A 115343-nucleotide genomic window follows, 5' to 3' on the forward strand; every position below is an offset into this window, starting at 1 on the left:
ACGTCATCCGGAATTATTCCGCGCTGCGGTTGATATTTTTGGACCAAGTAACCTGTTCACCTTCCTGGAATCCGTGCCGGAAGACTGGAAACCGATGATGGACAACTGGCTGGGTGATCCGGTCCGTGACCGTGAACGTTTAACGAAGGATTCGCCAATTACGTATCTGGACCAGATGGTCAATCCGATGCTGGTCATTCAAGGGGCCAATGATCCAAGGGTCGTGAAGGCGGAATCCGATCAGATCGTTGCCGCGTTGCAGGGGAAAGGAGTAGACGTAGAATACATCGTTCTGGATGATGAGGGCCATGGCTTCTCCAGAAAAACGAATGAGATTCTTGTTTATCGGCGGATGCTGGAATTTTTACTGAAACATCAGGAAGTCCCAGTTGCACAACCGTAATGTATATGAGTGTGTCATCGATATAAATATATGATGGTTTTTGATGCGCTAATCCAGCAAATTAATTACCAAGTCCATGTACTGCTCCGCCCAATGTGCAAAAGGCATATCCGCTGCCCACGTCACTCGGCCCGTTGCTTTGCATTCACCCCATAACAAAATACGCTGATAGAGCAGATGCACCCGAAGACGTGTGGCAAAGTGCTGATATCGCTCCGTATCCGCTGCGCAGACAACCTCCCGGTAACCGTGAAGGAATCGTTTGGCAAGCTCGGGTTGGCCTTCGCGTACATACATGGCTGTCATTTTGGTTAAGTCAGCTGTGCCGTCTCCAAAATAAGCCGTTGTAAAATCAAACAGACCACTAATCTGCCAGTCTGAAGCAAGGCTGCTATTCTTTTGAATCACAAAGTTCTCGACCTTAAAATCCCCCATCACAAATCCGGGAACAGGCATGGATTGAAATGCAGATTCAGCGTTTTTTAATTGCTCGTCCACCCACTGTGTATCTTCGTCTGTTATCATGGAGTATTTTGCAGCATCCTGCAGCCAGTGATGGATTGTCCCGTACAGCCAGTCCAGATATTTACCCGCAAAGGGAACGATCTGTTTTGCTACAGGATCATATTCTCCCGCATCAGGAACCTTCCAACGGTGCAGTTCTGCTAAGGAGTGGGCAAGCATTGTAGCGATATTCCCTTGATCCTCCTGTGAAAGTGAAGCCTGTAATGAAGGATCATGCAGGTGCATTCCAGGTAATCGGGGCATAATGGCATAGCTCCAGCCCAATATGTCGGTATCTTCATGCAATAGATATGGATCAGGTACAGGAATGTTGGTGTGAGTTTTCAGTTGTTCTACAAAGAATTGCTCTTCCTGAAGTTGTCCCGCATATAATGGGTTGCCTTTCAGAATATATTCTCCCTCTGAAGAGCGAATAAGAAGTGTCTGACCCATCACACCCTCATCGGTTCGCTTATAATCTTTAAGCGTTCCCAGATTGAAATCATGAAGCGCCTTTTGCAAGGATACTCGCTCAATCTCACCAAGTTTATTGGAGCCAAAATAAATACGGGTTGTCATAAGCCCCTCCTGCGATCTCAGTCTTCATCCTCTTCGTCAGACAGATCAAACGTATCCGCATCAACCAATCCGCGGATAAAAGCTTCAAAATTAGGCGCTAGATATGTAATCTCATAATCGTCTTCCTGATCCACATGAACCACAGCAGGTTCGCCTTCGGGGCCACAGAATCGATAATCTAGCATCACCACATCATGTCCGGCAGATGGACAATCACAGATCACAACACCGAGATCAGGATATCCCCAATCTTCAATCATGAAACGACTTCCAAATTCTCCGCCCAGTGTATTGGATTTGTCCCGTGCAATGCCCATAATCCCCGTAATGGCGATATGGTCTTCGGCCCATGAAGTGGCTACTTTGGTTGGAAAAACGGTGTGTGCAGGGATTCCGCCGTTCTGTGTGTTCATTAACTGGATGTAGGAGGCAGGTAGTTTGTAGCCTAGCTCCTGTTCAATGGTTTGGATCATCTCCTCGTCAAAAGGTGAAGATACATAGCTTTCCAACGCATATTCACTCTGTTCCCAGAATGAAACTGGATCGTAGGACTCGGAAGCGGCTCTAAGGTTGTTCAGCCTGCCGTTGTGCTCCAATTCCAACAATATCTCTTGATGGCGCTGTCGATCCTGTTGCATTTTTTCAGCTTTGGGCCGTGTCCATTCGAGAAATTCAGTCGTTGATTCGTCATGGGGTAAGAGCTCGTTTGCCATCTCAAAAGCTTTGAGTGCCTGCTCATACATAGCCATATGATAATAAGCGTAACCCAACCGGTACTGCCAGAGAGGGTCACTTGCGCCCTGTTCATGGACGGATAGTAACTGTTGGACAGCCTCACGGTAACGTCCTTCATTGTTATATGCTCTGGAAAGTTGTCCAATTAGCTCATAATCCCACTCCAGTACAGGGATTTGTTGAATACGTTCAATAATGAGACCGAACTGGTCCTGTTCATGCCACTTGTTTAGTTGTTCCAGTAGTTCTCTTTCCATCACTATGCCTCATTTCAATAGGGAAATGTGAACCTGTTTCCATTATATCTTACAAGCTCGCAGGATGGATGGGTACAGTATCCTATCCAGTCGTACAGAAATAGAAAAAACACTCCCACTAGCAGAAAGCCATCATGACATTCCAATAAAGGGAGTGTTGTGTATTTGTTGTAGGTTGCGGTCATTAGATCAATATCTACTTACAGATCGTCAAATCCGTTATCGTCGCCGACTTTGCCGTAGTTACGGGATTTGGCTTCGAAGAAGTCCGTTTTCGTAGCATTCAGTGCTTCGTCGGAGAAAGGTTTGATCCAAGGCATGCAGTTTACATCCACGCCTTCGTATGCTTTTTCCATACCCATCAGGCGCAGGCGTTTGTTAGCGATGTACTTGATGTAGTCTTCCAACTCGTTCAGGTCAATCCCGCGTACGTTGCTGAGAGTGTAGTGTGCCCAGTTAGTTTCGAGTTCAACGGCACGATGGATCGTTTTGTACACATAGTCCATGTTCTCAGGTGTGTTCAGTTCAGGGAAGTCTACCAGCAGCTGTTTGTACACTTCAGCGAAGAAGTAGCAGTGTTGGTTCTCGTCGCGCTGAATATAAGAGATCATTTGGCTGGTTGCCATCATCTTCTGGTCACGGGCCAGGTTGTAGAAGAAGGCAAACGTACTATAGAAGAAGATACCTTCAAGTACCAGATCGGCTACCATGGCCTGGAAGAACGTTTGTGGGGACGGATTATCCCGGAAGGTCTGGTAGATGTCGGCGATGAACCGGTTACGATCAAGCAGCACCGGATCATGTTTCCAGTATTCAAAGATCTCCTTTTGCTCCCGATCGGATACGATGGAGGACAGGACGTAAGAGTACGATTGGTTGTGTACAACTTCCTGTTGTCCGATGATTGCCGAGATCGCTTCCAGTGAGGAATCCGTGAAATAACGTTTCACATCACCTACAAACATCGTTTGCATGGAGTCCAATACAGCGAGCAGGGAGATGTTGACTTTGAACGTACGCTGTTCTTCCGGATCCAATTGGGCAAATTGGGAAGCATCCTTGGACATTGGGATTTCATCCGCGATCCAGTGGTTGAGCAGCAGTACTTTGTACAGTTTGTACATATGAGGCATACGAATATCGTTCCAGTTCAGAATGCCTGAGCATTCCCCTTCAATGATACGGGTAGACTGGTTGGGCGCTTCGGTATTGAAAATTTTCTGCAATTGCATAATCCGTTCACTCCTTGAATGAATTTACACTGTAATATTAATTCTTTTATATATTAGGGTTGTATAATGTGGCATCTATATCAACATCTCATGATGTTGTGATCGTGTTTTGGGCAAAAAAGTACCAGGGCAACGCCATTTTGCATTCAAAACAGGATGCCCTGGTAGTCATCGTAGATCTAGTGAGCTTTTAGCATCACGATAAAACTTAGCTTGCGCAAGAATCGCATTCTTCAATAGTCAATGCCCGACTGCGGACATAATAAGTTGATTTAATGCCGGCTCTCCAGGCGTGCAGGTGCAGCTCCAGGAACTCCGTTGCTTTGATATCTGGACGAACATACAAGTTGAAGCTTTGTCCCTGATCGACGTGGCGTTGACGGGCAGCGGCCATATTGATGGAAGCATGTTGATCCACCATGAACGCTGTTTTGTAATACCAGATCGTTTTTTCAGATAGGTCAGGTGCCGGGTTGGCAATCTTGTATGTCGTTTTCTCTTCATAGGACAACAGTTCGTATAGCGGATCAATGCTGGCTGTTGAACCTGCAATGATGGACGTTGAACCATTTGGTGCAATAGCGAACAACCAAGCGTTACGTACACCGTTTTGCTGTACTTGGGCTTGCAGTTCTTTCCATTGTTCCGTTGTAACGAATTGACCTACGCGCTCACCTGTCGTGTAATCCCGTTGATCAAAGTATTTGCCTGTTTGCCAATCGGAACCTTGGAATTTCGGATAATGTCCTTTTTCCTTGGACAGTTCCATGCTGGCTTTTACGAGCAGATAGTTAATTTTTTCATACAGATTATCGTTATATGTGACTGCCTCTTCCGATTCCCAACGAATGCCTTCGAGAGCAAGCAGGTGATGAAGTCCGAATGTTCCCAGACCAACTGCACGGTATTGACTGTTGGTGTATTGGGCTTGCAGCACTTCAATGTTGTTGATATCGATAACGTTGTCCAGCATACGAACCTGAATCGGTACCAGACGCTCCAATACATCATGCGGCACAGCACGTGCCAAGTGAATGGAGTTTAGGTTGCAGACTACGAAATCGCCAGGCACTTTCGAAATCACGATGCGGGTTTGTCCATCTTTGGTTACGAGCTCTTCTTTTTCAACTACAGTTGCAGATTGGTTCTGCATGATCTCTGTACAAAGGTTGGAAGAGTACACCATGCCGTGTGCACTGTTCGGGTTTGAACGGTTAACGGTATCCCGGTAGAACATGTAAGGCGTACCGGTTTCCAGTTGGGATTTCATAACACGTTTCATGATGTCAATCGCCTGAACCGTAATCCGGGACAACAGTGGGTGATTCACTGCTTCCTCATATTTCTCGCGGAACGCGCCTGCGCCTACGGACTCATCGTAGAAATCTTCCAGTCCGAGTGGACGACCGTTCTCATCTTTCCAGCCCATCACTTTTTTCGTTTCATGCGGGCAGAACAGGCTCCATTCGCCGCGGCTCGCTACTCGCTCCATGAACAGGTCAGGCAGACAGATGCCGTGGAATACGTCATGCGCACGCATCCGCTCGTCACCATTGTTGAGCTTCAGATCGAGGAACGCCAGAATGTCTTTGTGGAAAACGTCCAGATAAACGGCGATCGCACCTTTACGTGTTCCGAGCTGGTCTACGCTGACCGCAGTGTTATTTAGTTGGCGAATCCAAGGGATTACGCCAGAACTTGTGTTTTTGTGACCCCGGATGTCCGAACCGCGTGCTCTGACTTTACCGAGGTAAACGCCGATGCCGCCGCCCATTTTGCTGAGACGTGCTACATCTGTGTTGGAGTCAAAGATGCCCTCAAGGGAATCATCCACGGTATCAATGAAACAGCTGGAGAGTTGTCCAGCCACTTTTTTACCCGCATTCGACATCGTAGGTGTAGCTGCCGTCATGTACATGTTGCTCATTGCCCAGTAAGCTTCTTTAACGAGATCCATACGTCTCTCAGCAGGCTCCTGATGCATCAGGTACATCGCAATAACCATGTAGCGCTCTTGAGGCAATTCCATGACTTTTCCGTCAAAATCGTGAGCAAGGTAACGTTCTGCCAATGTAAGCAAGCCGATGTAGTCGAACAACAGGTCGTTTCGGTAGTCGATGCATTCAGCAAGTTCGTCAATCTGCTCTTTGGTGTAACATTCCAGCAGTTCTTCGCGGTAAATACCTTTCTTCACAAGATCGACTAGAAGGGGATGGAAAGCACCATATGGTTCTTCCGGATAAGATTTGTATCTGCGGTTGGTTGCCGCTTTCTTGTAAAGGGAAGTGAGCAGGGAGCGTGCCGCTGCAAATTTCCAGTTAGGCTCTTCCTTCGTTACCAGTTCCAGAGCGCTCATCATAAAAGCGTTGCTGATCTCGTCTCCGGTAACTTCGTCACGACGGAGCTTGCTGTTTACCCCGCGTACCAGACGTTCCTTGTCGAGCATGTCCAGTCCTTCCAGAATACGATCTGCATATACCGAGATGCGCATATCATCAAAGGCAAGCTGGCGGTTGTTCGGCTTGGTCACAACTTGTGGCATGAATATTCCTCGCTTTCGCATGTTTAAGAGATAAATTGGAGAAATTCTTTATATAAAGAATTGAGTGTCTTCTTACGGTGAGATAAAGATATAAGCTGCATATTATGGACTGAACGGTGGTGATAGCGAGTCTTGCTCATCTTGCACATAGGAGCAGCACGCAGAACATGGTCACATAAAAAGCATTCCCTCTGCCTATTGGCCGAAAATGCCCACGGATGCCCTGATCTCTTGCTGTCTTTAAAGATTCAAAAAAAGACAGAAAAGGGTGCTTATGTAATCTTTTGTCTATAGCAGACACGCCTTTAATTAGAGGATACCGGTGCAGTCCAAATAGCCCCGTTACCTCCGAGTCAAGTCTGTTTCGAGAAAGCGATTTACACCTACAGGGACGTGCCTTTAGAGGTGATTTCATCCTGTTTTTCGCGAGATTTCAGAAGATGACTAATAGAAGTGGGGTAATTCAATTTTACTACATTTTGTTGCTGTTCTCTTACTGTAACCCAACATATAGTGTTTGTAAACAGGGTCAACACAGTAAAACGTAATTCCGAGTATACCATTTAAGCCAGGATTCCGCAAAGGAAAAGGACTGGAAGATTTGAAGATTTATCAAAAAAAATTTTTGGTCAAATCAGATGACGTTATCACGTCAGTTTGAATTGTGGCTCCTTCAACTGGTAGAATAAAAACAGGCAGAAATCGACTAAAAATGAGCGGCACCGGTAACTTGCGGGGCCCAAGGGAGGCCGATCGAAATGGCAATAGCAGAAGTGACCGTAATTCCAATTGGCACCGGAACGACCAGCTTGAGCAGTTATGTGGCAGACATGCAGAAAGTATTGGAAAACCAGCGGGGCATTACATATCAGTTGACCTCCATGAGTACCATTATCGAAGGCCCGCTCAATGAAGTATTTACAGCAATTGCGGCTCTGCATGAAACTCCGTTTTTATCGGGAGCTCAGCGTGTCTCCACTTCCGTCAAGATCGACGATCGCCGTGACAAACCTGACGCTTCGAGTGTGCAAAAGTTGCAATCTGTTCAAGACCAACTGGCTTCCCGTCAGGCGCGGCCCAATTAACGATTTAGATGGCATCCTGAAAGCAGGCTGTAAACCTACAAAAGCTTCGCAGGAATTCTCCTTGCGAAGCTTTTATAGGTTTACAGTAAACTATAGAATTAAACCTGCTTTTTTTAGATCAGCTCTGTTTAACACCAAGGATCCTTGCAGTTTCTTTATACGAACCGTATTTCCGGATGGAGCGGTTACAACTTTCTCCTCATCCTCTTTAAGTCCGTTAGCGTTGACGCTGAGGATTGTTTTTAAATTTTTTGAAATGTTATATACATCTGATGAATCTCCCTTTAGATTAACCTGGTATCCATTTGATGCAGACAAATCAATCAGAGTAATCCAATCTGCCTGAGATTGGCTTTTTGCGGAAAACTCAATAGATCGAGTTGAACTTTCATAATTCACTTCATAACCGAGGATTTTAGCGGCTTCGCGTAGTTGGAGATATGTATTACCTTTATAAAGCAATTGATCGGATGTTACTGATTTAGACTGGCCATTTACGATAACTTTAAAGTTCGCAAGAGTGGCTTGTACCTTTTTGGAAGTGGCCGCAACAGCCATGGACGAGGACCCGATCAACATTCCGACGGATAAAGCAACAATAACCTTTTTCATTCTCACCTTCATCATCAACTCCTATGTAAATGTGTTATACCTAGGAATAATACCCTAATTAAGGATGAGTGACACGGGTGAAAACTATTATATTTTTACTCCTTATGAATCAATTGTTGGCTGTCATATATACATTAAATGTCATGAATAATTCATGGATTTTATCAATGGATCGTTTAATTGGTCTAAAAGATTTGTATTTATATAATAGTAATACGACAAGTGGACTATAGTATTGCGTTTTTGTGCTAATAGCAAAGTAAAGTGGCGTACAAAGAAACCCAGCCTTTAAGAGCTGGGTTTCTTTGTAAACATCTTAATCTGCAACTACCAGCGAGGCACCAATCAAAGTGGAATTAGTATATCCTCCCCCAACATTTTGAAATGAGTAGTTAGCAATAGGTGCACCAATTACGGTAGCAAAATCGCCATCAAGTAAGTCTCCAGTTGTTGAAGGGTAAATCGCCGTAACATAGTTGCCGTTATCATCCATGACGAGGACTATAGAAAATGTCGATCCAAGAGAGTTGTCTTCTTCTACCTGAACGACTTGTCCACTAACTTTCACAAAGTCTTCATAATAGTTGGCCACATTTTTGTTCAAATGTCGGGTCGTTACTTTGGAGTTAACTAGGCCCTTTGCATTTTTACGAAGTTCTGCGGTGCTGGCTGGGAACAAATCGCTATGATTGGCAATGAAATCATAAGAAACTTGATCTAACACGGCAGTATCAGATGTGACGAATGGAGTTAAATCATTAAAGAAATCGGCAGCTGATGCAGCAGCAGATGAATTTCCAGTAGTTGTACTTTGTGCAGTTTGTTCTATAGGAGCAGTAATGCTCAAGGAGTCAAGGATTTCATTAACTTCATCTTTATTATAAGTATCTCTAGCGTAGGTTAACGTCATGCTGTAAAGTTCTGTATTTGTTGGGATTAGATATTGAACGAGAACAATATCTGTACCGGTGGAGTGCTTATAGGTCCCTTCTAAGACGCCTGCGCTGTTTTCTTTATAAGGCTTATTTGTGTAACTAGTCTTTTTATACTCGGAAATGCCGATACTTGAACCGTTTTGTGTGTAATAGTCAACTGCATTATTGGCGAATTCTTCTGGATTGATTGAACCCGCTGGGTTTGCCTCGATCGTCAAGTTGATATTATCTGCAAAGTTGGCTGATGAGGATTGGTTCGAAAAAGCAGCTTTAACTGCTGAATTCATCTGACTTGTGTCTACGCTTTTCCAGGAATCAGGATACGAAAATGAAATACCTTCTCCACTATATGTAATGTATTTAGTTCCTTTAGCCTCAGTTGAGACAGTTTCAGTTGAATTGGTTGGTTCCGATGTCTGGGTATCAGCTGTTTTTGTTGTTTCTGAATTACCACAAGCGCTAAGCAATGCGGTTAATGCCAAAATAGTAATGAGCTTTTTCATAATGTATAATTTCTCCTAATGTGCTTCCCATCGGTTGGGATTTTTTCTAAGGTCATCATTTCGTTTTAATAATCAAGCTTTGTTGGTACGTGATTGTTCAATGATAAATTTTAAAAATTGCCTTGTTTGATCCTTTAGCTGATCAGGAGCATTAAGATATTCTCTGAGGAAGGCCCCGTGTACAGGATGTTCGAGATAAGAATAAAGGGTTATATCCAAATCTTTGGTAAAATCGGTGAAGGGTTTCTTGGTCATTCCAATAAGATAATCAGCGCTTGTTCCCAGAACATCCACTAGACGGCCTAAAGCATCTGGATCAGGTTTCCTATGATTGGTTTCATACCGGGACAATTGTACTACAGTGAGATTAGTTTTTTGTGATAAATCTTTCTGTGAAAACCCCTTTAGTTCTCGTAAATATTTAATGCGTTCACCAAGAGTAGGCATGGACACTCCTTTCTACTTTATAAGTAAAATAATAACATTACTAAAGAATTGAGAATTAAAAATTGCCTAAATGGTAATTACTTGTTTTATTAGAATATAATTTTATTAAAATATACCTTTTTGGCAAATGATAATAAAGTTAAATGGATTAATACACCTATATGAATGTGAGTTATCTATGCTGGAGCATCATTAATAAGTGCGGATGAGACTAAAGAACTTACATTTGCATATGTGTGTAATTTGTTAATAAACACCAACTGAAATACCGCTTTTCTGTTGGATAGCCTGGAAAAATGTCATCAAGGAAGAAAGACACCTGCCCAAATTTAACCATAGCCCGATCTAGTGTGTGATTTTTGCATATAGTGAACTGTACCTCAAATAAAAGGAGGGTTTTGCATGAGTGGAGTTGTAGGTGGATACGGCGGCGCATGGACATCGACTGGTGCCATTTTGGTTCTCTTCATTTTGTTGGTTATCATTTCCAAAGCATTCTTCATCTAATAGACCCTTAACACCTAAACCACTGGTAAAGGAGGAATCTCCATGAGCGAAGTACTTGGAGGCGCAGGATACGGCGGCTGGACATCAACTGGTGCCATCTTGGTTCTGTTCATTCTTCTCGTTATCATCACTAAATCTTTCTGGGTATAATATGTTTGAACTCCGCCGGTTAACCGGTGGGGTTTTTTTGGTCTAAGGACAAGCCTACCAGAATAGTGAAAACGCCTATTTTGTCAAAGTAGGGCCATAGCCCGGTCCAGAGGTAGGCATAATACATAGCTTAGGGGTGTAGGCAAATGTTAAGGAGGAATGAACAATGAGCGAAGTTAAACCGAATTCACCGAACGGACAGGGACACGTATACGGATACGTGGGAGGTTATGAGCATATGCATGGATACACAGGTCATGAAATGCATGGGTACGGGTATGGATGTGGAACAATGCCAATGGGATATGGTTACGGGTATGCTCATCATCCCAATCATGCTCCAATGTTGCACGGTTATCACCAAGGTTGTGGAACTTCTTATGGACACGGCGGAGGAAGCTGGGGATCGATGGGTACAATTCTTGTACTGTTCATCCTGCTGGTTATTATCTCCAAAACAATGTTTATCTAAATTGTTCAACAGAAACTGTATCAGGGAGTTGATCCATACAACTCCGATGAAAGGCGCCGAGATTGTATCGGCGCCTTTTGGCTGTCTGTCCATCTTTTATTAAAAGTGGACATGGAAAAACACCCGGAACCCAATTCCGGGTGCTTTGTGTATGTTTTCAATCTTCTCAAGAATAAGTGACATCCAAAACAACAAAAGCCCTACCTCTCTTTTGTCCTTGCGGCTCCGATGACCGCGCCAGTGTGAATGGGAACATCTTGTGAAACTCTGTACTACCGGGTTATTGTGATTCAGGTTCTTCAATCTTCATAGGTTAATGTGCATGTTCGCTGCGGTCGCAGCATGAAGAAAATATTCCGGGGTTTAAAGAAGACAGAAAATCATATGAGGTTGTTTAAATACCAACTCTTAGAGTATACCACAGGCTGTAATTTTTTGCAATAAAACGGAAAGTTGGAGCTTTTTTTGAAAACAATTACGAAAACATTTCAGATTTTTTCTTCCATAAGGTAATCCTCTTCAAATGATTCTGCGTAGGTTATAATAAGAGGGATGACACGGAAAGGGGCCCTCGCATGACTGAACCAATAGAGGACAGCAGGTTAATGCGGCAGATTGCAGAGCGAGATGCTTCCGCACTGGAGCTTTTATATGACCGCTATGAGCGGGCGGTGTATTCTTTTGCGTATCGGATCGTTGGTGATCCAATGACAGCAGAAGAGACTGTCCAAGAATTGTTCCTGCGGGTCTGGAACAATGCTGAACGATATGAGGCCTCACAGGGGAAGCTGACCACGTGGATGTTCGCCATTACGCGCAACATTGCAGTGGACATGCTGAGGCGAAAATCCAAAAGCGCAGCTACGACCTCAGTGGAAAATGAAACACTGGCGGCTTATGCCGATGAACATACAAATACAGAAGAAGAAATAGAGCGCAAATGGGAAGGTGTCCGGATCAAGAAGGCCTTGTCCCAGTTGAACGGTGACCAGCAACAGGTCATTGAATCGATCTATTATGCAGGCTTAACGCAACAGGAGGTATCTAGCAGATTCGGGATTCCGCTGGGTACGGTAAAGAGCCGTGTCAGGCTTGCGATGCGGCAGCTTCAGAAGCTGCTCGCCGATGCTGAAATGCATCCGGACGCGGGAAGGGAGGGCATACATCCATGATAGAAAGACATGAGGAATGGTCTGATCTGGCACCGGTGTATGTGCTGGGAGGACTCGAAGCGGAGGAAGTGGCAGCATTTGAAGCGCATTTGGCCAATTGCGAGTCTTGTCGCCAGGAGGTGAGGGAATTGCAGGAAGTAACAGGCTTCCTGCCACTCGCGGCGGAACCTGTTGCACCGCCGCCTGGCATGCGAGCACGTGTGCTGAGCAACGTGCTCGGACATGCGCAGGAGAGCGCCGGAACGAAGCCGGCGGCTGCTCCTGTGCAGCCTGAAGCACCCGCGGTGCTTCAGGCTGATCTTGCGCCGCAGCATGAGGCGGCGCAGCCCGGGCAAGGCTTGCCGCCGGAAACGGCGGTGCCAGCAGCCCGGGCAGAAGAGGCTGCACAGGCACAGCCGTGGCAGCCTCAAGGGCGCGCGCGTGCGCGCAGCAGCCGCGCCTGGCGCATAGCGAGCGCAGCCCTCGCGGCAGCGGCGCTCGTGCTCGGCATCTACGCCGGGCAGCTGCAAGGCCAGGTCGATTCGCTGAAGCAGCAAGCTGCAGGCTCATCGGCAGTGCAAGAGCAGCTTGCTCAGGCGCAGGCACAAAATGCGCAGCTGCAAGAGCGGCTTGCTTCATCCATGCTGCCTGCACAGGGAATGCAGACAGGCGAAGCTGTCAAGCTTAGTCCTGCGACACAGGACATTGTGGCCCAAGGACTGGCTACCATCGTTATTGACAGCAAAGGCACTCACCTGGTCGTACAGGCGGAGAACTTGCCTACTCTGGAAGGGAATGAGGCGTTTCAGGTTTGGCTGATCAAGGGCGATACACCTCAAAATGCGGGGACATTCCTGAGTCATAATGGAACGGGAGCGATCTACTATACGTTAGACTCTGCCAACGACTACGATACGGTCGCGATCACACTTGAACCGGATGCGATGGGTGATGAGCCGCGTGGTACAATGATTCTGGCTGCCAAGATTAAAGGATAAGAAATGTCTTGCCATATCAGGCTGTTTCCTACGGGGAGCAGTCTTTTTGGTATGGTTGTACGCGTACATATTAGTTAGATGAGCGATTCGTAGTTAATTACAGGATGGAGGTTTCCCCTCCGTGAAATGAATTAATTTTTTCAGTCCCAGTAACCGATAACAATTAGGAGGCTGTACCTTTAATCTCCCTCTGTCATCATCAATGGGGAGAACGGGTTTGCAGCTAGAGAGTGAGGGGTTAGGGTGGAAGTATACCGTTCATTTATCTTTCGTCTGATGCGAAATTATCTTATCGGTTCAATGGGAGCTGTTTTTGTGGTAGGTACAGTCGTTATGGTGTCTACCTTACAAATACCAAACATTCAATTTGTACGACTCATTATCATTGTGTTAATTTCACTATTGTTTATGCTTGTTGCTGAACTGATTACGTTATGGGCACAACTTGGCCCCATCCGGCAATTCTTTGCCGCCGAGCATCATGAAAAGGCCGAATTGACAAAGATGTATGAGAGCATTCACCGTTTTCCGGGGCAAACGATATATCGCATTCTTGGTCCGCATATGCTTGGGTTTTCCCTGCCTGCTGCCGGATTGACAATATGGATGATTTCTACAGGATGGCTGGAATTTCCGTATGGATATGTTGCAGTTGCAGCTGCGTGTGCCTTATTGATTGCTGTGATGCATGCCCTGATTGAATATTTTTTGACGGTCCGGACCGTGAGACCGCTGCTGCTGGAGGTTCGCCGCAGAGGTAAAGAACAGCATGGCATGGAGCCATCGCTCGGTGGGCGTGTCCTGGTGTCCATTCAGCGTAAATTTCAGTTGAGTACAGCACTGATCGGTTTATTTCCATTATTTCTATTCTTTCTGGCTACATCGATCCGTCTTCAGTATATGGATAGTGAGTTTGCGAAAGAGTATATTTTGTGGGCAGTTCTTATCGTTGTGCTAGGCGGGGGGTTCGCCCTTGTGGGCAGCTGGTTGCTGATTCGGGATGTTCGCGGACCGGTTGCAGAGCTGACTGAGGAGATGAACCGAATTCAAGAGGGTGACTTCGGTAGAAGAACTCCTGATCTATACGCGGATGAGTTTTCTGCACTCATCTCCGGGTTCAATATGATGATTAACCGGCTTGAGATGAGACAGGAACGCAATCGACAGTTGCTGCAAAGTTATTTTTCCACCCTGGCGGCTGCTTTGGACGCTCGGGACAAATATACGGCCGGTCATTCCATGCGGGTGGCGGAGTATTCCATTATGATTGGCAAGCTGAGTGGCATGAATGAAGAACAAGCGGATCTGCTATACAAATCAGCACTGCTGCACGATATCGGAAAAATCGGCATACCTGATGAAGTGTTATTGAAAGATGGAAAACTCACCGATGAGGAATTCGCGATCATTCGCACACATCCTGTTCTTGGAGAGAGTATTTTGTTACAGATTGAACCGATTGATGCCATGGCAGATTTCCTGCCGGGTGTAAGGTCTCATCACGAAAGATATGATGGCAAAGGATATCCTGATGGTATAGCAGGCGAAGAGATTCCCCTGTTTGGCCGTATCATTGCCGTTGCTGATGCTTTTGATGCCATGACGTCTGATCGTCCATACCGGAACGGGATGAGTCATGAGAAAGCGCTATCTATTTTGGAAGAAGGAAAAGGGACCCAGTGGGATCCCTATTTTGCAAGTTTGTTTATTGATGAGTGGAGACGGCAACAGCATCTCCAGAAATCGTCGGAGCGAGGGGTCAGCTGATCCCCTCTGTCCATTTCGATTCTTTTCTGCGACGACGGTGCAGCGAGAGCCCAGTAATAATCGTGAAGACGCATTCGCCGAGTACAACCGCACCCAGGGCGTCATAGATTACATGTTGTTTAATCATTAAAGTAGACAATATAATCAGTGCTGCCCCGGCAGCAACTAACACCTTAACATATTTACGAATGCTTTGAACCGAGAGAACCGCACGCATAACCAGGTAAGAATGAAGGGCATGAATACTTGGAAAGCAATTATATGGACGGTCCTGGCCGTAGAGCCATCCAAGAAGAGATGCGCCGAGACCTGTACCTGTTAACTCGGGACGCGGCACCATGGTCTGAAAATTAAAATAGATCAGGTAACAGATCCAGACACAGATGTTCATGGATAACAGGACGCGATAATAAGTGAGCCGATCTTTGGCACATAAATAAGCCAACACGCCGAAGACAAACGGATACCAACCCAGATAGGGTATGGACATGGATGGTACATAAGGGATGATCCGGTCCAACGGGGAATTCAGCACAGAGAAACCGCGTTCCGGACTATTCAGAATATCATAGAACATCCCCATGACAGCCAAGGAAAGCATCAAGCTTAACGACAGCCAGTAGGATTTGCTTTTTAATACGTGCACAACACCGTTTCTCCTTTCATCCAGGTTCGCAAGGAACTGGATCACAGCAAATAAAATCGAACAACAATATATTCTACTACGTTCAGCGCACAAATTGAATCCTGATTTGTGTATTTTTGTGCATTTTTTTGACGACGAAGGAATGTCGAAGGTTGAATGGGCATGATATGATAGAGATGCATACGGGCTAAGGGTTTTCTGTCAATGAATACACGACAACAGGAGTGAGTGAATGCAGTTTTCAAAAATGTTCGTATTAAATATGGGAATGCTCATAACCATTGCTTACCTTGCTAGTGTGTTCTATAAATACATCGTAATACGAGCTTCATCACGAGTAAAACAGATATGTTCGTTGTTTGTACTTATTTTTGCAGGCTGGATCAGCACGGTATTTGGATTTCAGCTTAATGATGAAGTTGTCTTCGATCTTCGTTTTGTTCCTTTAATTGTTGCCGTTTTGACGTATAGACAACCTTATAGCGTTATTATTGTGGGTGTTGGGATTGGGCTGACCCGGTTAACTTTTGGTATCAATGATGCTACGGTGGCTGCACTGATTAATATGTCCATTTTGGGCGTGGTGTGTGCAGGGTTGAATATATGGATGAGACGCAGTGACTATAGGTTAATTATTAAAGGTGTCATCGTCATATTGATTGTAAATGTGGTCAATAGTGTGAACATAGCTATCGTCGGCGTTATCCCGGCTACATATTTTTTCTCTCATATTATGCCGTATACCCTACCTGTGGGTATTTTGCTTAGTCTTGTTTTTGCTTTTATTTTACGAGACTTTCAGAATGAACAGAATCGGATTTTGCTCATCCAGAGTACCAATCGTTTATTGTCTGTGCAAAAAGAAGAATTGCAGAAGGCTCAGATTGTGCTGGAGGATCGTGCCAAACAACTGATGATTGCTTCACAGTACAAATCGGAATTTCTGGCGAATATGTCGCATGAATTGCGAACACCGCTGAACAGTGTCATTAACTTTGCCCAGATGATCAGCGAGAACGGAGATACGATGGAACAGGAGGATATCGTACATTTTGCCACAATGATTGAGCATTCGGGTCAGGAGCTGCTAACGTTAATCAATGACATTCTCGATCTGTCCAAAGTGGAAGCGGGCAGACTGGATATCGTCTTGGAGGATATCAGTGTTGCACAACTCACGGAAGATGCCATGACTCATTTCCAGCTGGTTGCCGAGAAAAAGGGAGTAGAGCTGAAGCTGGACAAAAAGCCAGGGCTGCCAGAGACCCTATGGTCTGATCCCCAACGAGTCCAACAGATTTTGCGTAATCTCATGTCCAATGCCATCAAGTTTACGCATCAGGGGAAGGTCACACTGACCGTGAGCACCAAGCAAATGAAGAAGTCAGGCATTCTGAGCCAATGGATTGTGTTCTCGGTACAAGATACGGGAATTGGCATTGCCGAAGATAAACATCAATCCATTTTTGAAGCATTTCAACAGGCTGACGGGTCCATTAGCCGCAAATTTGGGGGAACAGGACTCGGACTGTCCATCAGTCGGGATTTGGCAAGATTACTGGACGGATCGATTGAACTTGAAAGCGCTGAGGGCAAGGGAAGTACCTTCTATCTCTATCTCCCGTTGAACCGTGAAAAAATGAGTTGACAACCCTCACGCTGTGAGTAGAATTTGGGGTGACAACTAGCATCGACCGGCACTTGAAACCCGGTCTAAGGAGTGTATCCCCATACAGAAGACGGTCAACGTTAACCCTCCTCCGTTTGCAGGCAAACCACGGCGCAAGGGTTCGACACAACGCACGAATTTATCCATCGCAACATGGGAGGGTGTACCGGCAATTATTTTGCAGACGTTGCTGGGAGGCCCATTTTTAACCGGATTTCTGCTGTACCTCGGGGCCGGGTCAAGACATATTGGCTTTGTGCTCGCCATTACGACGTTTGTCAATATCGCCCAGATTGGAGCGGCTTACTGGATGCAGCGCATTCGCAGCCGCAAACGCATGCTTGTATTGTTTGTAGGGATGCATCGCATCCTGTGGAGTTCGACGGGACTGATACCGTTCCTGTTTCCCAAGGAGTGGTGGGTAGGCATTTATATTGGTGTGTATACGGTTGCATTCATAGCCAATACAATTGGCGGTATGATCTGGACCTCATTGATTGGAGATATCGTTCCTGCCAAGGTGAGAGGGCGCTATTTCGGAATTCGTAATACAATTCTGAACGCACTTGGAAGCGTATGCTTATTTGCTGGAGGCATCGTTCTGGACCGGTTCCCTGGGGAGATGGGCTTTTTGATCCTGTTCATTCCTGTGTGGATCTGCGCCATAGCCAATACGGTTATTTATTGCTTTTATCCAGATGTGCCGTTTGAACGTTCAACTGAAAAGGTTTTTTGGGGCATGTTCAAGAAGCCGTTTCAGGATCCTTCCTTTCTGAGGGCTGCACTGTTCCTCGCGGCCTGGTTACTGATCCAGACGTTGATCGTTCCGCTATTTTCCTACGTGATGCTTGACCTGCTTAACATTAATTATCAGACGGTATCCATAATTACTGTGGTGCAGACACTCGTTATGATGGCAGGATTCTATATCTGGGGCAATCTGAACGCGAGATTCAGCAATAAAACCTTATTATTTTGGACATTACCGATCATCGCACTCTCCTGTCTGTCATGGGGATTGATGTCGTTTATGCCTGTTTTGATAGCGCTTTTTTTATCCCATATTTTTCTCGGTATTGGTGTGGGTGGATTCAACCAGCTTGCTTTCAACTTCACAATTGGAGATACGCCAAAAAGTGAAAGACCGATGTTTGTCGCCGTGTATTCGGCTATGACCGGAGTGACCTCGTTTCTTGGACCGCTGATCGGTGGCTGGTTGTATGAGAGAATGGAAAACTGGCCGGACGCGATGAATTGGGTTTCCGCCTATGGATTCCAAGTGGGTGTTGGTGCAGCGATGCTGGTTCTTGCGTTTACACTTGGACGACGTGTACTTCTGAAATAGAGATATGTGGAGGGGTGTACTTGGAAAATCACGAACGGCAAGCCCTTGTGATTGGAGCTACTGGGCTTGTAGGTGGACTGCTGGTAAAGAGCTTGCTTCAGAATCCGGCTTATCGCCGAATTCGTATATTGGTTAGACGACCGCTTGAATTGGAACATCCAAAGCTGGAGCAATATGTCGTGGACTGGGAACAACTTGAAGAACAAAAAGATCTGTTTCGCGATATTGATGACTTATATTGTTGTTTGGGCACAACAATTAAAAAAGCGGGCAGTCAGGAAAATTTCCGCCAAGTGGACCTTCACTACCCCGTAAAAGCCGCCATACTTGCCAAGGAGCATGGGGTATCCCAGATGCTCGTCATTTCTTCCATGGGAGCCGATGCCGGGTCACGTGTATTTTATAGTCGGACCAAGGGAGAGATGGAAGAGGCATTATCGGCTATCGGTTTCCGTTCACTGCATATATTCCGTCCGTCGTTAATCCTTGGAGATCGCAAAGAAAAACGGTTGGGTGAGCAATTGGCAGCTCATGCCATGACTTTTCTGGATCGCTGGATGAAAGGCAGAGTGGATAAATACCGGGCAATCCAGGCTTCAACCATAGCTCGGGCCATGATGAACATTGCACTTGTTCAAACCAAGGGGAATCACGTGTATTCCAATGACGTTATTCATGTGTTGGGATTGGATGAGTCCTGAGATATCCATGGTTTGCCCATATCGGATTGAGAGGTAAGGATAGACGTTTCTTGACTGGGCGGGATCGTGGTATAATAAGCTTCAAAAATGAGTTCGAGGCTTGTCTCCTCGCGGCGGCAGGACAGCGAACATGAAGGAGAACTCATCATGAAAAAACCAATCTCTACCGATCAGGCGCCAGGCGCCATTGGTCCATACAGCCAAGCTGTTGAAGCAGGCGATTTCATCTATACTTCCGGTCAGCTTGGCCTAAATCCGCAAACAGGAGAGTTCGGAGCCGATGTACAGGAGCAGACCCGTTTGTCCCTGAGCAATGTAAAGGCCATTCTTGAGGCAGCAGGCACGAGTATGAACAAAATCGTGAAAACGACTGTTTTCCTGAAAGACATGAATGATTTTGTTCCGGTGAATGAAGTGTACAGCACGTTCTTCGAACAGCCTTATCCAGCACGCAGCGCGGTTGAAGTCGCTCGTCTGCCGAAGGATGCACTTGTGGAGATCGAGGTTATTGCCCTCAAATAGGGAAGACTGATACTTGCCAAGCAAGGAAAGTTACATAAAAAGCCGATTTCTGGTCAGATGACCGAAATCGGCTTTTTGAATTTATATGAACAGTGCCGGGTTAATCCCGATCCTGATTACGGGCGAAGAACAGCCATACCGCATAAATGGCTAGCACGATCGCAACGATAATTGCCGTATAATATACGGAGGTGACGTCTTTTTGTTTGAGTGCGATGGCAATGTATGCCCATGTAAAGACAAGTGGGTATACACTATCCCGGTAAGGGAAGCTCACCAGTACAGCCAGCACCAGGCCTACAATTAACATGATGATGGTCCAGGTAGGTTCACTGAGTCCAAAGCCATCCCAGCCGATTTTATATAATAAAACAGCTGCATTGATTATGGTTGCTACGCTAACCCATCCAAGATATATGCTGAACGGCAGCTTCACGAGCCAGATTTCAGCAGTTGTGGGAAGGGTGATTGCCCGCGTTTTTACATATAACATGATCAGGGACAACAGAAGCAGAACGATGACGACTAAGGCGAGGCCGATTTTGAGATTTTGAAAAGCGAAGATCCATGCTACATTAAAGGCGCAGCTTGCTAGAAACCAGTAACCGAGACGGGTAATGGAGTCCCTTTTCCAAGAAGAGGGAACGAACTGATAGATGACAAAGCCAGCGAGCAGCAGATAGATCAGTCCCCATATGGAGAAAGCATAACCTGAAGGGGTGAGCAATACAGGGTACATATCCGATACTTCCTTATTGGTCCTGCCTCCGATCGGCAGCGCGTTGGAAAGGTAGTTTACTACGATAACAGCGATGAATCCAATCGCGTTTAACCACTTGTACGGATTGTTACGTGACATTGTGTTTCCTCCTTGGTTTTACAAAAATGAATGAACCACGGGTCAGTCTACAATGAATATACCCAGTTCTTTCGCATTCTAATAAGAAACCGCAAAAAATTCACAGGATCGTTGTCTGCTATCCTGCGGTTTGCCGCTCTCTTATTTGCTGTGCTACGTCTCAATGTACGCTGGTTGAAGCAGAAATATGTTCACTTTGAAGGAGGAAGAAGGTTGTTTACGAGAGAAACGATGGAGAAGCAACAAACGTGGTTTTATGTCGTTGCTCTGTTCGTGGGAGCAGCGATTGGGCTGGGCACCCCTGAATGGGGGTCAGCGCTGCATTATACGGTTTCACCTGTGCTTGCCATTTTGTTATATAGCATGTTTGCACAGATTCCTTTTTTACAGCTCAAAGAATCTTTGTCCAACCTGCGATTTATTGGAGCTCTGCTGGTGGCTAATTTTATCGTAGTGCCTGTGGTCGTGTGGTTGTTAACCTTGGCGTTTCCGCAACCTCCTGCCGTGCTCATCGGCGTTTATCTGGTACTGCTAACCCCCTGCATTGACTATGTTATTGTTTTTACACAGCTGGGTCGGGGCAATGAGAAACTGATACTGGCAGCAACGCCAATTCTGTTTGTGATACAAATGGTCTTGCTGCCGGTATATTTGTGGCTGTTCATCGGGAAGGAAGCGGCACAGGTCATGCAGGTGGGGCCTTTTGTGGAGGCTTTTCTGTTTCTGATCGTCTTTCCGCTGCTGTTGGCTATTCTTACGCAGGTTGTGACCAAAGGCAAAGCCGGAGGAGAACGGGTGATGAACGCAACCGCCTGGCTGCCAGTACCCATGATGGCTTTGGCCTTGATTGTGGTTGTCGCATCGCAAATCGGGAAGGTTTACAACGACTTTGCTGTAATTGTGGGTGTTCTGCCTATCTACATTATTTTCCTGATGGCTATGCCATTCTTATCAAGAATTATTGCAGCTCTATTCCGATTGGATACGGGCGCAGGCAGGGCGGTCATTTTCAGTGCAGGCACCCGAAATTCACTCGTCGTTCTGCCATTGGCGCTTGCATTACCTCAAGAGTGGGCCACAATTGCTGCCGCCGTGATTGTAACCCAGACGATCGTCGAGCTGGCTGGAGAGTTGATCTATATTCGCATTGTTCCTTCCGTCATACTGCGGGATCGATGATCTGACAGAAAAGAAAAATCCGGTTGTATTTAGTAAATTATGTTATCAAACCTGAGAACAGCTACAGTGGATCTGAACGTGTGCGGAGCAGAGCTTGGACCCAGCTTGCAACAAGCGCCGTACGCTAATGAATCGGAGGCATCTTATTCAAGGATTCGAAGTGACCGTAGAAACCTAAAGAACTTGAGACACGCTATATCAGAATAAACAGCCGTTTGCAGCGTTTTTATCAGGAATTTCAGGAATTAACGTGTCTCAGGTTCCTAATTTTGTTGAAATTGCGGACAGCCCCTAGATTACATTCATATAATAAGTAACAGGAAAGGGGCTGTTCCTGGAATCATGAACATGACGGGACGCCCCTTTTACACTTTAACCATTGAAGCATGTACGCATAAATGAACTTCTACAGTACCGACGGCTCAGATTAATCAAGCATTTCCGTCAGATAACGTTTTGCGATATTCCCCAGGTGTGATGCCCTCCATTTTTTTGAACACTTTACTGAAATACTTCTCATCCTGATAGCCGACCATCTCCGAGATCTTTGCAATTCGTAGTGAAGGGTTCTGTAACAGCAGCTTGGCGTTATTGATCCGCAGCTTACCCAAATACTCCGACCAGTTCAATCCGAACTGCTGTTTGAATTTGCGTGATATATATTCGCGACTCAGGTAGAACCGAGCAGCAATCTGTTGCAGAGACAGATCCTCCTGATAATGAGCATCCATATAACGTGCGATCTCACTCATCGGGTCCGGTGTGGCATGATGATGTGCAGTAAGGGCCTTTCCGGCTGCGAGCAACCGCTGCTCCAGCAGGGAGCGGAGCAAGGGCAGCGATAACAGTCCGTCACGGTCCAAAGGTAACTCGGCGAATGGAATGGATTGTTCATCTATCGCTTCATCTTCCTCCTTCGGTGGGGCGCCTGCAGCATCATCGAGCCAACGGCCAATCATCCATTCCATTTCATCCACCCATTGCTGTATCTGCTCGGCTGTTACGACATCGAGCCGGGTAATGGGATCAATCCATTCTGCAACCGCATTGGATACACTGGAAGCGCGCCCACTCATAGATGCCAGTCGTAAGGACTCCTCAAAGGTAGATAACCGAAGTCCCTTGTTTCCGTTGGAGGACTCCATTGCATCGTGAATGCACTGCTTCGTTTGCAGGGCATTGCGTCGCCACAACCGCAAACTGGCTTCCTGATAGGCTCCCGAGGTTCCGGTAGGATAAAACTCACAGCTGGAGATACCGAAATGAAGACGGCGTTGGATGGTCTGCTCCAAACCATCGTTTACTTTTTCGAGAATGGTTTGAAGTGTCGAGCACTGACCCCAATATAGGAGAACGACTTCATCCGGTTGATCAAGCTGGCGGAATACGACACCTTCGGCAGGTGGGGATAACATCTCCGCACAAATATTTAGCACAGAGAATACGAGCAAATCAGGCTGGCTGCGATATTTTGCCAAGCATTGGGCATCGAGATGGGAAAGGCTGGTGACGGCCACACTGCAACTATCGATTTGCTTGGGCAGATTTAATTCATCCCGTAGCCGTTGAAATTGGGTATTGTTGCTTCCGCGTCCCACGACAAGCTCTGTGAGCAGTCTGTCATGATAATGCGGACGCATCTGGTTGACCACCATGGATTGTCTTGTGGACTGCACACGAACAGCATCGTCTTCTTTCCAGGCGTCGACTGCTCTAAATAAGGATGAATTCAGTTCGTCGGCTTCAACTGGTTTGAGCAGGTAGTCCGTACCTCCATATCGGATCGCATGTCTGACCAGTTCAAAATCATCATATCCGCTGATGACCAGTACCTTGCTGTGAGGGGCATGAACAGATATCCATTCAAGCAGAGCCATACCATCCTTGCCAGGCATTCGCATATCGCTGAGTACAATTTGTGGTTGATGAGCCGTAATGGCAGCGACCGCTTCATGACCATCTGCCGCTTCATACAAGGTATCAATTCCTGCGGCTTCCCATTGACCAAGCAGCTTAATCGCATCGCGGACGTGTTTTTCATCATCGACAATCAAGGCTTTCATGTTGTTCACTCTCCCGCGTATATTTTGACTATGATCTGCACGCCATTCGGTTCCAGATTGCCAATCGTAAGCGTAGCATTGTATCCCGGAGGTGAGTTCAGTTGGAGTCTGCGCATCACATTACGCAGTCCAATTGACTCGGTCTCGTCTGGTTCCTGTGAGGACTCGGAAGATAGAGATGCCGGACGCAACCAACGCTGAATTTCGGACAACTTGTCTTCCGGAATGCACGGCCCGTTATTTTCCAGTTGAATCTGAATCCAATCGTCAGGCGTTCGCTGACTGGAAATTCGTATCCTGCCTTTGCCAGGCTGAACATCCGCTCCATGCTTGAAGTAATTCTCGATTAAAGGCTGCAAGGTCATCCTCGGCATTTCGGCGCGCAGAGTATTTTCGGCAAAATCCAGTTCAACCTCCAGGCGGTCACCGAACCGCTCTTTTTGCAGTTCCAGGTAGAGCCGTGCATGCTCGGCTTCTTCGTTCAAAGTGACCCGGGTCTGGTCACGCATGCTGTAGCGCAGCATTTTGGATAGGGAAGAGAGCAGCACATACACCCGTTGTCCTTGCTGTTGAAGCGCCAGTGTACCGATGGATTGCAACGTATTATACAGAAAATGGGGATGAATCTGGGCTTGCAGCGCTTTGAGCTGGTTGGTTTTATTCGCAATCTCAAGGCGATATTCCCGCAAAATCAAGTTGTTTACCGTATCCATCATATCCCGGAAATGACGGGCCAGCACACCGATCTCGTCCCGACTCGTTAAACGGATATCCACATGCAGGCGTCCTGCCTGAATCTGGTTCATATAACGCATTAATTGCTTGAGCGGTCCGGTGATCCGGATCGAGATGAACAGGGTTGCTACAATGACTAACAACAGTGCAGCAATAGCGATCATGGCATTATTCCACGTTAAGGTGGTGGCGCTCGCGTACAGTGTTTCATTCGGAATCTGTTTAACAATGGTCCAGTCTGCAAATTGGCTGCCTAACTGCTGGTACACATACATGGAATGATCCTGTTCAAAATGACCTGAAGCGGTCTGTACTATCCCTGCACTGGAACGTGCCGAATTCAGCTCAGTTGCTGCTTCTTGCCGTAATGCATCCGTTCCACTGACTTCCGACTTTCCTTCAAAAATGATCTGGTTCTGATTGTCGATGACATAGATCTGTTCCTTTGTCGGATCATACAGTCTGCTGCAAATTTCGGCAATGGTATCCATGTTCAAATCGATGGCGAGCACACCCAACCGTTCGGTCGAAGGCACATCCTTGATCACACGGTGAAGGGTAATTACTGTTCTTGGAGGATCATCCGCTGACGCTGCCTTGAAGCCGTAAGAATGACTAAGGTGCGCCGATTCGACCCAGATATCCGGGCTTTTATCGTTAGATTTTCCATGAAGCGAGTCGGAGTAGGCCTGTTTGCGTTCTTCCCGCTTCGGGAAAGGATTCGCAATTAATGTCGATTGATTGGCAGCAAAGGAGTGCAGATACAGCTGAAATACATCAGGCACAGCCGAACGTATCGTCTGCAGAGTGGTGTATACCTCGGCAACTGCGCGATAATCGCCGGGGATTTTTGCCAAATTTCGCAGAAAATTCGGATCAGTGTACACAGCAAGCGAAGCTCGTGCCACGTTATCCACGTAATTGTTGAGATTGGTGGACGCCTGGAAAATCAGGCGTTTGTTCTCGGCGACGGCCTGTTCGCGCAGGGCAGTTTTGGTCTGGATAAACGTCATGCTGATGGATGCCAGTAGCGGGATCGTCGTGGCAATGAGCATAAAAGCGATTAGCTTGGTGCGAATGCTGTAGTATTTTGACATCGTGACACCCCTTCTGGTTGCAGGTTAAGAAAGGACAATATTTTACACCCAACTGTTCACTAGGGTCGGTGTTTCCCTGTGTGAGAATGGGGTTTAATAGAACAAGAGACCAATTTCATCCATCTATAGAAGGGGAGAACGATATGAAGCATCGCAAATCTTCACAGCTGTTACAGCAGCTTGTGTTCGTGGGTCCCTCCATCGTCTTTTTTATTCTCATTATCGTGGTACCTTTCCTGCTTGGCATGGTATATTCCTTTACCGACTGGAACGGGGTGTCGGCGAACATTCATTGGGTAGGGTTCGACAATTTCAAGCAAATTTTTGCGAATGATCCCAAGTTTCTATCTGCGTTTTGGTTTACGGTGCGCTTCACCGTGGTTGGTGTAATTTTGACCAATGTTATCGGTTTTTTCCTGGCGTATTTCCTGACCAAGCCGCTCAAGACGAGAAACTTTCTGCGCACGATCTTTTTTATGCCTAACGTGATCGGTGGATTGTTGCTCGGCTTTATCTGGCAGTTCATATTTGTGAAAGGGTTTTCAGCAGTAGGCGACGTAACCGGATGGTCCTTCTTCAACCTCCCATGGTTGGGAGACGAGCCGACCGCCTTCTGGGGTATCGTCATTGTATTTGTCTGGCAGACCGCAGGATATCTGATGGTTATCTACATCTCATCATTGACCAACGTATCACCGGATCTGCTGGAAGCTGCCGAAATTGATGGTGCCAGCCGTTGGCAGGTACTGCGCAGTATTATTTTCCCGCTCATTATGCCGGGAGTCACAATCTGTCTGTTCCTTGCCATCTCCTGGTCCTTCAAAATGTTCGATCTCAATCTGTCGCTGACCAAAGGCGGACCGTTTGGATCAACAGAATCGGTAGCGCTGAATATTTACAATGAAGCTTTTGTAAATAATCGGTACGGTATCGGTACAGCCAAAGCACTTGTATTCTTCGTAATCGTTGCCATTATCACCATGATCCAGGTGCGTGTGACGAAGAGCAAGGAGGTGGAGGCATAGATGGAAACGTCAAAAAATTACCGCTTCAGTACCATTGTAACCGAGATTGTGATGGTACTCATTGGATTATTGTTCCTGGTTCCGTTTTACTTCCTGTTTGTCAATTCGGTCAAAACATTCGGTGACCTGCTTACCAATTCGGCCGCATGGCCGGAGGTGTTCCAATGGGGCAACTATGCAAACGCTTGGGAGAAAATTAAATTCCCTTCAGCGCTGATGAACTCGCTCATCGTCACTGTAGTCAGCAATCTGCTGCTGGTGTTGATCAGCTCCATGGCCGCCTATCGAATGGTACGCAGCGATACGCGCTTCAACCGGATTTTGTTCGGCATGTTCATTGCTGCCATGGTGATTCCGTTTCAGTCTATCATGATTCCACTCGTTACTGTAACCAGTAATCTTGGACTGATCGACAGTCTCTTCGGACTCATCATCTGTTATCTCGGTTTTGGCGCACCGATGTCCATCTTCCTGTTCCACGGATTCGTCAAATCGGTTCCGCTCGAAATTGAAGAAGCAGCTCGGGTGGATGGAAGCTCCGCCTACGGCGTGTTCTTCCGGATTGTGTTCCCGCTCATGAAGCCGATGTATGTTACCGTCATTATTCTGAATACACTCTGGATCTGGAATGACTATCTGCTGCCATCCCTGATTCTGCAAAGCTCCAATTTGCGTACAATTCCGATTGCGACCTTTGCGCTCTTCGGACAATATACGAAACAATGGGATCTCGCCCTGCCTGCACTGGTGCTTGGCATCATGCCAATTATCATCTTCTTCCTGCTGATGCAGAAATACATCATTCAGGGGATTACTGCTGGATCTGTTAAAGGGTAAGTGCGAGGACGGAAGCTCCGAGATCATGTGCACTTACGGTCGCTGTTGTTCCTCGGTGGCCTGAAAGAATTCAGGTAAAGAAGCCACCGGGTATCAAAGGCGAACGCTACGCTCCTCCAGCGCATCATGATCCCTCCGCTCCGACCTCGCACGGAGGTGTGCAAGGGAGTCATGCCTGCTAAGCATGGGCCTGACTTTTGGGCAGGAAGAGCAGGGCGATACAGTGAAGAGACACATCGCCTGAGCACTCCTTCTGAGGAGGAATGATAAATTCTCGGGTCAAAGTTCTAACGAACTCACCGCATCTTATGAGGTGAATAATTGAGGCATGCAAAGTTTAACGAACCTCAGTAACGTTATTTAGGTACAAACAAGTGTCAGAACCTAAAAATCGATAAAACGGACGAAATAACGTCGCTATGATTCGTTAAATCGCAAACTTACTGCAAATGGGAGCGAATAGCATGCGCTCGGTTCGTTGGGCTAGGAAAGAACCAGGTACTTAGCATGGTGTAGGGGGAAACAACAATGCGGGAACGGTTGTAAATCAATCGCCGCCTGCATCCCGGCGGACTGAATAAAAAATGCAACGAAGCTGTTATACTGAAACTACTATAGGGAGAGTGTATGTATGAAAAGAATGACCAAGTTGACGTTGCTTATGCTGATTGCTTTTTCTGTAATGCTTGCGGGTTGTGGCAACGGAGATAAGAGTGGAAGTCCTGTCAACACTGACACCCAAGGTGGCGGAGAAGCTGCTGCTGGAGACAAAACCATTAAAATCTTTCAATTCAAAGTCGAAATTGCGGAAGCGCTTAACCGTCTCAAAGCGGAATATGAGTCCTCTCATCCAGGCATCAAATTGGACATTCAGACCGTTGGTGGCGGTAGTGACTACGGCGCTGCATTGAAAGCCAAGTTCGCTGCTGGCGAACAACCTGACATTTTCAACGTTGGTGGGTATCGTGAACTGGATACATGGCTCGAATATCTGGAAGATCTGTCAGGTGAAGCATGGGTAAAAGATGTGCTTGATGTTGCCAAAGAGCCGATGACCAAAGACGGAAAACTGTATGGACAGCCGCTGGCACTGGAAGGCTATGGCTTCATTTATAACAAAGACCTCTTCCAAAAAGCAGGTATCACTGAAATTCCAACGACACTGGAACAGTTGGATCAGGCTGCACAGAAACTTCAAGCCGCAGGCATTACCCCGTTCTCCAATGGTTATCAGGAATGGTGGGTACTCGGCAATCATAACGTAAACGTGGCATTTGCGAATCAGGCAGATCCGGTGAAATTTATTCAAGGTCTTAACGAAGGTACGGAGAAAATCCCTGGCAATCAGGTGTTCACAGACTGGATGAACTTGCTCGACTTGACGCTGAAATACAGCAACAAAAACCCGCTCACAACCGACTACAACACACAGGTAACCCTGTTTGCCAGTGGGGAAGCAGCGATGATGCAGCAAGGGAACTGGACGCAAGTACAAATTGATGGCATCGATCCTGATCTGAATCTTGGCATTCTGCCGATGCCAATTACGAATGAACCGAACGACAAATTGTTTGTTGGTGTACCGAACTACTGGGTTGTGAACAAGAATTCGCAAGTGAAGCCGGAAGCGAAAGAATTTCTGGAATGGCTCGTGACATCCGATACGGGAAAACAGTATATGACCAAAGAATTCAAGTTTATCCCGGCGTTTAGTTCCATTCAGGCATCCGAAGAGGATCTGGGTGACCTCGCAACCGATATCATGAAGTACAGCCAAGAAAACAAAACATTAAGCTGGAACTTCAATCGTTTCCCTGAAGGTGTTCCACAAGAATTCGGTAGCACGATTCAGGCATATGTGGCAGGCAAATCAGATAAAAAAGCTCTGCTTGATGCATTGCAGCAAAACTGGGATAGTCTGAAAAAATAATCACTCGGATTAGCTATCTGCATAAGTAAAATAGTGTCATCTCATCCTTGAATGGATATCCACATACTAATATCCACAGGCTAATGTAGCCCAACGCAAATGATTTGGATGAGTAGTCAACTCAAATAGGTCAACCAGAATTGTATTCTGGTTGACCTATTTTTTAGTTTTGGGACTACGTTATACAGATTGGATGAATAACATGCGAACATCATGTTCTTGAAATGTGGATAACCCCAACATATTTAGAGGCCCAATGACATATTTAACACAGAGTTAATACTATATGTGGATATCCTGTGTGTACAATGTTCTAAATGTGGACAAGTGCGAGAAATATTGGGGCAAAGATCATCTTTTGTTAACAACATCACTTGTGTTTGTTTAATTAGTACTGTATAGTTCTATTTATGACAAATCAAAAATCGATCTCGGGTTCTGTAAAATCCAAAAGTTCCAATCCGGTTAATCGGACCAAGGCAGTCGAAGTGGCTGCTCAGTTATTTTTGCGTCAGGGATATAGCTATGTCAGTATGGATGAGGTCGTGCGGGCAAGCGGGGTATCCAAATCGAATATCTATTACCATTTCAAAAACAAGGAGGAATTGCTCCAGGCGGTGGTGCAATACTGGATTGCCCAGTATGAATCTGAGCTCTACCTGCTGCTCAGTCAGCGTGAACGAGAAGTCACAGAACGGATCTATTCGTTCATGGCGTTACTGTCCGCAGGAATGGAAGGGCGCGATTATAAAGGAAGTTGTCCGTTTATTACATTGTATATGCAGACACCAGCCAGCGCACCCGAAGTGAAAGAAAGTATAGCCCGTTTCTTCCGTGAGCTGCAGCCGATGATGGAAAAGCTGTTGCAGCAAGGGATGGATCGTGGCGAATTTCGTAAAGGGATTGAGCCGGGACCCGCGGCTGCATTATTTATCGCTGCATTGGAAGGTTCACTTGTACTCGCGGAGACTGCGCGTGATATAGGGATTATTGAACAATCAGCACGTACATTTTGTCAGATGCTTCGGTAAACGAAGCTCTTTTTTTGACCAAAACTAGTACTGTATAGTACTAAATAAAAAATGATAAAAAGGGAGAGAGATTAGAAATGAGTATACATAATTCATCATCATCATCATTAAACGCAGAACGTGAGACTGACCTCAATACAGCTAAGAACAACAATGCGACTGATTCAACCACTATTTTGATGACGGGCAGTACCGGGTTTATCGGCAAAGAGGCAGTAAAACAACTTGGGAACAGTGAAGCGCAGTTATTATTGCTTGTACGTTCTAAATCCAAAGCGAGGACGGCTCTAAATGCATACGGAGTAACGGATTTCAGCCGAATAACGTATATTCAGGGCGATCTGTCAGCTCCAGGCCTCGGTCTAACCAAAGCTGATCGTGAACGTGCTCTTCAGGCCAATATCATAATTCATGCAGGTGGGACGATGGATGTTACATTGCAACCAAAGGTGGCAGAACAGATTTTTATGAATGGAGCAAGAGGTATGGCCGAACTGGCGGAAGATATCCAGCGCACACACGGATTAAGGCATTTTATCCACGTGGTTGGTTTTATGAGTCCGTACGGGAGGAATAATTCCCCGTCCATATCATCACCTAATGAAGATGCTGGGGATAAGTCGAGCGGGAAGAAGTCAGTGATAAGTAAAGTGTTCCATTCGGAAAGTGCGTATGAACATATGAAATTCGAAGCGGACCGCTATATTCGACAGCACGCTGAGCAGCATTCGTATGTCTTATCTGTTGTTAATCCGAGTACAATCGTGGGTCCATATCCTACAGGGGCAACTGAACAAACGGGCGGAATTGGCATGATGATACAGGCGATGAGAAGGCGTAGAATGCCGGTGATTCCTGGTGGTCAACAGCACTGGCTGCCCCTTGTATCCAATGATGTGGTTGCACAGACCCTCGTTTTTCTGACTCAGGATAGCAATCCATCTGGCGGCACATATCCCTTGTTGTCCAGAAAAGCGGACAGTCCGGATATGAAGGAACTGATTCGTTTACTGGCGGCTGAGTTGGATGTATCTGCACCTCGATGGTCAGTGCCCCTGCCCATGATTCATGCAGCGATGAAGGCTGGTGGCACAAAGATCAGCGGGATACCGCCTGAATCAATCGCGTTTATTACCAAACAGGAGTTTGAAGTGCAGCAAACGGAGCGGTTGTTTCAGCGAATGGGACAAAAATTGCCTGAATTTAGCGAGTTATTACCTTATGTGACAGCAGATTTGGATTATCGTTTCAGCTACCCCTCACAGGAGGATTTGCCTCAGGGTTGGACTCGGACGCGTAAGGGCAGTCTTGCGGTGCTGGTCCATGAGGGTGAGGGGGAGCCATGGGTGATTGTTCATGGTTTGATGAGTAGTGCTGACGATATGATCCCGCTGGGAGATGTGTTATGGAGTATGACGGGAAACCCGATATGGCTTGTGGATCTTGCCGGATTCGGGCGTTCTCCGGTTCATCGCAACAAGATAAAAGGGACGGCCTTCAAAGGGCAGGTGGAAGCGGTGCGAAGTGTGCTGGATGAGATACAAGGTCCGGTCAAACTGGTAGGACATTCTGTTGGGGCAGCAATAGCCGCGGCGGTGCTGCAGGAGAGCGGGCGTGAAAATATCCAGCTGGCCATGCTGCAACCCGTATGGGGGGCTCCGAAGGATGGAATGCAGCGCCTGATATCAAGGTTCCCGAGAAGAATGCTGCAAGGACTGTTATCTCGGATGACTCCACAGCAAGTGGCCGGGCAGTTAAAAAGGGCAGAAGCTTCGGAGATCAATCCAACCCTGCTGGAAGGCTACGCGAGAAGAGCTTCTTCTGGTTTGAAGTCTCCTCGCATTGCAGGAGCGAATGCTGATTTGCTCCACTGGATAAAGTCCCATTCAAGCGATATAGTGCCACAGACCAGTGCAGATGCGCAGCGCACACTCATGGTTTGGGGGACAAACGATAAGGGATACTCACGCCCCGAAAATATCCATTCATCCGTTCAACGTGCGGAACTTCCCTATGGGCACCAATTTCCCCTATTTCAGGCGGAAGAAGCAGCTTCACTGCTTGTGGAATGGCAAATGAAGAGACGGTAAGCAAAGAAACGAAGTGTGCGTTCCAAAAAATGCACAATATTCAGGTCCCTCAATAATAAAATGTTAAATTATATTACACATACAGTTAGATAAATTGAATGAAAACGTTATTTTCACTCCCATTTATACTTGTCGCACAATAAAACGATGCTCATTTTGGCAAGGCAGTACATTGTGACCCTCTTCTGAACTGCGATAGACTTGATTTCAAGATCAACAGCTTAGAGGAGGATGTGTAGGATGCCACTTCAAAAAACGTTATTGGCACTGGACGCGCTGGACAGCGCTTATGTAAATGGTGAGAGTGTAAAGCAATTGTTTGTTCAATATCCACAGGTTTCGGTTGAAGTGCTAACCGTACAAGGGGAAAAAGGAAGTACGGATTTTGTTAAAATTATCATCCCTGGTACAAACGGGAAGTTGTCAGGAGGGCAGGCCCCGACCATGGGGATTGTCGGACGACTGGGTGGAATCGGTGCCCGTCCAACACGCATCGGACTCGTTTCGGATGCCGATGGCGCCGTCGCTGCTGTCGCAGCAGGGCTGAAACTCGCGGATATGCAAACCAAGGGTGATTCGCTCAAAGGTGATGTCATTGTGACTACGCATATCTGTCCGGATGCCCCCACGCTTCCGCATGAACCGGTTGATTTTATGGACTCTCCGGTCGACATATTGCAGATGAACGAACATGAGGTTCTGCCCGAGATGGAAGCTATTTTGTCCATCGATACAACCAAAGGAAATCGGGTGATTAACCATAAAGGGATCGCCATTTCTCCCACGGTAAAAGAGGGATACATTTTACGAGTGAGTGATGATTTGCTCCGAATTATGGAGATGACCACAGGGCAGCTGCCTGTGACTTTCCCGATTACGACGCAGGATATTACGCCATACGGCAATGACTTATACCATATCAATTCCATTTTACAACCAGCAGTGGCTACACATGCACCTGTTGTAGGCGTAGCTGTAACTGCTCAATCCGCAGTTCCGGGATGCGGCACAGGAGCGAGTCATGAGGTTGATATTGCAAGCGCAGTTCGTTTGGTGGTGGAGACAGCCAAGGAATTCACGAATGGCACCTGTTCTTTCTACAATGTGGAAGAATATAACCTGATTACTCGTCTGTATGGATCAATGAAAGTGCTCCAGACCCCAGGGATCCAGGCAGCTCCGTCTGCATAGTTTAGTCGAGAAGGTCACGGTTGAAGTGGCAGGTGGAAACACTGCTGTGGACATACGTGGATTCTACAGCCGATCTGATATGTTAGGGGGCAATAAGATGACCAAACAGCTTGGCATGATTACGATTGGACAAGCTCCGCGAACCGATGTTGCGCCTGTCATAGAAAAGTATCTTGAAGGGCGGGCGGAACTCCTTCAGGTCGGGGTGCTGGACGGACTGTCGGCAACTCAGATCGCTGCGCTGGCCCCGGAACCTGGTGAATATGTTTTGACTTCCCGTCTGCAGAATGGCAGTGCCGCTATCATATCCCGTGAAAAAATCAGACCGATGCTGAATCAAAAGATTCGTGAATTCGAAGCCATGGGTGTCCCCAATATTCTGCTGCTTTGCACAGGTTCCTTTCCGGGTCTGCGTTCAGCTAAGGTACACCTTATTGAGCCTGATCGTATTATTCCTCCAGCCGTACAGGCGATGGCCGATGGCCGCCGTCTGGGGCTTATCGGACCATTGCCAGAGCAAGCGGGACAGCTTGATTTGAAGTTTTCTTCCCTGGTCCAGCCTGCGTTTGCCGCTGCTTCTCCTTATACTTCCGGCGAGTCTGAGTTCCGGCAGGCGACGGAATCATTAAAGGGGCGTGTTGAACTCATTTTACTGGATTGCATGGGGTATGATGAGCGTCACCGACAATGGGTAGCCAATGCCAGCGCAGGAATCCCGGTCATTTTGTCGAATGCTCTAATGGGTAAACTGGTAGCGGAAATGGTCTGACACAGGAGGAGACGAACAAATGAATCAGCAACGAATTGACGTCAGTAAAAATGTTTTGGTGGAATGCCTTGGGCTTCGCAGTGGTGAGACACTGGCTGTCGTAGCGGATGATGCCAAGAGAGAACTGGCCGAATCCATATATGAGGCAGGCAAGGCACTGGGAGCAGATGCGGTGCTTATGGTGATGAAGGAACGGAGCAAGTCCGGTGAAGAACCGCCTGCGCCGATTGCCGAAGCAATGAAGCGTGCAGATGTCGCGGTATGCGTAACTCGTTATTCACTAACCCATACGCAAGCTCGTAAACAGGCGGCCGCTGCTGGAACCCGGGTGGCAACGATGCCGGGCATGACGGATGATATGTTCATGAACGGTGCCATTACAGCAGAATATCCCAAAGTGAAGGCCTTGACCGATAAGGTTACAGGCATGCTAAGTGCAGGGAGAAGTGTCCGTATCGAGAAAGATGGACACCAGCTGTCGTTCTCCATTCAGGGACGTAATGGCGTGCCAAGCACAGGCATGTACCTCAATCCGGGTGAGTCCGGCAATTTGCCTTCGGGTGAAGCTTACATCGCCCCAGTTGAAGGTATTGGAGAAGGTGAAATCCTGGTGGATGGCTCAATTGCCGGAATAGGTGCGATTGGTGAACCTGTTCTATTGACGGTTAGAGAGGGCCGCCTTGTTATGGCAACTGGCGCTGAAGGAGACAAGCTGTTATCCATGCTTGGAGAAGGTGATGGTCGAATTCTTGGCGAGTTCGGCATTGGCACCAATGACAAGGCTCGAATTACAGGTGTTGTCCTGGAGGACGAGAAAGTCTACGGTACGATTCATGTTGCTTTTGGAAGTAACAATACCTTTGGTGGCACAGTTGCAGCAGGCGTTCACATTGATGCTGTTGTGCAGAAGCCGGATGTTTACATTGATGATGTGTTGATTATGCGTCAGGGAGAACTGCTCGATCAATAATAGAGCAGAACATTCAAAAGATATCATTGTGGAGCAAAAAAAGTGAATGATAGCGTATGCACAACATATCCACAGTGGGGACCAGTGCGTAATTTACGCGGTAGTTTTAGAGACAAATACACAACATATTCACAATATTTAAAGAGATATCCACATATCTGGGGGTAACTATCAACAGATTGTGGGTAACATATGCACAAGATATCCACAGCCTGGGGAGGAATGCCAATGTTGGGTCTTATCAGAGTGATTACGCTTCATTATGAAGAGGATATCCACAGACACGGGGCATTAATCGAAGGACGTTACGGCATCCAGGTTCGGAGTCGCTGCATTCCCGATCAACCGCTGGGGGTATATGATCAGTCCACAGAGCTTGAATCGATTCCCAAAATTGTGGATCTGGCACGAAAACTGGAACAGGAAGGCTGTACCTCTATTGGTATCAGTTGTGCAGCCGATCCGGCTCTTGCAGAAATGCGTGCTGCAGTGCACATCCCAGTCTATGGAGCAGGGTCATGTGCTGCTCATCTTGCACTCACATCAGCGGCGCGTGTAGGTGTATTGACCATCCTAGAGGAAGTGCCTCATCTGATTCGAGGAATACTAGGTGATGCCTATATTGGAATGGAGCGTCCCGAAGGTGTGGTAACTACGCTGGATCTCAACACACCACAGGGGCGAATCGCGGCTATGGAAGCAGCCAGGAGACTGAAGGCGGAGGGCGCTGAGTCTATCGTTCTTGCGTGTACCGGTTTTGCAACGATGGGTTTCGCCATGGAAGTGGAAAAAGAACTGCATATCCGGGCGCTTGATCCGATCTATTCATTAGGGGCAGCTGTGTCTGCATTGAAGGTCTGACCAATGAAATGCCGGATATAGGTATTGGGTGATTTTATATTTGGGTTAATTTGATTTTGACGCCGATGCAGTGTGTATTACTGCCATCGGCGTTATTTGTGTTGGATGAGATTATTGGGGTTCTTGGAATAGCATGGCGTTGGTCTGCAAGGAGTGAGAGGATAACTTTTCTTATTTTCTAATGTGAAGCGATAAAGTAATAAATTTATTTTTTTGGTATTAACTACGACTAACAACGAATTATTATTACTTTATTTTATGAAATTAAAATATAACATAAGGATATCACAGAAATTCCCGTTTTTTTTGATCAGATAGTCTGGTAAACTATCCAAAAAAATTAGATACAGTATGCAAAAAATGATTTGCAAATCTGGCTCAGGGTGGTCGATAGGTTTGAAAACGACAGGTATAACATTGAAAGAACTGTTGAATATTCCTATACTCAGCAAGGCCAAAGTCATTAGTGGGCACCAAGGATTGGATCGGGTTGTAAGGTTTGTGGATATTATGGAGGTGCCGGATCTGCAAGGATGGTTGCGAGAAGGCATGCTAATGCTGACGACAGCCTATTCGATTCGTGATAATCCCGGTTTGCTCGGAGAACTGATCTACACGCTTAATGAAGCGGGGGCGGCTGCTTTGGCAATCAAGCCTGCGCGTTTTCTCAAAGAAATCCCGGAAGAAGCCGTTGCAGCCAGTAATGACTGTGGCCTGCCCATCATTGAAATTCCTCCGGAGATACCCTACATGGATATTACGCAGCCTGTTATGGAGTTGGTGCTGGATCGGCAGGCCGCACTGCTCCGCAGATCAGAGGAAGTATATCGCACGCTGATGACGATGGTGCTTGAAAACAGCGGAATTCAGGCAGTGGGGGACAATGTGGCAGAGCTGCTTCAGGCACCTGTGGGTGTTATCGACAATGCTGGTCAGATGATTGTGTCTTCACCGCCGGATTATAACTGGAAAGAAGCTGTGGACCCACTTGTATGGGAGATAAATCTGGATAGACGGAAGGTTGCCCGACTGTTGGTGGACAAGGACTCCTTGGATGAAATGGAACAAGTCGGCATTGAGCAAGCCAGATTAGTATTATCCCTGGAATTGATGAGAAACAAGGTGGCGGAAGATACCGAATTGCGTCTTCGGGGAAATTTCATTGACGAACTGCTGACACCGCCTCTGCTGTTGCCGCATGAAGCCGAATCGAGAGGTCGCAAGCTTGGTATGAATCCAGAGCATTTATGGGAAGTAGCTGTGATGGAAGGGGGGGCTGCTCCGGATGAAGACCTTTTGACCGAATTACTTGGTCAGGAAGCCAGAAAACGGAGGGTAGCGCCTCATATTGAGTTTCGGACCAACCGGGCGGTGCTCTTTTTGCCAACACCGGAGTCTCGGGATGCGGCATGGATGGATGATGTACAATCCTGGTCTGATACCATTGGATTATGGCTCGAAGATCCAGCCAACAAGCTTGGACAATTCAGGACAGGCGTAGGCACTCAGGTTCCACTTTGGAATATGCACCAAAGCTATGGTGAGGCCAGAAATGCCCTGCTGGTATCTTCCCGTTTGTCGGGTGGGCGTACAACCCGGTTTGAGGATGTGGAGGTATATCATTTGCTTAGCGAAACGGCGAATGAACCAGGTTTTGCGGCATTGTTTGAGCGGAAGCTGGGGAAATTGCGTGCTTATGATGATGAACATAGTGGGGATTTGCTGCGAACGTTCTTTTATTATCTGGAGAGCCGGGGCAGCCTGATCGAGACAGCAAATCGCCTCTATATTCACCGGAATTCCGTGAAATACCGATTGGAACGAATACGGGATATTACTGGCTTTGACCTGAATCATCCTCGTGAACAATTTGTCTGTCATTTGTGTCTTGTGTATTACTACATGAAGCAGGACAAACAAGAGGTGTAGGTCCTGCCAATCGGATACTTGCTTCTACAGCAAAATCAACAATGGATGATATGGTAGATATAGGTCGAAAAATAGCGAACTATGTCTTAAGGTGTAATTTAACATGACATAAATAGGAAACATTAGTGCACAATCGACAAACGGTTGTGCTTTTTTTTAGCTAAAAGGGACGTAGTTCGACGCTCGGATTCTAGGTAAAATAAGCACAATTACAAAGAAGAGACGGATAAACAGACAAGTTTTCAAGACTGGGCCGTCCACAGAGAACCGTAAAACAGCAAGTGAGACATCAGAGTTAAAGGGGTTGATCGATTGTTTGCTTACACGCTCCGAAGGCTGCTGCAGATGATTCCGGCGCTGATCGGCATTGTGGTGATTACCTTCATCCTGTCCCGTGTTCTTCCGGGAGATCCGGCCATTGTCATGGCTGGGGAACAGGCCACGGATGATGTTATTGCCAAAATCCGAATGGACATGGGATTGGACAAGCCATTATTTGTACAGTTTTTTAGTTACGTGGGACAGTTGCTTCAAGGGAATCTGGGATTCGCCTACCATACCGGCCATACGGTACTGAGTGATTTCGCTACCCGCTTTCCGGCAACCATTGAGCTGACGTTGGCTAGTGTGATTATAGCCATCTGTGTTGCGATTCCGGTAGGCATTATCGCTGCAACTCGAAAAGAGTCCTTTATCGACCACATCTCCAGGGTGTTCTCATTGATTGGAGCATGTGTACCGATTTTCTGGCTGGGACTGCTGTTTATTTACATCTTCTATTCCATCCTCGGCTGGGCTCCAGCTCCAATGGGGCGCATCAGCGGAGACCTCAATCCACCTACGCATATCACCGGATTGTATGTAGTAGACAGTCTGATGACCGGAGATATGGTTGCACTCAAAAGCAGTCTTGCCCATTTGCTGCTTCCGGCCATCTGTTTGAGTACAGGGACAATGGCGATTGTGGCGCGTATGACCAGATCCAGCATGCTGGAAGTCATCGGACAGGATTATGTGCGTACCGCACGAGCCAAGGGCTTGAGTGAGACTGCGGTCGTCGGCAAACACTCCCTGATTAATGCTCTAATCCCCACGTTGACCGTTCTTGGCCTTCAGTTTGGCGGATTACTCGGTGGTGCGGTAATCACGGAGACGATCTTTTCCTGGCCAGGCGTCGGCGGTTATGTCACAGATTCCATTCTGGCTGCCGATTATGCACCAATTCAGGCATTCACACTGGTAAGTGCCATACTGTTCAGTTTTATCAATCTGGCGGTGGATCTGGTTTATGGATTGATTGATCCACGAATCCGTTATGAATAGGGTCGCCGCGAAAGGAGGAGTACCATTGTGAGTACTGCCGCACCGACTTCCATGGGAACCAAACCTGCACCAGCAGTTGTTCCCAAACCCAAAACCTTCCTGAGACTACTGCTCCGCAATCGGCTCGCTGCCATTGGTCTGGCCTTTATCGTCATGTGGACTGTCATTGCAGCTATTGCTCCCTGGATTGCCCCTTATGATCCGTACGTGACGAATACGGCTGTGAAACTGGAATCCCCATCAGGTGGCCACTGGTTTGGTACCGATAACTATGGCCGGGACATTCTGAGTCGTGTTCTGTATGGCGCCAGAATCAGCATATGGACGGGCTTGATTGCCGTTAGCATCTCGTTTGTTATCGGGGTTCCGCTGGGCGGAATTGCTGCTTACTACGGCGGACGTACTGGAAATATCATCATGCGGGTGATGGATGTATTGCTTGCCTTTCCCTCGCTGGTACTCTCCATGGCAATCGCGGCTTCCATCGGTAACGGTCTGACGAGTGCCATGATTGCTGTAGGGATTGTGGGTATTCCCGAATTTGCCAGATTGATGTATGGGCAGACCGTATCCCTGCGCGAAAAGGAGTACGTCGAGGCCAGCAGAGCCATTGGTGTCAGAGACAGAGTGATTCTGTTTCGCCATATCCTGCCGAATGCTTTGGCACCGCTGTTGGTACAGGCCACACTTGGTATGGGTTTTGCCATTCTGACAGCATCCAGCTTGAGCTTTCTCGGTCTTGGCGTCAAACCGCCTACGGCCGAATGGGGAGCCATGATCTCTGAAGGACGGGAGTATATCATTTCCGGACAATGGTGGCTCGTGACATTCCCTGGACTGGCTATAGCCACATCCATTCTTGGCTTTAACCTGCTCGGAGATGGTTTCCGTGATGTACTGGACCCAAGGTTGCGTTCGGGAAAATAGGGGTTGGTGATCACTGGTCTCTATAGAACCGATTTATAGATAGCTGGATGGTGGAACCGACTTGCGGGGAATGCCTTGAGTTAAAAGGCCTGCAAGGTTTCATCACTGGCAGTAGGCAGATTGAATGCTGCTGCGGTTGGTATCAGGAATATGAGTAAGTTACTTTTCGGGTATTGGTCCACACATTTACTTTGTCTAATAAAAGCTGCAACGTTTTACAGTATCACATCATAAGACTGGTTCAAAAAGGGGAGGAAACTAAAAATGAAAAAGCTCAAATGGTTTTCTGCAATGATTGCTCTTACCGTTGTTCTTGGTGGCTGTGCCAGCAATGCCAACCAACAGCCTGCGGCATCCGGCTCAGGAGGGGAAACAAAACCTGCGCCAACGCTGACGGTTGCTTACTCTGAGGGGGGAACCACGATGGACCCGGCGGAGGCGAATGACCTCACCTCGGACACATTGGTACTGGCAACCTATGACCAGTTGGTAACCTATGGTGTCAAAACGGTGGATGGTGCTGATGTAGCCAATACAGAGGATATTCAGCCGATGCTCGCCGAGAGCTGGGAAGTGTCTGCTGACAATACAACGTATACATTCAAAATCAAAAGCGGTCTGAAATTCCAAAGTGGAAATCCGGTCAATGCGGATGCGGTTGTGTACTCTTTTGACCGTGTGGCGAAGTCCAGCTCCGGCAGCTTTCTATATGGAATGGCCGACATCAAGAGCGTGACCGCCAAGGACGACTCCACCGTTGAGATCGTACTGAATAAAGCAAACCACATGTTCACCCAGATCATTGCCATGTATACCTTCTCTATTGTGGACCAGAAGCTCGTCGAGGAAAAAGGTGACGACTATCTGAAAACAAATGCTGCGGGATCAGGCCCGTTTACACTTGAAAAATGGGACCCAGCCAGTGAAGCGGTCTTCCAGGCCAACAACGACTACTGGCAGGGAGCACCAAAACTCAGCAAAGTCACGCTGAAATTCACGAAGGAAGCCTCCAACCGTGTTCTGCTGCTGAACAAGAGTGACGTGGACATGGCGATCGAAATTCCCCCCAAAGATGTTGCGGCTTTGCAGGAGAACAGTAATTTAACCATCAAGTCGAATGCGAGTAACCGCATTTTGTTCTTCGCGATGAACAACAATGTCAAACCATTTGATAATGAAAAAGTACGTCAGGCCATCAACTATGCGATCCCTTATGACCAATTGATCAACGATGTTATGTACGGTCAGGCCAAAGAGATGAAGAGTGCTGTAGCGAGCAACACACCGGGTTTTACGGATGCTGGCTATGTGTATGAATACAATCTGGACAAAGCCAAGGAATTGTTAAAAGAAGCAGGTTATGCGGAAGGGTTCAGCTTTGACTTTACCCTCGGTTCGGGCTTTGACGATTGGGAATATGATGCGGTTCTGATTCAAGCGGAACTGGCCAAGATCGGTGTCAAAATGAACATTAACAAAGTTGCGCGTGCGCAGTTCCTGGAACAGCAAAAAGATGGAAATTTAGTCTCATACATCTCCAAATGGACTTCGTTTGTTAACGATCCTGGATACCACCTGGGCTTCCTGCTTTACGGTGAAGGCTCTTCCAACTACATTCATTACAACAATGCGGAAGTAAACAAACTGTGGGAAGAAGCTGGCGCCGAACCGGATCAGGCGAAACGCAACGAGCTATACATGAAGGCACAGGAGATTATTACGACAGAAGCACCGTGGGCGTATCTTTACGAATATAACCGGGTTGTCGGCATGAATAACAAGGTCAGCGGATACGTGTATTACCCGGATGAAGTTCTGCGTTTCTACCCGCTTAGCAAAGAGCAGTAAACGAACGGACGACGATTTGGGGGACAGGCAATCATGCCTGTCTTCTGACGATTCGCATTGAACACAATACAGCCCATATTGGAAGGAGCCTGAACAGGATGGATTGGAAACAGAAGGTACTTGATGCAATCGAGGAAGGTCAGGATGAATTACTGGAGCTCTGTTCACAACTAATTCGTTTTCCGACGGAGAATCCTCCAGGGGATTCGCGTGAGATTAGCGCTTTTATTATCGAATATCTGCATCAGGCTGGAATTGACACCAAAGTACATGCGGCAACGGAAACGATGTTTAACCTGATCTCTACGTTGAATGGAGAAGGAGCGGACAAGTCAGACAAACATCTGATTTTCTGTGGACATACGGATGTTGTGCCAGCTGGTGATCTTTCTCGTTGGGACTTCGACCCGTTCTGCGGTGAAATCAAGGACGGATATATGCTTGGACGCGGGGCATCCGACATGAAAGGTGGGCTTGCCGGCCTGATTTTTGCGACGGTTATTCTGGCGAAGCTGGGTGTACCTTTGCGCGGAGATCTGTCGCTGATGATTGTTCCGGATGAAGAAACAGGCGGTGACCTGGGGGTACCATGGGTTCTGGAGCGTGGTCTTGCAACCGGAACTGCCGCGGTAATTGCAGAGCCGTCCAGCCCGCAGCATCCAACCATTGGACAAAAGGGGAGCTGCTGGTTTGAGTTTACGGTGGAAGGCACACCGGGTCATGGCAGTCTTCAACCCATTGTAGGCGATAATGCGATTGTGAAGGCAGCTAAAGGTATTGAAGCATTGCAGCGTCTGTGGGACATCAAGCCGGACATCCCGGAAGAGGTGAGGGATATTATCCGCATCTCGCAGGAATATGCGCGTGATCGGGAGAAGGCAGGTCTGGCCTATCAGGTGTTCGACCATGTAACGGTAAATATCGGTTCAATTCAGGGTGGAACCAAGGTGAATGTGGTAGCGGATCGGTGCACTGTTCAGGTGGACTCCCGCGTTCCATTTGGTGTGGATTACCGCGATGTATTGGACCGTGCCCGCTCGCTGCTGCTTGAAGCAGGAATAGAGTCGGAGCTGAAGCCTTTTGGCTTTCAGGGTAACGCAAACTGGACTCCAGCGCATGAACCAATTGTGAGCCAACTGGTGGAGAGTATCAGCGAAGTCAGTGGCCAAGAGGCGTACGGTGTGCTGCAATGGGCATCCAGTGATGCACGCCACTTCCGTAATCATCGGATTCCGGTATTGCAATATGGCCCGGCAGAGCTGTCCACGATTCACAATTTTAACGAAAAAGCACCTGTATGGCAGATTATCCAGTGCGCCAAAGTGTATGCGCTGAGCGCGCTTAAATATTTGGGCGTGGAAGGTATGGAAGATGAGACGTCATTGAACAATTCGAAGGGTGCGGCTTCCGAAGAAGCCACGACGTCCAAGCGTTAATTTTTTAGAAGGAGTAAAGCTAAAGGTTCAGAACGTAATGGCATGGGAGGGGAACAACATGACTGAACTGCTCGAAGTTTCGGATTTGCGGACAGAGTTCATCACGGATGCAGGCGTAATTCGTGCCGTGGACGGGATCAGTCTTTCCATACGGCAGGGTGAAACGCTGGGTATTGTCGGAGAATCGGGATGCGGGAAAAGTATTACATCGTTATCAATCATGCAGTTGCTCCCCAAAAAGATCGGCCGCGTGGCGTCAGGGGAAGTCCGCTTCCAGGGGAAAGACATGCTCAAGCTGTCCGGGCGAGAAATTCGCCGAATTCGGGGAAACCGAATGGCCATGATCTTTCAGGAGCCGATGACCTCACTCAATCCGGTATTCAAAATCGGCAAACAAATCTCGGAAGCGGCACGATACCATCTGAAGCTGGGCAAAAAAGAGGCTTGGGCACGGTCTGTTGATATGCTTCGCAAAGTCGGTATCCCCCGTCCTGACAAAATTGCAGAACAATACCCGCACCAGCTCTCAGGTGGCATGCGCCAGCGGGTGATGATCGCCATGGCAATGGTGTGCAGCCCGCAGCTGCTCATCGCAGATGAACCAACAACAGCACTGGATGTCACTATCCAGGCACAGATTCTCGACTTGATGCGTGATCTCCAGCGGACGGAGAATATGGCAATCATGATGATCACCCATGATCTCGGTGTTGTAGCTGAGATGTGTGATCGTGTCATGGTGATGTATGCCGGACAAGTGGTGGAAGAGACGGATGTCAAAACCCTTTTTGCCGATCCCAAGCATCCATATACTCGCGGTCTTTTAGCTTCGCTGCCGCAGCTTGCGGGAGATCAGGATCGTCTTCAATCTATTCCAGGTCAGGTACCGAATCCCGCCCATATGCCATCCGGCTGTCGTTTTGCTCCTCGTTGTCCGGTTAAGGAAGCGCGATGCGAGACGATACAGCCCGAATTACTGGAGACAGCACCAAGTCATAGCTGTCGCTGTCTGCTGCAACAGGAGGGGATTATATGAGTGCGATATTGGAAGTCAGAAACCTCAAGAAGCATTATCCTATCCGCAAGGGCCTGTTTTCCAAACAGGTCGGTGCCGTCAAAGCCGTCGATGGTGTAACGCTGTCTGTGGAGCGTGGGGAAACACTCGCCGTGGTTGGAGAGTCTGGCTGCGGAAAATCCACCACGGGGCGTGCCATCCTGCGTCTGATTGAACCGACGGATGGCGAGGTGTTCTTCGAAGGCAAGGATGTACGGAAGCTTCCGCCAGAAGAGCTGCGCCGTTTCCGTACGGATATGCAGATGGTGTTCCAGGACCCATACGCTTCACTTGATCCTCGATGGACAGTACAGCGTACACTGGAGGAGCCGCTGCTCACCCACCATAATTTGAAAAAAAACGAGTTGAAAAGCCGAATCGAAGAGCTGATGGAGGTGGTTGGATTATCCTCCTATCAGGCACACCGCTTTCCGCACGAGTTCTCGGGTGGACAACGTCAACGGATCGGAATTGCCCGTGCTCTCGCTTTGAATCCCAAATTCATTGTGTGTGACGAGCCCGTGTCAGCGCTGGATGTGTCCATTCAGGCACAAGTGTTGAACTTGATGCAGGATCTGCAGGAACAATTCGGGCTGACATATATGTTCATCTCTCATGACCTGTCCGTCGTCAAGTTCATCAGTGATCGTGTGGCTGTCATGTATCTGGGCAAAGTGGTCGAGCTTGCGCCCACTTCCGAGCTGTTCACCGAGGCGCTGCATCCATATACCAAAGCATTGATGTCCGCTGTTCCTGTTCCTGATCCGAATGTGCAAAAGGAACGGATCGTCTTGAGCGGCGATGTGCCCAATCCGGAAAATCCACCATCCGGCTGCACGTTTCATACCCGTTGTCCGTATGTGAAGGACGAATGCCGCTCTGTTATCCCGGAGCTGCGGGAGATTTCACCAGGACGCCAGGTGGCGTGTCATTTGTATTAGAGTGATCATTTGAGCTGAAAAATACGTTCAGAAAATGCAAACAAACCTCCAGTTTACTTGGGTTCTGTTTGCGTTTTTCTTTTTTTATCTTCTCTGCTGCCTTTATTTCTGACGATAGTATCTGCATATTAAGAAATGGGTAAAAATTTTTCTCTCTTCAACCGATATAAACACAGAGAATGCAACATGAAATGTAATTATTCATGATCAAGATGACGATAAAAAGCTTCTATTGAAACTGAAAACAAGAAGGGTATGAAAACATCTATGGATGAGGAAGTTCAAATTCAATACATTAATTTCTCGGTCGGAAATCAGATTTGTGCGCTTCGTATTGATGAAGTTCATGAAATTATCAAAATGCTCCCGGTAACCACCGTTCCTTTTGGCAGTCCTGAGATTAAGGGGTTTACGCCCTTGTACGGAAAAGTAGTCTCTGTTGTGAGTGTACGCGTCCTGCTGGGGTTGCCTGACGAGGAGGCTACACCTTCCACTCGTATCATTGTTGTGCCGTACCACGACGATTATGTGCCGCTCGTTGTCGATTCCGTGGATTCCGTAGTGATGTATGATCGGTTTGAAGAGCCTACAGAAGAATATCGTCGTTACACAACGGGAATATTCAAGGAAATCGCACACAATGACGATCATGAGGCGGGCATTCTTAATTTGGATGTATTGCTCGGTAATTTAACCAAATCGCAGTAAACGCAACGTTGAAATGTTATATACAAAGCACATATCCGCTTGGTTATAATAATGCTCCTTACCCCTTTGTGGGGATGAGGGGCATTTTTTATTGTGATCACCTTATCCTTGAATGCAATGACGCGGTCTGTTTCACCTTTTAACAGCCATTCATAATATAGTATGAAGTGGTTTGAAGATGGTTTTTCCAAGTAATGTAGCACTTTTTATCCGTAAAAGTTTTTAAATCCGAGCATTTTCGTATATGATGGAGAGTAACAATGCGAAGGGATGACGGGAGACTGTAATGATGCAATCGCTGTATGGAGTATGGCTTGGTGACGTATTTTTTTGTTTTTCCGGTGAAACATCGGAACCACGTGTGGATGCGTGGAGCCACGTGGTACGGAAGCTGAATTTTGGCGACGGGGGTCGTCTGTTTCAGCCTGCCGCTCTGCGTCTTGCGGAGCTTCGTTGGCCCAATCCGATGCGTAATGCCGCGGAAGCGAAGGGTACGAAGCGACGTCAATTGCTCGGACGGACGTTGGAAGGGCTAGCAATCTCGCCCAAAGATACATTCAAGCTGCTGCTCCATTGGGACGACAGTATATTGAACGCGGCAGGAATTCAGGCTGGAGAAGAGATTCGCTACTGGGTAAAGGCAGCACAGTTTACACAGGAACTGCTGCTGCGCGGAGAATTTGCTCCGTCCGCTGAGTTTGCGGCCAAGACGGGGGCACGTCGTCGTACCGGACAGGAAACGTTGACAGGTGTTTGGCGTCCACGTCTGTTGCAGGAAGCGGATGTAGAACGATTCCGGGAGTTGGCGGAATCCATGCCGCCGATCGGATTGTCTGCTCCTGGAGCATACGCATCTTCTGAACCGGAATCACGGGAGGAAGCGGGAGCGGCCGTATTATTTTCATTTATGAGCGGAATGATCCATGCGGTTGTTACGGGTGAGATGGAAAGCATGGACAGTGAGCTGTCTCGTTACCGCACGCCATTCCGGCGTGGGTCCTCTCCGGTAGCAGAGCTGTGGTGGAATAGTCTGATCTCGATGTTCCGTCCGGTGACGGTGCAGGGACCTACGGAAGAAATGGCAGAACTCATTGGAACGCTGCAAGAAGCTGGTGGTACAGCGAAACCCGTGCTAGGCAGTGAAGAAACGGCTCCCACGGAAGGTGAGTTGAAGCTGGTACTGCGACTGGAACCCCCTCTAGGTGATCATGAATCATTGTGGGGGATTACCTTCTGGGCAGACAGTGTGCAGGAATCTGGCCTGAGATTGCCTGCACGCACGATCTGGGCTCATCCGGAACGAGATCTGGACCGAGGCAAAGTGCGTTATATTTCAGCTGCAGAACAGCTCCTGATGGCGTTGGGGCATGCGTCAGAATTGGCACCTGAGCTGGAAACGGCGCTTCTTCATGCACGACCGGAAGGAATGAAGCTGGAACAGCAAGCCTTTTTTGAATTTTTGACCTACGCTGTGCCTCGTCTGCAGAAGGCGGGAGTAACCGTTTTAATGCCTTCCCGCTGGAGCCGTGCTGGGAAACGCCGCGCTGGACTACGTCTGCAAATGCTCAATCGTGGAATAGAAAGACCGGTTGGGGCCCCGTCTGCACTGGGTATGGAGCAGCTGGTTGCCTTTAAGGCAGAACCGATGCTGGACGGCAAACCTGTTACGGCGGAGGAGCTGGCTGCGCTTGCAGAAGCAACGGTACCTTATGTGATGTTCCGCGGCGAATGGATTGAAGTGGATACAAAAGAGATTCGCCAGGTTCTGCGTTATATGAAAAAGGAAGAAGAACAATATATGCCGCTCTCCGAATGGCTGCATCTGGCAGCGGAAGAAGGCGAAGATACGGCATGGAAGGGGCTTTCCGTCTTTGGTGCGGAATCCGAGGGGCTACTGTCCTTTTTGCTCGATGGACAGGTGCTCCGCAGTATTGAGCCTCGGCAGGTTCCTGCAGAGCTGCATGGCGAGTTGAGACCCTATCAAGAGCGGGGCTACCAATGGTTATCCGCCATGCGTGAGCTTGGGTTCGGAGTATGTCTTGCCGATGATATGGGACTGGGGAAAACGATACAGGTTATTACCTGCCTGCTGGACTTGAAACAGGAGGAACAGCAAGCCGCGGAGGAGGAAGCACGTGAGCACGAAGCGTTTATGGGGATGGAAGAAGAGTCAGCGAACGGTGAACAGCCACATGTGCATGATGCACACTTGCCTGCACTTATTGTGTGCCCTACCTCGTTGCTTGGGAACTGGCAGCGTGAGCTGAAGCGTTTTGCCCCGAATCTGTCGTTATATATTCATCATGGCGGACAACGGTTGCACGGCAATGCCTTCCAGGCGGAAGCGCAGTCTCATGATATTGTGCTGACGACCTATCATCTGGCTGGCCGGGATGGCCCGGATCTGGCTTCGTTGCACTGGTCTACCGTTGTGCTGGATGAGGCGCAATATATTAAAAATTACCGTACAAAGCAAGCACAAAGCGTCATGCGTCTGTCTACGCCGCATCGCATTGCGATGACCGGTACGCCAGTGGAGAATCGACTAAGCGAGCTGTGGTCCATTTTCCAATTCCTTAATCCGGGGTATCTGGGTACGGCTTCTTCATTCCGCCAGCGCTATACCGGACTGGGTCCATCCGAAGAAAATGCGGCTTCTTTGCGTGAGCTTCATCGGCTTGTATCCCCCTTTATGCTGCGCAGGCTAAAAAGTGATCCGGATATCCGCAAGGATCTGCCGGAGAAGCTGGAACTGAAATCCTATTGTTCCCTGACACCAGAGCAGACCGTTCTGTATCAGCGGGTGGTGGATGATCTGATGGGCGGATTGGATGGACGTAACGGTATCGCCCGTAAGGGAATTGTGTTGTCATCACTGACCAAGCTGAAGCAAATCTGTGATCATCCGGTGCTGGCGGACAGCAGCCGGAAGGAACATGGCAAGGCTGAGGCATCCGGTAAAATGGAACGTTTGCTGGAATTGGTGGATGCGATCCGTGACAACGGGGAGTCTGCGCTGATTTTCACTCAATATGTGGCGATGGGGGAACTGCTCGTATCCAGGCTTACACAACGGTATGAGGAAGAACCGTATTTCCTGCATGGCGGTGTTTCGAAGTCGCAAAGGGATGATATGGTGGAAACCTTCCAAAAAGGGGAGGGCCCGTCCCTGTTTGTTCTGTCTCTTCGTGCCGGAGGTGTAGGCCTGAATCTGACGCGTGCCAGTCATGTCGTTCACTACGACCGGTGGTGGAATCCTGCGGTGGAGAATCAGGCGACAGACCGGGTATTCCGGATTGGGCAGAATCGAAACGTACAGGTGCATAAGCTGATCTGTCAGGGTACCCTGGAGGAACGGATTGATGAGCTGATTGAGAGTAAAAAGGCTCTTTCTGAGCAGGTGGTCGGTTCTGGTGAGAACTGGCTGACCGAGATGTCGGACGATGAGCTGCGTGGCCTGATCTCGCTTCAAGGCGAGACATGGCTGTAGGTTGCGAGAATAAATAGTATATGCAAAATATAGTGACAGGAAGGGGGATTGTTGTGAGCGAAAAATGGAATGTAGAGCTGCATATGTCCCCCGGTGGATGGACAGCAGAAGTAAGTGCAGTGTCTGATGCAAGTGAAGAGGCAGTAGACGCCGCAGGCAAGACCGAATCAGCCAAAGGCTTGTTCACAGTAACAGGCACGCTGCCACAGCTCAGTGAAGCTGAACGCGAGGCCGTGCTGGCACAGCTGCGCAAGCGTCCGCTGGCGCTGTACGCGCTGCTGCGCGGCGGCCCTGCCCCAGCGGAGCTTGACGGGCTGCTGCCGCGGCATGCGCCAAGCGAGGCTGAGCAGGGCACAGCCTCGCTTGGCGGCTCGCTGAGCGCTGGCGGTGCAGCGACGTGCACCTGCGGCCGCCCGGAATGCGCGCATGCCGCGGCCGCTGAGCGCGCCGTTGCCGCGCGCTTCGCGGCCGAGCCGCTGCTGCAGCTGGCGCACGCCGGCCTGCCGCGCGAAGCGCTGCTCGCCGGCGTGCTGGGATCATGGGCGGAGGAACTCGCCCATGATCCCAGCGGCCCCGGCCGCGCAGCCGAAACGGCCGGCCGCCCGCAGGCGCGGGGCGGCGAAGGCGGCGCAGCCGTCGGCGAGTGGATCGCCGAGGCGGCCGCGGACGGCGCCATGCACCAGCCGGGGCCTGGCTTCGGCGCCGTGAAGGTGCGGCTGGCGCAGCCGGGGAAGCCCCCGGCAACGCCGGAGCTGGCGGCGCTGCTGCCAGGCGTGCCTGCCACCGCAGGGCTGGCATTGATCCGCGAGCGCGTAGCTGCGCGGATGTGGGAGGCTGTCCAAAAGAAGAAGAAGGACAGCCCGGCAACCAAATGACGCACCACTCGGAGCGGGGGAGATCTTAGATCATCCCCCGCTTGTTTGTGATGTGCGTCGGCGCAGTCCTCTTTATCCAGAATAGATATATTCATTTCCAATTCGCTTTTATGGGGTTGAACCTTGGGATAGGGCTCTAAAAGTCCAAAAAACGACCGTACAAGCTGTACACCCGGCATATCTTTAGGGTGACCTCCTCTCAAGGAGGTCTTTACCGGTGGAGCTTCGCTGCAATTTAAGGTATACTGTCGCAGGGGAAGACAAGCCCTCATGCACGAATACTGCAATCATTATTACAATATGCGATAGGAGTTTTTACATGAAATTACGTACAGGACGACAGCGCCAAGTTGCGGTTATGCTGTCCTCACTTATGATATGCGGAGCTTTGTTATCCGCTTGCCAGGACGGTTCGGGCTCAGAGGAGAACCAGAATCTGAACGCAGCAGGAAGCGCACAGCAAGAGTCAGACGGTACCACGGTTCATTTGACGGAGGATACTGGCAAGGATGGCAACAACACAGGTGGGAATGACAGCTCATCTTCGGATAATAACAATGAAGGTACGGATAGTGGTTCCGGTGATGCTTCAACTGGGGCAGACGGTTCTTCTGACGCAGGCAATGGAGCCACAGCAGAAGACCCCCTGATGGAGAAACGCAGTATTAGCGCGCTGCAAACGACGATTGATGCACAAGCGGTAGTGACCAATTCAGAAGCGATGACCGTGATCGTTAACAAACAGCGCAGCTTGCCAGAAGGATACGAGCCGGATGATCTGGTGGAGCCTAACGTACCGTTTTCTTTCGACGGCCCGCATGAAAAGCGCCATATGCGCAAGGAAGCTGCCGAGGCGTTGGAGAAGCTGTTTGCCGGTGCCAAAGCGGACGACATTGAACTTCGTGCGGTATCTGGATATCGTTCTTATCAGCGTCAGGTTTCGATCTATAACAACAATGTCAAAACCAAAGGTCAAGAATACACGGATCGTGTTAGCTCTGTGCCAGGCCACAGCGAACATCAGACCGGACTAGCGATTGACGTTTCCAGTCCAAGTGTAGGCAATGCCATAGAAGAGGTGTTTGGCACATCGAAAGAAGGCCAGTGGTTGGCTGAGCATGCAGCAGAATATGGATTCATCATTCGTTATCCAAAAGGTGAGGAAGCGATAACCGGTTATGTGTACGAGCCATGGCATATCCGCTATGTCGGCACGGATCTGGCTCCTGATGTTGTGAAAAGTGGACTGACACTTGAAGAATACTTTGATGAGGCTAATATCAAGCTGTAAGCCTGGTGCTTCATTTTTTGATTGAGGACTAGGATCTCAATTTCATAGAGCCCCTGAATGATTCACTCTTGTCCAAGGCACGGGAGGTCACTCAGGGGCTTTTTGGTATGAGCTAAATTCAGCGTATACCCTATTTTATGTGCTTGTTCAGCAGGTCGGCAGACTGATATAATTCATGTTTAATCAGGAGTTCAAATCACATTTAAAGCGAGGGGAAGCAGAATGAACAGACAGCAGGTGTTTACCGGTTCTCCATGGGAGCCGCTTGTGGGATATTGCCGTGCCATTCGTGTTGGCAACCGAATTGAGGTGGCGGGTACTACAGCCATGCAGGACGGTGTTGTGGTTGGAGCAGGTGATCCATATGCACAGACAAGATTTATTTTGCAGACCATTGAAAATGCACTGAAAGAATTGGGAGCAGACATGTCTCATGTCGTGAGAACCCGCATGTTTGTTACTGACATTTCCCAGTGGGAAGAAGTAGGCAAGGCTCATGGTGAATTTTTTGGTCAGATTCAGCCTGTCGCTACGATGGTTGAGGTTCGTGCACTCATTGATCCTTTGCTGATGGTGGAGATTGAGGCAGAAGCGATTGTTGAAGCGCTAAGCTGAACTTGATGCCATAATAACGGAATAGAGCCATTACATACATATATACAAAATGCAGTATAGAGAAATAACCTTACCCCAACCTCCATAAAGGAGGAAGCGTGGGATAAGGTTATTTCTGCATTAATATAGGGTGACCTAGCTCTACTGTGCTCTACGCATACATCAAGCTAGCCTTCTTTTCTGGCAGCTTATTTCGCTTCAGGTTGATCGGCTGGTGTTTCAATGACTACTTTCCAAGCCGTTCCGATTGGCGGCAGGCTGCGAGTCAGGACCGGGCTATAGAAACCAATCACTTTGGCACCTTTAGTCAGTTCCTCTGGTTTGATCGTTTCCCCTTGATGATTTACCAGTTGTGTATCCTTGCTAATGTTCAGGATAACATGGTCAGGTGCTGTCTCTGTCAGACGGGAGCCGGAGATCTCGATCTGAGTACCGTTATCGTCTATTGTTTTTACATTTTCAATTGTGCCTGCTGTACCCAGAACTTCTTTTGGTTGTACTTCGGATTCCGAAGCAGCAGTATCCAGTACAGTGACTTTGTAAGTAGGTGTTTGTGGCGGTAAACTGAGGGTTGCAAACTCAGCATGCTCAGCTTCAACGTTCATGCCAATAGTCAGATCAGTAAGCTTGATATCCTTGCCATCCGCGGATTTGAACACGGTGTCTTCACCAACATTAAGGACGATACCATCTGTACCTGCACCGCCGATATGGATGGATTGATACTTGCCTTCACTGTTAATTCCCGTAATGACTCCACGCTCCGTAACGGTTTTCACTTCCTCTTCACTGGAGATGGTTACTTGATTACCTGTTGTATTCACTTGTGCGTGGAGTACTTTATCTGCAAACGAAGCGGGTACAAACAGTGTGCCTTTTGTGATTTCAGGCGCTGTTCCCAGCTTAAGCAGCATTTTATTAACGGAATACTGGTCTTTGCCTGTGGTGACAATTGTCCAGAGGGTACCTTTTGTCAGCTCAGCAGATTTGTTTTCCTTGTTCCATTTCAGTTCAATGCCAAGAGCTTCTGTGAGATCACGCAGTGCAATCATGGGTTCTTGACCATCCTTGTTCCAATAACCGTCAGTCATCGGTGCACCGTTCACAGATACTTTTACGGCTTCAGTTCCTTTGCTGTCTGCTGATACGGAAGTTGAATTGACGGGCTGAATGCTGTCCAGGTTTGCTGCGTATGCGGCTCCCCCGCCCAGGGCCAAGGACAGGACCATCAGGGCGCTAACTTTTTTCATGTTGTTGTTCATCGTTGATTTCATCCCTTCTCATCTTGATTATGACGCGGTAAACTCCTATTAAGGCCACGTTCCATCCTTATAGACGGGACAACTTCGTCCAGTGTTGCACTTTGAGGTAATTAATGTGAGCAGCATGTTAGTCTATTATTTGAAAAACAAGCCATATTCCCGGTTATAAGAAGCAGGATGCGGTTAAGGATCAATGAGTGGAAAACGTGTAATTCAGACTTTAAATTAACCTTGGATTACATGAGATTGTGGAGCATCCAGATATGAGGAGGGGGAAATCATATGAGTGATATGTTGGTGGCACTTTACCACTTGCCAGAGCAAGAGAGTGGACTGAAAAAGTTGGAGGAGTCCTCCATTGTTATCCGTAGAGCCATTGCACCAGAGAAGCAGGTTGTGCTGGATTGGGTGAGATCCCATTTTAGCCAGCCCTGGGTGGATGAATGTGATGTAGCTTTTGCACGTCAACCCGTGACTTGTTATATTGCGCTTGAGCATGGGAAAATGATCGGTTTCGCTTGTTATGAAGCAACGTGCCGTAATTTCTTTGGTCCAACAGGTGTTGGTCAGGAGGCACGGGGCAAAGGTGTCGGAACAGCGCTGCTGTTAGCTTGTATGCATGCCATGAAAGCGGATGGTTACGCTTACGCAATTATTGGATCTGCGGGACCTGTGGATTTCTATGCTCAGGCCCTGGGGGCCGTGAAGATCGAAAATTCAACACCAGGGATTTACAAAGGCATGCTCCGGGCAGACTAGACGATATTCATGTTCTGGAAAAGGAAGGGAGGAAGAAGATGACCACGAGCAAAATGCTGCATATCGGTATGATCGGCACAGGCTCCATCTCGGATCTTCATATGAGGTGTTATGCCAAGAACGAGAATGCCGTCATTTACGCCATCTGTGACCTGAACGAACAGCGTGCAGCCGCGGCTGCTGAGAAGTATGATGCACAATCGGTGTACACCGATTACCGGGAGATGCTGAAGGACCCGCATGTGGATGCCGTTAGTATCTGTACGTGGAATAATACGCATGCCGAATTTGCCATCGCTGCCCTGGAGGCAGGTAAACATGTGCTGTTGGAAAAACCGGTAGCAACCAATGTGGAGGATGCGCTGCGGATTGAAGAGGCTGTGAAGAAAAGCGGATGTACTTTTGTCGTGGGCTTTGTGCGTCGTTATGACAACAATATGCAGATGATGCGCAGTTTCATTGATGCGGGTGAGTTTGGTGAGTTGTACTATGCCAAAGCTTCTATCCTGCGTCGTTTGGGAAATCCGGGAGGCTGGTTTGCGGATAAAAACCGTTCCGGCGGTGGCCCGCTCATTGATCTTGGCGTACATATTATCGACCAATGCTGGTATCTGATGGGCAAACCGAAACCAGTTTCGGTGAGTGGCAATACGTATCGAAAACTGGGCAATCGTGCCCATATCGAGCATCTTTCTTTTTACAAAGCCGCAGATTACAGTTCTGCTGTCAACAATGTGGAGGATATGGCGAATGCGCTGATTCGCTTCGAGAACGGGGCTTCTTTGGCAGTAGATGTGAGCTTTACCCTGCATGCACGTGGGGAAGAATCTTCAGTCAAATTGTACGGTGAGCGTGGTGGAATTGAGCTGGAGCCTGCAACGCTAATCGTCACCGAGAAACACAATACGATCTTGAACATTGAACCTCAGACAGACTATAAAGGTCTCGATATTCACGGTGCCTTCCAGAATCAGATTGATCACTTTGTGGATTGTTGTCTGAATGGTACCGAACCCATCAGTCCCATTGCGGATGGTGTGGCTTCGACAAGGATGCTGTGCGGAATTTACGAGTCAGCCGAAAAAGGTCAGGAGATTCGTCTGGACTGATGTAGAGATTGAATCTCTAACGTAATATTAAAGGGTGTTGTTTCTCCATCTTATCATTGGAGAGACAACACCCTTTGGTTGATTCATTGATCGTGATCAGACAAAACGGATGTAAGTTTACTTTTCAAACCCTTCCAATACGATTTTGCCAATCGCAGTGCCCGATTTGCTCTTTCGGTAGGCTTCCAGCAAGTTAGCTGCATTAATTGGTTCAATCCGCTCTGCCATCGTTGTATGAATCTTGCCGTCATCCACCAGATCTGCGATTTCATTAAGTAGATGATGTTGTTCAATCATATCATCTGTCTGGAACATCGGACGGGTGAACATCATTTCCCAAACGAGTGTTACACTTTTTGAGAATAACTTTTGAAGTTCGGCTGGTTTCTCGAATGGCAGAATAGAACAAATTTTTCCTTGCGGTAAAATAACTTCTGCCATCTCATCCATATGCTCATCTATATGATTTAGCACGAAAATATATTGTACACCAGCGAGTCCGAGATCTTTAAGTTGTGGTCCAAATGGATGACGATGGTTGATCACATGGTCTGCTCCGTTTGATTTTGCCCAAGAGACTGATTCGGGACGAGAGGCAGTTGCTATAACTTTAAGTCCAGAGAGCTTGGCTAATTGAGTAGCGATCGAGCCGACGCCTCCCGCTGCCCCGATAATAAGCATACTATTGCCTTCGTTATCCGATGCATTCCTGGAAATGCCCAAGCGCTCAAAAAAAGCTTCTCCTGCCGTAAGGCTTGTCAGAGGTAAAGCTGCTGCCTGGGCAAAATCCAGATTTTTCGGCTTTCTGCCGACAATTCGTTCATCCACTAAATGAAACTCACTGTGTCCGCCTGGGCGCATATTGCTCCCCGCATAATACACTTCGTCACCAACGTTGAACAAATTGCAATCGGAACCGATGTCTACTACTACACCAGCTACATCACGACCAGGTACGGTCAGGGATAAATCGTCCGGATGTTTGGAACTATGCGATCTCCAATCCGTCGGATTGACAGACACCGCCTTCACCTCAACGAGTAAATCCTTTCCTGTAGGTTTTGGTTTCTCAACCTCTACCTCCTGAAATGGTGGTATATCGGTCTCTAGCCCAGGCTCGTAATATCCGAACGCTTTCATCATGATTGGATTTCCCATCGCTATAGTTATCCTCCTCGCAGAAATAAGTTTATATATGACGGATTGTCAAGCCAAGTGCGACAGTTCCTCTGAAAAGGATTCGTGAGCGGTTCTCCAACTCAAGCATTTACGTGGTCTATTATTGATGAAGTCAAGAGCGTTTTCCAGAGCTTCATCCGTGATTTGGGCGAAATCCGTCCCCTTGGGGAAAAATTCTCTCAGGAGACCATTCGCATTTTCATTCGAGCCGCGTTGCCAAGAAGAATAGGGATCTGCAAAATACACCCGCACGCCATGAACGGCTTCCAGGCTGGTGTAACAGGCGAATTCCTTGCCACGGTCCGCGGTAGCGGTTTGAAATGCACGGATAGGGTACTGCGAAGCCGCTACTCCAAAGGCAATCTCCATGGATAACGCGGTACGATCAGGCATGCGGATCGCTGTGTACAAGCGAGTCTTTCGTTCAATGAACGTCGCTACGCAGCCCTTGCTTTTCCCACGGCCCGAGACCACCGTATCCAATTCCCAATGGCCGAAGGTTTTCCGGTGACGAACCTCTTTCGGGCGCTGAGAGATGGACTTACCCACTGCAAACTTGCCGCGTGTTTCTGCTGGCTTCTGCCTCTTCCCTTTGTGCCTGAGAACGGCAAGCACACCGTTCACCAGACGGCCTGTATACAGCCAACGATAGATCGTTTTAAAACATACCATCGCTTGACCTTCCTGACGCAAACGCTCTACGATCTGTTCGGGAGACCAGGTCGCCTGAAGCTTTTCTTCGATGCGACTCGCGAGTTCGGGATTCCACTTCCCTGCGGAAACGGAGGCCTTACGGCGATGGACATAGCCCTCTTGAGCGTTCGCCGCGCCGTAGGGGTGTTCTGCTGTATTTCGGCGGAGTTCCCGGCCAATGGTGGCATGATGTCTGCCAAGTTCCTTGGCAATGGCTCGGGTACTTTTCCCCTGCTGGTAGAGGATTTCTAGCTTGCTGCGCTCGATTATGCTAAGATGTGTGTAGCTCATGGTGGATTCTCCTTGTGTGAATGTGGTGTAGGAACCTTCATTCTACACGAATCCGGCCATGGGCCCTTTTTTATTTATTTCCAGTAGGTGTCGCACTTCATATTACAATCCGTCATATAAAATATATAGTATAATATCAAAAATAAACAGTAGTATCATTTTTGGTTTATAGTATCAATAATGATACTAATGGAGTTTGATTTGTAAAAAAATAAAGACTCCCTTTACTCCTGAAACAGAAACAAACCATTGGTCTGAATTCATCGGAGAGGAAGTCTTTGTGATAAGAGTTCATTTATTTAGCGGTGAGTTCTCATACCCCGGATCATCATAATCCGTATCTTGCAGCCGTGAAAGTACGTTCATGCTCTCAATCGCCTGGCGGGTATCCGTGGTGCCATGGTCGTAAAGAAACGTGTACAGCAACGTCATGCCATCTGAGAATTGTTCTGTGGCTTCGTCATGATCCGCCGATTTGTAGGGTACCGGAGCTCGTTGCAATGTATAGGCATCTTCATCCTCCAGCACTTTCATCAGGTCTTTTAGCCGATTTAGCTGTTCATCGTCCACCATGACTTCAAAGGGTGTTGATTCGTTCTTGGTCTGTTCAATGAGATTATGGGTTACCGATACATAGTAATGCTTTTTGCCGTCCTGCATAATCCAACCTCCATTCTAAAATGGAAAAAAGACGCTTCTACTGTTAATAAACAGCAGGAAGCGCCCTGAAACGAATGGCTATCGTTCATTTCGTCTTACTCATCAAGATGCTCGGTTACAACCGACCATCCATTGCCTTTTCCATCTAAACGACCTTGCTCAAAAAAATCAATTCCATTAACTGTGATACTCACTGCAACCATTTCCGGTTCATTTTCTACGGGATCTAAAACAATAAATCCTTTGTTCAATAAATATGTGACCGTTCTCTGTCTCTCTATGTGTGCATCCGGATAGAATCTTTTTTTGGGGACGATACAAGCAGGGTTTTCAGTAAACCATATCGTATACAGTTCTTGTAATATATCGAATCTTTCTTGTATCCGCTCTTTAATTACAGCTTCCAGTTCCATAACTCACCTCTTCTAATTTGGGCAAAGGGGCTATCTTGAAAGGGATGCTCCTCTCGCCAAGCGTTAACGAACCTACTGCATCCTAAAAGGCTAATTCAAAGATTACATATTTTAACGAACTTCAGTGACCTTATTTAGGTATCAAAAGGCTTTAGTACCTAGAACTGGCAAAATAGATGAAATAAGGTCTCTGTGATTCGTTACAACTCAGCTCTAAGCAAATCGAAGCAAATAGCGTGTGTTAGTTTTGTTAGGCAAAAAACAAGAGCTGCCAACCTGCATACATTCATGACTTACGGGACAGCTCTTCCTCTGAACGTCATATAATGTGCATTGGCTATACTTGCTTGTTACCTTCCGAACCGGCTAGTTACTGGAACCTTTCGGGTACCGGCCTCCATGGTGCCTGAACATAGCGGGCAGGGTGGAGGACCAGAGGTCGCCTTTTTGGATGACTTGGCAGAAGCACCATCCGGTTTCTGACGAAGCCATGCTTTACAGGTGGAAGAACTGCACTTCCAGATCGCTACGGTCTCTGTACGTTCTGCACCCGAAGAATGGGACCCCGAACTGCTGGAGGACGAAGTGGTCTGACTTATACCCGTGGTGCTGAACGCCGTGTGATTGCGAATCACCCCGCTGCCGCGCCGCTCACCGAGACGATCTTCTTCTCGTTCATCGAGTACTTCAAAATCACGCCGATCACTTTGACGGATTGCGCTGCGCTGATCTGCACCACGCTGAACTGGACTCACTGCATCCCGTCCCTGCGGCCGCGAACCTGAACGGGCGTATGCTACATTTCCATTTCTACTTTCATTGCCGTTAGCTTTACCATTCGTGTTCCCGTTACCCTTCCAGTTGCTGCTACCGCTGCCATATGACGCGTGATTGCCAGTCGGGCCATCCTCGCGTATTTTGCGTTTGTCCGGTACCTCCATGCCGAAGGCCTCCAGCAGAAAGCGGGAAACGTCCGCCGGTTTTCCGTGATGACTGGCGGGAGAAGTGACGTATAAATACTGTTTGGCCCGCGTGATTGCGACATAGGCGAGTCTTCGCTCTTCTTCCAGTGCCATGTCGAGTTCGGCATCAGTCTGCTGCACCGTAAGAGCAGCCTTCTGGTCTTCAGGGATATCCTGCCGCAGTGCCGTGTTGTGAGGCACGATTCCTTCGCTGGCCCCGATCCAGTATACACATGGGAATTCAAGTCCCTTGGCCCTGTGAATCGTCATTAGTTGGACTGCATCGCTGTCCTGTGAACGGCGCAGTGATTCCATCTCGCGGTGTCTGCGGGATAGTTCATCGGCGAATTGGATGAACTCTTCAACGGTCTCGAATTTTTTGGCCGCAGCCTCAAATTCGTCCAGTGTCTCCAGCATCGTTTCCTTATAATGGGTAAAGATGCTGGGATCACCGCTTTCCATATACTTGTCGTAAAACTGGCGGCGCATCTCCTGGATCGCGATCACCGGTTTCAGCTTTGTCAGTGATTTGATCAGCTTGATGCGTTCCTTGACCTGCTCCTGTTGAAAAGGCTTTAGCTTGTCCCATTTGGCGAGATGAATGAGCGGATATTTCTTCGCTTGCTGCTCTTCACTGCGTTGAATCCACTCCAGTCCTGCATCGCGGGAAACATAGAGAGGCCCAAGTGCACTCGGCAGAGCATCTACAGCACGTGGATTCAGGGACAAGCGCATATGATCCATCAGCGGTCGAATCAGTGACTGGTCGTAGAAGACCGGAGAAGCGCCGTGTTGTACAAACGGCACATCTTTCAACACAAGCTGCTCAAATATTGCCCGACTGCTGCTGGCAGTCCGGTGCAGTATCGCGATATCCCGATACGTATGCAGACCTTCCTCGACTTGCTGACACAACTGGTTAACAACCCAAGCTGCTTCTTCCTCGGCATTGGAGGGGGTTGCGAACCGGGGGGCATCTCCACGATGTCCGGCTGCGCGCAGCCGCTTGTCACGTCTTCGCTTGTTCCTGGCGACCAATTCACTGCCCAGTCCCAGGATACGCGCATCGCTGCGGTAGTTGATATCCAGCGTCACGATGCGTGCACCGGGGTAAACTTTATCGAATTCCAAAATGGATTCCTGCCGTGCCCCATTAAACGTATAGATCGTCTGGTCATCGTCTCCCACAACCATCAGGTTGCGATGGGCGGCAGCCAGTTTTTGTACAATTTCATATTGCAGACTGTTCGTATCCTGGAACTCATCGACCATGATGTACTGAAAACGCTGCTGAAGCGGCCCCAGTACAGCAGGATCACGAAGCAGAGCGGCAGCTCGCAGCAAAATATCATCAAAATCCATTTTGTTGCGATCCCGTTTCCAGGCTTCATAACCAAGGAGAACACGTTTGGCATCCCGTTCCTCCTGTGATTTCTCGGGAAGATCGCTCGTCTCTGAGCCTTGCATTTTCCAAGCGGACAGCATAGCCAGCAGACTCTCAGGCTGAAAAGCCTCACTCATGCCACTCTGACGCAGAAGCATCTTAAGCACCGTATGCTGCGCACGGGACTCACCAAAAATTTCCTCCTGCACGCCGTAATGACGCAGCAGCGTCAGCGCAAACGAGTGGAATGTACGGGCCTGCACCGCTCGTGCGGCTGCGGGACGAATACCAGGCAGCGATGCAATGCGGTCCTTCATCTCCGTGGCAGCTTTGTTCGTGAACGTCACCAGCAGGATGCTTCCCGCGTGAGCACCACTAACCTCCATCAGGTAGCCGGCACGTGCAGCCAGTACGGTTGTTTTGCCGCAGCCAGCTCCTGCGAGAGTCAGCAGGGGTCCTTTGCCGTGGCGAACCGCTGAGATTTGGGGTCCGTTCAGACGGATGCCTACCTCTTCCAGAGAGCGGAAATAAGGCGCATCCCGTTCATCGCTGGCCACGAGCTGCCTACTGGTCTCCAGCGGAGCTGAAGGGGACTGGGGCAGGGATGCTGCCGGGGTAACCCCGAGCGGACGGGGGTAAAACGTTGAGTTCGGACTTAACATCATTCATCCACCTCTATATGCATTCAGGGATAGGACTATCCCGGCTTAAAAGTAATTCATTTGCCCTTTTCACAATCGCATTGTAAATTGGTATGATAGGGATAACCGCCCAATTAGGCGGATCAGCAGGGCCAAAGCTTCATTATACCCGAACGTATGGTCCTGACGAAAGCCCCCGAATTCATCCAGCATCGGCAGAAAACGGGCATTCACGCGAGATTTCGCAACTTTTTGGCATGATATCGTATAAGTTATATACTATAAAAAAATCAAATGAAAATGAGTTTTGGAACAAATGGGTGTTGAATCAAAAGATTCAACTTCTGACGGGACAGAGGAGGAGAAGTCATGAAACTGCTTCAACGGATTAAGAACGGAGCAAACAAAGCAACAGAGCGTGCCCAGCACGCCGTTGAAATCGGAAAAATAAATAATCAGATTGTGGGCTTGCAGCAGGAACAGGAAGTCCATTTTACAGATATGGGTCGTATCTTCTATGAAGGTTATCGCGCACAGGACATGACGCGTGCCGAAAAAGAGATGGTGGATCTATCGGGGCTGTGCGATGAATTGCAGGATGAGATCGATGGACTGCGCAACAAGATTGCACAACTCAAAAATGAGCGCTTATGCGAGTGTGGTCACGTCGCTTCACTGGATGCCAACTTCTGTCCGAAATGCGGACGCAAGCTGGGTGAATTCAAACCCGCAGCAGCATCTGTAGGGGCGACAAACCCTGCGAGACAGGAAGCAGCCGTGGCCCAAAGCCCGGAGCGACCAATCTATGATGCGCCAGTTGAAGAGGAACTGGAGGAAGCTGAGCCGTATCACACAGTAATTCCGTCCATTGCGGACCTGGAGACCGAATCCGAGTATAACAGTACGGAATTTACTCAAGAGGAAAAGGAAGCATTCGATGCCGAGTGGGAACGTCGTCGGGATGAAGAAATGCAACGGGAGCGTGAGCGCCAGCAGGAACTGGATGAGCGTATTCGGTACTGGAAAGAAAATAATCCGATCGTGAATACGGTGGACGTACAGACCGAAGTGCCGCGCGAAATGGTGAATTGTCAGATTTGTGCAGCAGAGCTGCCTAAAGGTTCGAAATGGTGCCCACGCTGCGGAGCAGAACAGATCTGATGCAGTAGATGCGCTGCCGTATCATTGTGTGGCAGTGCTGGTTGCTTACAGCATGGGGGGACGGGAATATGGACCAACTGCTGCATCATTTGCGTCATCTGGGGTTTACCGAGATGGAATCTAAAATTATGGTGGAACTCGCTCGTCAAGGCTCGGCCTCGGGATATGAGGTTGCAAAAAGGCTGGGTGTGTCCCGTTCCAATGTATATGCCACCCTGCAACGGCTGGAACAGCGGGGATTCCTGCGTTGCAGCGCAGGCGAGCCTGCGAAATACAGTGTCTTGAAGCCTGAGGAGATGACAAGCATGATCTCCGGTCAGATGCGTGCATCTCTTGAATATGTGCAGAGCAGCATGCCGCAGCATGAGCCGGAGAAGCCGGTCTTTTACAACATTGAAGGCGACAAAAATGTATTTGAGAATCTAAGCCGTGAACTGGCTGAGTCCAAACATGAGATTGTGGTGGACGTGTGGCGTGAGGAAGCGGAATTGTTGCGTGCCGACTTGCAGCGTGCTGAAGACAGAGGCGTGCGCCTGTTATGGTCATGTGATGGTGGAGAGGGGATTATGGATCAGCCCGCTCCTTGGCCTGGTTTGCCTTCATACGGAGCAGGTAATGGCCGAAAGTTCTCTTTAGTGGTAGATCGTCGTTGGTGCATGTTAGGGATGCGCGGGGAATCTTGCGCCACTCAAGCGATGGTAACAGAACATCCGGTCATGACCGGACTGCTGTTGAATCATTTTGCTCAGGAATTGGTGTTGTATGAACTGGAGCAGGACATGGGGGAGGAACTGGAGTCACGGTACGGGCCTCGATACCAAAACCTCTCGGCACGTTATTGGTCAGTACCTTCAGAGTGAGTATGAACTCCAAAATACATGCTTAAAGGAAGCAGGCGTTGCCATGAGGCAGACGCCTCTTCATGTTAGTTAACAGAAGCAGTGATGTTCATCACAGCAAATGTTCCCTGTTGAGCTAATGTAATAGGGTATGAATTCATGCTATTTTTGAGAAAATGAAGCTATGAACGTAACTTTATCCTAGGCAAATTGGTTAGTTTTTGGGCAAGTGAACTAACGCTTCAAGTACATCAATATAATATTCCGTACCGTGTGGCACGAACTCGGCTGCTCTAATCTCGCGCATGTGACGTGTTTGAACGGGGAGAGGAACAGAATTACTATTTGCCTGATCCGCTGGGTCGGACGCTGGCTGAGCGGCTTGCACACCTGCGGCTTGAATCACATGGATTTCGCCACGGAACAAGGCAATCAGGCCATCCAAAGGCACTTCGTAGAGGCTGTCGACTTCGCTTGCCTGCAAGGTATAGGCTTCGAGAGGCTGGTTCAAGCACAGTCCAAAAACAGAGCTGAATTCCCGATCGATAAAAGGTACACCACGAACCTGCCCTTCAAGTTGCTGTCTTGCCGTCAACAGGTAGGTCAGCGTTTCAAAAGGCGCTTGTACCCCGAGTTCTTCCTCGAGCTCACGACTGGCTTCATGCAGCTGTTCGCCAGCTGTGAGGTGTCCTGCTGCGGTAATGTCGTAACATCCGGGGAAGGTATCCTTGATATCCCGTCTTCGTTGAAATAGAACCAACCGCTGTGAGCCTTCGTCTCGCACGATCCAGCAGTGGAATGAACAGTGCCAGAATCCCTTGGCATGGACCACGCTGCGCAGCTCTGTACCTATCCAATTTTGCTGATCGTCGTAAATGTCGAAACGTTCTGGGGTCATGATACGTATCTCCTTATATAGCAAGTTTTAAAGTTCAAAATTTCACAAAGTATGTTTTAAACGAAAGGGGAACCATCTTATGGAATGCATTGTACACTTTCAGGTCATTTATCCGCAACCTCAGGAACGTAAAAGTCTGAGAGGTCTTATATTTGTTGGACAGGGTCAGGAACCGGCGAATAGCCAGCTAACCACGATGTTTAAGGATATGGGATTCAACGTACGTTTGGAAGACGAGAGCCAATTGTTGTTCAAACCTGTGGATGCGTCGATGAATTTTGATTATATCCGGGTAACAGAGCTTGATACCGGGGAAGAGGTTTATAAGGAAGATCGGGATTTGAAGTCGATTTTGGAACACTTGTTGCCGCGTCGATTCTAGTTTGTAAGCATGGTGAGCGTGAGATAACAATGACAGTAGAGCAACATACCCTGCTTGTGAGATAAAGAAAGGCCCCACCTTTACGGTGAGACCTTTCATGTGGGAGCCGATTTGATTCCACCCGCCCCGTGCGGGATTGCAACAACACGGATGAAGAAGCATGACGGACAGATCGAGCAGGAGTTCTTTTACATAAACCTTTATATATTCACAATTATCCGCTACTGTTCTCTATACAGAGTTTGGGTACACTTTAAATTATGATGAACTTGAAGCATGGAATCGATTAAGCTGTTGCTCCGCTACCTTCTGCTTCCAGCTGTGAAGTACAGTGCGAACAGCGAGTAGCTGCAGCCGGAATTTCGGACAGACAGTATTTGCAAGCCTTGGTCGTTTTTTGCGGCTCGGGCTTTTTGTGTTCTTTGCTTTTGATGTAATTGATACCCTTCACCAACATGAAAATACAGAAAGCGACGATGAGAAAATCAATCATCACGTTGATAAACTGCCCATAGGCAATCACCGTAGCGCCAGCCTCATTGGCTTGAGCAAGAGTTGTGATCTCCTGTCCACTGGCTGTTTTCATATCCCGATCCAAATTAATGATCTTCTGACTGAAATCAATGCCTCCAAGCAGTTTACCTACCGGTGGCATGATAATATCATTCACGAGGGACGTGACAATTTTACCAAAAGCAGCCCCGATAATAACACCGACCGCCAGATCAATGACGTTGCCACGTACAGCAAATTCTTTAAATTCCTTTAGTACGCCTTTCATGTCTGCAAATCTCCTTTACCTAATAAATTCATAATACAGGCGGCGTTTCCATCGATTCTCCGTTCGGACACGCGCTTCCGTTCTCATATTGTACATAAAAATACCGCAGCAATCATCCCTTTAATGCAAATTAAGACAAGTTTCCGCAACTTCCATGAAAATACTTCTTTATTTCACGCCGCCGATTCGGTATACTTCTAACATTATCAGTTCCGTTCATACTTTTATATTCAGGTTCGCGATCATACATTGTAACGAATCATGGAGCTTTAAAAATTTAATATGCCGACTCGTATATGTGCAGGAATAGGCCTGCATGTTTCTACCCGATCACCGGAATGATCGGACTACGGGAAAGATCCTGCAACGTTGTTAAGGTATGGAGAGAGATGATTATCGGACATTGTGTCTGAAAAAGGATGTTCAGGTAGCTTCATATCCCTTCTTGAATAGGGAGTTTGAGGTTTGCTCTGAGTTATCCTGTTATCATGCTCTTCCATTACATTATACTTGCAGTATCCATGCGGCTTGTCCACATATGTACAAGTCCGTCTTTTCCCGTCTCCGGTTCTTCCGCAGCGTGTAAAAAGGCGGGCTTTTTGTTTTTTTACAGCGGGGATCGAGGTCATGCAGGCTTCTGTACGGGAGGGCGCACAGGGGGAAGAATTACGATGCAATTGTTAAAAGACAAGGTAATACAGGAAGGCATTGTCCTGTCCGAGCAGGTACTCAAAGTGGATTCATTCCTGAACCACCAGATGGACCCGGTTCTGATGAAGGAAGTGGGCAAGGAGTTCATCCGCCGTTTTGAAGGGGAGAACATCACGCGTGTACTGACGATTGAATCCTCAGGGATCGCACCAGGCATCATGACTGCGCTGGAACTCAACGTTCCGCTTATTTTTGCACGGAAGCAGAAGTCACTTACGCTCACGGAAGATATTTTGGTGGAGAAGGTGTACTCCTTTACCAAGCAGGAGACCAATGAAATTACAGTTGCGAAGAAGTTCATGCAGCCTGGTGACCGTGTACTGATTATTGATGACTTTCTAGCCAATGGCGAGGCGGCATTTGGTCTGGCTCGCATTGTAGAGCAGGTAGGCGCGGAAGTAGTGGGTATTGGCATCGTGATTGAAAAGGCGTTCCAACCAGGAGGCCGCTTGCTGAAAGAAGCAGGATACCGTGTGGAATCGCTGGTTCGCATCGGGGCGTTATCAGACGGAAAAGTTACGTTTGCGGACGAGGAGGTCACGATCTAATATGGCACGCGAACGTATTTTTCAGCGGCATCGGCATCCGATCAAAACGTTCTCGCTTGGTCTTCAGCACGTGCTGGCGATGTATGCAGGAGCTGTCGTTGTACCGATTATTGTAAGCAAGGCCCTTGGTTTTACAACGGAGCAGTTGACTTATCTGATTGCGATTGACCTGCTCGCCTGTGGTGTGGCAACACTGCTTCAGGTATGGGGCAATCGTTTCTTCGGAGTGGGGCTGCCCGTCATGCTTGGTTGTGCATTCCAGGCTGTATCACCGATGATCTTAATTGGGATGAAGAGCGGCGTGTCTGCCATTTATGGTGCGATTATTGCGTCAGGGATATTTGTTGTATTGTTCTCGGGCATTTTTGGCAAATTGATTCGGCTCTTTCCGCCAGTCGTCACTGGATCAGTAGTAACCATTATTGGTCTGACCCTGATTCCGGTTGCGTTCAACGATCTCGGTGGCGGTCAGGGCGCAGAGGACTTTGGCAGTGGGGTTCATCTTCTGCTCGGATTCGGTGTATTGGTGTTCATCATTCTGATGACACGGTTCACGACAGGATTCGTTCGTTCCATCTCGGTGCTGATCGGCCTTCTCGTGGGCACAGTGGCAGCAGGGCTTATGGGTGAAGTGAACTTTGCCCCCATTCGTGAAGCAAGCTGGTTCCATGTCGTGCAGCCGTTCTACTTTGGTACGCCGACGTTTGAGATTGTGCCGATTCTGACTATGATTTTGGTGGCGATTGTCAGCGTAGCTGAATCCACTGGTGTATTTATGGCTCTCGGCAAAATCTTGGATAAAGACTTGTCTTCCAAAGATCTGGCCCGTGGCTATCGTGCAGAAGGTTTGGCGATTGTGCTGGGTGGTATCTTCAACTCATTCCCTTACACGACCTATTCACAAAACGTAGGGCTTGTACAGATGACTCGTGTCAAAACGCGTGATGTAATCGTTGTAGCGGGTGGACTACTTGTGGTCATCGGCTTTGTACCGAAAATTGCTGCATTGGCACAGCTTGTTCCAGGTTCTGTTCTTGGCGGGGCCATGGTTGCTTTGTTCGGTATGGTGGTATCGTCTGGTATTCGTATTCTGGGCAGCCAGGTTGATCTGAACCGTCATGAGAACCTGTTCATCATCGCCTGCTCTGTAGGCATGGGGCTGGGTGTAACGGTTGTGCCTCAATTGTTCGCAGGTGCGCCGGACTGGGCACAGATTATGCTCGGTAATGGAATCATTGCAGGTAGTTTTACGGCCATTTTCATGAATTTGCTGTTTAATGGTCTGGGTACTCAAGCAACGGCTGACAAAATGGCTGAACGTCAAGCGGATGTGATCCTTGGAGATAACGGCAAGTCGGCGTAAAAAGTACTACATCGTCGTTGTTATTACCCGACACCTTCAACATGTATATTATGTTAACTTTAAATTCCTCATGGATTGAATAATAAATGTTGTGAATAAAAAAGTTAAACAGCCTGAACTATTCAGGGGATGAATCATCTATCCAGTGAATCGTTATTGAAGACATAATAAATGAAATAAATGAAACACCGGAGACCTTGCTCGTTAGTGGTATTATCCCCTTTAAGTAGACACTTAAAAAAACCTTCATGTTATCATGAGGGTTCAAGTGACACTTGGAGGGGATATTTTTATGGCCAAAAAAGGACAAACATTTCAGACGTATACCGAAGAGTTTAAATTGAATGCAGTTAGATCCTATGTCGAAGGTTCTTCAAGTTACAAAGTGGTCGCTGATCGCGAAGGAATTCGAAACTGTTCACAACTGAAGGTGTGGGTAAAAAAATGGAAAAACGGGGAAGTGTTTGATGAGCGAAAAAACAATGTTCCGAATCCAATGAAAGGACGTCCTCGTACTGCCTTTAGCAGTGTAGAAGAAGAACGGGATTACCTTCAAGCACAGGTGGATTATTTAAAAAAGCGGTATCCAAATCTAGTAAAGGAGAAGCGCTGAGCCAACGGGAGAACTACGATATCATAGACGAATTGCGCTGCTCGCATGGCATTACACGCCTATTATCGATTACAGGAATACCCCGTTCCAGTTACTACAAATGGCGAGCAACACAGCCGCAGCGAGACGCAAGACAAGACCGTGAGCGTGAGATCAAAGAACACATGATGGCTATTCATTTTGCAAACCGAGAGTTTGGTTATCCTCGCATGACAACGGCGTTGTGGGAGGCTGGTCTGAACGTTAATCACAAGAAAGTATGGCGAATCATGCGGGAACTATCGATCCAATCGGTAATTCGTAAGAAGCGGAAGAAGTCCAGCTATACGCCATCTGTGATTTATCCGAATCGCCTGAAGCGCCAGTTTCATGCGACAGCACCCCAGCAAAAAATGGTGACGGATATTACCTATATTCCGAATGGAAGTACATTTGTTTACCTGTCCGTGATTCAAGACCTGTTCAACAATGAGATTGTAGCTTGGCAGTTGTCTAAACGGAACGATGTTCAGCTCGTATTGGATACGGTGGAACAATGGACACAAAAAAGAGACGTTTCAGAAGCCGTGCTCCATTCGGATCAGGGCTTCCAATACACGTCTCAGGCGTACAACACACGATTAGAAGCATTCGGCGTGAAGGGCAGCCACTCTCGCAAAGCAACCTGCCTAGATAACGCATGCATCGAATCCTTCTTTTCGCATCTCAAGACAGAGAAGCTGTACCTTAACCAGTGTAATTCAGAAGTAGAGATTCGACAAGCCGTGGAAGATTATATGTACAATTACAACTACCGACGCTTTCAAGCCAAACTCAAACAGCGCGCACCGATTGAATATCGATGCGCACTGGCAGCATAGCTTTTTTTATCTGTCTACTTGACAGGGGTAAGACCATAGAGAGCAGGAGATCCGGTGTTTTTTCTTTTTTTTGCCGAAAACAAGATGGATTATTATGTAGACTCACAGGATGAATTACTTTGGGAGGAAGCCTATAGACACGTTACATCTTACAGATGCCGCATCTGTTTCTCTGCAAAGTCTCCGACCCACGGCAGCTTAAGCCATTTGCCTTGCAGACTGGTCACCACCATGAGAAGCCAGACCACCACACCAAGCAGGGACAATAGCGATGCCAGCAGTGGCCCAAACAGTGGGAGAAATGCACACAACACATGACCGACCATAATGAGGCCAAATACCGTGACGGATTGAAGTGCATGAAACAGAACGAATCGGCTGCGTTTTTCTACAGCCAGAAAGATGATTCCGCCTACAAAAGTGAACAGATAACAGAGCATGCCGGCAATATTTTCATCCAGACCGCTTGATGATTTCATGGGGGACATTCGGTCCAGCCTCCTTTGTCCTTTTTAACTAGGTTATGAGGGAGGTGGACAGAACTGAACCAGATGGGACGAAATGTATCTTTGCTGGATGAAAAGGGACATGTTCCTTTTGCTGCTTTGGAACATGCCCCTTTTCATGCATCATTAATATAACTTAACGGTCGCCACGCTGAAAGTGTCTGCGTGGATGTGTGGTCTTGCCAATTTTATCGGTGTCATTCTCTTTAGGAACCAAACGCTCGTCAGTACGACCTTCGTGATGGTTGTCAAAGGCGAATTCTGTCAGTTCCCATTCTGTCTTGCCCAGAACGGGATCGGCAGGGAAGTGTTGTCCCCGATGCAGATGTTCTTCTTGTCCAGCCTCATTGGTGTATATTCCGTCCACTTCCACCTTTTCATGTGAAAGGGGCAGCATTTCTTTATCTTTCTCAGCCATGAAACAACGCCTCCTTAGATCCCAGTAATTTAACTGTATGGGTTGTCCGTGATAATATCCCCCGAATAGTACAGTGTTATGCTGGATATATTAATTCCGTATAGAAGCAACGTATTTATAACATATGATTCGGAATTAAACTTTTTGGGCATAAAAACCGTTATAAATATTAGGTAAAATCGTCAAGTCGTAAGATACTTCCGAATATGCTACAATAAGATTATGATTCATTCCGAATCATATCGGGTATTTATAGTGTCAGGTACTTGCTTAAGCAAGGGTTCCCGACCTAAAGCTTGCTTTGAGCCGCGCACACAACTTCATGGATGGCATTTAAGACTTATTCGGCATTCTCTAAACGGAGCATTCACTTTCAACGTTTTGGGAGGGAATTACAATGGCAACGAAAGGTCACAATGAGGTCAAAGAAAGTTTGAGGGAAATGACTCGGATTTTCCGTCCTAAAGATCCAAAAAAATTCGTGAAGGAGTACGTGAGAAAATACCGGATTACGGGTGGATACGAGGAAGAATTGACTTCTGTGGTTGAGCACGAGCTTGTCAAGATGGATTCTTCCGTGTCCTGAAACACACACAACTCTGATTATACTGTTCCGATATGAATAGAACCGTCTCCCGGGCATCACGCTCCGGCAGACGGTTTTTTTTGTGTAGAAAATGATATGTATATATTTCCAATGGTTACATCGTTCATCTAAAGTAAGCACAATAAGGCGGTAACCTTTATCTACACTTTTTGGGGGCTTTGTTTCGTTCCTACTGCATATACATGGAAGTACAGATATGGCAGGAAGGATGAATGCAAGTGGACCCTATTTTGAAAACAAAAGAAGAGATTGGCTACATGCGGGAAGCGGGGCGAATTCTGCGAAGCTGTCATGAGCATATTGAAAAGTGGCTGGCCCCCGGTGTAACGACAGGAGATATTGACGAACGGGTGGAGGCTTTTCTGGCTGAAAGAGGAGCTACACCTGAGCAAAAAGGGTACAAAGGTTATCCTTATGCTACATGTGCTTCAGTTAATGAGGTGGTTTGCCACGGATTCCCTAATGACCGGAAACTGGCCGAAGGGGATGTGGTGACTATTGATATGGTGGTGAACAAAGACGGCTGGCTTGCCGATTCTGCATGGACGTATGGGATCGGTGAACAACGCAGGTCCATACGCAAACTAATGAATCGAACGGAAAGGGCGCTTCATAAGGCGATAGAACAGGCTGTGCCAGGAAATACGCTGGGGGACATCGGTAACGCGATTGAACGGACAGCAAGGCTGTATCGTTATGGGATTGTGAAGCCTCTGATTGGTCATGGGATTGGTCAATACATCCATGAACCCCCAAACGTCCTCCCTTATGGGAAGCGCAGGACTGGCATGATGCTGACAGAAGGCATGGTCATCACCATTGAGCCCATATTTACAAAAGGCAGCTCTGGAGCGGTTGTATGGGATGAGGATGGCTGGACGGTAAGAACAGTGGATGGAAGCTGGGGCGTCCAGTATGAGCATACGATAGCCATAACAAGTGATGGTCCTCTTATACTAACTGACGGTACTTAAACGCTGTATCTATGGAAAGCTGGTAAGATAGTACGTTAATGGTGTCCGGGATGTTCATAGGTCAGGCTCCATGCCGTTTGGTTCTAAAAGGGAGCGGTATGGGGCTTTACTGCGGCTTCCAGTAGTTGTAAGAGAGACAACCTGATGCATGCTTTTCTTTTTTGCATAATACTGCATGTTTTCAATGTGAGAAATATCGGCAAAAAAATCAATTTCATCACCGAAATTTGGCAAAAATTTTCAAAAGTAGAGAGTAATATTTTTAACTGAAATCGGTTACAAATCAAGTTGTGGTGCGGTTTTTTACATATAGTGAACAATTTGTGAACATGTGTCCAAAGATTGACAAAATCATACCCTCAACTTATATTTAATAAGTGATTGAACCATATAGAATGAATTGGAAGAATGCGCAGACATGCCCTTAGCAGGAAATGACGGGAGTGGTGGAAGCGTTATTTTTGTAAGCATTCTGTATGTCGGACAGGATTACGGTGTATTGTCCTGAAATGGGTTAAATTGAGTTTATTTCGGACGTCCACGGCAATCTACGAAAATGTTAAAAAAGTGGGGTAGATCAATGATGAAACAGTGGCAGGTTGCAAAGCGAATTCTCCCCTTGCTGGCGGTGTTCTCTTTGCTGCTATCCGCATGCGGGCGGGAAGACTTGTCGGTAATGAAACCTCAGGGTCCTGTGGCGCAAGGCCAATATGATCTGATGAAGCTGTCCATTACGATTATGATCGTGGTGCTCATCATTGTATTTGCTATTGCTGCGTATGTGTTGATCCGGTTTCGCAGACGAGCCGGGCAGAATGAAGTGCCCGAACAGGTTGAAGGTAATTTCAAGCTGGAAGTAATATGGACAGCCATTCCGTTGTTGCTTGTTATCGTTCTGGCAGTACCGACGGTAAAAACGATTTTTGCCCAAGGCGAAGATCTGTCCAACGACAAAAATGCAATTCAGGTCAAAGTCACCTCGCATCAGTACTGGTGGGAATTCACTTATCCTCAATATGACGTAACCACCGCTCAAGATCTCATCATCCCGACCGGAAAGAAAATCGCATTCGAATTGAAAACCGCTGACGTGCTTCACTCCTTCTGGGTGCCGTCACTTGCGGGTAAAATGGACACAAACCCGGATGGAACGCTTAACAAGTTCAGCTTCTCGGCGCCGAATGAAGGCGTTTACCGAGGAAAATGTGCTGAATTATGCGGCAGATCACATGCCTTCATGGAATTCAAGGTAAAAGCGGTCAGTCAGGAATCCTTTGACAAATGGGTCAATGAAATGAAAGCTCCGGCAGTACTTCCGGAAGATACCCAATTGGCTGAAAAGTTCAAAACGAACTGCCTTTCTTGCCATGCAGTTGGGGATCAGGGCGGGCCAGTTGCGCCTAACCTCACAGGTATCGGTGGCAAGCAATCCGTTGCAGGTATTCTGCTGAACCAGGGCGAAGGCCAGGAAGACGGTAATTCGGTGCTGGACAACATGAAAGAATGGCTCCATGATCCACAATCCGTGAAGCCAGGCAATACGATGCCCAATCCGAAAGACCTTGGACTCACAGATGAAGAAATCGACGGAATTGCCGAATATTTGGCCAACTACAAATTGGACTATGAATAGAACAGCAAGGACGAAGAAGGGGGTACACAACCTTGGCTCATGCTCATAGCGTCAAGCGGTATAGGGGCTTGATGGATTGGATTACCACCGTCGATCACAAAAAAATTGCCGTGCTCTACTTAATTGCAGGTGGATTTTTCTTTGGAATCGGCGGCATTGAAGCCATTTTGATTCGGATTCAGCTCATGAAACCGATGAATGATTTTGTGTCGGCGCAGGTCTTCAACGAATTGATTACGATGCACGGAACAACAATGATATTCCTTGGTGTCATGCCTATTATTTTTGCCGTTATGAATGCCGTTGTGCCTTTGCAGATTGGGGCACGGGACGTTGCTTTCCCTTTTGTTAACGCGCTTGGTTTCTGGACGTTCCTGTTTGGCGGACTGCTCTTGAATCTGAGTTGGGTGATGGGAGGGGCACCGGATGCAGGCTGGACTTCGTATACGCCACTCTCTGGCAGCGAGTACAGTGGGACGCACGGTGTGGATTTCTACACGATAGGTCTCCAGATCGCCGGTCTAGGGACACTCATCGGGGGTATTAACTTTCTCGCGACTATCATTACGATGCGTGCGCCGGGAATGTCCTATATGCGGATGCCGATGTTTACCTGGACCACATTTATTACATCAGCCATCATCCTTTTTGCATTCCCTGCCATTACGGTAGGACTTGTACTGTTAACGTTTGACCGTATACTGGGAGCGAATTTCTTCGATGTTGCAGGTGGCGGTAACCCGGTACTCTGGCAGCATATCTTCTGGATCTTCGGGCACCCTGAAGTATACATTCTCATTTTGCCGGCATTTGGTATTATCTCGGAGGTTATTCCAACCTTTGCACGTAAAAGATTGTTCGGTTACAGCTCCATGGTATTTGCAACCATCCTGATTGCCTTCTTAGGATTCATGGTATGGGCGCATCACATGTTTACGACAGGTCTGGGAACAGTCGCCAATGCATTGTTCTCGATCTCAACCATGCTGATTGCTGTACCAACAGGGATCAAAATATTTAACTGGCTCTTTACGATGTGGGGAGGACAGATCCGTTTTACAGCGGCAAACCTGTTTGCCGTTGGATTCGTTCCAACCTTCGTTATGGGTGGGGTAACTGGTGTCATGCTGGCCTCTGCGCCTGCGGATTTCCAGTTCCATGATACGTATTTTGTTGTCGCTCACTTCCATTACGTTATCGTTGGTGGATTGGTGCTAGGTTTATTCTCGGGACTACATTACTGGTGGCCGAAGATGTTCGGTCGTGTCCTGAGCGAAACGCTTGGTAAATGGACGTTCTGGACGTTCATGATCGGTTTCCAATTAACGTTCTTCGTGCAGCATTTCCTTGGATTGATGGGGATGCAGCGCCGGATCGTTACATACTTGCCGAATCAGGATTTTGACCTGCTTAACCTGGTCAGCTCCGTTGGTGCATTCCTGATGGGTGTTGGGGTTATCATGTTCCTCGTGAACATCGTGATCACAACGAGAAAACCAGCGGACGCACCGAATGATCCGTGGGAAGATGGTCGTACGTTGGAATGGTCGATTCCATCTCCACCGCCGGAATACAACTTTAAGCAGACGCCTCTGGTACGTGGAATCGATGCGTATTGGAAGGAAAAGATGGCAGGACATACGGAGATGACACCGGCGGAACCTGTAGGTTCGATCCATATGCCGTCAGCGACTCCACTGCCGTTTGTTATGTCTGTCGGTATATTCATTGCCGGACTTGGTCTCATGTTCAGCAAGGATGATTTTGGCAATGCGTTTATGAACGGATTGTTCAACAATTATATTGTGGTCATTATTGGCCTTCTGATTACATTTGGTGCGATGGCGCTGCGGTCACTTTATGATGATCATGGCTGGCATATTGAACCGGAGGATCAGGATGAGAAGGGGGTTAGAACATGACAACTTCACATGCCGAACCGGTAAACGGCAAATTGCCGCATGAGCCGGAGAAAGCAACGCTCGAAGGACGCAACAAGCTTGTCGGCTTCTGGTTGTTCCTTGGCGGCGAGACCGTATTGTTCGGAACCCTCTTCGCAACCTTTTTGGCCCTCCGTGGGCAAACGAATGACGGACCGACGGCGAATGAATTGTTTCATCTGCCTCTCGTGGCTGCAGCGACCTTTATTCTGCTGGTCAGCAGTTTGACAAGTGTATTTGCCATCCAGGCTATGCATAAGGGCAAGCGCAATGCTCTTGCTCTCTGGCTTGGCATCACCGTGGTACTGGGTCTAGGATTCCTCGGTCTGGAAATTTACGAGTTCTATGAATATGTGAAACATAAAGAGTTCGGCATGACCACAAGTGCATTCAGTTCAGCGTTCTATACGCTGGTTGGGTTCCACGGTGCTCACGTTGCATTTGGTATTATGTGGATCGGGCTCATTATTGGGCAACTGTTCAGAAAAGGATTAACGGTCGTAACTGCACCTAAAGTATACGTCTCCGCAATGTACTGGCACTTTATTGACGTGGTCTGGGTGTTTATCTTTACGGTCGTGTACCTGCTCGGAAAGGTGGGGTAACACATGTCGGTACAGGATAAGAGTGATCAGCAGCCTGTGAAGCATCGTCACCGGGCGGAAGGGCCACAGAAACACGTCGTTGTTTTTATTTTCTCGATCGTCCTGACGCTAATTGCGTTCGCGGCTGCTGCCGCGGGAGGAGTGAATACGACCTTTACCATTATTATATTGGTGGTTATGGCGATCCTGCAGGTGTTTGTACAGCTTGGTTACTGGATGCACTTGAAGGATAAAGGGCATTTGATGCCGATCCTGTTCATGTGTTTCGGATTTTTCGTAGCTTTTACGTGCATTATTATGGCACTCTATTGGGTTTGGTGGTAAAAGAGATGGCGGCGGCGCAGTGTCGCCGTCTTTTCCCCTTTTAGGCGAACCAATCCGTCAATGGATTCAGGCAACAACCAAATCAGGTCACGGGGAGGTTTCCCGTATGCTCGGGTTGCAATATTTTAGTTTCAACGATTTATGGAGTCCACTTATTCTGGCGTTGTTTCTGCTCATTGCCGCAGCTTATCTGGTGCTCGTTGGTCCTTTCAGTGAGCGGATCAAGGGGGCAGATCAGGCCACGGTTGCACAGAAAATGATGTTTATCACAGGGCTTACGGTGTTGTATCTTGCACAAGCGGGGCCATTCAATCTGCTGGGTCATGTAATGTTCAGCTTCCATATGGTGAGTATGGCTCTGTCCTATCTGGTAGCTCCACCGTTACTGATGAAGGGATTGCCCCTCTGGGTATGGCGCGGGATCATCCGGTGCCTGCCGACACGGCAGTTATCTTTTTTGGCGCATCCAATCGTGGCGGCTGTGCTGTTTAACGGATTGTTCTCGTTATATCATCTACCCGTGGTACATGATTACGTGATGTTAAATTTTACGGTTCATCGTTTGTATTACATTGTACTTTTTATTACTTCCATGCTGATGTGGTGGACGCTGCTTAATCCGTTGCCGGAAGGTAGACAAGCGTCGGGATTGTCCAAGATTGGATTTATTTTTCTGAACATGGTGCTTCTGACACCAGCTTGTGGATTGATTATTTTTGCTTCCGAACCTTTATATGCGACCTACAGCAATCCTGCCGTATGGGCTGAGGCGATGCGGTATTGTGTATCCGGAGATTCCACGGCGTTGCTGCGATCGTTCGGTGGACCGGCGTTCTTCAACTTCCTATCCTCTGCGAAGGAGGATCAGCAGGTGGGCGGTATTTTGATGAAATTCATACAGGAAGGCATCTTCGTTTCCATGCTGGCGTATGTCTTTTTCCAATGGTATCGCAAGGAAAAACGGGAAGATGATGATGATCTATACCCTGTAGAGAAAACGGGAGGACCGCTTAATCCTGCAGCGAAATAACACAAGTTTTGTTTGGACAAGAGGGGGAAACACACGATGGATATGTATTTTCTGCTACCCACGATCAGTACTTCTTTCATTGTGATTAGCGCAGTGCTGGTTGGCATTGGCTGGGTGCTAATTATCCGTGGCAAACGGGAGGCGCACCAAACCGCGATGATTGCAGGGGCCATTGCTGCCCTTCTGTTCTTTGTCATTTATATGTCTCGTACCATCTTTGTCGGGAATACGGCTTGGGGTGGGGACCCGGAGATGGAGATTTTCTATCGAATATTTCTGATCTTTCATATTATCCTTGCCACGGTGGCAGCGGTCTTCGGCATTTCCACTTTGGTGCTTGGTTTCAAAAAGAAATTCAAGACACATCGCCGCTGGGGGCGATTCACATCCATGATCTGGTTCAGCAGCGCCATCACAGGTGTTATTGTATACGTTCTGTTGTACTTGCTGTATCCGGGCGGACACACACGTCCAGTATGGGAAGCTATCCTGGGGGTATAATCGTCTAGTACAGTAAACAAGAATCCAGACCCTATGAAAATATGAAAATGGATGTATCCACCCGTTGATTGGTCCAAGCTTCCTCTCGCATTCGTTCATAGAATGAGATCGAGAGGGGGAAAACAAATGAAAAAAACAGTCCATGTCAGTCAAACGTATCCACGTCTCACGGTGTATTCAGAAGAGGGTTATCGCGGAAGAAGCAGAGTATATCGTGGTAACACGGGTCTCCGTAATCTGGACAACATCCTGGGTGGGGTAGAAAGCCTGCGTTTCTTCTCGACAAGTTCGAATGCAACGTTGGTTGTGTTTACGAGACCTAACTTTCAAGGCGGATTCCGCGTCTTTCGTGGGAACACCAACTTGAGAGATTTGGATGATCTGATTCGTGGCAATGATGTGGAATCTTTGATTTCCACCAATCAACGGCTTACTTTGGCCGAAATTCGTGCGATTCGCAGTAATCGCAGCCTGCCAAGTGGCTACAACCTCGTTTAAGGATTAAACCTCTTCTGTATTCAGGTGCCGGGAAAAAGGAAAGAGCTGTTCCGAATTGTGTTCGCACAATATCGGATACAGCTCTTTTTTTGGTTTGAGGAGTCATTTTAATCGCCGCCGCCGCCGCTGTCGCCACCACCACTATCTCCACCACTGTTGTTGTTGCTTCCGCTATCGCTGCTGTGATGATGGTTAGATTCCGAAAAAGAATCACCATCATGATGCTTGTGATCATGAGTGTGTTTGGAATGTTGAGTATAGGAGTCATCATTGGTGGTAATGACCGGGTACGCAGGAGATGAGTCGGTGTAACCGTTGTTACGCCGCACACGATGTCTGTCTTTTTGGGCAGAATGCCGCTTGGGTTCGTCGCGAACAATGAGCCAGATGACCACGATAAGGAAGAGGGGCACAAACCCGATCTCAACTAGCCAATCCATAGGTGAATCAATCCTTTCTATCTATCTCTGCAGTATCTCTATAAGTTGAACGAATGATTTTACAATGAATGATTGTATGTTCAGAATCAAGTTTTATTTTACCGTAACTCTGACATGAACCCCATCCATTCTTCCTGATTCAGGAAAATAAGGGGTTGACGAGAATAGGGAGGGGTCTATATATTGTGTATAATGATATATACAGTAGATACAGTGAGCAAGGAGTTCCAATGACAGATGGAAAGGCAGGCAATGATATGAGCGCATGGAAGCAGGCGTGTTGGTTGACCCGCAGTGAGATGAACAAGGATAAGCTCCAATGGCTGTGGACTGCAATTTTTATGATCTACACTGGCGGCATGAGTGGTGTAATGTTATTAGGACAACAGAAGACCGATTTCATTAATCCTGTTGTAGATACTTTCTTTTTGATCATGGTGCCATTTCAGGGATTCGTGTTCAGCAGACGATCTTTCCGTTACATACAGGAGGATTCCTATACACAGATGTTGGCCTACTATCGCAGACTTCCTATTCCAAACGAGACAGTGATGTGGTCGAGACTTCAGCAGTCTCTGATGGCGTTTACGTATAATGGTATCTTTTTCTATGGATCACTGTACGTTGTCGGGTTGCAAGAGGAAGGGTTCCGGTGGGATCAGTACCTGGCCTTTGGTATAACTTGTACAGGTTACGGACTTCTCATGACAGGTTTATATATTTACGGAGAGTTTTTGCACAGTGGTAAAAAATATTTGCTTCTCAGTTCGCTGTTCTTGCCGCTTACAATCATCATATCCTTGCTGATCCGAACGTCGGGCCGTTACGGATTTTCGATTGTAATTGATATGAGTAAATCATGGGGGCTGCTCTCCCCGATTATGTGGGTTGCTTTGGTGGCTGGCATAGCAGGATTATGGCTTTTCAGTCGGTTGACGCTGAAGAAACTTTCCACTCGGGATTTGAGTTAACGGTATGAGGGATGAACGCAAAAATGAATACAGGATGAAACCGGCACGGACAGGTAGCAGACTGGAGTGTACCGGAGGGCGAGGTGCAAGATGTGAAAATACCCATTCAAATTAATGAAAATAGCGCTGAACCTTTATACCACCAAATTGAAAATCAGTTAAGATCGTTAATTGTTACAGGTCAGTTGGGGGAGGGGACACATTTGCCGTCCATTCGCGAATTCGCCGGATCACTGAATTGCAGTGTTATAACGGTTAGACGGGTCTATCAGGATCTGGAGAATGAAGGCCTGCTTCGTACGAAGCAGGGGACGGGTACATTTGTGGCCCAGGTAGAAGCCGGCGACAGAGAGAATTATAGATTGAAGGCCGCACAGGAAGCGATGCAGGCAGCGGTGCAGTCCGGAAAATCGGTAGGATGTACGGAAGAAGAACTGGAGAGTCTGTTCCGGGAAGTCCTTAGGGCAGTTTACTCGAAGTGAGGGAGTGATTCATACATGGAACCCATCGCAGTTCAGTTGAACGGTGTATCCAAAATGCGAAAACGCAGAGTTATTGGCCCGATCGATCTGACCATCCCGGAAGGGTATGTAGTTGCTATTCTCGGTCATAACGGTTCAGGCAAAAGCACACTTCTTAACATGCTGCAACAAGTGGTACTGCCTGATGCCGGGCAAATTATATGGTTTGGGAAGGAACATGAGGGGCCGCTTCCCATTGAATTGAGACAACAGATCGGTTTTGTGGCTGATAACGCGGGGCTCGAAGAGAACCGGATTACTGCACAGGAAGCAGCTGATTTCCGGGCCTACTGGTACCCGCGTTGGGATATGAAGTTGTTCAACCAACTGATTCACGATATGGAAGTACCTGTTGATGTGAAGCTGAACAAGATGTCCAAGGGAGAACGACGGAAATTCGAGATCGCTGCTGCAATCGCAGCTCGCCCAAGACTATTGCTTTTGGATGAGCCTTCATCCGGATTGGACCCCTTTGCCTGGAAAGTGATGGTCGAGCAGTTCCGTACTTTCATGGCTGAGGGAGACACCACGATTCTGATTGCCACACACATTGCGGACGAAGTTAAAAGGCTTGCAGATTACATCGTATTGATGCACCGTGGTCAGTCGCTGGGGATGGCCGAGAAAGATATGGTGCTCGATCAGTGGAAAGAAGTCTGGTATGAAGGGGACTTGCGACCAGAGAGCATCCCTGGTGTTGTGGAATCTTCTTCTGAAGAGAGAGGGCTGGTTCGCGTCATTACAACCCGGGTCAGCGAAGCGCAGGAAAGGCTGGAGCTGGCAAATAACCGGGTATTGAAAATCCGGAACTTGGAACTGGATGAAGTATTGGCTTTCTGGATTGCCGGGTATGCACCCGTACAGTGGAAATAACCGAAGGGAGACGATAAATGATGAACCGATTGGAATTGAAGCAGGTAGTCAAGCAATACGCAGACAAAACAGCAGTGAATGGTGTGACACTTAATGTACAAGAAGGGGAGATTTACGGTCTGCTTGGAGCCAACGGTGCTGGTAAAACAACAACGATGCGTATGGTGCTGGGGCTGATCCACCCGGATGGAGGAAATATCAAGTACAACGGCAAACCCTATAGCACAGAATTACAGCAGATTATGGGATATCTTCCGGAAGAGCGCGGTTTGTACCCAAAGGTAAAGGTCAGTGAACAGATCAACTATCTGGCCCGCCTGCGCGGCATGAATGGAAAGGATGCGGATCAGAGCCTGAAGTATTGGTTGGACCGATTCGAAGTGCCGGAGTATTACGACAAAAAGATTGAGGAACTATCCAAAGGCAATCAGCAAAAGATGGGCTTTATTGCCGCAGTAGTGCACAGACCGCAAATTCTCATTCTGGATGAAGCCTTCAGCGGACTCGATCCGGTCAACGTGGAATTGCTGAAATCCACGGTGAAGGAGTTGCGTGACGAAGGCACAGCCATTCTGTTCTCGACACACCGTATGGAGCACGTTGAAGAATTATGTCGTCAGATCACAATTCTGCATCGCTCCAATACAGTTGTGCAAGGAGAGATTAAAGAGATCAAGAGCCGTTATCCACGTGAGCATGTATTCCTGAGCACTACGGGTAATGTGGGCGGCTTGGAACAGCTGCCAGGTGTGAAAAAGGTAGAGCAAAATGAGCGTGGATACCTGATCCATATTGGTCAGATGGAAGCTGCTCAGGAAATTCTGAGAGCAGCCATGGCTCAGACGACTGTTGAACATTTTGAAATCAAGGAACCAACGCTTAACCAAATCTTTATTCGTGAGGTAGGTGAGTCGAATGAATAAAATGGGGACTATTATCGGATTTACGTTCAAAAATAAAGTAAAAACGAAGTCTTTCATGGTGACGACTATTGTACTTGCACTTTTAATTACGATTGGACTCAATATTCCATATTTCATTACGTTATTTAATGGGGGTCCCATTGGTGGAGGCTCAAGCGCGAATCCGGTGAATATCGGTCTGCTGAGCACGGGACAAACGGAGGTAGCCGAGAAGCTGGAGACATACGCCTCCGCACAAGGCAATCAGACGTATCGTTTTGTTAACGACGCGAGTAAAGATGAAGCGGCCCTCAAAGCTGATGTGGAGTCGGAGCTTTTGGATGGGTACCTGAAGTTTGAACCTGTTGCAGGGCAAGACTTCCCACAACCTGTCTTGTATTCAAGCGAAGATATCTCCCCGCAGGTTATAGCACCGATTGAAGCTGCACTGCAAATTGTGAAGCTGGATGTCGTGGTGAAGGATACACTCACGGCGGAACAAAAACAGCTCATCAGTACGCCAGTAAAACTGACAGAGCAAAGCCTGGATTCTGGCCAAAGCGGAGCTGCTGCGGAGTCGGAAGGTACGATGAGTGGCATCAACTACATTGTGGTATACCTGCTGATTATCCTGTTGTTCACATCAACGATGATGACAGGTAATATGATTGCTTCCGAGATTACGGCCGAGAAGAGCTCGCGTATCATGGAGATTTTGATCACGAGTGTATCCCCGCTCAGTCAGATGTTTGGTAAAATCATCGGTATTTTCATGGTAGGTTTGCTGCAAATCGGTATTTTCGGTGCAGTAGTTGCCGGCAATATGCTGTTACCGCATAACCGTGATGTATTGAGCGATTTCAATATGAATCTGAGTGATGTGAACATCGCAGTCATTGTATATGGACTCATCTTCTACATTCTGGGTTACTTCCTGTATGCGGTGATGTTTGCGGCCATTGGTTCCATGGTGAGTCGGACAGAAGAACTGGGTCAGGCCGTGCTGCCGATTACGATGTTGTCCCTGGTTTCCTTCTATATTGCGATCTTCAGTATTGCTACACCGAACATTTTGCTCTTGAAAGTAGCAAGCTTCATTCCGTTCACATCGCCAACGGCAATTCTGGTACGGATTGGTGCAGGCGTTGCGCCAACCTGGCAGATCTGGACGTCCCTGGCCATTCTCGTGGTATCCATTATGATCTTCGGCTGGCTTGCAGCGAAAATTTATCGTACAGGTGTGCTGATGTATGGTAAACGCCCAACATTTAAGGAATTGTTTAAAGCGATGAAGGCGTATAAGATCTGATCCAAGTTTACGAACGCTGCTGCTGCTTGCGTGTAGTGTTTGGATTTCGCAGTAAAATAATTTAATAGGAGCAGGTGCTGCACTAAAGAAAGTCGGTGTGGCACCCATCTCTAATTTCTCTTCTAGTGAATATATCTTTTCATTATTTCATTCTTAAAGGAGAATACATAATATGAAAAACTGGAAACGCATGCTCTTATCCCTAACTATATCGGTCGGTTTGCTCGCATCCGCAGTACCGGCTATGGCCTCTCCGCAAGAGACATCGGTAAAGGTGAATGACGAAACGGTTGAATACACGACGGGTGCACCGATTAACAATAAAGGAACAACACTTGTTCCGCTGCGTTCCACGCTGGATGCGATGGATGTGAAACTGACGACAGCAACAGATGATACGATTACAGCCGTAGTTAACGGCAAAACGATTACTTTGAAGAGCAAGCTTACACGCATTAATGGCGTAACGTACGCGCCAATTCGTATTGTCGGGGATGCAACTGGTTATGAGGTCCGTTGGGATGCTGCTACTCGCACAGTGCTGCTGGTTTCCAAAGGTGACGAAACAGAAACTGTTCAAACCGGTGGACGTGGCTTCATGTGGGAAGTCGAAAGCAACGGCAACACCGTGTACCTGGTAGGTTCTATGCATATTGCGGATGAAAGCTTTTATCCATTGCGTAAGGAGTTTGAAGAAGCTTTTGCCGAGGCTGATTATCTGGGCGTAGAGATCGATATCAGCAAAGCGGCTGATGAAGCGCAGCAGAAGATTGTTCTGGATCTGGGCTCGTATCAGGATGGCTCAACACTGAAAGATCACATCTCCAGTGAGACGTATACTCAACTGGGCGATATTTTGAAGAAAAGTGGATTGGAAGCGAACGCCCTGGATACCTTCAAGCCTTGGGTGGTGGAGAGTACACTGACCAGCCTGAAATCTATGAAAGCCGGTTATGACGCATCTGCGGGGGTTGATCTGTACTTCATCCAGAAGGCAATCGAGCGCAAACTTCCGGTGATCGAATTGGAATCCTATGAATCCCAATTGGGAATGTTCAATAAATTCTCGAAAGAGTTGCAAGAGAAAACATTGAAAGCGACTTTGGACAATTTCGATGTGTTGGATGACAGCGTGAATCAAATGGCCAAAATGTGGAAAACGGGAAATGACGAGCAACTGCTGAAGCTGACGAACAGCTTCTCTGATGATGAAGAATACAACAAAGCAATGCTCACTGATCGCAACATCGGTATGGCAGATAAAATTGATGGTTACCTGAAAAACGGCAAGGGTGAAGAGTATTTCATCGTGGTTGGTGCAGCGCACTACTTGGGCGATCATGGGATCGTGAACTTGCTGAAAGATAAAGGATATTCAGTGAATAGAAAATAAGAGAATCAGAGCTCCTTTTATGGGAGCCTGATATTCTTCCCACCTGGTAGACAATAGTGAAAAAAGAAGATCGTTAAAATCCCCTCAAGCATTGGAAGCTTGAGGGGATTTTTGTATGCCTGCGAAGAAAGTAGTAATCGTCCATCTATGAGTGAATGGAGGTTTGATGTACAGCTGGATTAAGGATAAGTATGGATTTTAAGGAGGAGCCAGATAATCACCTGTGTTCAATTTCAGAATCATTTCAAAGTGAGGGAGTTTAATGATGAATAAATCGAAACTAAGGGAGCATTTCTAACTTTCATTATATTCGATACTATAGAACAGAGTTATAGGAATAAGTGTGTAAAAAGAAGATCAAAGAAACAATTCCGAATTAATCTAACGTACGGATAGTTAACGATTAAAGAGGTTTGCTTCATTAAACACTTGGATGATTGTGGTTAGTGTGACTTGAGTAAGAAGTTGTAAATACATAATTAAACAAACAACAACAACTAACAAATGATAAACAATAATCTGGACGTATTAAAGGAGGTTCCAAACAGCGTCGATGAACTGAAGCCTGAGTGAGCGGTAGTTACCCGAGCTTGTTACTTCAATGTTGCTGTGATTGTAGGGTCTTTTCTTTATTTTTCACGGTTCATAGAAGTCATCCCATTTTCTTTGAAAATTCAGAAGTAATTTTTTTCGTGCCCTAGCTAATTTTTGGCTTACGGCTTGTTCAGACAGGTCGAGTGTAGAAGCTATTTCCTTATAGGATAGATCTTCAATATAAAACATTCTAATTATAATTTGGTGAGAGGGGCGCAATTCAAGAATGCTCTGATGGAGCAATTCATTCCTTATATTATTCTCTACGGTTGTAGCAACACTGACTTGCTCTAAACGTGATTGTAATTCATTTTCCACTACTCTGATGACGGAATCCAAACTAATTGTCTGAAAACTTTTATTTGTCTTATTGAAGTAATCAATAGCAATGTGACGAGTAACCTGTTTCATCCAAGCGGGGTAGCTTTCAATTTTGTATTTATGTACGATTCTGATGATTTTCAAAAAAGATTCTTGAATAACATCTTCTGTAAGTGAATGATCATGCAGGAAATACAGAATATCTTTATAGACAAGATTATAAAAAGATCGGTAGGCCAATTCCTGCAGTTGTGGAGAAAGCTTATCAAAGGACGTTTGAAATAAGTAAGAGCAACTATTCACAGGTACCTCCAGAGAATTAAAGGTAAATTATGTATTAATTATATAACAAAAGGGTTTTAATTCCAATGTTTTTAAAAAAAGAAAAAGAATTTTATGATTATAGGATATTTTAATGTTCTCAATCGTTTTATAAGTGGAGGTGAAGAAATGGAAGGAGTTGCACCGGGGAATAAGGAAGTTTTTTTTGATGATATTTACAAACGCAACGTTGATACGGTTTACCGGCTCTGCTACGTATATTTAAAAAATACCGCTGATGCAGAGGATGCTGTTCAGTCCATATTTTTAAAGTTACTAGATTCGGATATCACTTTTTCTAATCGTAATCATGAGAAAGCATGGTTTATTCTGACGACAAAAAACCATTGCAAGGATATTCTAAAAAGTTGGTGGAAAGTTCGTAAAGTGGATGTGGAGTCTTTGCCGGATCTGCCCTCTAAAATTGGATATGAGTTATCAGGAAATGTTCTGGAAAAACTTCTTGAATTGCCTGCCAAATACAAAATAGTGCTTTTTCTTTACTATTTTGAAGGATATCCTGTTAAGGAAATTTCCTCGTTATTAGGTGATAAGGAAAGCACGATTCAAACGAGATTATCTACAGGAAGAAAACGATTGAAATTTACTTTAGGAGGCTTTTATGAAAAATCCTATCCATGATGCTTTTGAAGCAGTTGGACCAAGCGAGAAACAGAAGGAGAAAATGCGGAGCGAAATAAACGTGCAATTTCGAGCCTCACGTAAAAAAACAAGTGTGAATACGTGGGGGGGAAGTAGGATACTAGCTTCCTTGGTAGCAGTGTTCTTCCTTCTTGTATCCGCGACAGCATATGCAGCTACAGATGGGAAAATCATAACCCTGATTAAAAATCAAGTGAATCAAATCCTGTTTGCTAATGAAGATACGATTAAAATCCATTCTAATGACGAAGGTGAGGTTTTTGTAGGGGTCAGCGGAAAAGAAGGTGCGTGGGTGGTTGAAGAAGATGGAGAGGAGTTAATTCTGGACATAAACGGTGAAAAAATCAATATCGCGAATTCCCTATTAGACAAAGGCTACTTCTACTACGATTATTATAATAATTCCGACATTTTGCACAGGGTTTACGTAGTCAAAAATGCAGGGGGCTCTAAGGATTATTCAGAACGTTGGTATTCTCAATTTGAATGGTTGCCTGAACATGGACTGAGTGGCGGTAGCAGAGGGATCAGCGGGGCTCTGGCAACTGCAATTATGTCTGCTGAAACTGACGCATCTGATGGAGAGGGTGATCTTGATGAGATGTTACAAAAATATTTACTGAAATACTGGAGTGAATATGAAAAATAAATTTTAAAGGGAATAAGGGCTTTCTCATAAGTGGAAGAATTACAGAATGCCCTTTTTCTCACAAAATGTAAAACAAAAAAAGCCTTCCCTTTGAAAAATGGAAGTGTCGAGCAACCATTTGGGGGAGGGCTTCTTTTGTACATTTCGAGTTACTTCTCTACACTGACATGATTTTTAGATTTTTGGGAAAGTCCCGTCTCTTTTAAATATCCAATTCAGCGTAGGTTGAGGCTAGTCTTGCATAGGCTGAACCACTCAAACCTGTCTTGCCTGATGTAAAGTTAGCGTAATAGGTTCCAGCAGTCCAAGCATTTGTGCTGTAGACATTCCAAGCTGCGTTGGCTGGAATAGTTACACTGCTTCCACTTACAACCGAGCCAGTGCTTGAATTTTTCGTTATGGTAAATATGATGTGACCACTTGAAGAAGTATTGTTAATATATACCTTCACATATGGATAATCTTTATCAAGCGTGAATGCTTGCGATTTCTCTGTACCGGATAGAGATATTGAGAAATCCGTTTTGCTGGCAAAAGGTGTAATAATAGGTTCTGTAGGTTCAGGAGTGCTTTCAACTCGAACAAAAGTTAATCCACCGTGCTCAATAACTGTCCCTATTTCTCCATTAAGTACGATAGAATCATTGGCTACTACGGAACTTTCAACGGCAGTTGTAGTTGTAGCTGGACTAGCTGAAATTACAGCAGGTAAAGAAAGTCCCATTACAGTGGCTAGACCTACACTTAACAATTTCTTTTTCAAAGCTAATCAACCTCCATGGTATATTTTTGCTCTTTCAGATGTTGGTTTCAAAGGAGAGCAACCCCTCTGAAGTTTCTTGTGATAGACTATCTATAAATATAGACTGCAATAAATTGAAAAATATAACGTTTTATTTTATTTTTGTTATAAAAAAGAAACGATTATTACTTTTTGTGCTCTCATAATCTGTGGAGGTATACAAAAAAGGATAGCCATCCATCTGTTTTGTATCATTTTACATACGTTTTTTTACTGTAAAATGTCGAATCAGGACTTTAGAAGCAATCTCGGAAATGTCTATTTACAAATATTAGAAGAACAATTAAAATAAATGTAAGTGTTTTAAAAGTTAAAGCGCTTTAACTTTAGGGTGGAGGTGATTGTATCTCGCAAGGCCAATAATGAATCACACTTTTTCCTTCACGATGCCGCATTTGAGTTTTCGGCTTAAAGGTTATGTCATGGATCAAGACCCATTTCGATCTAAAAGGAGCGTAAATTTATGAGAAAAAATAGGAGATTTTCGGTTAGCAGCAAGGCTGTTATGATGTGTTGTCTCGCTTTTCTTCTGATTCCGGCGAGCTTTGCTTTCGCAGCTCCAAACAAGCCGTTCCCGCAGCACACGACATATACCAGCGGCTCGATCAAGCCTAATCATGTTACGCAAAGTGCGATGGACAGCTCCGTTAAAGCGAAATGGGACAGCTGGAAATCAGCTTATCTGAAAACGGCGGGCACAGGCAAGTATTATGTGAAATATCAGTCCAACGGGGATACCGTATCTGAGGCACATGGGTACGGAATGCTGGCAACGGTTCTAATGGCTGGTTATGACGGCAGTGCACAGACCTATTTCGACGGACTTTATCAATATTATAAGGCTCATCCGAGCGCCAACAATTCGAAACTGATGGCATGGAAACAAAATAGCAGCTTCCAGAACATTGAGGGCGCCGATTCAGCCACGGATGGAGACATGGACATTGCTTATTCGCTCCTGCTTGCGGACAAGCAGTGGGGGAGCAGCGGCAGTATCAACTACCTTCAGGCCGGCAAGGACATCATCAATGCCATCATGCAAAGTGACGTGAATCAGTCCCAATGGACGCTGCGTCTTGGCGACTGGGCAACGGACAACACGTTCAAAAATGCTACCCGTCCATCGGACTTTATGCTGAATCACTTGAAGGCGTTCCAGGCGGCAACGGGTGATGCCAGATGGGCGAACGTGATCGACAAAACCTACACCATTGTCAACTCCTTATACAACGGCTACAGCTCATCAACCGGATTGCTTCCAGACTTCGTCGTTCTGTCTGGCTCGACATACAAGCCGGCTTCAGCCAATTTCCTGGAAGGGGCGAATGACGGCAGCTACGATTACAACTCATGCCGTACGCCTTGGCGGATTGCAACGGATTACCTGATGACTGGTGACAGCCGGGCACTCAATCAGCTCAATCAAATGAATAGCTGGATCTCAGCCAAAGTAAGCGGTAACCCTAGCAACGTAAAGGATGGTTATAAACTCAACGGCACGGTTACAGGTTCCGGCGGCAGCGGCGCGTTCTATGCACCGTTTGGGGTCAGCGCTATGACCTCGTACGTGAATCAAAACTGGTTGAATTCCGTCTGGACCAAAACGGCCGGCAGTTCCAATGAAGGCTACTATGAAGATAGCATCAAGCTGTTCTCCATGATCGTGATGTCCGGCAACTGGTGGACATACTAAGCAGCTTATAATCCGTTGATTGCTCCTATGCAAGCAGACAGGGGGATTAGCTCTCCCTGCCTGCTTTTTTATGGGATGGAGCTAGGCTACGGAGAATGATTTAATGATTGATTTGAGCAAGTGATATAGATAGGAAAATGCCTAAAAACAACAAACCGCCATATCTCAGGAATCCTGGAATATGACGGTTTCGTTTAGGGTGAAAGTACGTCCATAGACGTTTTCTTAGGGTATCAGGACGAATGGATGATAGCCGAATTATGCATTAGCTGCAGATTCAGTAAAGAACTGCGGCAAATATTCCTTGTTGGCTTCGAGCATTTCATCCAGCATCTGAATCGCCACTTCGACCGAAGGGACCAGAGGATGATGGGCCAATGCTTGTATGGCCAATCCACGATCGCCGGTCACGGCAGCATCGATGGCGAGGCGCTCATAGGTTTTAACCGCATGAATCAGTCCAACGGCCATTGGAGGAACCTTGGTTAGCGGCAGGGGCAGTGGACCGGTTTTGGTGACCACGCAGTTGACTTCAATGCTGGCATCGTCTGGCAGGAAATCAATGATGCCTTGATTGGCTACGTTCAACGTCTGAATGTCATTTGTTCCGTTGTAGAGTGAACGCATCAGGTTCACGGCTGCTTCGGAATAGAAGGCGCCGCCTCGCTGTTCCAACTGTTTCGGTTTATCTTTCAGGTCCGGGTCATTGTATAGCTTGAACAGTTCTTCTTCGACGCGTTTAACCACTTCCGCACGGTTGCCGCCTGTTTGTAAGGATTCCAGCTGCTCCTCAAGCATGGCGTCGGTCATATAGAAGTATTTCAGATAGTAGGAAGGCAGAGCACGCAGGGATTGCAGGAATTCCGGATTCCACTCCCGTGCAGGCACGTTCTTTGCGCTATAACCGGATGTATCAGCCAGCATGTCGTTCAGTTTGTCTTCTCCGTTCACATCAATACGCGTAATCCAGTGGAGATGGTTCAGGCCAACAAACTCGGCATAGATGCGGTCCGCTTCTACGCCGTATTTGGCTGAGGTCTGCTTGATTAGGCCGATCGGTGCATTACAGAGACCAATGCTTTTAACGTTGGAATACTTCAGAATGGCTTCTGTGACCATCCCCGCCGGATTCGTAAAGTTCAGCAGCCAGGCATTAGGAGCGAGTTCTTCAATATCACGGCAGATATCAAGCAGGACCGGAATCGTCCGCAGCGCCTTCATCATGCCTCCGGGTCCGGTGGTTTCCTGACCGATTACGCCGTATTTCAGGGGGATGGATTCATCGCGGCCACGGGCGTCAAGCATGCCGACACGCATTTGAGTACTGACGAAGTCCGCACCCTTGATGGCTTCGCGTCGGTCGAACGTCAAATGAACTTCAATCGGCAGACCCGATTTCTCCACCATACGTTTGGCCAAGTTGCCGACAATATTCAGTTTGCGCTCTCCCGGCTCAATATCGACCAACCACAGCTCTCTTACAGGAAGCTCGGCATGATGGAGGATGAACCCCTCAACAAGCTCCGGAGTATAGGAAGATCCACCACCGATTACCGCTATTTTAAGTCCTTGTTCATTTTCCATTTTTGCACACTCCAGTCTTTTAAAGAATTATTGATGATGGGCATTGATTATTGACGTTTATCTTGTTGTTTGTTTAATATATTCGAAATCGCGGAAGGCCCGCATTTTGTTATACACATCCTGGCTTACCGCATGTCCGCCTGCATCCATAGCAGACCATAAGGCACCGACAACGGGCTCGGTTGCCAAAGTTACAGTGGTCGCATTCGGAGCGACGGCTGCAACAGCCTGTTCAACCTTGTTGCGAATCCATCCTCGATCTCCCTTTGTTAGCAGACTTCCTGCCAGTATAACGTCAAAGGCGTCATTTTCCATTCCAAGTTTGTGGATCACCGCAGCCGCTGATTTGCCAAGCTCTACTCCTTGACGGTTCAGAATTTCCAGAGCTACAGCATCGTCCTCGGCGGCAGCTTCAAACAGCAGCTTCGCTGCATGGACAGGCACATGCTTGCTGTTATCCTGGAAGTCCTCGAACATATCGCTGACACTGTTATATCCAAGGAAGTTCAGCAGCAGGGGAGTCAGGAGTGTTGGCTGCTCACGGCCGTCCCAAGAACGGATGACAGAGCGGAACACCTCAATATTGAGGGAACCGCCACCGCCGAAATCGCCGTACATATAATCAAAACCGCCGACCTGCACATGTTCTCCTGCCGGATTGCGGCCTGCGGAGTTGGTACCTGTGCCGCATATCAGTGCGACCCCGTAAGGTCGGTTTGTGCCTGCGCGCAGGCTGATCATGGTGTCACAGTTAATCGAGTAATTCTGGGTGAATCCGATTCCCTGAACCAGAGGGTGCAGGATTCGGTAATCGACTTCCCGATCTGCTCCTGCAAGTCCGAAATAGGTGTGCGAGATTTCATGAATCCGCAGTCCTGCCTCGTTCAGAGCTCCTTCTGCAGCTTCCCGTATGCTTTGTGCGGCCAAGGCGTGGTCAATCTGGTGATTGCCATTGCCGCCCACGCCTTTGCCAAGCACATTGCCGAAGTCATCGGTCAGCAGGGCGTATGTTTTTGTTCCTCCCCCATCGATTCCCAAGTAGTAAGCCAATGGTCGTCACTCCTATATATAAGTTTATATTTTTTATCCGGTCGTACCTTTTGTTGGTGATCCAGTAGATTCTCTCACGATGAGTTCAGGATCGATCCTTACATTAGCCCCACGTTTCATCGTACCGTCCATGCGTTTCAGCAGCATATCCGCAGCGGCGACCCCAATGCGGTCGGCAGGCTGCCGGACCGTTGTCAGATGGGGGTGCAGCTTGGATGAAATATATTGATCGTCATAGCCGACGATAGCTACCTGTTCAGGCACCTTGATGCCTTCTTCCATGAGGGCGTTCACGACCCCGAGCGCAATATGGTCATCGCCCGCGAACACCGCCGAAGGAAGGCGTCCCTCTCGCAGCCATTTACGGCAGATGTCATAACCAAAATCGATTTCGAAATCGCCCGTGATCATTTCAAACGGAGCCAGATCTTTTTCCTTAAGTGCCTGCAGGAAACCGCTGCGGCGCTCCCTCGTACTGCGGAACATATTCTGTCCGCTCAAGTGCGCGATAGAGGTATGGCCGAGATCAAGCAGATGCTTCGTAGCGGCATAGCCGCCTTTATAGTTATCGATTGTTACCGAAAAAGTATCATTCTCCGGCTTCTGATTGTCGATGAGGACATAAGGAATATTGCGACGCTTCAGTTCCACAATGTAGTTATCCTCTTCCATCGGCGAGAGCAGAATAAGTCCGTCTACCCGGTCCTCCTGGATCAGGTAATGGGTTTCATCGGAGCCAATGCCGGTAGAGACCGAAACAGCAAGAAAATAGCCATGAAGTGCAAGCACTTCGTTCAGCTCTTTAACGACGGTGTCGAAGAAGGAGTCCTGTAGAGTGGTCATGATCAATCCGACGATTCCTGTTTTACCGCGGGCTAAACTCCGCGCAGCAGCGTTGGGATGGTAATCGAGCTCCTTGATAGCCTCCAGAACCTTTTGCCTATTTTTCTCTCGCACGGATTCTGCACCGTTTAAGACGCGAGAGACCGTTACGACGGACAGCCCTGATTTCTTTGCAACATCAAATATACTAACCTTCATTGTTTATTCTCCTTGCGGCAGATTTTCCGTACTTTATATTGACTTAACATTAGTATACATGTACGGAGGCTTAGCCGCGAAGCTAATTTGATAGATGCACCGCCCCTTGCGGGACGGCACAATGTTTAGCGTTAACGTTTGATAATTTCCATGACCTTTTTCTGAATCGTCGGCATTACTTCTTCAACGGTACTGTGTCCGGTATCGATCGGCTGCATCTCGTTGATGAACATGTCGTTGATCTGAGAATAGTGGGTGATCAGGTGGTTATAGGACTCAAATCCGTATTCTACAGCACCTTCGTAAACCTTCTTCACATCAGCCGCATCGATGCCATCAAAATGCTTGTAATAGGTTTCGGCTGCTTTCGTATTTACAGGAGGGTTGCCACCGCTCAGTTCGATGGATTTTTCCTGAATTTCGTCGCTGACGAGATACTTGATCCATTCAAAAGCTTCCTTCGGATGTTTGGAGCCCTTCAGAATCAAGAGTGGATCGACGAAAAGCACGCTGCGGACCTTGTCATTGCCGCCGGCAGGCACTGCGGCTACGCCAACCTTGAAAGGGAAGTCATTGGAGCCCGCAAGGCTCCATGAGCCGCTGACGGTCATACCGACCTTGCCGGTTACGAATGCATCGCCGTTTTGGCCCGCTACGCTTTTGCTCCATTCCGTTGTCGGAGACACTTTATCTTTTAAGATCAGGTTGAACAGCTTGTTATAGGCTGCGATGACTTCAGGCGAATCGAAATGAGTCTCAGATGGTACGCCGCCGTTGGTCCAGGTATCCTGGGAGTAGGGTTCAGCTCCGAAATAGAGCGGGCGCATATCGCGCTCGGACCATGTGAAGTCAACGCCATATTGAGTTTTGGCAATGTCATTGGATACATGCGTCATTTGCTTTGCGTCTTCGACCATTTTGTCAAACGTCCAGCTCTTGTCCTCGTAATCGCTTGGAGGGTAAGGAACATTGGCAGCGTCGAACATGTCTTTGTTGTAGAGCATCAGAGAGACGTACATGTTGACCGGAATACCGTAGACTTGGTCTTTGACGGTGTAGATTTTCATAAGATCATCCGGAATGTTGTAGTCGGACGCTTTAAATCCGTCTTCCTTAATAATGTCGTTCATGTCGAGCAGCATGTCTTTGTTGTAATACTCTGCAAAACCGCCGTATCCATAATGGCTTGTGACGTCAGGTGATTTGCCCCCGGCAATCAAAGTTTGGAGTTTACTGTCGAACTGCTCGTAAGGAGCTTTCTCGATTTTTACCTTAATATTTGGATGTTGGGCTTCAAAATCCGGAACGAGCTTTTCGATAAAGGTGCGATCCTCGGAATCGATGGTGTAGTGCGTTATGGTTACTTGCCCACCTGAGTTAGCGCTATCGCCATCGTTACCGGGTACGACATCCCCCGCTGATTTGCCGCCGCTACAGCCGGACAATGCCAATACGACGAGCATGCTGGTCGCAAGCAAAAGTGTAAAAGACTTTTTGATCCCTATCGTTTTCATGAATGACAGTCCCCCATATATTCAAGTTTTTTTGCCGCCCCTGCGGCGGAGCTTTTACTTGATGCCTGTAAGTACAATTCCTTCTACAAACCGCTTCTGGGCTATCGCAAACAGAGTCACGATCGGCAGCATGGCGAGCACGGAGGCAACCATGAGCAGATGCCACGGCGGAATTCGGAAACGAGAAGATGTGAAGGAAGACATACCGACCGGAAGCGTAAACTTATCCGATGAGCTTAAATAGAGCACTGGTGTCAAAAGATCGTTCCAGCTGTAGATGAAGGCAAAAATCGCAACGGTTGCAAGTGCCGGACCGGATAGAGGCAAAGCGATCTGTCGCCACATCCGGAACTCGCTGCAGCCATCGATGCGTCCGGCGTCAAACAGCTCATCCGGAAGCGTGGAGAAGAACTGTCGCAGCAAAAAGATGTTGTATGCCGAACCAAAAAACGCAGGGACAATCAGCGGCAGGAAGGTATCGATCCAGTTCAGCTTGGAAAAGAGAATGAACTGCGGAATCATAATCGCCGGATATGGAAGCATCATGGTGCTGAGCATGAGCATGAACCACAGGTTGCTGCCCTTGCCCCGATATCTGGCGAAACCATAGCCTGCAAGCGCTGACGAAAACAGGGTGCCAACAACGGTCAAAATGCCGATAATGAGACTGTTCATATACATTTGACCGAAGTTCAGCGTATCGAAAATTTCTCTGTAGTTACTCCACTGCCAGGATTCTGGCAGAAAGGTCGGAGGAAACGTCAGCAGTTCCTTCTTTGATTTCAGGGAGGTCGAGACCATGAAAAACAAAGGGAGCAGCATAAGAAAGGTGGTGACCACCAGGGCAATGAAGCTGGCAATGCTGAACGCGTCAATTTTGCGCCGGCGTTTATTCACAGAAGGTGAAGCCCCTGGTCCGGCAGTCGGAATCGTACTCATTTGCGTCCGCCTCCTTCATAGTGAACATAACGGTTCGAGAGTTTAATAATGAGCGCCGTAAACGCCATGACGACGATCAGCAGCACCCAAGCGAGTGCCGAGGAGTAGCCTGCCCTGTATTCCTTGAAGGCGCTGGTGTACAGGTTGTAAACATAGAACCAGGTCGAGTAGTTTGGACCCCCTTGGGTCATTACATAAGCCTGTGTAAATACCTGGAAGGAATCAATGACACCCATAATCAGCTGGAACAAAAGTACCGGTGAAATCATGGGCAGCGTCACGTTCAGGAAAATGCGGAAGCGTCCCGCACCGTCAAGCCTGGCGGCTTCCACGAGGCTTGAAGGAACGCCTTGAAGTCCCGCAAGGAACAGAATCATGCCTGAGCCCACCGTCCAGAAGGACATAATCATCAGAGCGTAAAGGGCATAATCGGGGCTCATGAGCCAGGCTGGGCCGCTAATGCCGAACCAGGACAGCACGTAATTGAACAGACCGATCGATGGGTTGAAAATCCAGTACCACAGCAAGGACATGGCGACGCCGGATACCATGCTTGGAAAATACATGGCCGTGCGGAAAAATCCGCGGAACGGTATTTTCGCATTGAGAAGGAGAGCGAATCCAAGTGCCAGCAGCAGCTGGATCGGTACACTGATAAAGGTATAGCGCACCGTTACGACAACAGATTTCCAAAACAGGTCATTTTGAAACATTTCTTTGTAATTCGCGAGTCCGACATATTTCGGCGGGTGGATAATGTCATAGTCCGTGAAGCTGTAATAAAGGGATGACAGAATCGGATACAAGGCAAACACGAAGAAACCGATAAGCCATGGAGAGATGAAGAGGTACATGTAAAATGTCTGCCGCCGGCTTTCGCGATGGGTCACATAAACACCAACCTTTCTATTTGATATAAAGTTATAACGCTTTAACTTTCAGAATTGAGTTATCCCATAAATAAAAGGTTTCATTTGATGTTATGTAGTTGAAAGTTAAAGTGCTTTAACTTTATTATCCGGACTGATGAGATTATCATAGTGGATGGTTTCTCAATTAGCAACCCTTTTTTTGGATGTTTGTAAGCGCTACCTTTATTGGCTTTTCGGAAGTTCTTTCAAAAAGCCTGACAAAGGCTCAAATAGAAAGGTTTGGGGCGGATATTCCAGCCATCCGAAATTCACGAAATGACTCGGTAGCTTTGATCGAAAAACTAGAAATGGCCGGCAGCCAATCATTCAGCAACCTTTCAGTTGAATTTAACGTTCCTATCGTCTGTATGGGATATAGTGGAACCAAGAAAGAGGAGGAGATCAACGATGAATATTTCTTCAGCAGCAAGTTCCACGACATCCTACATATCCACATCTTCATCGAGTTCGAACAGCACAAGCGAGTTGGAAAAACAAAAGACGAAGCTTGAGGCCGAATTGGAGAAAGTGCAATCCAGCAAGGACGATGAGAAAACCAAGGAGACCAAAACGAAGCAGATACAGCAGCAAATCAAGCAAATCGAAGCTCAAATCTCGCAGCAAAGTTCCCAGAGCAGCGGTACAACCGCAACCAAAGAAGCGCCGCCGGCCAAACCACCAGCCAATGGAATGCAAGCAGCATCCCCGCAAGAAATTGCCAATGCAACGACGGACAGCAATGGCCGATTTGATATTCGGATATAAGATATAATACAGAACCTACTATAAAACTGAATATAAAATATTTTAAACGAGCGAGCTAATTCATAAGTTATAGCAGATTGGCTCAACCAAAAGACCTGCCTGATCTCTATAGATCAAGCAGGTCTTTTGGTTTTTCACATGCATATGCTTTATTCAATCGTTAAACTGTTTATCCGTTCAGAGACGGCTCTTTTTTTGTAGTACATGCCGATAGTCACCAGAACTGCCAACTCGGATAGCGGAACGGCAAGCCAAACGCCAGTGACACCCAAGAATGAAGGGAGGATCGCAATCAATGCAACCATAATAATCATCTCGCGTGTTGCTGTAATCCAGATGGCCATTTTGGCATTTCCGACAGATTGGAAGTACGTACTCATAACAAAGTTAATACCCATGAACAAGTATGCAAAAGTAAAGATTCGCAAACCGTACACGGCGTTATCCGTCACGCTGGCACTGAAGTTCCCGAAGATTTGCACAAAATAAGGTGCGCCCAGTTGTACAACGAGTAACAGCAGAACCCCACATGCCAGAGCCGTTCTGGAGGCTAAGCGAATGGTCTGTTTTTCCCGATCCATCTGTTTGGCTCCGTGATAATAACTGACCAAAGGTTGGGCAGCGGAGGCCAGACCAAGAAATGCCAGCAGAACAACACCATGAATATAGTTCAAGACTGTAAAAGACGCTACGCCATCCGTGCCCGCAATCCGATCCAGTGAAATGTTGTGAGAGATGGAGAAGACGGACATGCCCAGTTCAGCCAGGAAGCTGGGAAAACCAATGAGTGCAATGGAAGCCAGCAGTTTGGTACTCCATTTGAATCGGGTGAATTTGAGATTGTTATTTTTCCTGAAAAAGTGAGTTAGCAACACTAGAAGCGCCAGAGATGCCGATACAATTGTACCCATCGCAACACCACGTACACCCCATTCCAGCACGTATAACGATATATAGTTAAGCACAATATTGGCTACTGCAAACGTAATCTGAGCATACATGGACGTATTGGGATTTCCGTCGTTCCGAACAAAAATAGTGAGTGCATTCTCAATGGTAAAGACAAAACCGAACAACAGCATAATATTCATATAGTCCGCAGCAAACGGGAATGTTTCAGTATTGGCACCAAGCGCGAAGACAAGTTTATCTCTAAAAGAATATGCCGTATATCCAATAACCATCGTAATCAGCAAAATAATCGTAATGGATTTGGTGAAGAGTTGTCTCGCTGTCGTGAGATCCTTCTTACCCATATAGGTGGAATACAAAGTTGCCCCGCCCATTCCAATCCATAGCGACATGGCTACAAAAAGCGTATAGACAGGAGAAGCAATCCCGATTCCGGCGAGCGCTGTAGACCCAAGCTTGTGACCAACCATAATACCGTCGATAATAAAGTTGAAAGCGATAACGAGCATCCCTAATATGGAGGGCACGAGGTAGCTTACAAATGCCTTACCTACAGATTGCCTTTCTAATGGATGCGTCCAATTTGTGTTCATGATGACCTCCGTTATTATACTGAACGTTCGTTCTATATTATATTATACTGAACGTTCGTTCTGTATAATAACATGCCGTGAATTTGGTTGGCAACTTTTCCAAAAGATGAACGTTTATATGGTAGAGTTAATAGAGCACCTTTTATGATACGGGAGGGAATCTTTTTATGAAGCAAAACAAATACGATGAAGCCGAGTTTTTCGGCAATTACAGTCAGATGGCCCGGTCAACCCAAGGGCTGGAGGCTGCAGGCGAGTGGCATGAACTGCAAACGATGCTACCGGAATTAAAGGGCAAGAACGTACTGGATCTGGGGTGCGGCTTTGGTTGGCACTGTCGATATGCACGTGAGAAACAGGCTAGTTCTGTGGTTGGCGTGGATTTGTCTGAAAATATGCTGCAACGTGCACGCGAGATGACGGATGATCCTCAGATTGAGTACCAGCGTATGGCGATTGAGGATATCGATTTTGCACCCGGACAATTTGATGTGGTGATCAGCTCCCTGGCTTTGCACTATATCGAGCGTCTGGATCAGGTATACGCAAAAATAAATAAATATCTTGTCCAAGGAGGGACGTTTGTCTTGTCTGCGGAGCATCCCATCTTCACGGCGCGGGCGGAGCAGGACTGGCATTATGGACCTCAAGGTGAAATACTGCATTGGCCTGTGGATCATTATCAAGAGGAAGGGCAGCGGGTAGCGAACTTTCTGAACCAGGACGTGGTGAAATATCATCGGACGATGGCGACACATCTGAATGAATTGATTCAAGCTGGTTTTGTCATTCAACAGGTAGCCGAGTCCAAACCATCCCCTGAGATGATGGAGCAGGTTCCAGGTATGCGAGACGAGAATCGGCGACCGATGTTTCTGATGATTGCCGCGGTTAAGGCTTGAGCAGCAGCTTCGGCATTAAATGAAAGTTTATAGGTTTTATACTCGATAGACCAGCGCGTTCAGTACATGTGGACCTTGCTGGTTTATTTTATTTTGCAGGAGAAGGGTAAGAAATAAACCGTTTGGGAACCAAACCCGAATGGACGCAGTCTTATTAAGTGAGGTGAACATCAGTTGGACTATCAATATCTGGCACACGCTCAGACGATCGACAATTACACACTTAGCAGCATGATGGATGATTACGGGAACGATGTATGGAACTACGCGTACTTTCTGACCAAAAGTACCGAGCAGGCGGATGAATTGTCACAGGAGGTGTTTATCCGGGCGTATTCCGGGATCACCCATTTTCGAGGAGAATGCTCATTGAAGACATGGCTGCTGACCATTACTAGGAACAAAACATTTACATACCGAAAGTCCAGATTTTTTCGCAGCAGTTTATGGGGAGAGACACTGCCAATCCATACGGAACAGGTGAATACGAGCCAGGGTGAGATGAAGCCTGAAAAATGGGTTCACCCCTCTGCCGAAGCCGAGGCGATCAGCAGGGAGCACGTTCATGAAATCTGGGACATCATCATGGCTCTGCCGGATAAATTCCGGGAATTGCTTTTGCTGCATCTGAAGTATGAGCTTACGACGGGTGAAATTGCGGAAATGCTGGGCATCAGCGCGGGAACGGTCAAATCGCGACTGTCCAGGGCGAAGGCCAAAGTACGGAAACAGTGGGAGGAACGAAGCGAATGAAACATATGGATGACGAATGGGAAAAAGTAGTCAAACAGGAGCCGTTTGCGGAGTCGCCTTTTACCGAGGGGCATAAGCAGAACGTACTTCGCCAGGTAGCCTGGCTCAAATCGGGATCTGCACAGGAAATCAGCGATGCTGGGGATATGTCCGATGAGCAGAAAAAACTGCCCAATCAACATAGACACCGTTTTCGCTCCCGCAGAGCTGTTATGACGTGCACGACGATTGCAGCCGCGGCAGCGGCGGTCATTTTCTGGAACGGACAGATTGTGGAGCCTGTAATCGAAAAAGTATATCCCACAGCAGCGCTGCAATATACGGATGATGCCGGAATGAGCCTGCTCACAGACAAGATGGAAAAGAATGTAGCCGTCACGATGCGAGACTATCTTGGCAAACAATTACTCATAACCAAAGTGCAGGATCTTCCTGTTTCTGGAAGAATGTATGTCGAGGCCGGAAAAGAAGGCGATGCAGAATATGCGTTGATCTGGCTTGATGCGGCAACAGGCAATCTACGTGAGGTACAGATGAGACGGGAGATGGCAGCTAATGAGCTGGAGCATCGTTATTTGCGTCAAGCCCCGTCACTGCTACAGGATATTGGTGGGGACCCTGCGCTCAAACCAGTATCAGCCAAGCGATATGTTGGTATGAAGCAGGGCGAATTGGAACCGAAATCGTATACTACTCTGATGTTAGAGAATGAAAAAAGCTACGGAGAGATTGTTTGGGTGCAGGATGAAGCGATCTCTGTTTCCGGTGATCTCGATCCTAAACACGTTTCTCAAACTGCCTTGGCGAATGCAGAGGATTCCATTGCGGCGTTTACTGGCAAAGCTGATCTTGATCTGATTAGCATACACCGGACCAAAGATGATGAGAATGGTAGAGATATCATTACTTTTAGCTTTGAGAATCACTATTTTATTCAGACGACTAAAGGTACTTTGGGTATTAATTATGCCGTTATAGATGCGAATTCTTATCAAAAAGACTATACTACCTGGGAAGAAGTGCAGGCTTATCATGAGAAGCTTCTCCAAGTAAAAGAATCGACCCTCAGGGAAAAGGTAGAACCTCTAATCAAGAAAATATTCAAAGTTGATCTTCAAGCATATAAACTCCATCGGAATACCGAGACCCCGGGGATCGTTACATTTAAACTGGAATCGACCAGAGATGTTTTTCAAATTCGATATAATGAGGATGCTCGTATTACAATGATTACAAGGGATCCCAATCTCTAAGATTTGGTTTCATATGAAACAATCAAATTAATAGATGTATGTAACATAAGGAGCATAACGATGAAATATTTGGTGAGTTCATGTCTTGCTGGCGTAGCCTGCCGTTACAACGGAACAGCGAGTCTGGATGCAAAGATTCAGGAGCTTGTAGAGCAGGAACAGGCAAAGATGGTCTGCCCGGAGCTGCTTGGAGGATTTTCTACCCCGCGGGAGCCGGCTGAAATTATCGGCGGTACGGGTAAGGATGTGCTGGCAGGTACAGCCAAGGTCATGGAGAAGAGTGGTAATGACGTCACGGATCTGTACATCAAAGGAGCCTATCAGACACTCGAATGGGCGCAAAAACTGGATGTCACCTGTGTGGTGCTCAAAGAATTCAGTCCTTCCTGTGGTACACAGATGATCTACGATGGCAACTTTGCCAACCACAAAGTCGTGGGCGAAGGGGTTACTTCTGCTTTGCTGCGGCAAGAGGGGTTTAAGGTTATCTCGGAAAATGAGTTCATGGAACAGCTCTAATTGTTGTAATTTTAATTATCTCTGACATGAATCATAGGTAAGTCGCCTGGGGGAGCAGCAGATCCATGGCGACTTGTTTTTTGTTACAGCAGGGCTGGCACTTTATTATTGAAAAACCTTGCTAGAAATAATGGTTACTTTTATATACTAAGAAACATTATTGTGCGTACTTTTATATTTTGGATATAAACTCTAAAATAATACTCAGGTATTCAGGTGAGACCATAAACATGAACATAAACAAGAAAAGGATGTGCAGATGATATGGAATTCTCGGCAAATGCCATTACAAAAGAAAACGTCTTGAACGCTTACCATTTTCGGCATGCAACCAAACAGTTTGATGCTTCACGTACCATTTCAGCAGAAGACTTCGAGTATATTTTGGAAACGGGACGATTGTCGCCAAGCTCCATCGGATTGGAACCATGGAAATTTCTGATTGTGCAGAACCCGGATTTCCGCAAGCGTCTGTCCGAAGTTTCTTCCGGGGCTCAGAAACAATTGGCGGCGGCAAGCCATTTTGTTGTCATTCTGGCGCGATCCGATGCGAGTTATAACTCGCCATACGCGGAATATATGTTGAAAGAAATCAAGGGCATGCCGGATGACGTATTTGAGTTGACTCGTGAAGCTTATGGCAAATTTCAAAAGAACCAACGAATGCTTGAGAACCCGCGTACTTTATTTGACTGGGCGTCGAAACAGACTTATATTGCTCTCGGTAATATGATGACTGCGGCAGCTCTGATTGGTATCGACTCCTGCCCAATTGAAGGGTTTAACTATGAGGCCGTACATCATATTCTGGAAGAGGAAGGTCTGCTGGAGGATGGACTATGGGATGTTTCCGTCATGGCAGCCTTTGGTTATCGGGCGGAAGATCCGCCACGCGAGAAATCCCGTCAGTCTCTGGATAAAATCACGCAGTGGATTGATTAAAATTTAACGTGTGATCTGCTATTTATATATAAAACATAACGGGGGCGGTTCCATATCGTTGTTCAAAAAATGATATGGGACCACCCTTTGTTATCTTATTCTAATGAACCGTGCACACGTTATTCGCTTCTATATACATAGGTCTGAGATGTAACGAATTACAGAGAGGTTATTTCGTCCAGTGGGTCGATTTTTACGTTTCGGGGCTAAGTTTATGAATGAATAACTGTCCTGAGGTTCGTTACATTCTGAGTTCCTTGATTAATTACCTTTTAAGGTGAGGTAGGTTCGTTAACGCTTTGGTGCGAGAGGGAAAACCCATTGGAAAGATTCGAGCGATAAAAAGGCTTGAATATACATAGATGTCTATGTATAATAAACTCATGCCAAAATACAACGCAATTGCACTGATCGCAAGAATCAGAGATCACATTAACAAACAGATTGTTCAGGAGCTGGAGAAGCATAATGTTACAGGAATTGTCCCGTCCCACGGTGACATCCTGATGTTCCTCTACCATGAAGATGCACTGTCCATCAAGATGCTGGCGGAGCGAGTCCATCGGACCCAACCAACCGTCACCGTATTGGTGAACAAGCTGGAGAAGTTGGGATATGTAGAACGCAATAAGAGTGCCGAAGACAGCCGAGTAACGATGATTCGTTTGACCGAGCAGGGGCGTCAACTGGAACCTGTATTTCGTCAGGTGTCACAACAGATTAACGGGATGGTGTATGGTCATTTGACGGACGATCAGGCGGATCAGCTGGAGAGTTTGTTGACCGGTATCGTTCGCAAGTTATAACGATAACCAACTTTAAGCATTTTGCATAATTAACAAATCGAGACAATCGGACGATATAAAAATGCAAAATGCTTCGCCTCCCTTTTTTTACCCATATATATAGATGTCTATGTATATTGCGAAGTACTATTCAAGATTTTTTGGCAGTGAAATTTAATATTAACCTGGAGGGATTATTTCTAATGAAACATCTAATCGTATATGCTCACCCGCACACAGACAGCTTGAACCACGCCATTTTGAAAACCGCAGTGGAAACACTTGAGGCTCAAGGCCATGAAGTTGTTGTACGCGATCTGTACGCACTTGGATTCCAGCCCGTATTGAGCGCTGTGGACACAGCGTCCATGCGTGCAGGACAAACGCCGCAAGATATTGCAACCGAACAGAAATTTGTAGCGGAAGCAGAGGCCATTACCTTTATTTATCCCATCTGGTGGACAGGTCTTCCTGCCATCATGAAAGGGTATGTCGATCGTGTATTCGCCTACGGTTTTGCTTATGCTTCCGGTGAAGCCGGCATTGAGAAGTTGCTGACAGGCAAAAAAGGTCTGATCATTAATACACACGGCACGCCAAGTGAAATTTACGATCAAATCGGCATGACTGCCAGCATCAAAATGACTTCCGATATCGGTATCTTCGATTTTGTAGGTATTGAAGCGGTAGATCACTTGCTCTTCGGTAGTATCGGTTATTTGAAGACATCGGCTTATCGGTCCATGCTGGAACAAGTAAAAGAAACGGTCAGCACCAAGTTCTAAACGTATACACATGTATTTATTGGCAGGCCGGTTCGTTCGTCGAATCGGTCTGTTTGGTTTGCAAAATGAAAGAAAGGCGGTATAATCTTACCCATGGAACCTATACTCATATTCAAAGCATTATCCAACGAGACACGTCGACAGATTCTGTTGTGGCTCAAAAACCCGGAGCAGCACTTTCCACCGCTGGAGTTATCCCAGCATCCGGATGCGGGAAAAAACGGCATATGTGTTGGAACGATTCAGGTGAAGGCCGGACTGGCTCAATCCGTCATATCCAGCTATCTGCTGACCATGCTCAAAGCCGGGTTGCTGATCTCTGAGCGTAGGGGACAGTGGACGTATTATCGCCGCAACGAAGAAACCATTCGTCAATTTGCCGAGTACGTACAGCACGAGTTATAAGCCGGACGCCGAGACGGAAGCAAGAATGCAGGTGCAGGCGGGTATTCCGTCCGGATGTAAACGGCTTGAGGAGCAACTCTGCCACATCATTTTTTTGTGCTTTTACATCTATATATCTGGATATACAAAAATAAAAATATAATCACAGAGGAGAACTTTCTATTATGTCTACCGATAACACAGCTTCATCCCATAAAAAACATATTAACGACGTTAAATTGTCCATTCTGGATTTGGCTCCTGTCGTTGTAGGTGCCACGCCTGCGGATGCGCTTCGCAACAGTTTGGATCTTGCTCAGCACGCAGAGCGTTGGGGCTACCACCGTTACTGGGTAGCGGAACACCACAACATGCCAGGCATCGCTTCTTCCGCGACTTCGGTTGTCATTGGTTATCTTGCAGGTGGAACGAAGACCATTCGTCTCGGTTCAGGTGGCATCATGTTGCCTAACCATGCGCCGCTTGTGATTGCCGAGCAGTTTGGTACACTGGAATCCCTATATCCAGGCCGTATTGACCTTGGGCTGGGCCGTGCACCGGGGAGTGACCGTCGTACGTCTCTTGCTTTGCGTAAGGACCTGAACAGCGGTGAAGATTTCCCTGAATTGCTGGCTGAGCTTAGAGCATTCTTCGATGCTTCTGCTACATCGTATCACGCGCCTGTTCGCGCTGTACCCGGTGAAGGATTGAATATCCCGATTTACTTGCTCGGCTCCAGTGATTTCAGTGCTCGTCTCGCCGGACAGCTGGGATTGCCGTTTGCTTTTGCCAGCCATTTCTCACCGGATTACACCCGGATTGCACTTGAAACGTATCGGAGCAGCTTCCAGCCATCCGATCACTTGAAGGAACCCCATGTCATTGTGGGTGTAAATGCTGTCGTTGCAGATACTGATGAAGAAGCCGCATGGCTTGGTACAACGATGCAGCAGCAGTTCCTGAACATTATTCGTGGCACAACAGGTTTGGTGCAGCCACCAGCCGATATGGAAGGCAAATGGACGGATCGTGAGAAAGCGGGTGTAGAGCAGACGCTGAAAGCAGCTGTGAACGGTTCTCCGGAGACCGTACGTGGCCAACTGGAATCATTTATTGCTCAGACCCAAGCGGATGAGTTAATTATTACGTCGATGATTTATGATCATCAGGCACGCTTACACTCGTATGAGCTGATCGCTCAACTGGCGGGAAAAGCATAAACGTAAGTTTAAGTAAAAGTATAAAGTAAAAGCTAAAGCGCAACATCCGACGTAATCATAGATGCGGATGCAGCTGACATATGAACGGTTGGCCTCTTCGGAGGCGAGCCGTTTTTTGGTAGGGATATTTTTCAAAGGAATCGTATGGGGCATAAGGTTCATTTTAGGGTAAAATGAACTTACCGCTCTAATTTGAAACGGTTAAACAGCGCCATACGTATAAACTCAATGTGTTATACATATGTTGGCTTGTACAAGCAACTTTATGCGCAGTCAAGAAACATGCAGGTTTATAGCTTATGCTTGGATAAAGGATACATAAGAGAGGAAGACACGCCTATGGAGCAACCCGAGCAACCCCGCATTTGGCCGGATCGGTTTAAACGATTTTTTTTGAATAATAAGTTTGTCCTTTTTCTGTTAATTCTGCTGCTGGTAGGACTGAACGTGATGGTTCTTACCAAAGTATCCTTTGTTTTGCACCCGCTCGCGGTGCTGATCAAGACGATTGTGCTGCCGATTATTCTGTCGGGTATCCTCTATTACCTGTTGAATCCGATTGTGGATGTGATGGAACGATGGAAGATCAAGCGCGGCTGGTCCATTTTGATTTTATATCTTGCTATCGGAGGTATTCTGACAGTTGTCGTGCTGGCGGTCATTCCGGTCGTACGCAACCAGATCATGGGGCTGATCGAAAATTTCCCAACATACAGTGAGACGGTAAAGCATCAGTTTGAGGAACTTACGGGCAGCCAGCTGTTCAGTCAGTTCCAGGAAACGGTGAATCTGAATTCTCAGGACTGGTGGGGCACGATTTCCCAGAAAGCCACTGAAATTTTGAACTCGACCTGGACCAAATTGGGCGGATTCCTCGGCGCGTTCACCGAGACGGTACTGTCCATTGTAACCGTTCCGTTTATTCTGTTCTATCTGCTGAAAGACGGAAAGAAACTTCCGTCCAAAATTTTGTCTTTCCTGCCAATCAAGAGCCGTACAGGTGCAATGCATGTGCTGGAAGATATCAATCACCAGATCAGTTCGTTCATTCGTGGACAGATTATTGTCAGCTTCTGCATCGGTATTCTGCTCTACATCGGGTATATGATTATTGGTCTGGACTATGCGCTGATTCTTGCGATTATCGCATCGTTCACGAGTGTTGTACCGTACCTCGGACCTGCAATCGCGATTACGCCTGCGTTGATCGTGGCGCTGGTGACTTCCCCGGTGATGTTGCTGAAGATGGTAGCGGTGTGGACGATCGTGCAATTAATTGAGGGTAAATTCATCTCACCTCAGATTATGGGCAAAACGCTCAAGATTCACCCGATCACGATTATCTTTGTCATTCTGACATCAGGTAATCTGTTCGGTGTAGTGGGCATTCTGTTAGCCGTTCCGGGATACGCGGTGCTGAAAGTGTGTGTGTCGCATATCTTCAACTGGTTCAAGGAAAGATCCGGCCTGTATGATCCGAACAATAACAATCTACTGTAACTGGAGCGGGCATATCCGTAAGCTAGATCCATGATAAACTTCTTTTTTTGGCAAAACGGTGCCCTTATACAACAGAACCCCCGTCCATCGGCTAACAGCCGAGAGGCGGGGGTTCTGTTGGTTGAACAGGCAGGCTAATGCCTAGCCATGTTTAATATGCTGAAGCGTCTGCAGGAAGATCTGCTCAATGTGTACATCATCCAGAGAATAATACACGGTCTTGCCTTCTTTGCGCCGCTTGACAATCCGCATGTTGCGGAGTGACCGCAGCTGGTGCGAAATGGCCGACTGTCCCATATCGAGCAGCACCGTCAGATCGTGCACACATAATTCCTTCTGCAACAGCGCATCAATAATACGAAGCCGTGTCGGGTCGCTGAAAGCCTTGAACCAATCAGCCATCTCGGAAGAGGTCTCGCGATCCATGAGAGAAGCACGAATGGTTTGCATATCAGCCTCTGTTCCAGAGCAGGCTGCGTCGCATTCGGCTGGAGCTTTAACCGGTTGTTCCATTTCCTATCACCACCTATATTAACTCAACCTTTGATTTGATCAAATGTTCTTCGATAAGCCTATTATATCCAAAAAACGTCTAAAGCGAAATGATTACTATTAGCATATTCTGTATGAAAAATCAACTGGAATTGTTGACACTCATGTTTAAGCGTGCATATAATAGGGGTAACAAAACATATGAATGATTGCTCATATATTGATTGTAAGATCAAAAACATTACGGATAATTTTGTTTTACGTACTGCAAAGGGGAGAGTTCACATGGGAACCGGACAGGAACAGGTGAAAAGGGAACTGCTGCTGGATGGATTGGATTGCGCGAACTGCGCATTGAAGATTGAGAATGGCGTCAAAAAAATTAAAGGCATTACCGATTGCTCAGTCAATTTTGTGACCAAAACCTTATCCATGCACACCACATCCGATATGGATGAGCAGGTCGTGGAAGAAGCGAAGCGCAAAGTGCTTCGGCTGGAGCCGCATATTCGTATTTCGGAAAAAGGTAAATCATCACAAGGCAGTCGTGGTTCTGCTGATTCAATAAACCACACTAATGATAATATGCACGCCCATGCAGGTAGCGGGGCTAACACTCATGGGCATACTCCGAGTGGACACGAGCATACGGGTCATAACCATAGCCATCAATCTGGACCGCATGCTCATGATCATGCAGAAGACCACGCCAATCAACACAGCGTCCAAGGACATACGCATGATCATGGAAGTCATGCCGGACATGATCACGGTCATGCAGATGGTCACGATCATGACGCGCATGCCGGACACTCACATGAACATGGCGCTGGGCAGACGAAGGTGTTGCTGGCACGTCTGGCGGCTGGATCTTTTCTGGTGGCAGCCGCGATCTGGTCTCCGCTGGAAGGATGGGCACAGCTTGCACTCTATGTTGTTGCTTATCTGATTGCAGGGGGAGATATCGTTCTCCAAGCGTTCAAAAATATAATTCGCGGTCAGGTATTCGATGAATACTTCCTGATGTCTGTCGCTACCATCGGTGCTTTTGCCATTGGCCAATATCCCGAAGGTGTTGCGGTCATGCTCTTCTATCAGCTCGGTGAGCTGTTTCAGGGGCTGGCGGTTAATCGCTCAAGGAAGTCGATCCAGTCGCTTATGGATATTCGCCCGGACTATGCCAACATGCTGATTGGCGCGGGAGAAGAGACCAAGCGAGTGTCGCCGGACGAGGTACGTATTGGAGATCGAATCGTGGTTAAAGCGGGTGAGCGAGTACCCCTGGACGGAATCGTTAAGGCAGGTCGTTCCATGGTGGATACTTCGGCTCTGACAGGTGAGTCCGTTCCGCGTGAATTAGAACCCGGTAGTGATGTACTGAGTGGATTTGTGAACAAAAACGGGATGTTAACGATTGAAGTAACAAAAACTTTTGGTGAATCCACAGTATCCAAAATTTTGGACCTGGTGCAGAATGCGAGCAGCCGCAAAGCCAAAACAGAACATTTTATTAGCAAATTCGCCCGTTATTATACACCGGTTGTCGTCATTCTCGCCGCGTTAATTGCACTCGTTCCGCCGCTGGTGCTCAGTGGTGCAACATTCGCCGATTGGATTTATCGTGCACTGGTCTTCCTCGTGATCTCTTGTCCATGTGCGCTGGTCGTTTCAATTCCGCTTGGTTTCTTTGGCGGCATCGGAGCTGCATCACGTAACGGTATACTCATCAAAGGAAGCAACTACCTTGAAGCATTGAACGATGTCAAAGTCGTTGTTTTCGATAAAACGGGTACACTAACCAAAGGTGTTTTCAAAGTAACAGCCATTCGCCCTGAAGGCGGGCATACGAAAGATGAATTGATGGAGCTTGCTGCCATTGCCGAGGCCCATTCCAATCATCCGATTGCTGAATCCATTCGCGCAGCCTGGGCAAAAGATATTCGGACCCAGGGCGTGGATGATTACGATGAGGTTGCAGGGCATGGCATCAAGGTCAGTGTGGATGGACGTAAAGTACTTGCGGGTAACGCCAAATTGATGGAACAGGCAGGGATCTCCTACACGACTCCGCAAACCGTGGGTACGGTGGTGCATGTTGCCGAATCGGGTTCATACGTCGGTCATCTGATCATTGCCGATGAGGTGAAGGATGATGCAGCAGCAGCCATTCAGGCACTCAAGAAGCTCGGTATCCGCAAAACGGTAATGCTGACCGGGGATGCCAAGGCTGTAGGTGAAGCTGTAGGGCGTGAGCTGGGTGTCGATGAAGTATACGCTGAGCTGTTGCCACAGCATAAAGTCGAACAGCTGGAGCGTCTCGAAGCTGCCAAATCGCCGAAGGAGAAAATGGTGTTTGTCGGTGATGGCATTAATGATACACCGGTGCTGGCGCGCGCCGATGTTGGTGTAGCGATGGGGGGACTTGGTTCGGATGCCGCAATTGAAGCGGCAGACGTTGTCATCATGACGGATGAACCATCCAGACTGGCAAGTGCGATCCGGATTGCAAAACGGACACGAACCATTGTCTGGCAAAATATCGGTTTTGCGTTGGGTGTCAAAGCGATCTTCCTGCTGCTGGGTGTGTTCGGAATCGCAACCATGTGGGAAGCGGTCTTCTCTGATGTTGGGGTGACCGTGCTGGCTGTCCTGAACGCCATGCGTGTACTGCGAGTGAAGGATATCTAAGTTTTACGAAACGATCCGGACGGCTCTTCGTATATACGTAGAGCCGTTTTTTTGTTTTAATATCTGTGGTGTATTTTTAATGGAGTTAGGGGAGGACATTGTGGCAGGAGCAATTGTTGGGATTATATGCGGAGTGTGCTATTTCATTCTGGGATTAATGGTGTACAAAAAGCCGCCGAAAAGGATTAATGGCATATATGGTTATCGTACTCCGCGAGCAATGAGTAATCCGGAATTATGGGAAGAAGCACAACGATATAGCGCCAATCTGATGATGCAGTTTGGTGTGATTATTACGGTATTTGGCATAATCGGTTTTTGGCTTACGGATGTACGAGCTTTGGTTCTAAGTCTTGTGGCTACAGGATTCTATACATTCAGGCTGTTTACCAGAGTCGAAGGCCGTTTGAAGCAAATGCAGCGTGTCCAGCAACAGGAACAGAAGGAGCAAGGCGCGTAGAGTAGGCTGTGAAATCGCAACTGAACGAAGATCCGCTCGCGCGGATCTTTTTTTGTATTTTATAGAGGTGGAGGACAATAGAATACTACTTTTAACAACGAGTTTTAAATGTTTACACTGAAATATTCTATCCATGTTTGAGACATACTATATATTCGATCTTAAAATCTAACGTTGACGTTAACGTTAATAGTATATATAATTATGTACATAACATTATAGACATATAATTAAAGTGAGGTGAAGGAAATGAGTTTATATAAAATCGATGACGTAGCCAAGGAATGTGGTTTGACCAAGCGGACCATTCGGTATTACGAGGAGATCGGTGTGATGCCTTCACCTCAGCGGACGGACGGTGGCACACGATTATACACCCGGGAAGATATCGATTATCTCAAAAAGGTGGTTAGGGCCAAGGAAGTGCTTGGTTTCTCGCTTCAGGAGCTGCATACCTATGTGGCAACGGCGGATGCGCTGAACGAACAGCGTTTTGACTACCAGCAGACCACTGAAGTGATAGAACGAATTGAGAAGCTCACCAAGATGGAAACGACGTTGGATGACCAACTGCAACTGATCGAGCAGAAACTTCAGAGCATTCATGCCGTGCAGGAGGAACTTGAGGAATTGCGTGAACGGGTTCAGAACGGCATTCGACGATTAGAAGGGCTCGAGAACGACACATAACTGATGAATGCATCGAATTATGAAAAATGCTGAATGAGTATTCCACGATAAGCACCGGGAGAACCGGTGTCATTTGTGCCGTTTTCTTTCCTATATTTCTGAAAATAAAAATGAGAATTTCATTGTTTTTCATCATTTTTTTCACAACATAAATCATGAACCAGGAGGAATCACGTATGAAAAGAGAACCCTCATTACCTGACGAATTGCCGTCATCCCGTGGAGGTCTATTATCCCAGCCTAGAGCGGTATGGGCAGTAGCCTTCGCCTGTATCATCTCCTTTATGGGACTGGGATTGGTTGATCCAATTTTACCTGCGATTGCAGATCAACTGCATGCTTCCAAAAGCCAGGTATCTTTATTGTTTACAAGTTATAACGCGGTTACCGGGGTAGCCATGCTGATTACAGGTGTTGTATCCAGCCGGATTGGTGTGAAGTGGACACTGCTCAGCGGCATTTTGCTGATCATTGTTTTCTCTTTCCTCGGCGGGACCTCTGACACTGTAGGTGCGCTCGTCGGTTACCGTGGTGGTTGGGGACTAGGGAATGCCCTGTTCATCGCAACTGCATTATCCGCTATTGTAGGACTGTCCACTTCGGGGACAGCCAAAGCGATTATTTTATACGAAGCAGCGCTTGGTCTGGGGATTGCCGTTGGTCCGTTGCTTGGTGGTGAACTGGGTTCTATCTCATGGCGTGGCCCGTTCTATGGTGTAGCTGTTCTGATGGCGATTGCTTTTATCAGTATTACGTTTATGCTGCCTAAGATGGCCAAACCGAAAACGCGTAGTTCCTTGTCCGATCCGTTCAAGGCTCTGGGTTATCCTTCACTGAAAACATTGGCGATTACGGCCTTTCTGTATAACTTTGGTTTCTTTACCTTGATGGCTTATTCACCTTATGTCATGAATCTGGATGAACACGGACTCGGTTATGTATTCTTTGGTTGGGGCTTGATGCTGGCAATTACGTCTGTATTTGTCGCACCAAGACTGCAGCGTCGATTCGGTTCGGTTCCTTCCATGAGCGTTATGCTGACCCTGTTCGCCATTGATTTGCTGGTAATGGCTGTAGGTACGGTAATGGGATCATCCACAACGGTTATTGTGGCCGTTATCGTTGCCGGGATTTTCCTCGGGATCAACAACACGCTAATTACAACGGCAGTTATGGAAGCTGCCCCAGTGGAACGTTCTGTGGCATCGGCTGCATACAGCTTTGTCCGGTTCCTTGGAGGTGCACTGGCACCTTGGCTTGCTGGTAAATTGTCCGAGTGGTTCCTGCCGGAGACACCGTTTTATTTTGGCGCATTGATGGTTCTGATCGGGGTCGTTGTGCTTCTGGTACGCCGCAGACATCTGCGCGATATCGATGCTGCCATTACGCATTAATGAACAGGAGGAATGGAAAATGCTGAAACGAATATTGGTTGCTGTCGATGGGTCGGATCATGCACACAAAGGTCTGGAGCAAGCTGTTGTTCTGGCAGAAAGTTTGAAACAACCGGCTTCTTTGATTATCGTGCACGTTAATCCTTCGATCTCGCTAAATGAGCCCGCACTGGGTGTGGATCTGGAAGCACGGATCGCAGAAGAAGGACAGCATATTATACAACCTGTTAATGAATTGTTAGCTGCGCGTTCTGTTCATTATGAAACTTTGCTGATTGCTGGTGATCCCGTGAATGAGATCTGCCGTGTAGCGGAGGATAGAGACTGTGATCTCATTGTGATGGGGACGGCCGGGAAAAGCATGCTCGCTGAGATCGTCGTGGGCAGTGTCAGCCACGGCGTCTTGAAACATGCAGGATGTCCGGTAATGACTG

General features: G+C 47.4%; 109 protein-coding genes and 1 riboswitch (2 of these 110 cut by a window edge). Of the genes, 77 read left to right on the forward strand and 32 right to left on the reverse strand.

All coding sequences use genetic code 11. The features are described from left to right. On the forward strand, positions 1-403 hold the 3' end of the coding sequence (locus tag RS891_RS02760) for a S9 family peptidase (protein ID WP_315794364.1). It extends 1409 nt beyond the left edge of the window; 403 of the gene's 1812 nt are visible here — the last part of the coding sequence; its start codon lies beyond the left edge, outside the window; its stop codon occupies positions 401-403. 48 nt (positions 404-451) lie between these two features. Here RS891_RS02760 and RS891_RS02765 read toward each other — a convergent pair whose 3' ends face one another. The 4 genes from RS891_RS02765 to RS891_RS02780 all read right to left on the reverse strand — a co-directional run bounded on the left by RS891_RS02765 (position 452) and on the right by RS891_RS02780 (position 6252). Further along, positions 452-1486, reverse strand: a complete 1035-nt coding sequence (locus RS891_RS02765) for a phosphotransferase family protein (protein ID WP_315794365.1) — start codon at positions 1484-1486, stop codon at positions 452-454. Positions 1487-1503: 17 nt separating this feature from the next. Next, a complete protein-coding gene (locus RS891_RS02770) occupies positions 1504-2478 on the reverse strand; it encodes an SMI1/KNR4 family protein (RefSeq protein WP_315794366.1) in 975 nt (324 codons plus the stop codon). A 200-nt stretch (positions 2479-2678) separates the two neighbouring features. Beyond that, positions 2679-3710, reverse strand: coding sequence for a ribonucleotide-diphosphate reductase subunit beta (locus RS891_RS02775; protein ID WP_062322688.1), 1032 nt, complete (start codon positions 3708-3710; stop codon positions 2679-2681). Between the two features lie 208 nt (positions 3711-3918). Next, positions 3919-6252: a ribonucleoside-diphosphate reductase subunit alpha gene (locus RS891_RS02780; protein ID WP_113055087.1), complete on the reverse strand. Its 2334-nt coding sequence runs from the start codon at positions 6250-6252 to the stop codon at positions 3919-3921. 758 nt (positions 6253-7010) lie between these two features. On the opposite strand from RS891_RS02780, the gene RS891_RS02785 reads away from it, so the two are divergent. Further along, positions 7011-7337, forward strand: coding sequence for an MTH1187 family thiamine-binding protein (locus RS891_RS02785; protein ID WP_113055086.1), 327 nt, complete (start codon positions 7011-7013; stop codon positions 7335-7337). A gap of 90 nt (positions 7338-7427) precedes the next feature. Here the strand turns inward: RS891_RS02785 and RS891_RS02790 are convergent, their stop codons facing one another. The 3 genes from RS891_RS02790 to RS891_RS02800 all read right to left on the reverse strand — a co-directional run bounded on the left by RS891_RS02790 (position 7428) and on the right by RS891_RS02800 (position 9834). Then, the gene (locus RS891_RS02790; protein ID WP_315796140.1) at positions 7428-7949 is read right to left on the reverse strand and encodes a stalk domain-containing protein; all 522 of its coding nucleotides are present in this window, start codon (positions 7947-7949) and stop codon (positions 7428-7430) included. 316 nt (positions 7950-8265) lie between these two features. Beyond that, a complete protein-coding gene (locus tag RS891_RS02795; RefSeq protein ID WP_315794367.1) occupies positions 8266-9387 on the reverse strand; it encodes a PsbP-related protein in 1122 nt (373 codons plus the stop codon). A 72-nt stretch (positions 9388-9459) separates the two neighbouring features. Continuing rightward, positions 9460-9834, reverse strand: coding sequence for a helix-turn-helix domain-containing protein (locus RS891_RS02800; protein WP_315794368.1), 375 nt, complete (start codon positions 9832-9834; stop codon positions 9460-9462). A gap of 402 nt (positions 9835-10236) precedes the next feature. Between RS891_RS02800 and RS891_RS02805 the strand changes: the two genes are divergently transcribed. From RS891_RS02805 to RS891_RS02830, 6 genes are all read left to right on the forward strand, one after another. Next, positions 10237-10341: a YjcZ family sporulation protein gene (locus RS891_RS02805; protein ID WP_220095253.1), complete on the forward strand. Its 105-nt coding sequence runs from the start codon at positions 10237-10239 to the stop codon at positions 10339-10341. Positions 10342-10383: 42 nt separating this feature from the next. Beyond that, positions 10384-10491 (forward strand): sporulation protein YjcZ, encoded by a 108-nt coding sequence (locus RS891_RS02810; protein WP_197521564.1) that lies wholly within the window; start codon positions 10384-10386, stop codon positions 10489-10491. A 166-nt stretch (positions 10492-10657) separates the two neighbouring features. Further along, positions 10658-10963: a hypothetical protein gene (locus RS891_RS31775; RefSeq protein WP_425476095.1), complete on the forward strand. Its 306-nt coding sequence runs from the start codon at positions 10658-10660 to the stop codon at positions 10961-10963. Between the two features lie 575 nt (positions 10964-11538). After that, the gene (locus tag RS891_RS02820) at positions 11539-12135 is read left to right on the forward strand and encodes an RNA polymerase sigma factor (protein ID WP_113055084.1); all 597 of its coding nucleotides are present in this window, start codon (positions 11539-11541) and stop codon (positions 12133-12135) included. Then, positions 12132-13112, forward strand: a complete 981-nt coding sequence (locus RS891_RS02825; RefSeq protein WP_315794369.1) for an anti-sigma factor domain-containing protein — start codon at positions 12132-12134, stop codon at positions 13110-13112. Before RS891_RS02820 ends, RS891_RS02825 begins: the two co-directional genes overlap by 4 nt. Before the next feature lie 243 nt (positions 13113-13355). Then, entirely contained in the window at positions 13356-14879 is a 1524-nt protein-coding gene (locus tag RS891_RS02830; RefSeq protein WP_113055082.1) for an HD-GYP domain-containing protein, read from the forward strand. Here the strand turns inward: RS891_RS02830 and RS891_RS02835 are convergent. Further along, positions 14872-15525 carry a phosphatase PAP2 family protein gene (locus tag RS891_RS02835; RefSeq protein ID WP_113055081.1) on the reverse strand — a complete coding sequence of 218 codons (654 nt, stop codon included), beginning with the start codon at positions 15523-15525 and terminating at the stop codon, positions 14872-14874. The two genes, RS891_RS02830 and RS891_RS02835, sit on opposite strands and share 8 nt — an antisense overlap. 232 nt (positions 15526-15757) lie before the next feature. Between RS891_RS02835 and RS891_RS02840 the strand changes: the two genes are divergently transcribed. From RS891_RS02840 to RS891_RS02855, 4 genes are all read left to right on the forward strand, one after another. Beyond that, entirely contained in the window at positions 15758-17173 is a 1416-nt protein-coding gene (locus RS891_RS02840; RefSeq protein ID WP_315794370.1) for a sensor histidine kinase, read from the forward strand. Between the two features lie 208 nt (positions 17174-17381). Further along, complete coding sequence (locus tag RS891_RS02845; RefSeq protein WP_315796143.1) at positions 17382-18539, forward strand: MFS transporter; 1158 nt, start codon at positions 17382-17384, stop codon at positions 18537-18539. Between the two features lie 20 nt (positions 18540-18559). Next, a complete protein-coding gene (locus RS891_RS02850; protein ID WP_113055078.1) occupies positions 18560-19240 on the forward strand; it encodes an oxidoreductase in 681 nt (226 codons plus the stop codon). A 147-nt stretch (positions 19241-19387) separates the two neighbouring features. Further along, the gene (locus RS891_RS02855; protein WP_113055077.1) at positions 19388-19762 is read left to right on the forward strand and encodes a RidA family protein; all 375 of its coding nucleotides are present in this window, start codon (positions 19388-19390) and stop codon (positions 19760-19762) included. Positions 19763-19862: 100 nt separating this feature from the next. Here RS891_RS02855 and RS891_RS02860 read toward each other — a convergent pair whose 3' ends face one another. Beyond that, on the reverse strand, positions 19863-20621 hold the full coding sequence (locus RS891_RS02860; protein WP_315794371.1) for a tryptophan-rich sensory protein: 759 nt from the start codon (positions 20619-20621) through the stop codon (positions 19863-19865). Between the two features lie 231 nt (positions 20622-20852). On the opposite strand from RS891_RS02860, the gene RS891_RS02865 reads away from it, so the two are divergent. Then, positions 20853-21800, forward strand: coding sequence for an arsenic resistance protein (locus RS891_RS02865; RefSeq protein WP_315796144.1), 948 nt, complete (start codon positions 20853-20855; stop codon positions 21798-21800). Positions 21801-22231: 431 nt separating this feature from the next. Here RS891_RS02865 and RS891_RS02870 read toward each other — a convergent pair whose 3' ends face one another. Together RS891_RS02870 and RS891_RS02875 are read right to left on the reverse strand one after the other, a co-directional pair. Next, positions 22232-23863: a response regulator transcription factor gene (locus RS891_RS02870; protein WP_113055074.1), complete on the reverse strand. Its 1632-nt coding sequence runs from the start codon at positions 23861-23863 to the stop codon at positions 22232-22234. Positions 23864-23868: 5 nt separating this feature from the next. Next, positions 23869-25695, reverse strand: a complete 1827-nt coding sequence (locus tag RS891_RS02875) for a cache domain-containing sensor histidine kinase (RefSeq protein WP_315794372.1) — start codon at positions 25693-25695, stop codon at positions 23869-23871. A gap of 143 nt (positions 25696-25838) precedes the next feature. Here RS891_RS02875 and RS891_RS02880 point away from each other — a divergent pair, with 143 nt between their 5' ends. From RS891_RS02880 to RS891_RS02980, 21 genes are all read left to right on the forward strand, one after another. Next, positions 25839-26720, forward strand: a complete 882-nt coding sequence (locus RS891_RS02880) for a carbohydrate ABC transporter permease (protein ID WP_063567994.1) — start codon at positions 25839-25841, stop codon at positions 26718-26720. Beyond that, positions 26721-27557: a carbohydrate ABC transporter permease gene (locus RS891_RS02885; RefSeq protein ID WP_053779743.1), complete on the forward strand. Its 837-nt coding sequence runs from the start codon at positions 26721-26723 to the stop codon at positions 27555-27557. Positions 27558-28188: 631 nt separating this feature from the next. Continuing rightward, a complete protein-coding gene (locus tag RS891_RS02890; protein ID WP_113055072.1) occupies positions 28189-29487 on the forward strand; it encodes an ABC transporter substrate-binding protein in 1299 nt (432 codons plus the stop codon). A gap of 410 nt (positions 29488-29897) precedes the next feature. Next, positions 29898-30518 carry a TetR/AcrR family transcriptional regulator gene (locus RS891_RS02895; RefSeq protein WP_113055071.1) on the forward strand — a complete coding sequence of 207 codons (621 nt, stop codon included), beginning with the start codon at positions 29898-29900 and terminating at the stop codon, positions 30516-30518. Positions 30519-30595: 77 nt separating this feature from the next. Further along, positions 30596-32608 (forward strand): alpha/beta fold hydrolase, encoded by a 2013-nt coding sequence (locus tag RS891_RS02900; RefSeq protein WP_315794373.1) that lies wholly within the window; start codon positions 30596-30598, stop codon positions 32606-32608. Positions 32609-32848: 240 nt separating this feature from the next. Next, positions 32849-33799: a DUF1177 domain-containing protein gene (locus RS891_RS02905; protein WP_072734897.1), complete on the forward strand. Its 951-nt coding sequence runs from the start codon at positions 32849-32851 to the stop codon at positions 33797-33799. Positions 33800-33896: 97 nt separating this feature from the next. Further along, positions 33897-34568 carry an AroM family protein gene (locus RS891_RS02910; RefSeq protein ID WP_113055069.1) on the forward strand — a complete coding sequence of 224 codons (672 nt, stop codon included), beginning with the start codon at positions 33897-33899 and terminating at the stop codon, positions 34566-34568. Between the two features lie 19 nt (positions 34569-34587). Next, entirely contained in the window at positions 34588-35538 is a 951-nt protein-coding gene (locus RS891_RS02915; protein WP_113055068.1) for an aminopeptidase, read from the forward strand. A 228-nt stretch (positions 35539-35766) separates the two neighbouring features. Further along, positions 35767-36399, forward strand: a complete 633-nt coding sequence (locus RS891_RS02920) for an aspartate/glutamate racemase family protein (protein ID WP_113055067.1) — start codon at positions 35767-35769, stop codon at positions 36397-36399. 396 nt (positions 36400-36795) lie between these two features. Continuing rightward, a complete protein-coding gene (locus RS891_RS02925) occupies positions 36796-38328 on the forward strand; it encodes a PucR family transcriptional regulator (protein WP_315794374.1) in 1533 nt (510 codons plus the stop codon). A gap of 312 nt (positions 38329-38640) precedes the next feature. Next, positions 38641-39651 carry an ABC transporter permease gene (locus RS891_RS02930; protein WP_170867904.1) on the forward strand — a complete coding sequence of 337 codons (1011 nt, stop codon included), beginning with the start codon at positions 38641-38643 and terminating at the stop codon, positions 39649-39651. 51 nt (positions 39652-39702) lie between these two features. After that, positions 39703-40578, forward strand: coding sequence for an ABC transporter permease (locus RS891_RS02935; RefSeq protein ID WP_063568004.1), 876 nt, complete (start codon positions 39703-39705; stop codon positions 40576-40578). Positions 40579-40842: 264 nt separating this feature from the next. After that, the gene (locus tag RS891_RS02940) at positions 40843-42426 is read left to right on the forward strand and encodes an ABC transporter substrate-binding protein (RefSeq protein ID WP_099858806.1); all 1584 of its coding nucleotides are present in this window, start codon (positions 40843-40845) and stop codon (positions 42424-42426) included. A gap of 98 nt (positions 42427-42524) precedes the next feature. Further along, positions 42525-43862: a M20 family metallopeptidase gene (locus RS891_RS02945; RefSeq protein ID WP_258530769.1), complete on the forward strand. Its 1338-nt coding sequence runs from the start codon at positions 42525-42527 to the stop codon at positions 43860-43862. Between the two features lie 58 nt (positions 43863-43920). Next, complete coding sequence (locus RS891_RS02950; protein ID WP_072734891.1) at positions 43921-44898, forward strand: ABC transporter ATP-binding protein; 978 nt, start codon at positions 43921-43923, stop codon at positions 44896-44898. Next, on the forward strand, positions 44895-45857 hold the full coding sequence (locus RS891_RS02955) for an ABC transporter ATP-binding protein (protein ID WP_315794375.1): 963 nt from the start codon (positions 44895-44897) through the stop codon (positions 45855-45857). Before RS891_RS02950 ends, RS891_RS02955 begins: the two co-directional genes overlap by 4 nt. Positions 45858-46112: 255 nt before the next feature. Then, complete coding sequence (locus RS891_RS02960) at positions 46113-46565, forward strand: chemotaxis protein CheW (RefSeq protein ID WP_113055063.1); 453 nt, start codon at positions 46113-46115, stop codon at positions 46563-46565. Positions 46566-46851: 286 nt separating this feature from the next. Continuing rightward, positions 46852-50055, forward strand: a complete 3204-nt coding sequence (locus tag RS891_RS02965) for a DEAD/DEAH box helicase (RefSeq protein WP_315794376.1) — start codon at positions 46852-46854, stop codon at positions 50053-50055. 53 nt (positions 50056-50108) lie between these two features. Further along, complete coding sequence (locus tag RS891_RS02970; protein WP_315794377.1) at positions 50109-50930, forward strand: hypothetical protein; 822 nt, start codon at positions 50109-50111, stop codon at positions 50928-50930. Between the two features lie 319 nt (positions 50931-51249). Further along, positions 51250-52221 (forward strand): M15 family metallopeptidase, encoded by a 972-nt coding sequence (locus RS891_RS02975; protein ID WP_315794378.1) that lies wholly within the window; start codon positions 51250-51252, stop codon positions 52219-52221. Between the two features lie 222 nt (positions 52222-52443). Then, on the forward strand, positions 52444-52836 hold the full coding sequence (locus tag RS891_RS02980) for a RidA family protein (RefSeq protein WP_315794379.1): 393 nt from the start codon (positions 52444-52446) through the stop codon (positions 52834-52836). 188 nt (positions 52837-53024) lie between these two features. Here the strand turns inward: RS891_RS02980 and RS891_RS02985 are convergent, their stop codons facing one another. Beyond that, complete coding sequence (locus RS891_RS02985; RefSeq protein ID WP_315794380.1) at positions 53025-54098, reverse strand: copper amine oxidase N-terminal domain-containing protein; 1074 nt, start codon at positions 54096-54098, stop codon at positions 53025-53027. Positions 54099-54380: 282 nt separating this feature from the next. Here RS891_RS02985 and RS891_RS02990 point away from each other — a divergent pair, with 282 nt between their 5' ends. Both RS891_RS02990 and RS891_RS02995 read left to right on the forward strand, forming a co-directional pair. After that, entirely contained in the window at positions 54381-54857 is a 477-nt protein-coding gene (locus tag RS891_RS02990; RefSeq protein WP_315794381.1) for a GNAT family N-acetyltransferase, read from the forward strand. A 38-nt stretch (positions 54858-54895) separates the two neighbouring features. Then, positions 54896-55966 (forward strand): Gfo/Idh/MocA family protein, encoded by a 1071-nt coding sequence (locus RS891_RS02995; protein ID WP_315794382.1) that lies wholly within the window; start codon positions 54896-54898, stop codon positions 55964-55966. Positions 55967-56083: 117 nt separating this feature from the next. On the opposite strand, the gene RS891_RS03000 is transcribed toward RS891_RS02995, so the two are convergent. The 5 genes from RS891_RS03000 to RS891_RS03020 all read right to left on the reverse strand — a co-directional run bounded on the left by RS891_RS03000 (position 56084) and on the right by RS891_RS03020 (position 62210). Then, entirely contained in the window at positions 56084-57124 is a 1041-nt protein-coding gene (locus RS891_RS03000; RefSeq protein ID WP_315794383.1) for a zinc-binding alcohol dehydrogenase family protein, read from the reverse strand. A 48-nt stretch (positions 57125-57172) separates the two neighbouring features. Continuing rightward, on the reverse strand, positions 57173-58129 hold the full coding sequence (locus RS891_RS03005) for an IS30 family transposase (RefSeq protein ID WP_315792510.1): 957 nt from the start codon (positions 58127-58129) through the stop codon (positions 57173-57175). 291 nt (positions 58130-58420) lie between these two features. After that, on the reverse strand, positions 58421-58789 hold the full coding sequence (locus RS891_RS03010) for a hypothetical protein (protein WP_113055055.1): 369 nt from the start codon (positions 58787-58789) through the stop codon (positions 58421-58423). Between the two features lie 95 nt (positions 58790-58884). Next, complete coding sequence (locus RS891_RS03015; RefSeq protein ID WP_315794384.1) at positions 58885-59202, reverse strand: hypothetical protein; 318 nt, start codon at positions 59200-59202, stop codon at positions 58885-58887. Positions 59203-59552: 350 nt separating this feature from the next. Further along, positions 59553-62210, reverse strand: a complete 2658-nt coding sequence (locus RS891_RS03020; RefSeq protein WP_315796147.1) for a UvrD-helicase domain-containing protein — start codon at positions 62208-62210, stop codon at positions 59553-59555. A gap of 348 nt (positions 62211-62558) precedes the next feature. Here RS891_RS03020 and RS891_RS03025 point away from each other — a divergent pair, with 348 nt between their 5' ends. After that, positions 62559-63350 (forward strand): zinc ribbon domain-containing protein, encoded by a 792-nt coding sequence (locus RS891_RS03025; protein ID WP_076290558.1) that lies wholly within the window; start codon positions 62559-62561, stop codon positions 63348-63350. A gap of 68 nt (positions 63351-63418) precedes the next feature. Further along, a complete protein-coding gene (locus RS891_RS03030; protein WP_315794385.1) occupies positions 63419-64210 on the forward strand; it encodes a TrmB family transcriptional regulator in 792 nt (263 codons plus the stop codon). Positions 64211-64403: 193 nt separating this feature from the next. Here RS891_RS03030 and RS891_RS03035 read toward each other — a convergent pair whose 3' ends face one another. After that, positions 64404-65087: an NUDIX hydrolase gene (locus RS891_RS03035; protein ID WP_315794386.1), complete on the reverse strand. Its 684-nt coding sequence runs from the start codon at positions 65085-65087 to the stop codon at positions 64404-64406. A gap of 79 nt (positions 65088-65166) precedes the next feature. Here RS891_RS03035 and RS891_RS03040 point away from each other — a divergent pair, with 79 nt between their 5' ends. Next, positions 65167-65469, forward strand: coding sequence for a hypothetical protein (locus RS891_RS03040; protein WP_076290555.1), 303 nt, complete (start codon positions 65167-65169; stop codon positions 65467-65469). Between the two features lie 286 nt (positions 65470-65755). On the opposite strand, the gene mscL is transcribed toward RS891_RS03040, so the two are convergent. Then, complete coding sequence (gene mscL / locus RS891_RS03045) at positions 65756-66250, reverse strand: large conductance mechanosensitive channel protein MscL (RefSeq protein ID WP_113055050.1); 495 nt, start codon at positions 66248-66250, stop codon at positions 65756-65758. A gap of 270 nt (positions 66251-66520) precedes the next feature. Continuing rightward, a riboswitch (purine riboswitch) is annotated at positions 66521-66620 on the forward strand. Between the two features lie 301 nt (positions 66621-66921). Between mscL and RS891_RS03050 the strand changes: the two genes are divergently transcribed. The 4 genes from RS891_RS03050 to RS891_RS03065 all read left to right on the forward strand — a co-directional run bounded on the left by RS891_RS03050 (position 66922) and on the right by RS891_RS03065 (position 70345). Beyond that, positions 66922-67509 carry a xanthine phosphoribosyltransferase gene (locus tag RS891_RS03050; RefSeq protein ID WP_063567892.1) on the forward strand — a complete coding sequence of 196 codons (588 nt, stop codon included), beginning with the start codon at positions 66922-66924 and terminating at the stop codon, positions 67507-67509. 1 nt (position 67510) lies between these two features. Then, positions 67511-68872 carry a nucleobase:cation symporter-2 family protein gene (locus tag RS891_RS03055; RefSeq protein WP_113055049.1) on the forward strand — a complete coding sequence of 454 codons (1362 nt, stop codon included), beginning with the start codon at positions 67511-67513 and terminating at the stop codon, positions 68870-68872. Between the two features lie 292 nt (positions 68873-69164). After that, positions 69165-69485, forward strand: a complete 321-nt coding sequence (locus RS891_RS03060) for a transposase (protein WP_315793342.1) — start codon at positions 69165-69167, stop codon at positions 69483-69485. Positions 69486-69508: 23 nt separating this feature from the next. Beyond that, positions 69509-70345, forward strand: coding sequence for an IS3 family transposase (locus tag RS891_RS03065; protein WP_315796124.1), 837 nt, complete (start codon positions 69509-69511; stop codon positions 70343-70345). Between the two features lie 149 nt (positions 70346-70494). Here the strand turns inward: RS891_RS03065 and RS891_RS03070 are convergent, their stop codons facing one another. Both RS891_RS03070 and RS891_RS03075 read right to left on the reverse strand, forming a co-directional pair. Next, positions 70495-70833, reverse strand: coding sequence for a DUF4870 domain-containing protein (locus tag RS891_RS03070; protein WP_099858792.1), 339 nt, complete (start codon positions 70831-70833; stop codon positions 70495-70497). Positions 70834-70987: 154 nt separating this feature from the next. After that, complete coding sequence (locus RS891_RS03075; RefSeq protein ID WP_113055048.1) at positions 70988-71269, reverse strand: transposase; 282 nt, start codon at positions 71267-71269, stop codon at positions 70988-70990. Between the two features lie 397 nt (positions 71270-71666). Here RS891_RS03075 and RS891_RS03080 point away from each other — a divergent pair, with 397 nt between their 5' ends. From RS891_RS03080 to RS891_RS03120, 9 genes are all read left to right on the forward strand, one after another. Continuing rightward, positions 71667-71855, forward strand: a complete 189-nt coding sequence (locus RS891_RS03080) for a hypothetical protein (RefSeq protein ID WP_017690840.1) — start codon at positions 71667-71669, stop codon at positions 71853-71855. Positions 71856-72088: 233 nt separating this feature from the next. Then, positions 72089-72850: a type I methionyl aminopeptidase gene (gene map, locus RS891_RS03085; RefSeq protein ID WP_315794387.1), complete on the forward strand. Its 762-nt coding sequence runs from the start codon at positions 72089-72091 to the stop codon at positions 72848-72850. Between the two features lie 580 nt (positions 72851-73430). Then, positions 73431-74483, forward strand: coding sequence for a cytochrome c oxidase subunit II (gene coxB, locus RS891_RS03090; protein ID WP_315794388.1), 1053 nt, complete (start codon positions 73431-73433; stop codon positions 74481-74483). Between the two features lie 71 nt (positions 74484-74554). Next, on the forward strand, positions 74555-76405 hold the full coding sequence (gene ctaD / locus RS891_RS03095; RefSeq protein WP_376040367.1) for a cytochrome c oxidase subunit I: 1851 nt from the start codon (positions 74555-74557) through the stop codon (positions 76403-76405). After that, a complete protein-coding gene (locus tag RS891_RS03100) occupies positions 76402-77028 on the forward strand; it encodes a cytochrome (ubi)quinol oxidase subunit III (RefSeq protein ID WP_053779710.1) in 627 nt (208 codons plus the stop codon). The genes ctaD and RS891_RS03100 overlap by 4 nt, the downstream gene beginning before the upstream one ends. A 3-nt stretch (positions 77029-77031) precedes the next feature. Next, positions 77032-77352 (forward strand): cytochrome C oxidase subunit IV family protein, encoded by a 321-nt coding sequence (locus RS891_RS03105; protein WP_076290536.1) that lies wholly within the window; start codon positions 77032-77034, stop codon positions 77350-77352. A gap of 106 nt (positions 77353-77458) precedes the next feature. Continuing rightward, positions 77459-78382, forward strand: a complete 924-nt coding sequence (gene ctaG, locus RS891_RS03110; RefSeq protein ID WP_315794389.1) for a cytochrome c oxidase assembly factor CtaG — start codon at positions 77459-77461, stop codon at positions 78380-78382. Positions 78383-78418: 36 nt separating this feature from the next. Continuing rightward, a complete protein-coding gene (locus RS891_RS03115) occupies positions 78419-78883 on the forward strand; it encodes a DUF420 domain-containing protein (protein ID WP_315794390.1) in 465 nt (154 codons plus the stop codon). A gap of 126 nt (positions 78884-79009) precedes the next feature. Then, the gene (locus tag RS891_RS03120; protein ID WP_076290534.1) at positions 79010-79381 is read left to right on the forward strand and encodes a hypothetical protein; all 372 of its coding nucleotides are present in this window, start codon (positions 79010-79012) and stop codon (positions 79379-79381) included. A 107-nt stretch (positions 79382-79488) separates the two neighbouring features. Here RS891_RS03120 and RS891_RS03125 read toward each other — a convergent pair whose 3' ends face one another. Continuing rightward, on the reverse strand, positions 79489-79821 hold the full coding sequence (locus tag RS891_RS03125; protein WP_315794391.1) for a hypothetical protein: 333 nt from the start codon (positions 79819-79821) through the stop codon (positions 79489-79491). Between the two features lie 230 nt (positions 79822-80051). On the opposite strand from RS891_RS03125, the gene RS891_RS03130 reads away from it, so the two are divergent. From RS891_RS03130 to RS891_RS03155, 6 genes are all read left to right on the forward strand, one after another. Next, a complete protein-coding gene (locus tag RS891_RS03130) occupies positions 80052-80792 on the forward strand; it encodes a hypothetical protein (RefSeq protein WP_315794392.1) in 741 nt (246 codons plus the stop codon). A 92-nt stretch (positions 80793-80884) separates the two neighbouring features. Then, positions 80885-81274 carry a GntR family transcriptional regulator gene (locus RS891_RS03135; protein ID WP_079695916.1) on the forward strand — a complete coding sequence of 130 codons (390 nt, stop codon included), beginning with the start codon at positions 80885-80887 and terminating at the stop codon, positions 81272-81274. Between the two features lie 15 nt (positions 81275-81289). Continuing rightward, positions 81290-82186: an ATP-binding cassette domain-containing protein gene (locus tag RS891_RS03140; protein ID WP_063567903.1), complete on the forward strand. Its 897-nt coding sequence runs from the start codon at positions 81290-81292 to the stop codon at positions 82184-82186. A gap of 20 nt (positions 82187-82206) precedes the next feature. Further along, complete coding sequence (locus tag RS891_RS03145; RefSeq protein WP_113055315.1) at positions 82207-83109, forward strand: ABC transporter ATP-binding protein; 903 nt, start codon at positions 82207-82209, stop codon at positions 83107-83109. Continuing rightward, positions 83102-84397 carry an ABC transporter permease gene (locus RS891_RS03150; protein ID WP_113055041.1) on the forward strand — a complete coding sequence of 432 codons (1296 nt, stop codon included), beginning with the start codon at positions 83102-83104 and terminating at the stop codon, positions 84395-84397. Before RS891_RS03145 ends, RS891_RS03150 begins: the two co-directional genes overlap by 8 nt. A gap of 172 nt (positions 84398-84569) precedes the next feature. Continuing rightward, positions 84570-85790 carry a TraB/GumN family protein gene (locus RS891_RS03155; protein ID WP_315794393.1) on the forward strand — a complete coding sequence of 407 codons (1221 nt, stop codon included), beginning with the start codon at positions 84570-84572 and terminating at the stop codon, positions 85788-85790. Between the two features lie 636 nt (positions 85791-86426). Here RS891_RS03155 and RS891_RS03160 read toward each other — a convergent pair. Next, a complete protein-coding gene (locus RS891_RS03160; RefSeq protein WP_315794394.1) occupies positions 86427-87008 on the reverse strand; it encodes an RNA polymerase sigma factor in 582 nt (193 codons plus the stop codon). 147 nt (positions 87009-87155) lie between these two features. Between RS891_RS03160 and RS891_RS03165 the strand changes: the two genes are divergently transcribed. Both RS891_RS03165 and RS891_RS03170 read left to right on the forward strand, forming a co-directional pair. Then, positions 87156-87668, forward strand: a complete 513-nt coding sequence (locus tag RS891_RS03165) for an RNA polymerase sigma factor (protein WP_315794395.1) — start codon at positions 87156-87158, stop codon at positions 87666-87668. Next, positions 87649-88338, forward strand: coding sequence for a hypothetical protein (locus RS891_RS03170; protein WP_315794396.1), 690 nt, complete (start codon positions 87649-87651; stop codon positions 88336-88338). The genes RS891_RS03165 and RS891_RS03170 overlap by 20 nt, the downstream gene beginning before the upstream one ends. Positions 88339-88540: 202 nt before the next feature. On the opposite strand, the gene RS891_RS03175 is transcribed toward RS891_RS03170, so the two are convergent. Continuing rightward, positions 88541-89101 (reverse strand): hypothetical protein, encoded by a 561-nt coding sequence (locus RS891_RS03175; protein WP_315794397.1) that lies wholly within the window; start codon positions 89099-89101, stop codon positions 88541-88543. 502 nt (positions 89102-89603) lie between these two features. On the opposite strand from RS891_RS03175, the gene RS891_RS03180 reads away from it, so the two are divergent. Continuing rightward, complete coding sequence (locus RS891_RS03180; protein WP_315794398.1) at positions 89604-90833, forward strand: family 8 glycosyl hydrolase; 1230 nt, start codon at positions 89604-89606, stop codon at positions 90831-90833. Between the two features lie 258 nt (positions 90834-91091). On the opposite strand, the gene RS891_RS03185 is transcribed toward RS891_RS03180, so the two are convergent. The 6 genes from RS891_RS03185 to RS891_RS03210 all read right to left on the reverse strand — a co-directional run bounded on the left by RS891_RS03185 (position 91092) and on the right by RS891_RS03210 (position 97815). Further along, positions 91092-92417, reverse strand: coding sequence for a 6-phospho-beta-glucosidase (locus RS891_RS03185; RefSeq protein ID WP_315794399.1), 1326 nt, complete (start codon positions 92415-92417; stop codon positions 91092-91094). Positions 92418-92474: 57 nt separating this feature from the next. Beyond that, a complete protein-coding gene (locus RS891_RS03190; protein WP_315794400.1) occupies positions 92475-93467 on the reverse strand; it encodes an N-acetylglucosamine kinase in 993 nt (330 codons plus the stop codon). Positions 93468-93500: 33 nt separating this feature from the next. After that, complete coding sequence (locus tag RS891_RS03195; RefSeq protein ID WP_063567785.1) at positions 93501-94508, reverse strand: LacI family DNA-binding transcriptional regulator; 1008 nt, start codon at positions 94506-94508, stop codon at positions 93501-93503. A gap of 131 nt (positions 94509-94639) precedes the next feature. Next, positions 94640-96022 (reverse strand): ABC transporter substrate-binding protein, encoded by a 1383-nt coding sequence (locus tag RS891_RS03200; RefSeq protein ID WP_315794402.1) that lies wholly within the window; start codon positions 96020-96022, stop codon positions 94640-94642. A 54-nt stretch (positions 96023-96076) separates the two neighbouring features. Continuing rightward, complete coding sequence (locus RS891_RS03205; protein ID WP_113055035.1) at positions 96077-96961, reverse strand: carbohydrate ABC transporter permease; 885 nt, start codon at positions 96959-96961, stop codon at positions 96077-96079. Continuing rightward, positions 96958-97815 (reverse strand): carbohydrate ABC transporter permease, encoded by an 858-nt coding sequence (locus RS891_RS03210; RefSeq protein WP_053779693.1) that lies wholly within the window; start codon positions 97813-97815, stop codon positions 96958-96960. The genes RS891_RS03205 and RS891_RS03210 overlap by 4 nt, the downstream gene beginning before the upstream one ends. 465 nt (positions 97816-98280) lie before the next feature. Here RS891_RS03210 and RS891_RS03215 point away from each other — a divergent pair, with 465 nt between their 5' ends. Next, positions 98281-98637 (forward strand): FlxA-like family protein, encoded by a 357-nt coding sequence (locus RS891_RS03215; protein ID WP_315794403.1) that lies wholly within the window; start codon positions 98281-98283, stop codon positions 98635-98637. Between the two features lie 149 nt (positions 98638-98786). Here RS891_RS03215 and RS891_RS03220 read toward each other — a convergent pair whose 3' ends face one another. Continuing rightward, positions 98787-100142, reverse strand: coding sequence for an MATE family efflux transporter (locus RS891_RS03220; protein ID WP_315794404.1), 1356 nt, complete (start codon positions 100140-100142; stop codon positions 98787-98789). Positions 100143-100309: 167 nt separating this feature from the next. On the opposite strand from RS891_RS03220, the gene RS891_RS03225 reads away from it, so the two are divergent. From RS891_RS03225 to RS891_RS03270, 10 genes are all read left to right on the forward strand, one after another. After that, complete coding sequence (locus RS891_RS03225; RefSeq protein WP_315794405.1) at positions 100310-101044, forward strand: class I SAM-dependent methyltransferase; 735 nt, start codon at positions 100310-100312, stop codon at positions 101042-101044. Positions 101045-101218: 174 nt separating this feature from the next. Continuing rightward, a complete protein-coding gene (locus RS891_RS03230; RefSeq protein ID WP_315794406.1) occupies positions 101219-101797 on the forward strand; it encodes an RNA polymerase sigma factor in 579 nt (192 codons plus the stop codon). After that, positions 101794-103050 (forward strand): hypothetical protein, encoded by a 1257-nt coding sequence (locus tag RS891_RS03235; protein WP_315794407.1) that lies wholly within the window; start codon positions 101794-101796, stop codon positions 103048-103050. Before RS891_RS03230 ends, RS891_RS03235 begins: the two co-directional genes overlap by 4 nt. 60 nt (positions 103051-103110) lie before the next feature. Next, the gene (locus RS891_RS03240; protein WP_113055025.1) at positions 103111-103569 is read left to right on the forward strand and encodes a 2-thiouracil desulfurase family protein; all 459 of its coding nucleotides are present in this window, start codon (positions 103111-103113) and stop codon (positions 103567-103569) included. 264 nt (positions 103570-103833) lie between these two features. After that, on the forward strand, positions 103834-104511 hold the full coding sequence (locus tag RS891_RS03245) for an NAD(P)H-dependent oxidoreductase (RefSeq protein WP_315794408.1): 678 nt from the start codon (positions 103834-103836) through the stop codon (positions 104509-104511). A gap of 362 nt (positions 104512-104873) precedes the next feature. After that, positions 104874-105317: a MarR family winged helix-turn-helix transcriptional regulator gene (locus tag RS891_RS03250; protein WP_315794410.1), complete on the forward strand. Its 444-nt coding sequence runs from the start codon at positions 104874-104876 to the stop codon at positions 105315-105317. A 182-nt stretch (positions 105318-105499) separates the two neighbouring features. Continuing rightward, entirely contained in the window at positions 105500-106081 is a 582-nt protein-coding gene (locus tag RS891_RS03255) for an NAD(P)H-dependent oxidoreductase (RefSeq protein WP_315794411.1), read from the forward strand. Between the two features lie 93 nt (positions 106082-106174). Next, a complete protein-coding gene (locus RS891_RS03260; RefSeq protein ID WP_053779673.1) occupies positions 106175-106486 on the forward strand; it encodes an ArsR/SmtB family transcription factor in 312 nt (103 codons plus the stop codon). 164 nt (positions 106487-106650) lie between these two features. Further along, positions 106651-107685, forward strand: coding sequence for an LLM class flavin-dependent oxidoreductase (locus tag RS891_RS03265; protein WP_099858771.1), 1035 nt, complete (start codon positions 106651-106653; stop codon positions 107683-107685). 339 nt (positions 107686-108024) lie between these two features. Further along, positions 108025-109185 (forward strand): AI-2E family transporter, encoded by a 1161-nt coding sequence (locus RS891_RS03270; protein WP_315794412.1) that lies wholly within the window; start codon positions 108025-108027, stop codon positions 109183-109185. A gap of 141 nt (positions 109186-109326) precedes the next feature. Here the strand turns inward: RS891_RS03270 and RS891_RS03275 are convergent, their stop codons facing one another. Further along, positions 109327-109635 (reverse strand): ArsR/SmtB family transcription factor, encoded by a 309-nt coding sequence (locus RS891_RS03275; RefSeq protein ID WP_397386931.1) that lies wholly within the window; start codon positions 109633-109635, stop codon positions 109327-109329. Between the two features lie 327 nt (positions 109636-109962). Between RS891_RS03275 and RS891_RS03280 the strand changes: the two genes are divergently transcribed. The 5 genes from RS891_RS03280 to RS891_RS03300 form a co-directional block, all read left to right on the forward strand. Further along, positions 109963-112365 (forward strand): heavy metal translocating P-type ATPase, encoded by a 2403-nt coding sequence (locus tag RS891_RS03280; RefSeq protein WP_315794414.1) that lies wholly within the window; start codon positions 109963-109965, stop codon positions 112363-112365. Between the two features lie 100 nt (positions 112366-112465). After that, positions 112466-112825 carry an SdpI family protein gene (locus tag RS891_RS03285; RefSeq protein WP_181586692.1) on the forward strand — a complete coding sequence of 120 codons (360 nt, stop codon included), beginning with the start codon at positions 112466-112468 and terminating at the stop codon, positions 112823-112825. 249 nt (positions 112826-113074) lie between these two features. Then, on the forward strand, positions 113075-113515 hold the full coding sequence (locus RS891_RS03290) for a MerR family transcriptional regulator (protein ID WP_113055019.1): 441 nt from the start codon (positions 113075-113077) through the stop codon (positions 113513-113515). A gap of 176 nt (positions 113516-113691) precedes the next feature. Then, a complete protein-coding gene (locus RS891_RS03295; RefSeq protein WP_072734865.1) occupies positions 113692-114909 on the forward strand; it encodes an MFS transporter in 1218 nt (405 codons plus the stop codon). Positions 114910-114928: 19 nt separating this feature from the next. After that, on the forward strand, positions 114929-115343 hold the 5' portion of the coding sequence (locus RS891_RS03300) for a universal stress protein (RefSeq protein ID WP_315794415.1). It continues 8 nt past the right edge of the window; the window shows 415 of its 423 coding nt (coding positions 1-415); the start codon lies at positions 114929-114931; its stop codon lies beyond the right edge, outside the window.

Source organism: Paenibacillus sp. BIC5C1 (assembly GCF_032399705.1).
Taxonomy (GTDB): Bacteria; Bacillota; Bacilli; order Paenibacillales; family Paenibacillaceae; genus Paenibacillus; species Paenibacillus taichungensis_A.

Bases quoted from the DNA above. Each gene is read 5' to 3' on its own strand.
- RS891_RS02765 (WP_315794365.1), bottom strand. From the start codon at position 1,486: ATGACAACCCGTATTTATTTTGGCTCCAATAAACTTGGTGAGATTGAG.
- RS891_RS02770 (WP_315794366.1), bottom strand. From the start codon at position 2,478: ATGGAAAGAGAACTACTGGAACAACTAAACAAGTGGCATGAACAGGAC.
- RS891_RS02775 (WP_062322688.1), bottom strand. From the start codon at position 3,710: ATGCAATTGCAGAAAATTTTCAATACCGAAGCGCCCAACCAGTCTACC.
- RS891_RS02780 (WP_113055087.1), bottom strand. From the start codon at position 6,252: ATGCCACAAGTTGTGACCAAGCCGAACAACCGCCAGCTTGCCTTTGAT.
- RS891_RS02785 (WP_113055086.1), top strand. From the start codon at position 7,011: ATGGCAATAGCAGAAGTGACCGTAATTCCAATTGGCACCGGAACGACC.
- RS891_RS02790 (WP_315796140.1), bottom strand. From the start codon at position 7,949: ATGAAAAAGGTTATTGTTGCTTTATCCGTCGGAATGTTGATCGGGTCC.
- RS891_RS02795 (WP_315794367.1), bottom strand. From the start codon at position 9,387: ATGAAAAAGCTCATTACTATTTTGGCATTAACCGCATTGCTTAGCGCT.
- RS891_RS02800 (WP_315794368.1), bottom strand. From the start codon at position 9,834: ATGCCTACTCTTGGTGAACGCATTAAATATTTACGAGAACTAAAGGGG.
- RS891_RS02805 (WP_220095253.1), top strand. From the start codon at position 10,237: ATGAGTGGAGTTGTAGGTGGATACGGCGGCGCATGGACATCGACTGGT.
- RS891_RS02810 (WP_197521564.1), top strand. From the start codon at position 10,384: ATGAGCGAAGTACTTGGAGGCGCAGGATACGGCGGCTGGACATCAACT.
- RS891_RS31775 (WP_425476095.1), top strand. From the start codon at position 10,658: ATGAGCGAAGTTAAACCGAATTCACCGAACGGACAGGGACACGTATAC.
- RS891_RS02820 (WP_113055084.1), top strand. From the start codon at position 11,539: ATGACTGAACCAATAGAGGACAGCAGGTTAATGCGGCAGATTGCAGAG.
- RS891_RS02825 (WP_315794369.1), top strand. From the start codon at position 12,132: ATGATAGAAAGACATGAGGAATGGTCTGATCTGGCACCGGTGTATGTG.
- RS891_RS02840 (WP_315794370.1), top strand. From the start codon at position 15,758: ATGCAGTTTTCAAAAATGTTCGTATTAAATATGGGAATGCTCATAACC.
- RS891_RS02855 (WP_113055077.1), top strand. From the start codon at position 19,388: ATGAAAAAACCAATCTCTACCGATCAGGCGCCAGGCGCCATTGGTCCA.
- RS891_RS02860 (WP_315794371.1), bottom strand. From the start codon at position 20,621: ATGTCACGTAACAATCCGTACAAGTGGTTAAACGCGATTGGATTCATC.
- RS891_RS02865 (WP_315796144.1), top strand. From the start codon at position 20,853: ATGGAGAAGCAACAAACGTGGTTTTATGTCGTTGCTCTGTTCGTGGGA.
- RS891_RS02870 (WP_113055074.1), bottom strand. From the start codon at position 23,863: ATGAAAGCCTTGATTGTCGATGATGAAAAACACGTCCGCGATGCGATT.
- RS891_RS02875 (WP_315794372.1), bottom strand. From the start codon at position 25,695: ATGTCAAAATACTACAGCATTCGCACCAAGCTAATCGCTTTTATGCTC.
- RS891_RS02880 (WP_063567994.1), top strand. From the start codon at position 25,839: ATGAAGCATCGCAAATCTTCACAGCTGTTACAGCAGCTTGTGTTCGTG.
- RS891_RS02885 (WP_053779743.1), top strand. From the start codon at position 26,721: ATGGAAACGTCAAAAAATTACCGCTTCAGTACCATTGTAACCGAGATT.
- RS891_RS02890 (WP_113055072.1), top strand. From the start codon at position 28,189: ATGAAAAGAATGACCAAGTTGACGTTGCTTATGCTGATTGCTTTTTCT.
- RS891_RS02895 (WP_113055071.1), top strand. From the start codon at position 29,898: ATGACAAATCAAAAATCGATCTCGGGTTCTGTAAAATCCAAAAGTTCC.
- RS891_RS02900 (WP_315794373.1), top strand. From the start codon at position 30,596: ATGAGTATACATAATTCATCATCATCATCATTAAACGCAGAACGTGAG.
- RS891_RS02905 (WP_072734897.1), top strand. From the start codon at position 32,849: ATGCCACTTCAAAAAACGTTATTGGCACTGGACGCGCTGGACAGCGCT.
- RS891_RS02910 (WP_113055069.1), top strand. From the start codon at position 33,897: ATGACCAAACAGCTTGGCATGATTACGATTGGACAAGCTCCGCGAACC.
- RS891_RS02915 (WP_113055068.1), top strand. From the start codon at position 34,588: ATGAATCAGCAACGAATTGACGTCAGTAAAAATGTTTTGGTGGAATGC.
- RS891_RS02920 (WP_113055067.1), top strand. From the start codon at position 35,767: ATGTTGGGTCTTATCAGAGTGATTACGCTTCATTATGAAGAGGATATC.
- RS891_RS02935 (WP_063568004.1), top strand. From the start codon at position 39,703: ATGGGAACCAAACCTGCACCAGCAGTTGTTCCCAAACCCAAAACCTTC.
- RS891_RS02940 (WP_099858806.1), top strand. From the start codon at position 40,843: ATGAAAAAGCTCAAATGGTTTTCTGCAATGATTGCTCTTACCGTTGTT.
- RS891_RS02945 (WP_258530769.1), top strand. From the start codon at position 42,525: ATGGATTGGAAACAGAAGGTACTTGATGCAATCGAGGAAGGTCAGGAT.
- RS891_RS02950 (WP_072734891.1), top strand. From the start codon at position 43,921: ATGACTGAACTGCTCGAAGTTTCGGATTTGCGGACAGAGTTCATCACG.
- RS891_RS02955 (WP_315794375.1), top strand. From the start codon at position 44,895: ATGAGTGCGATATTGGAAGTCAGAAACCTCAAGAAGCATTATCCTATC.
- RS891_RS02960 (WP_113055063.1), top strand. From the start codon at position 46,113: ATGAAAACATCTATGGATGAGGAAGTTCAAATTCAATACATTAATTTC.
- RS891_RS02965 (WP_315794376.1), top strand. From the start codon at position 46,852: ATGATGCAATCGCTGTATGGAGTATGGCTTGGTGACGTATTTTTTTGT.
- RS891_RS02975 (WP_315794378.1), top strand. From the start codon at position 51,250: ATGAAATTACGTACAGGACGACAGCGCCAAGTTGCGGTTATGCTGTCC.
- RS891_RS02980 (WP_315794379.1), top strand. From the start codon at position 52,444: ATGAACAGACAGCAGGTGTTTACCGGTTCTCCATGGGAGCCGCTTGTG.
- RS891_RS02985 (WP_315794380.1), bottom strand. From the start codon at position 54,098: ATGAACAACAACATGAAAAAAGTTAGCGCCCTGATGGTCCTGTCCTTG.
- RS891_RS02990 (WP_315794381.1), top strand. From the start codon at position 54,381: ATGAGTGATATGTTGGTGGCACTTTACCACTTGCCAGAGCAAGAGAGT.
- RS891_RS02995 (WP_315794382.1), top strand. From the start codon at position 54,896: ATGACCACGAGCAAAATGCTGCATATCGGTATGATCGGCACAGGCTCC.
- RS891_RS03000 (WP_315794383.1), bottom strand. From the start codon at position 57,124: ATGGGAAATCCAATCATGATGAAAGCGTTCGGATATTACGAGCCTGGG.
- RS891_RS03005 (WP_315792510.1), bottom strand. From the start codon at position 58,129: ATGAGCTACACACATCTTAGCATAATCGAGCGCAGCAAGCTAGAAATC.
- RS891_RS03010 (WP_113055055.1), bottom strand. From the start codon at position 58,789: ATGCAGGACGGCAAAAAGCATTACTATGTATCGGTAACCCATAATCTC.
- RS891_RS03015 (WP_315794384.1), bottom strand. From the start codon at position 59,202: ATGGAACTGGAAGCTGTAATTAAAGAGCGGATACAAGAAAGATTCGAT.
- RS891_RS03020 (WP_315796147.1), bottom strand. From the start codon at position 62,210: ATGTTAAGTCCGAACTCAACGTTTTACCCCCGTCCGCTCGGGGTTACC.
- RS891_RS03025 (WP_076290558.1), top strand. From the start codon at position 62,559: ATGAAACTGCTTCAACGGATTAAGAACGGAGCAAACAAAGCAACAGAG.
- RS891_RS03030 (WP_315794385.1), top strand. From the start codon at position 63,419: ATGGACCAACTGCTGCATCATTTGCGTCATCTGGGGTTTACCGAGATG.
- RS891_RS03035 (WP_315794386.1), bottom strand. From the start codon at position 65,087: ATGACCCCAGAACGTTTCGACATTTACGACGATCAGCAAAATTGGATA.
- RS891_RS03040 (WP_076290555.1), top strand. From the start codon at position 65,167: ATGGAATGCATTGTACACTTTCAGGTCATTTATCCGCAACCTCAGGAA.
- mscL (WP_113055050.1), bottom strand. From the start codon at position 66,250: ATGAAAGGCGTACTAAAGGAATTTAAAGAATTTGCTGTACGTGGCAAC.
- RS891_RS03050 (WP_063567892.1), top strand. From the start codon at position 66,922: ATGCAATTGTTAAAAGACAAGGTAATACAGGAAGGCATTGTCCTGTCC.
- RS891_RS03055 (WP_113055049.1), top strand. From the start codon at position 67,511: ATGGCACGCGAACGTATTTTTCAGCGGCATCGGCATCCGATCAAAACG.
- RS891_RS03060 (WP_315793342.1), top strand. From the start codon at position 69,165: ATGGCCAAAAAAGGACAAACATTTCAGACGTATACCGAAGAGTTTAAA.
- RS891_RS03070 (WP_099858792.1), bottom strand. From the start codon at position 70,833: ATGTCCCCCATGAAATCATCAAGCGGTCTGGATGAAAATATTGCCGGC.
- RS891_RS03075 (WP_113055048.1), bottom strand. From the start codon at position 71,269: ATGGCTGAGAAAGATAAAGAAATGCTGCCCCTTTCACATGAAAAGGTG.
- RS891_RS03080 (WP_017690840.1), top strand. From the start codon at position 71,667: ATGGCAACGAAAGGTCACAATGAGGTCAAAGAAAGTTTGAGGGAAATG.
- map (WP_315794387.1), top strand. From the start codon at position 72,089: ATGCAAGTGGACCCTATTTTGAAAACAAAAGAAGAGATTGGCTACATG.
- coxB (WP_315794388.1), top strand. From the start codon at position 73,431: ATGATGAAACAGTGGCAGGTTGCAAAGCGAATTCTCCCCTTGCTGGCG.
- ctaD (WP_376040367.1), top strand. From the start codon at position 74,555: ATGGATTGGATTACCACCGTCGATCACAAAAAAATTGCCGTGCTCTAC.
- RS891_RS03100 (WP_053779710.1), top strand. From the start codon at position 76,402: ATGACAACTTCACATGCCGAACCGGTAAACGGCAAATTGCCGCATGAG.
- RS891_RS03105 (WP_076290536.1), top strand. From the start codon at position 77,032: ATGTCGGTACAGGATAAGAGTGATCAGCAGCCTGTGAAGCATCGTCAC.
- ctaG (WP_315794389.1), top strand. From the start codon at position 77,459: ATGCTCGGGTTGCAATATTTTAGTTTCAACGATTTATGGAGTCCACTT.
- RS891_RS03115 (WP_315794390.1), top strand. From the start codon at position 78,419: ATGGATATGTATTTTCTGCTACCCACGATCAGTACTTCTTTCATTGTG.
- RS891_RS03120 (WP_076290534.1), top strand. From the start codon at position 79,010: ATGAAAAAAACAGTCCATGTCAGTCAAACGTATCCACGTCTCACGGTG.
- RS891_RS03125 (WP_315794391.1), bottom strand. From the start codon at position 79,821: ATGGATTGGCTAGTTGAGATCGGGTTTGTGCCCCTCTTCCTTATCGTG.
- RS891_RS03130 (WP_315794392.1), top strand. From the start codon at position 80,052: ATGACAGATGGAAAGGCAGGCAATGATATGAGCGCATGGAAGCAGGCG.
- RS891_RS03140 (WP_063567903.1), top strand. From the start codon at position 81,290: ATGGAACCCATCGCAGTTCAGTTGAACGGTGTATCCAAAATGCGAAAA.
- RS891_RS03145 (WP_113055315.1), top strand. From the start codon at position 82,207: ATGAACCGATTGGAATTGAAGCAGGTAGTCAAGCAATACGCAGACAAA.
- RS891_RS03150 (WP_113055041.1), top strand. From the start codon at position 83,102: ATGAATAAAATGGGGACTATTATCGGATTTACGTTCAAAAATAAAGTA.
- RS891_RS03155 (WP_315794393.1), top strand. From the start codon at position 84,570: ATGAAAAACTGGAAACGCATGCTCTTATCCCTAACTATATCGGTCGGT.
- RS891_RS03165 (WP_315794395.1), top strand. From the start codon at position 87,156: ATGGAAGGAGTTGCACCGGGGAATAAGGAAGTTTTTTTTGATGATATT.
- RS891_RS03170 (WP_315794396.1), top strand. From the start codon at position 87,649: ATGAAAAATCCTATCCATGATGCTTTTGAAGCAGTTGGACCAAGCGAG.
- RS891_RS03180 (WP_315794398.1), top strand. From the start codon at position 89,604: ATGAGAAAAAATAGGAGATTTTCGGTTAGCAGCAAGGCTGTTATGATG.
- RS891_RS03185 (WP_315794399.1), bottom strand. From the start codon at position 92,417: ATGGAAAATGAACAAGGACTTAAAATAGCGGTAATCGGTGGTGGATCT.
- RS891_RS03195 (WP_063567785.1), bottom strand. From the start codon at position 94,508: ATGAAGGTTAGTATATTTGATGTTGCAAAGAAATCAGGGCTGTCCGTC.
- RS891_RS03200 (WP_315794402.1), bottom strand. From the start codon at position 96,022: ATGAAAACGATAGGGATCAAAAAGTCTTTTACACTTTTGCTTGCGACC.
- RS891_RS03205 (WP_113055035.1), bottom strand. From the start codon at position 96,961: ATGAGTACGATTCCGACTGCCGGACCAGGGGCTTCACCTTCTGTGAAT.
- RS891_RS03210 (WP_053779693.1), bottom strand. From the start codon at position 97,815: ATGTACCTCTTCATCTCTCCATGGCTTATCGGTTTCTTCGTGTTTGCC.
- RS891_RS03215 (WP_315794403.1), top strand. From the start codon at position 98,281: ATGAATATTTCTTCAGCAGCAAGTTCCACGACATCCTACATATCCACA.
- RS891_RS03220 (WP_315794404.1), bottom strand. From the start codon at position 100,142: ATGAACACAAATTGGACGCATCCATTAGAAAGGCAATCTGTAGGTAAG.
- RS891_RS03225 (WP_315794405.1), top strand. From the start codon at position 100,310: ATGAAGCAAAACAAATACGATGAAGCCGAGTTTTTCGGCAATTACAGT.
- RS891_RS03235 (WP_315794407.1), top strand. From the start codon at position 101,794: ATGAAACATATGGATGACGAATGGGAAAAAGTAGTCAAACAGGAGCCG.
- RS891_RS03240 (WP_113055025.1), top strand. From the start codon at position 103,111: ATGAAATATTTGGTGAGTTCATGTCTTGCTGGCGTAGCCTGCCGTTAC.
- RS891_RS03245 (WP_315794408.1), top strand. From the start codon at position 103,834: ATGGAATTCTCGGCAAATGCCATTACAAAAGAAAACGTCTTGAACGCT.
- RS891_RS03250 (WP_315794410.1), top strand. From the start codon at position 104,874: ATGTCTATGTATAATAAACTCATGCCAAAATACAACGCAATTGCACTG.
- RS891_RS03255 (WP_315794411.1), top strand. From the start codon at position 105,500: ATGAAACATCTAATCGTATATGCTCACCCGCACACAGACAGCTTGAAC.
- RS891_RS03260 (WP_053779673.1), top strand. From the start codon at position 106,175: ATGGAACCTATACTCATATTCAAAGCATTATCCAACGAGACACGTCGA.
- RS891_RS03265 (WP_099858771.1), top strand. From the start codon at position 106,651: ATGTCTACCGATAACACAGCTTCATCCCATAAAAAACATATTAACGAC.
- RS891_RS03270 (WP_315794412.1), top strand. From the start codon at position 108,025: ATGGAGCAACCCGAGCAACCCCGCATTTGGCCGGATCGGTTTAAACGA.
- RS891_RS03275 (WP_397386931.1), bottom strand. From the start codon at position 109,635: ATGCAAACCATTCGTGCTTCTCTCATGGATCGCGAGACCTCTTCCGAG.
- RS891_RS03280 (WP_315794414.1), top strand. From the start codon at position 109,963: ATGGGAACCGGACAGGAACAGGTGAAAAGGGAACTGCTGCTGGATGGA.
- RS891_RS03290 (WP_113055019.1), top strand. From the start codon at position 113,075: ATGAGTTTATATAAAATCGATGACGTAGCCAAGGAATGTGGTTTGACC.
- RS891_RS03295 (WP_072734865.1), top strand. From the start codon at position 113,692: ATGAAAAGAGAACCCTCATTACCTGACGAATTGCCGTCATCCCGTGGA.